The organism is Mesonia mobilis DSM 19841 (assembly GCF_000423405.1).
Lineage (GTDB): Bacteria > Bacteroidota > Bacteroidia > Flavobacteriales > Flavobacteriaceae > Mesonia > Mesonia mobilis.
The window spans coordinates 115344-230686 of record NZ_AUHX01000004.1 but is presented as its reverse complement, the minus strand read 5'-3'; the positions used below and the strand labels follow the sequence as shown (position 1 = coordinate 230686).

General features: G+C 35.5%; 105 protein-coding genes and 1 pseudogene (2 of these 106 cut by a window edge). 69 read left to right on the top strand and 37 right to left on the bottom strand.

Translation table 11 applies throughout. The features are described from left to right. The 3 genes in view from G551_RS0103720 to G551_RS0103710 are tightly spaced (at most 10 nt apart) and all read left to right on the top strand, a layout consistent with a single transcriptional unit that may run on beyond the window. Positions 1-1109, top strand: the 3' portion of a protein-coding gene (locus G551_RS0103720) for an MATE family efflux transporter (protein WP_027884297.1). Its footprint begins 253 nt before the window's first position; 1109 of the gene's 1362 nt are visible here — the last part of the coding sequence; its start codon lies off the left edge, out of view; its stop codon occupies positions 1107-1109. Positions 1110-1119: 10 nt separating this feature from the next. After that, positions 1120-1353: a hypothetical protein gene (locus G551_RS0103715; protein ID WP_027884296.1), complete on the top strand. Its 234-nt coding sequence runs from the start codon at positions 1120-1122 to the stop codon at positions 1351-1353. After that, positions 1353-1910 carry a phosphatase PAP2 family protein gene (locus G551_RS0103710; RefSeq protein ID WP_027884295.1) on the top strand — a complete coding sequence of 186 codons (558 nt, stop codon included), beginning with the start codon at positions 1353-1355 and terminating at the stop codon, positions 1908-1910. Before G551_RS0103715 ends, G551_RS0103710 begins: the two co-directional genes overlap by 1 nt. Here G551_RS0103710 and G551_RS0103705 read toward each other — a convergent pair. From G551_RS0103705 to G551_RS0103695, 3 genes are read right to left on the bottom strand one after another with little or no spacing between them, the layout of a single operon-like run. Next, on the bottom strand, positions 1907-3526 hold the full coding sequence (locus G551_RS0103705) for an ArnT family glycosyltransferase (protein ID WP_027884294.1): 1620 nt from the start codon (positions 3524-3526) through the stop codon (positions 1907-1909). The genes G551_RS0103710 and G551_RS0103705 overlap by 4 nt on opposite strands. Further along, positions 3523-4140, bottom strand: a complete 618-nt coding sequence (locus G551_RS0103700) for a lipid-A-disaccharide synthase N-terminal domain-containing protein (RefSeq protein ID WP_027884293.1) — start codon at positions 4138-4140, stop codon at positions 3523-3525. Before G551_RS0103700 ends, G551_RS0103705 begins: the two co-directional genes overlap by 4 nt. After that, positions 4137-4850, bottom strand: coding sequence for a glycosyltransferase family 2 protein (locus tag G551_RS0103695; RefSeq protein WP_027884292.1), 714 nt, complete (start codon positions 4848-4850; stop codon positions 4137-4139). The genes G551_RS0103700 and G551_RS0103695 overlap by 4 nt, the downstream gene beginning before the upstream one ends. A 136-nt stretch (positions 4851-4986) precedes the next feature. Here G551_RS0103695 and G551_RS0103690 point away from each other — a divergent pair, with 136 nt between their 5' ends. Continuing rightward, positions 4987-5928 carry an NAD-dependent epimerase/dehydratase family protein gene (locus G551_RS0103690; RefSeq protein WP_027884291.1) on the top strand — a complete coding sequence of 314 codons (942 nt, stop codon included), beginning with the start codon at positions 4987-4989 and terminating at the stop codon, positions 5926-5928. Here the strand turns inward: G551_RS0103690 and meaB are convergent. Beyond that, the gene (gene meaB, locus G551_RS0103685; protein ID WP_027884290.1) at positions 5923-7008 is read right to left on the bottom strand and encodes a methylmalonyl Co-A mutase-associated GTPase MeaB; all 1086 of its coding nucleotides are present in this window, start codon (positions 7006-7008) and stop codon (positions 5923-5925) included. The two genes, G551_RS0103690 and meaB, sit on opposite strands and share 6 nt — an antisense overlap. Positions 7009-7102: 94 nt before the next feature. Here meaB and G551_RS0103680 point away from each other — a divergent pair, with 94 nt between their 5' ends. Next, on the top strand, positions 7103-7528 hold the full coding sequence (locus tag G551_RS0103680; RefSeq protein ID WP_027884289.1) for an organic hydroperoxide resistance protein: 426 nt from the start codon (positions 7103-7105) through the stop codon (positions 7526-7528). A gap of 39 nt (positions 7529-7567) precedes the next feature. Here G551_RS0103680 and G551_RS0103675 read toward each other — a convergent pair whose 3' ends face one another. Further along, positions 7568-8149: a DUF2911 domain-containing protein gene (locus G551_RS0103675; protein WP_027884288.1), complete on the bottom strand. Its 582-nt coding sequence runs from the start codon at positions 8147-8149 to the stop codon at positions 7568-7570. Between the two features lie 95 nt (positions 8150-8244). Here G551_RS0103675 and G551_RS0103670 point away from each other — a divergent pair, with 95 nt between their 5' ends. The 4 genes from G551_RS0103670 to G551_RS15375 all read left to right on the top strand — a co-directional run bounded on the left by G551_RS0103670 (position 8245) and on the right by G551_RS15375 (position 11712). Then, positions 8245-8790, top strand: coding sequence for an RNA polymerase sigma factor (locus G551_RS0103670; protein WP_027884287.1), 546 nt, complete (start codon positions 8245-8247; stop codon positions 8788-8790). Beyond that, positions 8774-9397: a hypothetical protein gene (locus G551_RS0103665; protein WP_027884286.1), complete on the top strand. Its 624-nt coding sequence runs from the start codon at positions 8774-8776 to the stop codon at positions 9395-9397. The genes G551_RS0103670 and G551_RS0103665 overlap by 17 nt, the downstream gene beginning before the upstream one ends. 7 nt (positions 9398-9404) lie before the next feature. Continuing rightward, positions 9405-10883: a hypothetical protein gene (locus tag G551_RS0103660; RefSeq protein ID WP_051191244.1), complete on the top strand. Its 1479-nt coding sequence runs from the start codon at positions 9405-9407 to the stop codon at positions 10881-10883. 121 nt (positions 10884-11004) lie between these two features. Further along, positions 11005-11712, top strand: a complete 708-nt coding sequence (locus G551_RS15375) for a peptidoglycan DD-metalloendopeptidase family protein (RefSeq protein ID WP_051191242.1) — start codon at positions 11005-11007, stop codon at positions 11710-11712. On the opposite strand, the gene G551_RS0103650 is transcribed toward G551_RS15375, so the two are convergent. From G551_RS0103650 to G551_RS16380, 9 genes are all read right to left on the bottom strand, one after another. Continuing rightward, positions 11675-12157 carry a DUF4199 domain-containing protein gene (locus tag G551_RS0103650; RefSeq protein WP_027884284.1) on the bottom strand — a complete coding sequence of 161 codons (483 nt, stop codon included), beginning with the start codon at positions 12155-12157 and terminating at the stop codon, positions 11675-11677. The genes G551_RS15375 and G551_RS0103650 overlap by 38 nt on opposite strands. A 265-nt stretch (positions 12158-12422) precedes the next feature. Beyond that, positions 12423-12728 carry a GIY-YIG nuclease family protein gene (locus G551_RS0103645; RefSeq protein ID WP_036243255.1) on the bottom strand — a complete coding sequence of 102 codons (306 nt, stop codon included), beginning with the start codon at positions 12726-12728 and terminating at the stop codon, positions 12423-12425. Between the two features lie 251 nt (positions 12729-12979). Then, positions 12980-13555: a GRAM domain-containing protein gene (locus G551_RS16160; RefSeq protein ID WP_051191241.1), complete on the bottom strand. Its 576-nt coding sequence runs from the start codon at positions 13553-13555 to the stop codon at positions 12980-12982. 67 nt (positions 13556-13622) lie between these two features. Beyond that, complete coding sequence (gene secA / locus G551_RS0103635) at positions 13623-16985, bottom strand: preprotein translocase subunit SecA (protein WP_027884282.1); 3363 nt, start codon at positions 16983-16985, stop codon at positions 13623-13625. An 81-nt stretch (positions 16986-17066) separates the two neighbouring features. Continuing rightward, on the bottom strand, positions 17067-17288 hold the full coding sequence (locus G551_RS0103630) for a DUF2795 domain-containing protein (RefSeq protein ID WP_006989959.1): 222 nt from the start codon (positions 17286-17288) through the stop codon (positions 17067-17069). 134 nt (positions 17289-17422) lie between these two features. Further along, positions 17423-17998 (bottom strand): cob(I)yrinic acid a,c-diamide adenosyltransferase, encoded by a 576-nt coding sequence (locus G551_RS0103625; protein WP_027884281.1) that lies wholly within the window; start codon positions 17996-17998, stop codon positions 17423-17425. 58 nt (positions 17999-18056) lie between these two features. After that, positions 18057-18257 carry a hypothetical protein gene (locus G551_RS15365; protein ID WP_036243250.1) on the bottom strand — a complete coding sequence of 67 codons (201 nt, stop codon included), beginning with the start codon at positions 18255-18257 and terminating at the stop codon, positions 18057-18059. A 1734-nt stretch (positions 18258-19991) separates the two neighbouring features. Beyond that, entirely contained in the window at positions 19992-21086 is a 1095-nt protein-coding gene (locus G551_RS0103610; protein WP_027884280.1) for a transposase, read from the bottom strand. After that, on the bottom strand, positions 21083-21871 hold the full coding sequence (locus tag G551_RS16380; protein ID WP_036243288.1) for an RNA polymerase sigma factor: 789 nt from the start codon (positions 21869-21871) through the stop codon (positions 21083-21085). Before G551_RS16380 ends, G551_RS0103610 begins: the two co-directional genes overlap by 4 nt. Positions 21872-22277: 406 nt before the next feature. On the opposite strand from G551_RS16380, the gene G551_RS0103600 reads away from it, so the two are divergent. The 3 genes and pseudogenes from G551_RS0103600 to G551_RS0103585 all read left to right on the top strand — a co-directional run bounded on the left by G551_RS0103600 (position 22278) and on the right by G551_RS0103585 (position 26032). Beyond that, positions 22278-22565, top strand: coding sequence for a helix-turn-helix domain-containing protein (locus tag G551_RS0103600; protein WP_027884278.1), 288 nt, complete (start codon positions 22278-22280; stop codon positions 22563-22565). 1086 nt (positions 22566-23651) lie between these two features. Continuing rightward, positions 23652-25079 (top strand): annotated as a pseudogene (locus G551_RS15360) (MBOAT family O-acyltransferase). 20 nt (positions 25080-25099) lie between these two features. Then, a complete protein-coding gene (locus G551_RS0103585) occupies positions 25100-26032 on the top strand; it encodes a hypothetical protein (RefSeq protein WP_156876751.1) in 933 nt (310 codons plus the stop codon). 1035 nt (positions 26033-27067) lie between these two features. Here the strand turns inward: G551_RS0103585 and G551_RS0103570 are convergent. The 3 genes from G551_RS0103570 to G551_RS0103560 form a co-directional block, all read right to left on the bottom strand. After that, positions 27068-27769 (bottom strand): ABC transporter ATP-binding protein, encoded by a 702-nt coding sequence (locus G551_RS0103570; protein ID WP_027884276.1) that lies wholly within the window; start codon positions 27767-27769, stop codon positions 27068-27070. Positions 27770-29045: 1276 nt separating this feature from the next. Continuing rightward, the gene (locus G551_RS0103565) at positions 29046-29813 is read right to left on the bottom strand and encodes an O-methyltransferase (protein WP_027884275.1); all 768 of its coding nucleotides are present in this window, start codon (positions 29811-29813) and stop codon (positions 29046-29048) included. A 269-nt stretch (positions 29814-30082) separates the two neighbouring features. Further along, positions 30083-31948: an ABC-F family ATP-binding cassette domain-containing protein gene (locus G551_RS0103560; RefSeq protein WP_027884274.1), complete on the bottom strand. Its 1866-nt coding sequence runs from the start codon at positions 31946-31948 to the stop codon at positions 30083-30085. Positions 31949-32059: 111 nt separating this feature from the next. Here G551_RS0103560 and G551_RS0103555 point away from each other — a divergent pair, with 111 nt between their 5' ends. The 31 genes from G551_RS0103555 (at position 32060) to G551_RS0103400 (ending at position 68699) form a co-directional block, all read left to right on the top strand. Further along, positions 32060-32857, top strand: a complete 798-nt coding sequence (locus G551_RS0103555) for a polysaccharide biosynthesis/export family protein (RefSeq protein ID WP_027884273.1) — start codon at positions 32060-32062, stop codon at positions 32855-32857. Then, a complete protein-coding gene (locus G551_RS0103550) occupies positions 32857-35304 on the top strand; it encodes a GumC family protein (RefSeq protein ID WP_027884272.1) in 2448 nt (815 codons plus the stop codon). The genes G551_RS0103555 and G551_RS0103550 overlap by 1 nt, the downstream gene beginning before the upstream one ends. Positions 35305-35312: 8 nt before the next feature. Further along, entirely contained in the window at positions 35313-36590 is a 1278-nt protein-coding gene (locus tag G551_RS0103545; protein ID WP_027884271.1) for a nucleotide sugar dehydrogenase, read from the top strand. Next, the gene (locus G551_RS0103540; RefSeq protein WP_027884270.1) at positions 36590-37567 is read left to right on the top strand and encodes an SDR family oxidoreductase; all 978 of its coding nucleotides are present in this window, start codon (positions 36590-36592) and stop codon (positions 37565-37567) included. The genes G551_RS0103545 and G551_RS0103540 overlap by 1 nt, the downstream gene beginning before the upstream one ends. 5 nt (positions 37568-37572) lie before the next feature. Further along, the gene (locus tag G551_RS15355; protein ID WP_051191237.1) at positions 37573-38430 is read left to right on the top strand and encodes an ABC transporter permease; all 858 of its coding nucleotides are present in this window, start codon (positions 37573-37575) and stop codon (positions 38428-38430) included. Between the two features lie 2 nt (positions 38431-38432). Further along, positions 38433-39659, top strand: a complete 1227-nt coding sequence (locus G551_RS0103530; protein ID WP_036243246.1) for an ABC transporter ATP-binding protein — start codon at positions 38433-38435, stop codon at positions 39657-39659. After that, positions 39656-40330, top strand: coding sequence for a sulfotransferase (locus G551_RS0103525; protein WP_027884268.1), 675 nt, complete (start codon positions 39656-39658; stop codon positions 40328-40330). Before G551_RS0103530 ends, G551_RS0103525 begins: the two co-directional genes overlap by 4 nt. Beyond that, the gene (locus G551_RS0103520) at positions 40327-41403 is read left to right on the top strand and encodes a DegT/DnrJ/EryC1/StrS family aminotransferase (protein WP_027884267.1); all 1077 of its coding nucleotides are present in this window, start codon (positions 40327-40329) and stop codon (positions 41401-41403) included. Before G551_RS0103525 ends, G551_RS0103520 begins: the two co-directional genes overlap by 4 nt. After that, on the top strand, positions 41400-43397 hold the full coding sequence (locus tag G551_RS15350; RefSeq protein ID WP_169558807.1) for an NAD-dependent epimerase/dehydratase family protein: 1998 nt from the start codon (positions 41400-41402) through the stop codon (positions 43395-43397). The genes G551_RS0103520 and G551_RS15350 overlap by 4 nt, the downstream gene beginning before the upstream one ends. A gap of 7 nt (positions 43398-43404) precedes the next feature. Then, complete coding sequence (locus tag G551_RS15345) at positions 43405-44400, top strand: sulfotransferase family protein (RefSeq protein WP_051191236.1); 996 nt, start codon at positions 43405-43407, stop codon at positions 44398-44400. Then, positions 44401-45372 carry a glycosyltransferase family 2 protein gene (locus tag G551_RS0103505; RefSeq protein ID WP_027884266.1) on the top strand — a complete coding sequence of 324 codons (972 nt, stop codon included), beginning with the start codon at positions 44401-44403 and terminating at the stop codon, positions 45370-45372. Further along, complete coding sequence (locus tag G551_RS0103500) at positions 45372-46238, top strand: glycosyltransferase family 2 protein (RefSeq protein ID WP_027884265.1); 867 nt, start codon at positions 45372-45374, stop codon at positions 46236-46238. Before G551_RS0103505 ends, G551_RS0103500 begins: the two co-directional genes overlap by 1 nt. Next, positions 46235-47161 carry a glycosyltransferase family 2 protein gene (locus tag G551_RS0103495; RefSeq protein WP_036243240.1) on the top strand — a complete coding sequence of 309 codons (927 nt, stop codon included), beginning with the start codon at positions 46235-46237 and terminating at the stop codon, positions 47159-47161. The genes G551_RS0103500 and G551_RS0103495 overlap by 4 nt, the downstream gene beginning before the upstream one ends. 10 nt (positions 47162-47171) lie before the next feature. Next, complete coding sequence (locus G551_RS0103490; RefSeq protein WP_027884263.1) at positions 47172-47984, top strand: glycosyltransferase; 813 nt, start codon at positions 47172-47174, stop codon at positions 47982-47984. A 9-nt stretch (positions 47985-47993) separates the two neighbouring features. Then, positions 47994-48968, top strand: coding sequence for a glycosyltransferase family 2 protein (locus tag G551_RS16375; protein ID WP_084626368.1), 975 nt, complete (start codon positions 47994-47996; stop codon positions 48966-48968). Continuing rightward, a complete protein-coding gene (locus G551_RS15335; RefSeq protein WP_036243237.1) occupies positions 48965-49903 on the top strand; it encodes a DUF6625 family protein in 939 nt (312 codons plus the stop codon). The genes G551_RS16375 and G551_RS15335 overlap by 4 nt, the downstream gene beginning before the upstream one ends. 10 nt (positions 49904-49913) lie before the next feature. Beyond that, entirely contained in the window at positions 49914-51050 is a 1137-nt protein-coding gene (locus G551_RS0103475) for a glycosyltransferase family 4 protein (protein WP_027884262.1), read from the top strand. Positions 51051-51061: 11 nt separating this feature from the next. Further along, complete coding sequence (locus tag G551_RS0103470; protein ID WP_027884261.1) at positions 51062-52186, top strand: glycosyltransferase; 1125 nt, start codon at positions 51062-51064, stop codon at positions 52184-52186. Beyond that, the gene (locus G551_RS0103465) at positions 52183-53220 is read left to right on the top strand and encodes a glycosyltransferase family 4 protein (RefSeq protein ID WP_027884260.1); all 1038 of its coding nucleotides are present in this window, start codon (positions 52183-52185) and stop codon (positions 53218-53220) included. Before G551_RS0103470 ends, G551_RS0103465 begins: the two co-directional genes overlap by 4 nt. Continuing rightward, the gene (locus G551_RS0103460) at positions 53217-54383 is read left to right on the top strand and encodes a glycosyltransferase family 4 protein (protein ID WP_027884259.1); all 1167 of its coding nucleotides are present in this window, start codon (positions 53217-53219) and stop codon (positions 54381-54383) included. The genes G551_RS0103465 and G551_RS0103460 overlap by 4 nt, the downstream gene beginning before the upstream one ends. A gap of 646 nt (positions 54384-55029) precedes the next feature. Further along, positions 55030-56421, top strand: coding sequence for an asparagine synthase-related protein (locus G551_RS0103450; protein ID WP_027884258.1), 1392 nt, complete (start codon positions 55030-55032; stop codon positions 56419-56421). Beyond that, positions 56414-57484 carry a glycosyltransferase family 4 protein gene (locus G551_RS0103445; RefSeq protein WP_027884257.1) on the top strand — a complete coding sequence of 357 codons (1071 nt, stop codon included), beginning with the start codon at positions 56414-56416 and terminating at the stop codon, positions 57482-57484. The genes G551_RS0103450 and G551_RS0103445 overlap by 8 nt, the downstream gene beginning before the upstream one ends. Next, positions 57484-58662, top strand: coding sequence for a glycosyltransferase family 4 protein (locus G551_RS0103440; protein ID WP_027884256.1), 1179 nt, complete (start codon positions 57484-57486; stop codon positions 58660-58662). Before G551_RS0103445 ends, G551_RS0103440 begins: the two co-directional genes overlap by 1 nt. Continuing rightward, a complete protein-coding gene (locus G551_RS16150) occupies positions 58659-59705 on the top strand; it encodes an exostosin domain-containing protein (RefSeq protein ID WP_051191234.1) in 1047 nt (348 codons plus the stop codon). The genes G551_RS0103440 and G551_RS16150 overlap by 4 nt, the downstream gene beginning before the upstream one ends. Positions 59706-59709: 4 nt before the next feature. Continuing rightward, on the top strand, positions 59710-60240 hold the full coding sequence (locus G551_RS0103430) for an LbetaH domain-containing protein (RefSeq protein ID WP_027884255.1): 531 nt from the start codon (positions 59710-59712) through the stop codon (positions 60238-60240). Beyond that, positions 60237-61565, top strand: coding sequence for a glycosyltransferase family 2 protein (locus tag G551_RS0103425; protein ID WP_027884254.1), 1329 nt, complete (start codon positions 60237-60239; stop codon positions 61563-61565). The genes G551_RS0103430 and G551_RS0103425 overlap by 4 nt, the downstream gene beginning before the upstream one ends. 403 nt (positions 61566-61968) lie before the next feature. After that, complete coding sequence (locus G551_RS0103420; RefSeq protein WP_229797303.1) at positions 61969-63045, top strand: glycosyltransferase family 4 protein; 1077 nt, start codon at positions 61969-61971, stop codon at positions 63043-63045. 729 nt (positions 63046-63774) lie between these two features. Further along, a complete protein-coding gene (locus tag G551_RS0103415; protein ID WP_027884252.1) occupies positions 63775-64902 on the top strand; it encodes a glycosyltransferase family 4 protein in 1128 nt (375 codons plus the stop codon). 2 nt (positions 64903-64904) lie between these two features. Continuing rightward, entirely contained in the window at positions 64905-66305 is a 1401-nt protein-coding gene (locus tag G551_RS0103410) for an O-antigen ligase family protein (protein WP_156876750.1), read from the top strand. Then, entirely contained in the window at positions 66244-67269 is a 1026-nt protein-coding gene (locus G551_RS0103405) for a glycosyltransferase family 4 protein (protein ID WP_027884250.1), read from the top strand. Before G551_RS0103410 ends, G551_RS0103405 begins: the two co-directional genes overlap by 62 nt. Positions 67270-67307: 38 nt before the next feature. After that, positions 67308-68699, top strand: coding sequence for a sugar transferase (locus G551_RS0103400; RefSeq protein ID WP_027884249.1), 1392 nt, complete (start codon positions 67308-67310; stop codon positions 68697-68699). 839 nt (positions 68700-69538) lie between these two features. On the opposite strand, the gene lnt is transcribed toward G551_RS0103400, so the two are convergent. Both lnt and G551_RS0103380 read right to left on the bottom strand, forming a co-directional pair. Then, positions 69539-71128, bottom strand: coding sequence for an apolipoprotein N-acyltransferase (gene lnt / locus G551_RS0103385; protein ID WP_027884248.1), 1590 nt, complete (start codon positions 71126-71128; stop codon positions 69539-69541). Between the two features lie 65 nt (positions 71129-71193). Continuing rightward, the gene (locus tag G551_RS0103380) at positions 71194-72270 is read right to left on the bottom strand and encodes a putative type IX sorting system protein PorV2 (RefSeq protein WP_027884247.1); all 1077 of its coding nucleotides are present in this window, start codon (positions 72268-72270) and stop codon (positions 71194-71196) included. A gap of 125 nt (positions 72271-72395) precedes the next feature. On the opposite strand from G551_RS0103380, the gene G551_RS0103375 reads away from it, so the two are divergent. Further along, complete coding sequence (locus G551_RS0103375; RefSeq protein ID WP_036243232.1) at positions 72396-73154, top strand: CDP-alcohol phosphatidyltransferase family protein; 759 nt, start codon at positions 72396-72398, stop codon at positions 73152-73154. A gap of 12 nt (positions 73155-73166) precedes the next feature. Here the strand turns inward: G551_RS0103375 and lptB are convergent, their stop codons facing one another. The 4 genes from lptB to G551_RS0103355 are packed head-to-tail and all read right to left on the bottom strand — an operon-like array spanning position 73167 to position 76130. Further along, a complete protein-coding gene (gene lptB, locus G551_RS0103370) occupies positions 73167-73907 on the bottom strand; it encodes an LPS export ABC transporter ATP-binding protein (RefSeq protein ID WP_027884245.1) in 741 nt (246 codons plus the stop codon). Positions 73908-73965: 58 nt separating this feature from the next. Beyond that, positions 73966-74310: a carboxymuconolactone decarboxylase family protein gene (locus G551_RS0103365; protein WP_027884244.1), complete on the bottom strand. Its 345-nt coding sequence runs from the start codon at positions 74308-74310 to the stop codon at positions 73966-73968. 7 nt (positions 74311-74317) lie between these two features. Beyond that, on the bottom strand, positions 74318-75166 hold the full coding sequence (gene tatC, locus G551_RS0103360) for a twin-arginine translocase subunit TatC (RefSeq protein ID WP_027884243.1): 849 nt from the start codon (positions 75164-75166) through the stop codon (positions 74318-74320). Between the two features lies 1 nt (position 75167). Then, on the bottom strand, positions 75168-76130 hold the full coding sequence (locus G551_RS0103355; RefSeq protein ID WP_027884242.1) for a KpsF/GutQ family sugar-phosphate isomerase: 963 nt from the start codon (positions 76128-76130) through the stop codon (positions 75168-75170). An 87-nt stretch (positions 76131-76217) separates the two neighbouring features. On the opposite strand from G551_RS0103355, the gene recQ reads away from it, so the two are divergent. The 3 genes from recQ to G551_RS0103340 all read left to right on the top strand — a co-directional run bounded on the left by recQ (position 76218) and on the right by G551_RS0103340 (position 79802). After that, positions 76218-78419 carry a DNA helicase RecQ gene (recQ, locus tag G551_RS0103350; RefSeq protein WP_027884241.1) on the top strand — a complete coding sequence of 734 codons (2202 nt, stop codon included), beginning with the start codon at positions 76218-76220 and terminating at the stop codon, positions 78417-78419. A 155-nt stretch (positions 78420-78574) separates the two neighbouring features. Continuing rightward, complete coding sequence (locus G551_RS0103345) at positions 78575-79507, top strand: peptidylprolyl isomerase (protein ID WP_027884240.1); 933 nt, start codon at positions 78575-78577, stop codon at positions 79505-79507. A gap of 19 nt (positions 79508-79526) precedes the next feature. After that, positions 79527-79802, top strand: a complete 276-nt coding sequence (locus G551_RS0103340; RefSeq protein WP_027884239.1) for a hypothetical protein — start codon at positions 79527-79529, stop codon at positions 79800-79802. Positions 79803-79914: 112 nt separating this feature from the next. On the opposite strand, the gene G551_RS0103335 is transcribed toward G551_RS0103340, so the two are convergent. Next, the gene (locus tag G551_RS0103335) at positions 79915-80553 is read right to left on the bottom strand and encodes a peroxiredoxin (RefSeq protein ID WP_027884238.1); all 639 of its coding nucleotides are present in this window, start codon (positions 80551-80553) and stop codon (positions 79915-79917) included. A 102-nt stretch (positions 80554-80655) separates the two neighbouring features. After that, on the bottom strand, positions 80656-81219 hold the full coding sequence (locus G551_RS0103330; protein WP_027884237.1) for a thioredoxin family protein: 564 nt from the start codon (positions 81217-81219) through the stop codon (positions 80656-80658). An 87-nt stretch (positions 81220-81306) separates the two neighbouring features. Here G551_RS0103330 and G551_RS0103325 point away from each other — a divergent pair, with 87 nt between their 5' ends. The 4 genes from G551_RS0103325 (at position 81307) to G551_RS16140 (ending at position 85000) form a co-directional block, all read left to right on the top strand. After that, entirely contained in the window at positions 81307-81645 is a 339-nt protein-coding gene (locus G551_RS0103325; RefSeq protein WP_027884236.1) for a tRNA-binding protein, read from the top strand. Between the two features lie 121 nt (positions 81646-81766). Beyond that, positions 81767-83221 carry a T9SS type A sorting domain-containing protein gene (locus G551_RS0103320; RefSeq protein ID WP_027884235.1) on the top strand — a complete coding sequence of 485 codons (1455 nt, stop codon included), beginning with the start codon at positions 81767-81769 and terminating at the stop codon, positions 83219-83221. A 61-nt stretch (positions 83222-83282) separates the two neighbouring features. Then, complete coding sequence (locus G551_RS16145; RefSeq protein ID WP_051191228.1) at positions 83283-84392, top strand: hypothetical protein; 1110 nt, start codon at positions 83283-83285, stop codon at positions 84390-84392. Positions 84393-84406: 14 nt separating this feature from the next. Then, positions 84407-85000 carry a leucine-rich repeat domain-containing protein gene (locus G551_RS16140; protein WP_051191226.1) on the top strand — a complete coding sequence of 198 codons (594 nt, stop codon included), beginning with the start codon at positions 84407-84409 and terminating at the stop codon, positions 84998-85000. A gap of 88 nt (positions 85001-85088) precedes the next feature. Here G551_RS16140 and G551_RS0103305 read toward each other — a convergent pair whose 3' ends face one another. From G551_RS0103305 to G551_RS0103290, 4 genes are all read right to left on the bottom strand, one after another. Further along, a complete protein-coding gene (locus G551_RS0103305; RefSeq protein ID WP_027884233.1) occupies positions 85089-85841 on the bottom strand; it encodes a LytR/AlgR family response regulator transcription factor in 753 nt (250 codons plus the stop codon). After that, positions 85838-88678 (bottom strand): sensor histidine kinase, encoded by a 2841-nt coding sequence (locus G551_RS0103300; protein ID WP_027884232.1) that lies wholly within the window; start codon positions 88676-88678, stop codon positions 85838-85840. Before G551_RS0103300 ends, G551_RS0103305 begins: the two co-directional genes overlap by 4 nt. A gap of 210 nt (positions 88679-88888) precedes the next feature. Then, complete coding sequence (locus G551_RS0103295) at positions 88889-89263, bottom strand: PUR family DNA/RNA-binding protein (protein WP_027884231.1); 375 nt, start codon at positions 89261-89263, stop codon at positions 88889-88891. Between the two features lie 72 nt (positions 89264-89335). Further along, a complete protein-coding gene (locus tag G551_RS0103290) occupies positions 89336-91099 on the bottom strand; it encodes an ABC transporter ATP-binding protein (protein WP_027884230.1) in 1764 nt (587 codons plus the stop codon). Between the two features lie 127 nt (positions 91100-91226). Here G551_RS0103290 and G551_RS0103285 point away from each other — a divergent pair, with 127 nt between their 5' ends. From G551_RS0103285 to yajC, 4 genes are all read left to right on the top strand, one after another. Continuing rightward, complete coding sequence (locus tag G551_RS0103285; RefSeq protein ID WP_027884229.1) at positions 91227-92318, top strand: Glu/Leu/Phe/Val family dehydrogenase; 1092 nt, start codon at positions 91227-91229, stop codon at positions 92316-92318. Positions 92319-92412: 94 nt separating this feature from the next. After that, on the top strand, positions 92413-93354 hold the full coding sequence (gene nusB / locus G551_RS0103280) for a transcription antitermination factor NusB (protein ID WP_027884228.1): 942 nt from the start codon (positions 92413-92415) through the stop codon (positions 93352-93354). Positions 93355-93414: 60 nt separating this feature from the next. Continuing rightward, on the top strand, positions 93415-93918 hold the full coding sequence (locus G551_RS15315; protein WP_051191225.1) for a DUF1573 domain-containing protein: 504 nt from the start codon (positions 93415-93417) through the stop codon (positions 93916-93918). A 19-nt stretch (positions 93919-93937) separates the two neighbouring features. Beyond that, positions 93938-94237: a preprotein translocase subunit YajC gene (gene yajC, locus G551_RS0103270; protein WP_027884227.1), complete on the top strand. Its 300-nt coding sequence runs from the start codon at positions 93938-93940 to the stop codon at positions 94235-94237. A gap of 46 nt (positions 94238-94283) precedes the next feature. On the opposite strand, the gene G551_RS0103265 is transcribed toward yajC, so the two are convergent. Continuing rightward, entirely contained in the window at positions 94284-94874 is a 591-nt protein-coding gene (locus G551_RS0103265; protein ID WP_027884226.1) for a YdeI/OmpD-associated family protein, read from the bottom strand. Between the two features lie 103 nt (positions 94875-94977). Here G551_RS0103265 and G551_RS0103260 point away from each other — a divergent pair, with 103 nt between their 5' ends. Both G551_RS0103260 and G551_RS17015 read left to right on the top strand, forming a co-directional pair. Beyond that, positions 94978-95469 (top strand): MarR family winged helix-turn-helix transcriptional regulator, encoded by a 492-nt coding sequence (locus tag G551_RS0103260; protein WP_027884225.1) that lies wholly within the window; start codon positions 94978-94980, stop codon positions 95467-95469. 12 nt (positions 95470-95481) lie between these two features. Then, positions 95482-95766: a CBU_0592 family membrane protein gene (locus G551_RS17015; RefSeq protein ID WP_084626367.1), complete on the top strand. Its 285-nt coding sequence runs from the start codon at positions 95482-95484 to the stop codon at positions 95764-95766. A 151-nt stretch (positions 95767-95917) separates the two neighbouring features. Here G551_RS17015 and pepT read toward each other — a convergent pair whose 3' ends face one another. Then, positions 95918-97162 (bottom strand): peptidase T, encoded by a 1245-nt coding sequence (pepT, locus tag G551_RS0103255; RefSeq protein ID WP_027884224.1) that lies wholly within the window; start codon positions 97160-97162, stop codon positions 95918-95920. 111 nt (positions 97163-97273) lie between these two features. Between pepT and G551_RS0103250 the strand changes: the two genes are divergently transcribed. The 5 genes from G551_RS0103250 (at position 97274) to G551_RS0103230 (ending at position 102650) form a co-directional block, all read left to right on the top strand. Then, complete coding sequence (locus G551_RS0103250) at positions 97274-98293, top strand: quinone-dependent dihydroorotate dehydrogenase (RefSeq protein WP_027884223.1); 1020 nt, start codon at positions 97274-97276, stop codon at positions 98291-98293. Positions 98294-98424: 131 nt separating this feature from the next. Continuing rightward, on the top strand, positions 98425-99042 hold the full coding sequence (locus G551_RS0103245) for a LysE family translocator (RefSeq protein ID WP_027884222.1): 618 nt from the start codon (positions 98425-98427) through the stop codon (positions 99040-99042). A 49-nt stretch (positions 99043-99091) separates the two neighbouring features. Next, entirely contained in the window at positions 99092-99799 is a 708-nt protein-coding gene (locus G551_RS0103240; RefSeq protein ID WP_156876749.1) for a hypothetical protein, read from the top strand. A gap of 97 nt (positions 99800-99896) precedes the next feature. Further along, positions 99897-100760: a hydroxymethylglutaryl-CoA lyase gene (locus G551_RS0103235; RefSeq protein ID WP_027884220.1), complete on the top strand. Its 864-nt coding sequence runs from the start codon at positions 99897-99899 to the stop codon at positions 100758-100760. 51 nt (positions 100761-100811) lie between these two features. Further along, positions 100812-102650, top strand: coding sequence for a tetratricopeptide repeat-containing sensor histidine kinase (locus tag G551_RS0103230; protein ID WP_027884219.1), 1839 nt, complete (start codon positions 100812-100814; stop codon positions 102648-102650). A 52-nt stretch (positions 102651-102702) separates the two neighbouring features. Here the strand turns inward: G551_RS0103230 and G551_RS16365 are convergent, their stop codons facing one another. From G551_RS16365 to G551_RS15310, 5 genes are all read right to left on the bottom strand, one after another. After that, a complete protein-coding gene (locus G551_RS16365) occupies positions 102703-102945 on the bottom strand; it encodes a hypothetical protein (RefSeq protein WP_084626366.1) in 243 nt (80 codons plus the stop codon). Between the two features lie 152 nt (positions 102946-103097). Then, the gene (locus tag G551_RS0103225; RefSeq protein WP_027884218.1) at positions 103098-104345 is read right to left on the bottom strand and encodes a T9SS type A sorting domain-containing protein; all 1248 of its coding nucleotides are present in this window, start codon (positions 104343-104345) and stop codon (positions 103098-103100) included. Between the two features lie 32 nt (positions 104346-104377). After that, the gene (locus G551_RS0103220; protein WP_036243227.1) at positions 104378-105793 is read right to left on the bottom strand and encodes an HmuY family protein; all 1416 of its coding nucleotides are present in this window, start codon (positions 105791-105793) and stop codon (positions 104378-104380) included. Between the two features lie 4 nt (positions 105794-105797). Next, positions 105798-106049, bottom strand: coding sequence for a hypothetical protein (locus G551_RS16135; RefSeq protein ID WP_051191220.1), 252 nt, complete (start codon positions 106047-106049; stop codon positions 105798-105800). Between the two features lie 21 nt (positions 106050-106070). After that, entirely contained in the window at positions 106071-107942 is a 1872-nt protein-coding gene (locus tag G551_RS15310; protein WP_051191219.1) for a TonB-dependent receptor plug domain-containing protein, read from the bottom strand. Positions 107943-108058: 116 nt separating this feature from the next. On the opposite strand from G551_RS15310, the gene G551_RS0103210 reads away from it, so the two are divergent. Genes G551_RS0103210 through G551_RS0103200 form a run of 3 tightly spaced genes read left to right on the top strand, consistent with a single transcriptional unit; the run spans position 108059 to position 109985 of the window. Then, a complete protein-coding gene (locus G551_RS0103210; RefSeq protein WP_036243224.1) occupies positions 108059-108958 on the top strand; it encodes a DUF6607 family protein in 900 nt (299 codons plus the stop codon). 3 nt (positions 108959-108961) lie between these two features. Then, positions 108962-109483 carry an FMN-binding protein gene (locus G551_RS0103205; protein ID WP_027884215.1) on the top strand — a complete coding sequence of 174 codons (522 nt, stop codon included), beginning with the start codon at positions 108962-108964 and terminating at the stop codon, positions 109481-109483. A gap of 1 nt (position 109484) precedes the next feature. Then, complete coding sequence (locus tag G551_RS0103200) at positions 109485-109985, top strand: hypothetical protein (RefSeq protein ID WP_027884214.1); 501 nt, start codon at positions 109485-109487, stop codon at positions 109983-109985. Here the strand turns inward: G551_RS0103200 and G551_RS0103195 are convergent. Continuing rightward, the gene (locus G551_RS0103195; RefSeq protein ID WP_027884213.1) at positions 109982-110815 is read right to left on the bottom strand and encodes a universal stress protein; all 834 of its coding nucleotides are present in this window, start codon (positions 110813-110815) and stop codon (positions 109982-109984) included. The two genes, G551_RS0103200 and G551_RS0103195, sit on opposite strands and share 4 nt — an antisense overlap. Before the next feature lie 172 nt (positions 110816-110987). Between G551_RS0103195 and guaB the strand changes: the two genes are divergently transcribed. The 4 genes from guaB to G551_RS0103175 all read left to right on the top strand — a co-directional run. Then, positions 110988-112460 (top strand): IMP dehydrogenase, encoded by a 1473-nt coding sequence (gene guaB / locus G551_RS0103190; protein ID WP_027884212.1) that lies wholly within the window; start codon positions 110988-110990, stop codon positions 112458-112460. Between the two features lie 79 nt (positions 112461-112539). Beyond that, complete coding sequence (locus tag G551_RS0103185) at positions 112540-113568, top strand: LacI family DNA-binding transcriptional regulator (protein ID WP_027884211.1); 1029 nt, start codon at positions 112540-112542, stop codon at positions 113566-113568. A gap of 8 nt (positions 113569-113576) precedes the next feature. Next, a complete protein-coding gene (fucP, locus tag G551_RS0103180) occupies positions 113577-114896 on the top strand; it encodes an L-fucose:H+ symporter permease (RefSeq protein WP_027884210.1) in 1320 nt (439 codons plus the stop codon). A 107-nt stretch (positions 114897-115003) separates the two neighbouring features. Then, on the top strand, positions 115004-115343 hold the 5' portion of the coding sequence (locus G551_RS0103175; RefSeq protein WP_027884209.1) for a PsbP-related protein. 155 nt of this gene lie beyond the right edge of the window; only the first 340 of its 495 coding nucleotides appear in the window; the start codon lies at positions 115004-115006; the stop codon falls past the right edge of the window.

Genomic DNA, 115343 nt, shown 5'->3' with positions numbered 1-115343 from the left:
AAGGTCGTTCGTATTTTCAGCACGGTATCGTGATGTGTACGATTATTGGGTTGCTGTTGTTTGGAGTCGTTTGGTTTTCTAAACCGGTTTTGTATTACCTCGATCAACCTTCAGAAGTGGTAGATTTAGCCTTGCCATATATTGATATTGTTGCTTTTTCGTTAGTTCCGGTAATGGTATTTCAGGCATTTAAGCAATTTGGCGATGGACTTTCGCAAACCAAATATGCTATGTACGCCACGATTGGAGCGAACTTGGTAAATGTACTTTTTAATTATCTATTGATTTACGGTGTCTGGATTTTTCCGAGGTTAGAATTAGAAGGAGCGGCGATTGGTACGTTAATTTCAAGATTTTTTATGTTGGGGTTTATATATTTCATTTTAAAAAAGAAAAAGAAATTCAGCACCTATTTTATATGGGCAAAAAAATCACTTCAACAGAAAATTTTCAAGCGCTTATTTAATTTAGGATTTCCTACTGCTTTACAAATGCTTTTTGAGGTGGCAATTTTTACCGCATCGGTGTTTTTAGCAGGAACTTTAGGTACCAATGCGCAAGCTGCCAATCAAGTCGCACTAAACCTAAGTTCGATGACGTTTATGATCGCTGTTGGTATTGGCGTGACGGCAACCATTCGTGTAGGAAATCAAAAAGGGCAGCATAATTACGAAGAATTACGCCGAATCGCTTTTTCAACTTTCTTTTTAGTATTTATTATTGAAGCTTTTTTTGCTTTAGGTTTTATATTGCTGAAAGATCTATTGCCCGTTTTCTATATCGACAATGCAGAAGTAATCGCCTTAGCAGCGCAATTATTGATCGTTGCGGCGCTATTTCAGTTAAGTGACGGTTTGCAAGTGGTAATTTTAGGAGCTTTACGTGGTTTGCAAGACGTACGATACCCAACATTGATCTGTTTTTTTGCCTATTGGGTAATTGGTTTCCCGGTTTCTTATTTATTAGGAAAAGAAAGCGCAATGGGCAGTATGGGAATTTGGTTTGGTTTGTTGGCAGGTTTAACAGCATCTTCAATATTATTGTATATTCGATTTAATTATTTAAGTAAAAAACTAATTGAAAGAGGTGTGATTAAAGACCTCTTATAAACATAAATTCATGCAATTTCCAAGATTTATATTAGGCGATAACACCGATTATCCAGAAGCAATTTTCGTCATTCATACAGAATTTCCTCGCTTTATTATTAACCTACAAGACGATGAGGTAGAATGGTTAGAAGATTTTGATAAAAATGATGAGGAAGAATTAGAAAATGAGGCGGAAACTTTAATTCGAGAAGCTTCAGAGTTTTACGATCGCGAAGTCGAACGTTATCAAGAAGATGATTAATGGAAGAATTAATTCAGCTCGATCAAGAACTTTTTCTATACCTGAATAATTTAGGCTCCGAAACCTGGGATTGGTTTTGGGTGTTTATTACCCATAAATTTGCTTCCATTCCGCTATATGCGTTTTTGCTCTATCTTTTATATAAAAACTATGGCTTAAAGCCTACTATCGTAACGGTGGTTTTGGTTGCGGGACTTATAACGTGTACCGACCAGCTTGCCAATGTGTTTAAAGATTATTTTGAACGTCCACGACCTTGTAAAGAAGATTTTATAGCTGAAGGAAGAATGCTGTTAGATTACTGCGGAAGTTATGGTTACTTTTCTGCTCACGCAGCAAGTTCGATGGCATTGGCATTTTATTTAGGAAATATTTTGAAGCATTGGTACAAGTATGCTTTTGTATCATTAATCTTTTGGGCAGCAATTGTAGGCTATAGCAGAATTTATGTTGGGAAACATTACCCTGGCGATGTAATTACCGGAATGATTATCGGAGCCTTGTTTGGTTTTGTGTTCTATAAGCTTCAGCAATATTTAGTGAAGAGATTTGCTTAGTTTTCTTTCTGTAACAAATAAAATTTTCTAATTAATCTGCTTTTATAACCGCCTTTTTCAGGATTAACATAATTTAAATCGTATCGGTCTGAAGCTATAATTTTATAATTGGTGAATTTTTCTACAATCGAAGAATCTTTTTCAGCCATAATAATTCCAAATCTTTCAATATTTGGGGTGTATAGGCTGTCTTTTTGAATAGTTGGAATAGGTTCTCCATATTCCCAAATGATTTCTGGTGTTTTTCCGCCGTAATCATAAAGTTTAAAATTTTCTTTTTCGGCAAAAGCGTGAAGTTCATTAAAATTATGAAACTTTGGGTTGTTTAATAAAGTATCTACCAACGGAAGACCAAAAGATATAATTATACATACAAAACCAATTGTAGCATAAAATACTTTCGTGTAAATTTGTTTTTTAAGGTTGAGGAACATCACTAAAGCTGCAACAACCAAACCAACAGAAGTGAGTAAAAAATAAATCCAATAAACTCCTTCAATATCTAATACAAAATAACCGGCAATAGGAAATGCCAAACCGATTAGCGCAATTAAGCCGTGATTAAAATATACAACCCATTTTTCTTTGGAAGGAAGTTCTTTAAATTTTCTTATTAGGTATTCTACATAAAAACTGGTGTTAAATGCCATCGGAATTAAAACAGGAAGCAAATACCGAGATTTTTTTTCTGGAATAACAGAAAGTAAAATTACGGAAATAATTGTCCATAAAAAGGAAAATAAATAGGCCTTTTTATTGGTGACTTTGTTCTTAAGGTAAGGGTAAAGTAAGGCTACCAAAGACGGAATAGTCCAAATTCCGCTCTGAGTAAAAAAGCTCCAGTAATAGTACCAAGGTCTAATGTTGTAATTTCCCCAATTGGTAGTTTCTTTTTCAGCAATTTTTAAAAAAGCAGCAGGGTCTGCCAAACGCACATAAATAAACCACCAACCACCGATGAGTAAACCAATTAAAAGAAAGCTAATTAGAGGAAGCCAACGTTTCTTGAAATTTTGATATTTATAAACAATCCCGTAGCTAATTATAAACGGTAATAAAAGTGCGTAGAGCGAGACAGGACCTTTACTTAAAAAGGAAAATCCGAAAAATAATGCAGCTAAAATTGCGTGCACATAAAGTTTATTATCGTTATTAAAAAATTTCCAGAGGTAATAGATGCAAATCATCATAAAGGCGTGAGTAAAAATATCCCATTGCCCATTTCTGCCTGAAAATATAATATAAAACGAAGTCGCTAAAATTAAAGCAGCTTGAAACGATTGCTCTGTCGAGATCTTAAATTTTGGTAAGATTTTATAAAACCCAAAAATTAATAATAGGGAGCACAAAGCAGCAGGAAGCCTTAGTAATATTAAGCTTTTAAAATTTGCTAAGTTTCCAAAAAGAGCTGTTAACCAAGTAGGAAGCGGCGGTTTTTGGTAGCGAGGTACATCGTTTAAAGTGGTTAATAACCAGTTATTTAGATTAATCATTTCTCGAGCGGTTATAAAATTCCGGGCTTCCATAATATTTACATAAATCGCATCTAGATTTACAAAAAATATAAGTCCGATAATAATAAGTAAATAATAGCTGTGGCGTTCTTTTGTAATCATGATTTTTTACTTAAAATTATATTACGAATATAGATAAAGCATCCGGTAATGTGACCAATAAAAAGTACGGGATCTTTTCTTAATATGGCATAAACCAAAATTAATAAAGCACCCACTAAACTAAGTATCCAAAACCCTAATGGTAAGCTCGATTTCTTTTTTCTTTCAGAATAAATCCATTGGTAAAAAAAACGTAAATTGAAGATCATTTGAGCTCCAGAGCCTAAAATTAAAAGCCAAAGAGGTATGGCATCATTATAAAAGAGTTTTTCAATATCGTAAGCATTGTTATTGTAAGAGTAAATAACAATTAACAACGGAAAAAAGTACAGGAATATTCTTAAAATTAAAGGTGCTTTTTGCCATTCACCTTGTAGTTGCAAGTTTCTTATGTAAATAAAATAAGTAATAGCTTGCCCAAGCATTATAGCAAAATCTTCCCTTAGATAGCCGTATACAAATAATAAAAAAGAAGCAAATAGGCTTAATTTCCAAAATAAAGAAGGAGTGAGTACTTTTTTATGTTTTTCAGAAAGAATCCATTGTAAAAGAAGTCTTCCGGAAAATAAAGATTGAGCAATTAAGCCAACAGCATAAATTTGCCAACTGCTCATGCGTTCTCATTTACTTTGTAATTAATATATTTTTTTTTCATCCATAAATAGGCAAAACAATCTAAAAAGGGACCTATTAACCTATTGGTAAGATGAAATTTTGCTTTTCCTGCAATTCTAGGGTAATGCCTTACTGGTACTTGTAAAACCTTTCCTTTTTGAAGTAAGATCATGGCAGGTAAAAAACGATGTAAACCTTTAAACATAGGGATACGTTTTGCATAGTCTAATTTGATCACTTTTAATGGGCAGCCAGTGTCATCCATACCATCATTAGTAAAGCTTCGTCTAATTCCGTTAGCGATTTTTGAAGACATATTTTTTTTGAAAGAATCTTTTCTGTTGGCTCTTACTCCTGTTACAAGTTCATAATCTTCGATATGTTCTAATAATAAATTAAAATCTTCAGGATCAGTTTGTAGGTCAGAATCTATATAACCTATAAAAGGTGTAGTTGCATAATCAAAACCAGCTTTAATTGCTGCACTTAGGCCTTGGTTACTTTCAAAAGAGATATAATGAAAAGCCATTTGACGTTCACAAATATCTTTTATTAAGGCTAAACTGTTATCTTTAGAACCATCATTAACAAATAAAATACAACTTTTTTTTGAACCTATAGTAAGGTAATTTGCTAATTGCTTTTCTACGCGCAATAAGTTTTCTTCTTCATTGTATACGGGTACAATAATGGTAAATTCGTATTCCATAAATTTTAATATTGGGTGCAAATGTATCAATTAATGTAAATTTTCTATAAAAGTTTTTATATATCTCTATTATTTAAAAAATGACTTTGTATTTTGCGTGTTCTTAAAATGAATTGATAAGGATTAATAAAATTCTATGAAAATACTTATTACCGGAGCAGCCGGCTTTATTGGCTCTCATACTGCAGAACGTTTTAAAAAAGAAGGTCACGAAGTAGTAGGCTTAGATAACTTTAATGATTACTACGACCTCTCTCTTAAAAAATTAAACGCAGAAGATTTAATTAAAGCAGGTGTCGAAGTAATTGAAGTTGATCTTCGTGTGGAAGAAAGCTATAAACCATTATCAACAGATTTCGATTTTATTATTCATTTTGCGGCTCAACCCGGTATTTCAAGTAGTTGCACGTTTGAAGAGTATTTAACTAACAATATTATTGCTACAGAAAAACTGATCAAGTTTGCGCATCAAAACAAAAACTTAAAGCAATTTGTAAATATTGGTACTTCTTCAATTTACGGTTTAGAAGCCACTTTCCCTGAAAGTGTGGCACCGATGCCGGCTTCAAATTACGGAGTAACCAAATTAGCAGCAGAACAATTAGTCTTAGCAGAATCTAGAAGCAAGCGAATGAGTGCCTGTAGTTTGCGTTTATACTCGGTTTACGGCCCAAGAGAAAGACCAGAGAAACTTTACACTAAATTAATTGCTTGCGCTTTTAATAAAGAAGCTTTCCCGTTATTTAATGGTAGTGAAAAGCATTTAAGAAGCTTTACCTATGTAGGAGATATTGTTGACGGTATTGTTGCTGTAGTTAATCGTTACGAAAGTGTAAACGGTGAGATCATTAACCTAGGAACAGAAGTAGAACATACCACACAAGATGGTATCGATTATGTGGAAGAACTCTTAGGGAAAAAAGTTGAAATGAATGTAATTGAAAAGCGTCCTGGAGATCAATGGCGTACCAATGCAAACATCGATAAAGCCAAAAAATTATTAGATTATAACCCGACGACCGGTTTAAAGGAAGGACTTCAATACCAAATCGATTGGTATAAGGAGAAATTCTTATAGATCTTTAGCGAGATTCAGTAAAAAATTAGCAGCAACAAAAGGTGTAGTTTCATTATTTTCTATGGCTTTTAGTTGCTGTTTTAGTTGAATTTTAATTTCTTCTTGTTGGTAAAAGTTAGCCTTCAGTCGATCGTTAATCGTTTGTAATAACCAAAATTTGTTTTGTTCTTGTCGCTTGTGCTGAAAGAATTGATTTTCTTTGACCATTTTTTCATAAGTAACGATCATTTCCCAAATTTCTTCAATTCCTTGTTGGTGCAAAGCACTGGCTAATTTGACTTTAGGTTTCCAACCACTTTCGGTTTCTGGGTAGAGGTGAAGCGCTTTTCTGAATTCAGATTTGGCTTGTTCGGCCGGTTTTTTATTTTCACCATCGGATTTATTAATCACGATCGCATCGGCCATTTCCATAATGCCACGTTTAATACCTTGCAATTCGTCTCCGGCTCCAGCTAATTTCAGCAATAAAAAGAAATCGGTCATACTGTGAACCATCGTTTCACTTTGACCAACGCCAACGGTTTCAATTAAAATAGTATCAAAACCTGCCGCTTCACATAAAATAATCGATTCTCGTGTTTTTTGTGCCACGCCACCCAACGAATCTCCAGACGGAGTTGGTCTTATAAAAGCATTTTCTTGTTTTACCAATTCTTCCATTCGGGTTTTGTCTCCTAAAATGCTTCCGTGAGAGACGGAACTCGAAGGGTCTACCGCTAAGACCGCGACTTTCTTGCCTAAACTAATTAAATAATTTCCGAAGGCTTCAATAAAAGTGCTTTTACCTACACCGGGAACTCCTGTAATCCCGATTCTAATCGATTTATTGGCATAAGGTAAACAGCCTTCAATAATTGCGTTTACATCGTCTTGATGTTTAATTTGTAAACTTTCAACTAGAGTAATTGCTCGGCTTAAGGCAGTTTTATTCCCTTTAATGATTTGCTCGACTAACTCTTGCGGATTTACTTTTTTCTTCCGAAGATTTTTAATGCGTTCAGCACTTTTAGCGCTTACACTTTTAGGAAGTGAAACACCTGGTGTTTCGTGCAATGCAGAATCTTTTTTCTTTTGGGTCAAAGCAAAATTATTTAGGACAAATTTATGAATTCATTTTTGAAAAGCCTTTGATTACTTTATATATTGAAACTAACAAAAACTAAAATTTAAAATTATGAAAACTTTGTATACCGGTAAAGCTACAGCTTCTGGAGGAAGATCTGGAAATGTAAAAACAGATGACGGTAAAATAGATAAATCGTTAAGCGTTCCTAAAGGTTTAGGAGGCGAAGGCGGCGATGGTACAAACCCAGAACAATTATTTGGTGCAGCTTACGCAGCTTGTTATGGTAGTGCTTTAGAATTAATTGCAGAAAAAGAAGGCGTAGATCTTGGTGATTTTAGCGTAACCGCTTCTGTAAGTATAGGAAAGTCTGATGAAGGCGACCTAGACCTATCGGTAGTCTTAGATTCTTATTTACCAGGCGTAGATGTAGAAACAGGAGAGAAGTTAGTGAATAAAGCGCACGAAGTTTGTCCTTATTCTAGAGCGACGAGAGACAACATTGACGTAACTTTAAATTTATTATTAGACGAATAGTCAATTTAATTGAAGTTGAAATAAAACAAAAGCCTGAAATTAATTTTCAGGCTTTTTGTTTTCTGCAGTTTTAAACGGGACGGCAATTACTGTATGATCCCAAGCTAAAAACATAACATTTAAGTTTTGCTGATCGTCAAAATAAATGGTGAATTGCTCAACAGCCTTTAAATTTTTATTTACCGGTACTTCGAGTGTGAGCATATCATATTCCGGATCGCGAGCTGCCTCTTGTGTAGTGAGATCGATTCCCCAAGTATACATTTTTTCATTAAAAATAACTTTCCAAGAATCTTGATTGGGTATTGTCCAAAGCGTGTATTTTCCTGATTGTAATTTGGTGCCATCGACCATAATATCTCGGTTTACTTCAAAAGTAGTTGCTTCATTAGCTCCGGTTCGCCAAACTTCTCCGTAAGGCACAAGATCGCCAAAAATATCTCTTCCTTTTTTATAAGGTCGGTTGTAAACCACTTCAACTTTTAATGTTCCTTTTTGGTATTTGGTGGTATCTTCCGGGCTGTATGATTTGGTTTCACCTTTCCAGATATAAAAACCGATCGTGCCACCGAGTACAATGACCATTAAGATAATAATGGTCCATTTTATCTTTCTTCGCATTCAGAATATTTTCTGCTAAATTTAAATAATAATTTTTGCAACATTAGCGATTTTAAGATGTCTTTATAAATGAATAGTAACTAACCAAGATTATTTTGTTACAAACAGAACTCATAGAAGCTTGCAAGCGAAATGATAGGAAAGCCCAGATGCAACTTTACAATAAGTATTGTGATGGGATGTACTATGTAGCATTGCGGTTTTTAAAAAATGCTCACGATGCCGAAGAGGCGATGCAAGAAGGTTTTATACAAGCCTTTTTAAAACTGCATCAATTTACGGGTGAAGTGACTTTTGGAGCCTGGTTAAAACGTATCGTGATCAATAAAAGTATCGATATGTTAAAGGCGAAGAAAATGAACTTTACAGCGATCAACGAGCAAACTTTAGGAACTGTAGAAGAAGACGATAACTGGTCGATCGGTGACGATGTTACCATCGACTTGGTGAAAAATGAAATTGAACAATTACCGGAAAAGTACAAGTACCCTGTAATGTTATTTTTAGTAGAAGGTTACGATCACGAAGAAATTTCAGAAATATTAGGCATCACAGCTGTGAGTTCGAGAACGCTCGTGCATCGTGGAAAGAAAAAATTGCAGAAAAAGTTAAAATCATATTACAATGGCACAGGATCTTAGAGACTTATTTAAAGAAGATAGAAAAGGCGTGCAACAAACAAACATGTTAAACGGTCACGAAAAAAGATTTGAGCAGTTGTTAGCGCAACGTATGCCACAACAAGAAGTAGAAGAACCCCAAACCAATACTAATAATCGTTTTTATTGGATGAAGATCGCAGCGGTCTTTATTGTAACGGTCGGTGTGTTCTCTTGGTTCATATTTCAGAATCCGGGAGCCGGGAAGCCTTTAGATAATGCAGTAGTAAATACAACGCAAACTGAAGAAACTTCAGCAGAGAAAGAATTGTATTTAAGTGACATTTCTCCAGAATTTAAACAGATCGAAGATTACTATCTGGCAAATATTAATACCGAATTATCACAGCTTACGGTAACTTCAGAAAATAAAGAGTTAATCGATTCTTTTATGGTTCAATTAGAACAGTTAGATAAAGAATATCAGCGTCTAAATTCAGAAATAAAAGAAAGTGGTATCGATGAACAAACGGTAAGCGCCTTGATCAATAATTTAGAGCTAAGGTTAGATCTTCTATTCAAATTAAAAGATAAGTTGAAAGAAATTAAAAAAGAAAATTTACAGAACATTCAAGGAGAGCAAATTTAAAAGAAAGATGAAAAAGAATATTATAAAACCCCTCGTAATTGCAGCACTGTTCTTGTTTCAGGTAAGTGTGAATGCTCAAACAGAAGTAGATAAATTAACAGAGTCGTTTAATGTAGATGAAGATGTGTTTATCGATTTAAATACCAAACGTACGCACGTGGTTTTCGAAACCTGGAATAGAGATGAAGTAGAAGTAGAAGCTAAAGTTTCTTCCGATGAATTTAGCAAAGAAGAACTTCAGAAGATCGCAGAGTTATGGCGTTTAGAAGTTTTAGGAAACAGCGGAAAAATTTCAATTTTCTCTAACGGGAGTGACGCCGGAGTAGGTGATTTTGCTGAAATGGGAAATGCTATAAGTGCCGTAAACAGAGAAATGATCGCTCCGCTTATGCAAAATATGGTAGGCCCAATGCTTCAAAAAATGTCTAACCATCCGTTACCACCAGAGTTTGCAGAAGGTTTAAGTAGCTTGAAGTTTGATTATGAAGCCTATCAAGACGAAGGAGAAGCTTACGTAGAGCGTTACGAAAAGCAAGTTGAACAAAAGTTTGGGAAAAACTTTGAAGTGGCGATGGAAGAATGGGGAAAGAATTTTGAAAAAGATGCTGCCGTTTGGGCAGAACAGTTAGAGCGCAAAATGGAACAGATGGAGCGCAGCGGCGAGCTTAAAAAACGTGAGCAAGAGATCGAAAAACAAATGGAAGAATGGGGCGAGCGTTTTGGTAAGCAAGTAGAAGCTTGGGCACAACAATTTGGTGGTGAAAATGGCAATATGACGAAAACTGTAACCACAACTCCAAACGGTAAAGTGGTGAGTATGCAATACAGTAGCCGTGGTAATGGTAATCCTATGTCGATGCCTTTGATGCGTAGAGCAGAAGAAAAAGTAAAACGAATTCTAGTCATTAAGATGCCTAAGAACGCCAAAGTTCATTTTAATGTAAGACACGGCGATCTAACGCTAGAAGACGATGTGAATAATTTAAGAGGATCGGTGGCACACGCGGGCTTTACCGCAAAAAATATTACCGGTAAAGACAATGCTTTACAAATTTCTTATTCACCAATAGATATTGAAAGTTGGGAACACGGAAGTATGCGCGTGAGTTATGTAAAAGATTGTAAAATTAATTCAGCAAAAAGCATTAAGCTGTCTTCTAATGCGAGTGATGTGGTGATCGATGAGTTAGAAGAAACGGGAATAATTTCAGGGTCTTTTGGTGAGTTAACCATTAATAACACCGGTAACGATTTTAAACGTTTAGATATTAGTTTAGAAAATAGTGATTTGGTGTTGAAGTTGCCAAGTTCATCCTTCAACTTTACTTATAACGGTTCTCGAAGCGACGTGAAATATCCTGAAAATTTAAAAGCCAACGTGATGGATAGTTACGGTAACCAATTGATTAACGGTTATCATAAATCTAGAAATACCGATAGTAGTATTAATATCAACGCGCGTTTTAGCGATGTGTTAATCAAATAAACAGGAAAATAATTGATTAAGTTTGGTTTTAGATTGAGTTAAGGTTTGTAAACCTTCCTGTTTTCAAAAATGTTTTGTTCGAAAGAGCAAAACATTTTTATTTTTAGCAAAAAAATGCACGATGACTTTTACTGAATATTTAACGCAATTAACTGCTAGTTTTACACCTGTTTTGGGTGATTTTAAAGCTGAAGATTATTTGCCGCTAGACCTTTCTGTTTCTAATGAAGGTTTAGCTGAAGTAGATCTTACTTCACCTCAAGCAATGCAAGATTATATTCAGCAACAATTGCAGTCTAGCGATAAACGAGTGGCAGTTGGTGGCTATTTAGAAAAGCGAAATTTGTACCGACGCAGTGAACATTTTGGTAAACAAACTATTGAAGATCGGGATATTCACATTGGTTTAGACTTGTGGGCAAATGCTTACACCGCAGTTTTTAGTCCGTTGGCGGGAGAAGTGCATAGCTTTCAGAATAACACTAATTTTGGCGATTACGGTCCGACGATTATACTGAAACATTCTATTAATGAAGTTGAATTTTATACTCTTTACGGTCACTTGAGTTCAGCTTCAATTGAAGATTTAAACGAAGGAAAACAAGTGGCTGCCGGTCAAAAAATAGCTGAGTTAGGCGAGGCAGAAGTCAACGGAGATTATGCGCCACATTTACACTTTCAGCTCATCAAAGATATCGAACAAAAAACCGGAGATTACCCCGGTGTTTGCAGTATTGAAAATTTAGATTTCTATCGAAAAAATTGTCCCGATCCTAATTTGCTTTTAAAAATTACTTCGCTTTCTTCTTCACAAAAATCGAAACAATAGCAGAAGTTACAATTCCCATCGCTAAGCTGAAGAAAATCCCCTGAATTAAGTAGGAGTTGTAGTTAAAATAAGCTTCCGCACCTTGCTGACTCATTCTGCCAGATTCAACCGTATACGTAATAATATTATTAAAATAGTCGGGTGAGATGTAATACGAAACAATGTATTGCACTAAAGGGGTAAATACTGCAATAATCGCTGAAATAATTGTTCCGGAAACTAAACCTTGTTTCCAGGTCATTACTCCGTTAAAGTCTTTTTCTCTTTTGTTGATCAATGCAATTACAAAAATGATAAGGTAAGGAATCGCGATGAGGTTGGTGTAAATTGCATGTTTTGAAATAAGCTCGTCGTGCCAACCCATACTTTTCTCAAAGTACATCCAAAGTAGCGTGAACATGCTAAAAATGATAGCCCATCTAAATTCTATTCTAAAATTTTTCATCTGTAAGTTGTATTCAGCTTTAAAGTTGCTAAATTAATAAATGCTCCCTTATTTTTTCTGAATTACTTCTCTAAATTGTGAAGTAGAATATTGAAGGAGCTAAGTGAAACATTTCTTAAAGTTGAAAATATTTTTTGACTCTGCTTGCGATGATAGTGGTTATCAGTTTTATTTGTCATTCAGAATGGAGCATTAGCGAAATCAAGAATCTTTTTTAGGCAGTCATTAAAGCCTAAGTATAAAATTATAAATACAGAAGATCCATTTATTCAAATTGATCATTAAAAAAATGCCATTCTGGATTTAAATTATTAATTAAAGTTTCTTTTTTTGTGCGGCTATAACCTTTGATTTGTTTCTCTCTTTTTATTGCTTCTTGAATATTTTGAAAATGTTCTAAGTAAACTAAAAAGAAACAATTGTATTTTTTTGTGAAAGAATTTTTAGAATTTGGATTTCTATGGAAATAAAGCCTGTCTTTAAGGTTGTTAGTAACACCGGTATAAAGAACAGTTTTATTTCTGTTCGTTAAAATGTATACATAATAGTTGTGAGTTCCTAAAGTTTTCATCAACTATAAAAGTATAGAAAATTATGTTATTTAGAATATTTATATATGATAAGAGTTTTGTTCAATCTATAATTAGAGTAAGAAAAGATTCCTCCTATTGTCGGAATGACACATAATGTAAGTGCTTTTTATCTTTCAGAATGAAGCGATAAATGAATGAAGCATCTTTTGTTATTGAATTAGGGTTTTGTTTTAAAATAATTCCTCCAATCTCAGTTACAGTTTTGCCTTAGAATAGAATACGAGTCTAATTAGCAACCTTTTGATTTTTGAAGTTGCTCTTCGATATTCTTCATCCAGACTTCTCTTTCATTTACAACAAACTTATAGGTTTTTCCTTCTTTTGTATGAACTTTTAAAATGTTGTCAAATCTCATGATTTTGGTGTAATTAAAAGGTTCAATTTTTTCAATAGCTGAATATAAAATTTTTGTTTCCCCTCGTTGAATATTGAATTTATGAGAGCTGAAAACTAAACCTTCTTTAGTTAAAAATAATTTACCGCCAACAGCTTCAATTCCTCTAAATAAATTTGCCGGTCCTCCCGCTATAATTTCTTCCTGATCGCTAGTGATCGTATTGGTATTCTTAGAAAAGAAATTAGTGATGCTTTCAGAATTTCGATTGAATAAATAAGTATTAGCAAACACGAATACAAAACCAAATAAAATACTCTGTAGAATTATTGAGCCTGTGTCTTGTTTTTCAAATGGTAAAATGTACTGTAAAGCAAATAGAAGTACAGCATATACAATCGTTGTTGAAATAGCAAGGTTTAGTTTTTGCTTTAAGGAGATTTTTTTATGTTGAGTGCCTATATTTTTCATAAGTATAAATATAAAAAAATCCCAAACACTAGTATTTGGGATTTTTAACTTTATACATAAAAGTTATTTATGAATGCTTGGTAAGTACCCAAGTTCCGTTTTCAATTAACGGGATGGCTTGTTTGTATTTTACCGTTTTCGATTCTCCATTGACCACATTTTTAATGGTTACTCGATCGTTACGACCAATTTTAGGTTGGTCTCTTTTAATCGTTTCCGTTTTTTGTGGTCGTTGTTGCGGCTGTGTTTGTCCGGCAGCTCTCGATTGTGCAGCACGCTCGTCGATATTCGGGATTTCTTCTTTGCTGGTTTCTACCTTTTCTTTAGGAGTTTCTTTAGCTTCCTGAATATTGGTTTGTTGTTGCTGCGGGATTTCTCCTTTAAACAAGAATGAAATTACGTCCTTATTCACTTCATCTAACATCGCTTTAAACAATTCAAAAGCTTCAAACTTATAAATTAATAAAGGATCTTTTTGTTCGTGAACCGCTAACTGAACGCTTTGCTTCAACTCATCCATTTTACGAAGGTGCGTTTTCCAAGCATCGTCGATAATGGCTAAGGTGATGTTCTTTTCAAAGTCGGTAATTAATTGTTTACCTTCTGTTTCGTATGCTTTTTCTAGATTCGTGGCTACATTAAGCGTTTTAGAACCATCTGAAAATGGTACGGCAATACGCTCGAAACGTGAACCTTGTTCTTCGTATACGTTTTTGATTACCGGAAAGGCTAATTCTGCATTACGCTCCATCTTATCTTGATAATTTTGATAAGCCGCGTTATACACTTTAGCGCTTAGATTCTGAATATTTGTTTTTTCAAACTCTTGTTCAGTTACCGGAGCATCCATTGAGAAGTATCTGATTAATTCAAACTCGAAGTTTTTATAATCGTTCGCTGTTTTGTTGGTTTCTGTAATTGCTTCTGCAATATCAAAAATCATATTAGCGATATCTACACGTAAACGCTCTCCGAATAATGCGTGGTAGCGACGCTTGTAGATTACTTCACGCTGTGCATTCATTACATCGTCATATTCTAATAAACGCTTACGAACACCAAAGTTATTTTCTTCAACTTTTTTCTGCGCACGTTCGATGGATTTAGAGATCATTCCGTGTTGAATTACTTCACCTTCTTCCAGCCCCATTCTATCCATTAACTTGGCAATTCTTTCAGAACCGAATAAACGCATCAAGTTATCTTCTAAAGAAACGTAGAACTGAGAACTACCCGGATCTCCTTGACGACCGGCACGACCTCTTAACTGTCTATCTACTCGACGAGAATCGTGACGCTCGGTACCGATAATGGCTAAACCACCGGCAGCTTTTACTTCTTTAGAAAGTTTAATATCGGTACCACGACCTGCCATGTTGGTGGCGATGGTCACCATACCGTTTTGTCCGGCTTGTTCTACAACATCTGCCTCTTTCTTGTGTAATTTCGCATTTAATACGTTGTGTGGTACTTTTCTAATTTGAAGCATTCTACTTAACAATTCAGAAATTTCTACTGAAGTTGTACCAATTAATACCGGGCGACCGGCCTGTGAAAGTTTGGTTACTTCTTCAATAACCGCGTTGTATTTTTCCCGTTTAGTTTTGTAAACTAAATCGTCTTTATCGTCTCTGGCAATCGGTCTATTGGTAGGGATTTCAACTACATCTAATTCGTAGATTTCCCAGAATTCGCCTGCTTCTGTTATCGCAGTACCCGTCATCCCTGACAGTTTACGGTACATTCTAAAGTAATTTTGAAGCGTGATCGTTGCAAAGGTTTGTGTAGCATCTTCAATTTTTACACTTTCTTTCGCTTCAATCGCTTGGTGTAAACCATCGCTATAACGACGACCGTCCATAATACGACCGGTTTGTTCATCGACGATCTTTACTTTATTATCCATCACCACATATTCGGTGTCTTTTTCGAATAGGGTATAGGCTTTTAGTAATTGACGAAGTGTATGAATACGTTCACTCTTTACACTAAAGTCTCTAAATAATTCTTCTTTTTTCTCTGCTTCTTCTTCTTTAGAAAGTCCTAAGTTTTCAATCTTAGAGATCTCGATTCCCATTTCGGGCATCACGAAGAAGTTAGGATCTTCCTTCCCAGAAAGGAACTCCACCCCTTTATCTGTTAAGTCGATCTGGTTGCTTTTCTCTTCAATCGTGAAGTATAATTCTGCATCTATTTTATGCATCTCCCGATTGTTATCTTGCATGTATTGGTTTTCCGTTTTCTGAAGTAATTGTTTAATTCCTTCTTCACTTAAAAACTTAATTAAAGCTTTGTTTTTTGGTAAACCACGGTAAACCCTTAATAATAAGAATCCACCTTCTTTGGTATCGCCGCTAGCGATTAATTTTTTAGCATCGGCAAGAACACCCACTAAATATTTACGTTGTGCTTCTACCACTTTAGAAACCTGAGGTTTTAAAGCATCGAATTCGTGTACGTCACCTTTAGGTACAGGACCGGAGATAATTAATGGCGTACGCGCATCATCGATCAATACAGAATCGACCTCATCGACAATGGCATAATTGTGTGGACGTTGTACCAAATCGTTTGGCGAGTGACTCATATTATCACGTAAATAATCGAAACCAAACTCGTTATTGGTACCGTAGGTAATATCGGCATTATAGGCTTTACGTCGCGCTGCTGAATTAGGTCGGTGATGATCTACACAATCTACACTCATCCCGTGGAATTCGAAGATAGGTGCCATCCAGGCGCTATCACGTTTTGCCAAGTAATCGTTTACCGTTACCAAATGTACACCACGCTCGGTTAAGGCATTTAAATATACCGGAAGGGTTGCCACTAAGGTTTTCCCTTCACCGGTTTGCATCTCTGCAATTTTACCTTGGTGCATCGCGACACCACCAATAAGCTGAACATCGTAGTGAACCATATCCCAAGTGACTTGCTTTCCGGCAGCATTCCAAGAATTGCTCCACAAGGCTTTATCACCTTCTAAGGTTACGTTATCTTTTATTGCTGAAATTTCTCTGTCGAACTCGGTTGCAGTTACTTCTAAAGTTTCGTTATGCGCGAAACGTTTTGCCGTTTCTTTTACGGTTGCGAAAGCTTCCGGAAGAATTTCGTTTAGAATACCTTCAGAAATGGAATAGGCTTCATCTTTAAGTGTATCAATTTGCGCGTAGATATCTTCTTTTTCAGCAATATCTTCAGAATTTTCTGCTTTTTCTTGCAGCTCGATAATTTGCTGATCTACCGCTTTGGTAGCTTCTTTTATTTTTGACTTAAAAAAAGTGGTTTTATTTCTTAATTCATCTAAAGAAAGCTTTTCGAATTCACTTTCTAATGCTTTGATTTGCTCGACAATTGGCTGAATGGATTTGACATCCTTTTCAGATTTATCGCCCACAAACATTTTTAGTACAGCGTCTAAAAAACCCATAGTGGTTATTGTTTTTATTTAAAAATAAGCAAAAAAAAAGCCTCTAGAGAGAGACTTTTACTTATTACTTTTTGTGTTGTTTTAATATTCATCCTCGTTCCAAAGGTAATCTTCGTCGGTAGGATAATCTGGCCAGATCTCTTCAATAGAGTCGTAAGAATCACCTTCGTCTTCAATAGACTGTAGGTTTTCTACCACCTCTAGTGGTGCACCCGTTCTAATTGCATAATCTATTAACTCGTCTTTTGTAGCCGGCCAAGGAGCATCGCTTAAGTAAGATGCTAATTCTAAAGTCCAATACATCTTATTGTGTTTTAGTTTTGTGCAAAAATAAATTTTTCGACGTAAAAGTCAAGTAAAAAATCTATTATTTCATCATTATTTTCAAGAACTTGTTTTTCAGGTAACTAAACCCTTAATTTTACTGGGGTTTAAAGTTAGGAAGATTTTTTGGGAATCCATTTTATTTCTTCTACTTGCAATGATTTAGACAACATTCGTGCCAGTACAAATAAGTAGTCTGATAATCGATTTAAGTATTTTAAAATGGCCTCTTCAAAAGGTTCTAAATCGTAGAGTGCTGTTGCTAAGCGTTCTGCGCGTCTACAAACACAACGGGCAATGTGACAATATGACACGGCCGGGTGGCCGCCGGGAAGAATAAAATGTGTCATTACCGGTAAGTCGTCGTTCATGCGATCGATTTCTTGTTCTAAAAACTCAATTTCTTTTGCTGCTACCTTTTGAATGTTTAGGCGGTCTTTCCCGTTTTTAAGTTTAGCTTTCTCCGGGTCTGTGGCTAATTCTGCTCCAATGGTGAAGAGTTGGTGCTGAATATCGAACAAGATCTCTTTAAATTTCTGATCGATGTCTTGGTCTTTTAAAAGACCAATGTAAGCATTTAGCTCATCGACGGTGCCGTAACTTTCGATACGGATATGGTGTTTAGGGACGCGTGTGCCTCCAAAAAGTGCGGTGGTACCTTTATCTCCGGTTTTTGTATATATTTTCATGATTTTTATTTTAGATGGATAGGGCTTTTGTGCAACTATCTAGGGAGTATCTATGGGGTTACTCGGGTTTATCTTTAATGTTGTCAGGACTGTCTTTTTCTTTTCTTTTTTCGTAAAAGTTTTTTCTGAAATTACGAGATTTTCGATCGTAGCGTTTTTCTTTATTGCGGTTGTTGTTTTTCACCACCGCAAAAAATAAAACGGCTAGTACGATGATCACCAGGATTAATTGTGTTTTTTCTGAAATGTTCTCTAGCATTCAATTGAATTTTAGCTGAAGGTAAAAGTAAGGAAAATGAATTTGAAGTTGAAATTGAAATTGAAGTTGATCCTTCGGCAGGCTCAGGAGAGGGGTTAGGTTTTAGGTAGTAGGAAGTTATAGGTTTTTTAGAATTGTGGTTTTCGAGTATTCGAGTATGTGAGTTTTTGGGTTTGCGAGTTTTTTGGGTTGGTTTAGTGAAGTTATTGTGTACTCTTATTCATGAGATTCCGGATCAAGTCCGGAATTGTGTTTTTCTTTTGCATTGCTCAAGGTGCATTCCTCTCCCTTGCGGTCGTCGGATGCAGATTCTTCGTTACACGCCAACGCTTAAGTTATTGCTTGATTTTCTATGCTCATGAAAAGTATGCCAGGTTAATTAAAATTCAACTTCCAGCTCCCAACTTCCAGCTTCCAAATTTCAATCTCCAGCCGTCATGCTGAACTTGATTCAGCATCTCATCCTACTGTTTCCAACTTCTAAATTCCAAATTCCAAACTCCAAATGTCAAATAATTACGTCTAAGCTCTAGTTTCTATTCTCTAAATTCTAGGTTCTTATCAGCTTTTGGTATACATAAGTTAACCCACGCGTTGCAGATGAGCGAAGCTCACTTAGTGAGTGTCTTGAAGACCTCACCTTGCGGGTGTGCAAGCACCCTCGTTGTTCTCATTTTGAGTTTAAATTCTCAATTTTAGTGCTGCTTCTCGATACAATTTTAAACTTGCTATCGCTGTTTAAAATCACTCGAAGTGACTTTTTGACTTTGTTTTTAAGAAGTAAATTTTTAAACTCTAAATTCCAAAAATCAAATTCCAACCGTCATGCTGAACTTGATTCAGCATCGCATCCTGTTTTTTCTAACTTCTCTCTTCCAACTCCTAACTTCCATAAACTAACGTCTAAACTCTAGTCTCTAGGTTCTAGATTCTAAATTCTATGATCTTATCAGCTTTTGGTATACATAAATTAACCCACGCGTTGCAGATGAGCGAAGCTCACTTAGTGAGTGTCTTGAAGACCTCACCTTGCGGGTGTGCAAGCACCCTCGTTGTTCTCATTTTGAGTTTAAATTCTCAATTTTAGTGCTGCTTCTCGATACAATTTTAAACTTGCTATCGCTGTTTAAAATCACTCGAAGTGACTTTTTGACTTGGTTTTTAAGAAGTAAATTTTTAAACTCTAAATTCCAAAAATCAAATTCCAAAAATCAAATTCCAACCGTCATGCTGAACTTGATTCAGCATCGCATCCTGTTTTTTCTAACTTCTCTCTTCCAACTCCTAACTTCCATAAACTAACGTCTAAACTCTAGTCTCTAGGTTCTAGATTCTAAATTCTATGATCTCAACATCTTTCAGTATACATTTTACAATATACTTTCATACTGTCATACCGAGGTATCGAGGTATCTTTTCAACTTCGAATTCAATTTCAATTTCAATTCATGCTTCTTTTCTTTTGCATTGCCCAAGTATGCATTCCTCTCCCTTGCGGTCGTCGGATGCAAAAAAATCTAGGCTTATTTTCCTAAGCTTGAAAAGTATGCCGGGGTTTAGTTAAAATTCAACTTCCAAATTCCAAATTCCAAACTCCAGAAGTCCTGTCTCGTTTTTCCTGGTTCTAAACTCTAGTCTCTAGGTTCTAACCTCTAACCTCTAATAGCTAATCTCCCCATACCTGCTTCCTAAAACCTACTACCTAATCCCTAACCTCTAACCTCTAAAACAAACCTACCCGACGACTACTTCAATTCCTACTTTTTGGGCTTTGTATTGAATGTAGGTGAGGAGTTCGTTGTAGCTCCAGTTGCGGAGGATAAAGTCTTCTTGCTTGGCGAGTTCGATTTTGGCGTCTTGTTGCAAGAGCAGCAAAGTGCCGGCTTGTTGTTGCAGGCAAAAATCGATGAGCCGCCGACTGTAGAGGTGCAGGCGTGAACGTACGTAGTTGCGCTCGGTGGCTTTAAATTTTGCAACGGCTTTTAGTTTGCGTCGGCGCCCTTTGCCCGATCGGGCATAGGTGGCTCCAGTTTGTGCGCGCTTGATCGCGGCTTGTATCGCCAGCCGGCGGTGTAAAAACTCTTCTAGCGTACCGATCGCCAGGCGTTTCTTGCCGACCTTTACCACGAGGGGATGGGCTAGCGAGAGGGAGGCTTCTGCGACGATTCCCGGGTTAAGCGCGTGCGTCTCTTTTTCAAATTCAAATACTGGCAGCCAATAGATCTTATCTTTTTTGAGCTGCAATTGCGAGGTACAGAGTTTGAGCTGGTCTTGTGCATAGCGGTGTAAGAGTTGGTACTTATCACTATGATCTCTCCCTAAGTAGGTGTGGAGCGGTATACCAAACAAACGGAAGCCAAAGGCTTTTTGTTCGGGTTTGTGGGTAAATTGGCGGACTTCGTCCCGACTAAAGGGAAAGGGCATGTCTTTTCTAAAGTTGGGGATCGAGCGTTCGCCAAAACGGTAGTCTTCCCGGTACCGCATAAACTCACTGTAAAGGCTCCCTTTTAAACAGGTAATGATATTGGTAGGCATTTCGCCTTTAAAACGCTTGGAAGCCACTTGATAGAGCGTGTTGATGCGCGAAGTATTCAAGACTCCGTCGGGATCTTTCTTCTCATCCCAGAGTTTGAGTCGCAGTCCTTCGGTGAGGTAGAAAAAATCACTGATCATCTCCTGCGTATAGAGGTGGGAGACCATCAGGTTGGCGGTGCGGTAGCAACAGCTCTGCCAATGATAGAGCTTGCCGATCGCTTCCCGGCGTTCTTCCGCCGTGGGCAGATCGACCCGCACTTGGATCTTTCGGGTGAGTTTGAGGGTCTTGTTCATCGTGTTAGGCTTAAAGTTTTTTGAGGATGTTGTTGGGTATATTGATAGGTCAAGCTAAACTGCTGCTGTACTTCTTGGGTGGAAGTGCCCAATTGCTCGGCAATCTCGGCAAAGGAGCGTTGCTCTTTACAACGCAGTTGCCATACCTGCACTTGCGTTTCGGTAAGCTTTTGCTCGACTTGTTTAGTCTCCTTATTCGCTATTGGCTCTTCCAGCTCTACATCTTGGCAGAGGATCTTTTGGAGTTGCGCAATGGCACGCTGCACTTCGCGATAGACGGCGGTGGTGCTGCTCCCGGTAAGCCGGGCGATGGTTTTGTACTCAAAGCCGTGGGCTAAACATAATTCGATGAGGTCTTGCTGCTTGCCGGAGAGTAAGGGTAATACTTTTTGAACCCGCTCCCAACTTTCTTGAGTTTCTGCCTGCTGCTGTCGGTGGGCTTCGTCTAACGCAGGATCGTCTTTGAGGAGGTAGTCGCTGTAATTTTCATAGTATTCCAAGCGATTGAGGCTGCGTTGAAACTGATGCTTGGGTTGGTGGTAATGGCTGATGCACTCCCGCTTCATTACTAAGCGCAGGAAAAAGAAGATGTGCTTCGGGTTTTCCAGCTTTTCTCGATTTTGCCAAAGTTTTAAAAAGCATTCTTGTACGAGATTTTCGATTACAAAGTCGTCTTTGAGCCACTGCAGACCGATATACCACAGCATACGCGCATAACGTTGGTACCAAAACTCCAGCGCCTCGGCTTTGCCGTTTTGTAATTGGGTATAGAAATGAGTTTGCATAGGCATTCGCGTTTGCAGGAGCAAGCTCCCGGTTAGGTCAATAGATTAAGGCGAACGAAAACTTCGATAGCTAAAGAAGAAAGGCTTTGAATGGGCGAGAAGTATACCTGAGTAAAGAAATAAAAATAGGCGTGGAACTCAACTTATTGTATAGGAGGTACTGGCGTGTACCTTGACCACAAATAAGTGAGCCCACACCATTTTATAGGCGTGAGCATCTACACTTATTGTCTCGTGGTATAATTATAAAACGCCAGTTTTTCCTATACGAGACTCAAAGCGATGCTTCTGTTTAATCAAGAAGTGATCGCAAATTTAATATTTCTAATCAAATATAATAAAACTTTACAAATTACAGGACTATAGTCCTTAGTTTTTTATTCGTTTTTTTTCTCATTTTGTATTTATGCACGAAACATTAGATCAAATAGAACGTGATATAATCGAAAAGGTGAAAGAGCTTAGAAAAGAAAAAGGTATAAGCCAAACACAGCTATCGTTAGCAATAGGTAAAGGAACTACGTTTATATCGGATATTGAAGCTCCTTCTAAAAAAGCAAAGTACAACATCATTCATTTGAATCTAATTGCAATTGCACTTAGTTGTTCTCCTAGGGATTTTTGGCCTAATGATCCAGTTACAGAGAAAAAATATGCTTTCATAAATAGTTTAAATAAAAAGAGCAGTAAATAGTAGCGGGTTTTATTACTTTAGGCTCTGTAAATTAAACTCTGTCTGATCCCTAATTCTAGGGCAAGCCTCAGCGGAATTAGTATTTATATCCAGTGGTATTCTGTTTCGAAATTTACTGTGAAGTTATTGAATCGTGAGGCTTGAATTTTGCAAGGGAGCTGTCTATTTATTCTTGATGTTCCTTGTAGCCAAGTGAACTAGTTTACGTAGTGACCTATTCTTAGTAAATGCACCTTTGTTTTGGTAACTTTCCTGATTTGAGGATGAAAGCCCTCTACAGTATTGGTGGTGTAACTCAACTTCGACAGGCTCAGGAGAGGGTTTAGGTTTTAGGAAGTAGGTTGTAGGATGTAGGAAGGTTTTTAGAATTATGGTTTTCGGGTATTCGGGTTTTTGAGTTTTTGAGTTGGTTTAGTGAAATTGTTTTGTACTCTTATTCATGGGATCCCGGATCAAGTCCGGAATGACGGAGAGGAGTTGACCCTTCGGCAGGCTCAGTATGACATTTGGAAAATAGATTCTAGAGAATAGAACATAGACTTTTGGATTATGGTTTTTAGGTGTTCGGGTATTTGGGTATTCGAGTTTTTGTATTTGTGAGTTTTTTGGGTTGGTTTAGCGAAGTTATTGTATGCTCTTGTTCTTGAGATTCCGGATCAAGTCCGGAATTGTGTTTTTCTTTTGCATTGCCCAAAAGAAACAAAACTCTAGGCTTACGAAGCTTCCTCTAAATTTATCGTTCGACACCTAAATTTCAGGAACTCGCTATCGCTCAAACAGCCTGAAATTTTACGGTGTTTTCACTTCAAATTTTACGACTCCTCTTCGGTAGGCCGTTTTTATGGGGAGTCGGTTTTAGTTGTTAGAGGGTAGAGGGGAGTTTTTGAGTTTAGAGTTTGCCTTCGCGGACTCAGGATTTTGGTTTTTGAGTTGATTTAATGAAGTTAATTGTGCTCTTATTCATGGGATCCCGGATCAAGTCCGGGGTGGTGGTGAAGTGAACTTGGATTTAAATAAAATCTTTATAACTCTTAAATTTTTAAATTAAATCGATAGTTTTGAAAACGGAATATTATCACCAATTGAATGTTATTTAATTCTTTAGATTTCGCGATTTTTTTGCCGATTGTTTTTGCGCTTTATTGGTTGTTGCAAAAACAGTTAAAGCTACAAAATTTACTCATTGCCATCGCTAGTTATATTTTTTATGGGATGTGGGACTGGCGCTTTTTGTTTTTGATCTTATTCAGTACGATCGTTGACTATACGATGGGAATTTTGATCGAAAGAGAAAATCAACAAACCAAGCGAAAACTATTTTTATGGGTGAGTATTCTCGTGAATTTAGGTTTTCTGGGTTACTTTAAATACTCCAATTTCTTTTTAGAGAACTTTGTCGGGGCTTTTCAGTTCTTTGGTCAAGATCTCAATTTTCGAGGCTTAGATATTGTCTTGCCGGTTGGGATTAGCTTTTATACGTTTCAAACCTTGAGTTATACTATTGATGTTTATCGAAAAAAGCTTGCGCCTACCAAAGATTTTATTGCCTTTACCGCTTTTGTGAGTTTCTTTCCGCAGTTGGTGGCCGGGCCTATTGAACGTGCTACGCATTTATTACCACAATTTTACAAAAAGCGACAGTTTGATTATGATCTGGCGGTTAACGGCATGCGACAAATTTTATGGGGTTTGTTTAAAAAAGTAGTGATTGCCGATAATTGTGCACAATTTGTTAATCAGATTTTTAACAACTACGAAGATTATAGCGGGAGTACTTTAGTTTTAGGCGCTGTATTTTTTACGTTTCAGATCTATGGTGATTTTTCAGGGTATTCTGATATTGCTATTGGGACATCCCGACTCTTTGGTTTTGATTTGATGCGTAATTTTGCCTATCCTTATTTCTCTAGAGATATTGCTGAATTTTGGCGACGTTGGCATATCTCCCTTTCGACATGGTTTCGGGATTATCTGTATATTCCTTTAGGAGGAAGCCGAGGCGGAATGTGGATGAAAGTGCGGAATACGTTTATCATCTTTTTAGTAAGTGGTTTTTGGCATGGCGCTAACTGGACGTTTATTGTTTGGGGTGGTCTTAATGCGCTTTATTTTTTACCTTTATTGTTAAGAGGAAATAATCGAAATCATTTAGAAGTCGTGGCTTATGATCGGTGGTTTCCTTCTTTTAAAGAGCTATTTCAGATCGGGATCACTTTTATTTTAACTGTATTTGCTTAGATCTTTTTTAGGGCTGAGAATTTAAGCCACGCATTTGGGTTTATTCATCGTATTTTTTCTCGTGGTCTATTAGACTTTCCCTCTGTTAGACCTACCTACTTATTTATTTTGCTTTTATTTTTCTTGTTACTTGAATGGTTAGGGCGGAAGAATCAATTTGCTATTGAAACGATAGAAGGTAAATCTAAGGTTCACTATTTTATCTATTTATTTATTATCTATTTAATCTTTGTGTTTTCTGGACAAGAACAAGAATTTATCTATTTTCAGTTTTAATTTTTGAAAATTATATTGCTATGAAAAAGTTTTTAAGGAGAATCTTGTTGTTTTTTATATTAATACTTTGTTTTACTAGTTTGGTTAATTTTCTCTTAGACGTAAATACAAGGAGAAAATCTAAATTTGATATATCAAACTCTTCCAAATTGATACTTTTAGGGCATTCTCACCCTGAATGTGCTTTTAATGATTCATTAATTAATGGTTTTAAAAATTTTGCAAGTTCTGGAGAATCGTATTTTTACACCTATCCGAAAGTAAAAGAATTAATTAGAAATAATCAATCTATAGAAACTGTTTTTATTGAATTCACGAATAATCAACTGCATAAAAATATGGATAATTGGATATTTGGAAAAAAGTATATAAATCATCGTTATCCAAAATATTCAGCATTTTTAAACAATGAACAAGAATTAACTTTGTTAAGAAATAATCCTTTAGAATATATTAATTCTATTTCTCAGGCTAAAAAAAAGCAATTATTTCGAATCTTGACTCAAGATTATAATCTAATTAATGAGATAGGAGGCTATAGATATTTAGAAAAATTTAAAATAGATAGTATATTGAAATCTCACGATTCAGATATAAAACCCTTAGAAAGCTGTGAGATTTCAGAAATAAATTTATTCTATTTAAGAGAAATAATCAATTTTTGTCATCAAAACAAAAAACAAGTTTACTTGGTTAGATCTCCACAACATAAAAAGTATTATGGAGGAGTAAATGAAACACAATTTGATTCTATTCGATTGAAGAAATTTTCAGATGTAGAATTTTTAGATTTTAATAGGTTTCCATTAAATAATAAAGATTTTGCTGATTTAGAACATTTAAATTTTAAAGGAGCTCGTAAATTTTCAATTTTTTTTAACTCTTTACTTCAGGGTGGTCTCTTAGAAAAAAGTATCGATGATAAACAGAAATTTATAGATTTAAGGTTTTGAGTTTTGTGCATTTTTACGAATAAATTTTAATTATCTATTTTCTCCACTAAATTCGAATGACTTTTACGTATGCTTTTCTTTTGCATCGCCCAAGTGTACATTCCTCTCCCTTGCGGTTGTCGGATGCAGACTTTCCACACCAGCGCTAATTTTTTGGTTGATTTTCTAGGCTCATGAAAAGTATGCTGCATTTTTTAGTTAAATTCAAACTTCCAAATTCCAAAAAACTAACGTCTAAGCTCTAGTCTCTAGTTTCTATAATCTCAACATCTTTCAGTATACATTTTACAATATACTTTCTTGCTGTCATACCGAGATATCGAGGTATCTTTTTCAATTTCAATTTCGAATTCATGTTCTTTTCTTTTGCATTGCCCAAAAGAAACAAAAGTCTAGGCTTACGAAGCTTCCTCTAAATTTATCGTTCGACACCTAAATTTCAGGAACTCGCTATCGCTCAGACAGCCTGAAATTTTACGGTGTTTTCACTTCAAATTTTACGACTCATCTTCGATAGGCCGTTTTTTGGGGAGTAGGTTTTAGGTCATAGAGGTAGGAATAGAGTTGGAAGTTGATGATTGAATGAAGTTCAGGATGAAAGATTTCTCGACTCCGCTCGAAATGAAAATTGGAGGATTTTTATAAGAGCGTATAGAATCTAGAGGCTAGAAGATAGACTTTTGGATTGTGGTTTTCGGCTGTTCGAGTATTCGTGTTTGCGAGTTTTTGGGTTGATTTAGCGAAGTTATTGTGTACTCTTGTTCATGAGATCCCGGATCGAGTCGGGGATGGCGGATTCTTCGACAGACTCAGGGTGAAAGTTTTGGAAACGAATATAGATTCTAGAGATTAGAACATAGACTTTTGGATTATGGTTTTCGGGTATTTGGGTATTTGTGTTTGCGAGTTTTTGTGTTTGTGAGTTTTTGTGTTTGCGAGTTTTTTTGGTTGGTTTAGCGAAGTTATTGTATGCTCTTGTTCTTGAGATTCCGGATCAAGTCCGGAATGACGTCATTATATTGGAGAGGTGAGTTTTTATTGAATATTTTGAAAGCTCTTTCGCTCATCTTTTTCAATTATACCATCTCTTAGTCTAATTACACGATGCGCGTGTTCTGCGATGTCTTCTTCGTGGGTTACTAAAATAACCGTGTTGCCGGCAGCATGAATTTCATCGAACAAATTCATGATCTCTACCGAGGTTTTTGAATCTAAATTTCCGGTGGGTTCGTCGGCTAAAATAATAGAAGGTTTATTTACTAAAGCTCTTCCTACTGCAACGCGTTGGCGTTGCCCTCCTGAAAGCTGATTAGGTTTGTGATCCATACGATCGGCTAGACCCACATTTTTTAATACTTCAGCGGCACGTTCGTTTCGTTCTGTTTTGCTTTTTCCGGCATAGATCATTGGTAAAGCTACGTTGTCTAAAGCTGTTGTTCTCGGTAATAAATTGAACGTCTGAAAAACAAAGCCGATCTCTTTGTTTCTAATTTCAGCTAATTGATCATCGGTCATCGTGCTTACATCGGCGCCATTTAAACTGTAACTTCCCGAAGTTGGAGTATCGAGGCAACCTAACAAATTCATTAAGGTCGATTTACCGGATCCGGATGGCCCCATAAAAGCTACATATTCTCCTTTTTCAATAATTAAATCGATTCCTTTTAACACTTTTACTGTTTCTTGACCGAGTTGAAAATTTCGCGTAATCCCTTTAATATCGATGACGTTGTTCATAGCTGCTGATTGTATCTAAAGGTAAGACGATTTTTTTTGAGGTTTGTTACATTTTGAGTTTTTGAGTTTGTAGTGGGGATAGGTTTTAGGAGGTAGGGAGTTGGAAGTTGGAAGTAGAAAGTAGGGTGGTTTTTCGATTTCTTAGAATATTGAAGTGTTCGAGTATTGGTGTTTGCGAGTTTTTGAGTTGTCCTTCGACAGGCTCAGGATGACATTTAGAAAATAGAATCTAGAGGCTAGAGTATAGACTTTTGGATTTGTATTAGTGAAATTGTTTTGTGTTCTTATTCATGGGATCCCGGATCAGGTCCGGGATGACGGTTTTTTCTTTTGCATTGCCCAAGTGTGCATTCCTCTCCCTTGCGGTCGTCGGATGCAGGCCTCCGTTGCAAGCCAGCACCTTAAGTTATTGCTTGATTTTCTATGCTCGTGAAAAAGTAGGCTGGGAATTTAAATTGAAGTTGAAATCGAACTTGAAGCTGAAAGTTTTATCGGTTTCATAAGATGATCATATTTATGTGTTCGAGTATTCGTGTTTTTGTGTTGTCATGCAGAACGGAGCGATAGTGTAGTGAAGCATCTTTCGACAGGCTCAGGGTGACATTTAGAAAATAGAATCTAGAAGTTAGATCATAGACTTTTGAATTTTTTTAAGTGAAATTGTTTTGTGCTCTTATTCATGGGGTCCCGGATCGAGTCCAATTATATTTTTCTTTTGCATTGCCTAAAAGAAACAAAACTCTAGGCTTACGAAGCTTCGTCTAAATTTATCGTTCGGCTCCTAAATTTCAAGAACTCGCTATCGCTCAAACAGCTTGAAATTTTACGGAGTCTTCACTTCAAATTTTACGACTCATCTTCGGTAGGCCGGGGTTTTGAAGATGAACTTGAAATTGAAGTCGAAGTCGAAGAGGTTTTAGGTATTTGAGTTTGCGAGTTTTTGAGTTTTGAATTTTGAGTTTGCCTTCGCGGGCTCAGGATGACTTTTAGAAAATAGAATCTAGATCATAGACTTTTGAATTTGTCTAAGTGAAATTATTTGTGCTCTTATTCATGGGATCCCGGATCGAGTCCGGGATGACGGAGAGGAATTGATCCTTCGACAGGCTCAGGATGACGGGGTTGGAATTTGAAATTGAAGTCGAACTTGAAGCTGGAAGATTCTTAGAAATATTTGATGACCGTCAGAGAGTCTAAGAGTAAATGAGTTTTTTACTGATTGATCTAATGATTTTTTATAATTTCAGAAAATCGATTTTAGTTTCTAGCTTCTAGCTTAAACTCTAATCCTGAAATGTTCTTTTTCCTGCTCTTTTCTAAAGAAAACTAAGCCCCAGTGAAAGGTATCGATGGTCACGGTAACTTCAGGATGGTTTTTGATTTCTTGCCAAGCTTCTTGCATCGCTTTAGACCAATAAATATCATCAAAAATAAATAAGCTTTCGTTGTGCTTAAGCTTCAGCAGTAATTCAAAATTTTTTAGGGTAGCTTCTTTGGAGTGGTTTCCGTCAATGTAAGCCACATCGATTTTTTGCTGGTATTTTTTCAACACCTCTTCAAACTTTCCCGTTTTTAATTCAATATTCGTTAGATCGAAATTGTTGAAAGCTTCTTCAGCGATTCGAGCGGTTTCCGAGCAGCCTTCAATCGTTAAGACTTCTAGGTCTTTGTTTGCGACTAAACTTGAAGTTGCTAATCCTACAGAAGTACCTAATTCTAAAGCATTTTTAAAGTTTAAGTAGTTAGCGATGCGGAATAACAATTTGCTTCTTTTCCAAGAAATCCCCGCATTTTTAGCGATTGCTGAAACTTTGCGTTTATTCGATTTAAATACTCTCGAACCTGCACCAAAATCGGTTACTTCAATAAGTTCCTGATTCTGAAAAATCTTCTTTCGGTAGTCAGCGATTTTTTGATATGCTGCTTTGTTTTTGGTATCGTAAAAACACTTGGTTACCAAACCATACACGAAAGGTGAGTGAACTCCGTGTTGGTTGCTGGAGCTCCATAAAAATTTAAAATAAGATTGAAGTTGAAACCACATTTTAGTTAAGAGTTAGATTGTTCGTGATGAAGGTAAGTTTATTTTGAATTTGATCCTTCGACCAGCTCAGGATGATATTTAGAAAATAGATTCTAGAGAATAGAACATAGACTTTTAAAATTGTATTAGTGAAATTGTTTTGTGCTCTTATTCATGAGATCCCGGATCGAGTCCGGGATGACGAGGTGGACTTGATCCTTCGACAAGTTCAGGATGGCAATTTAAATTAAAGTCTAAACTCTAGTGTCTATGGTCTAATCTCTTTTTATTTACTCTTCCATTTTAGCTAAAAGATCGAACCAGCGTTCTGTTTTTTCTTCAATGCTATCTTCTAATTTTTGAAGCGCTATCGATTTGTCTTTAATTTCTTCTTCGGTTAATTCCTTTAAAAATTCTTGCTGAAGTTTTTCTTTCTCTTTCTCCAGTTTCGAAATGTCTCGTTCTAGTTTTTTATATTCTTTCTGTTCGTTATAGGTGAGTTTTTTCTCTTCATTCGAGGTTTTCCAATCATTTTTAGGTTTGCTCTCTTTTTCTGTTGAAGCTGTTTCATTGGGAGCACTTTCTTCGTAAACTCGATAATCTGAGTAATTCCCGGGGAAATCTTCGATTACTCCTTTCCCTCGGAATACAAACAAATGGTCTACGATCTTATCCATAAAATAACGGTCGTGGGAAACTACGATTAAACAACCCGGGAAATCTAAGAGAAAATTTTCCAAGACATTCAAGGTAACAATGTCAAGGTCGTTGGTCGGTTCATCTAAAATTAGAAAATTAGGATTTTGGATGAGTACCGTACATAAATATAAACGTTTACGTTCACCACCGCTGAGCTTTTCTACATAATCGTATTGTTTTTTACGATCAAATAAAAAGCGTTCTAATAATTGTTGTGCTGAAATTTGGCGTCCTTTTTTTAGCGGAATGTAATCTCCAAACTCCCGAATCACATCAATTACTTTCTGGTTTTCTTTTGCCTGAATCCCTTTCTGGGTGTAATAACCAAACTTAATGGTCTCACCGATTACAATTTTACCCGAATCGGGCTTGATGGCTCCGGTGAGCGTATTCAAAAAGGTAGATTTACCGGTTCCGTTTTTACCGATGATCCCTAAACGTTCGCCCGGTTGAAAGTTGTAACTGAATTTGTTGAAGAGTTCTTTTCCTTCATAGCTTTTAGAAATGTTGTGAAGCTCAACTACTTTGTTGCCCATCCGCTCCATATTGATCTCGAGCTGTACCACGTGATCTTTTCGGCGTTTGGAAGCTTTGGCTTTAATTTCTGAAAAGTCATCGATTCTCGATTTTGATTTGGTGGTACGTGCTTTGGGTTGGCGGCGCATCCAATCGAGTTCTTTTTTATAAAGTTGCTTGGCTTTATCGGTATTTGTTTTTTCAACTTCTACCCGAGCTTCTTTCTTATCTAAGTAATAGCTGTAATTTCCTTTGTAATTGTAAAGTTGTCCGTCTTCCAATTCGATAATTTCATTGCACACGCGCTCTAAAAAGTAACGATCGTGGGTCACCATAAATAAGGTGAAATTTTCTTTTTTAAAGAAACTTTCCAACCATTCGATCATTTCTAAGTCTAAGTGGTTGGTAGGTTCGTCGAGAATCAGTAGGTCGGGTTTATCTAATAAAACCGTGGCTAAGGCCAGACGTTTTTTTTGTCCGCCCGATAAATACTTCACCTGTTTCTCTAAATCGTCTAATTTAAGCTGAAATAAAATTTGCTTGTAGGTGGTTTCAAAATCCCAAGCTTGTTTGGCTTCCATCAGGTCGAAAGCTTTTTGCATGCTTTCGGTGTCTTCCGGATTTTTTAGCGCCTTTTCGTATTCATTAATGATCTTTAAGACTTCATTATCGGAAGCAAAAATCGTTTCCTCAATACTTAGGTTGGGGTTAAGGTTAGGCTCTTGTGGTAAAAAGGCAGTTTTGATCGATTTGCGGTAATTCACTTCTCCCTGATCGGGTTGATCTTCTCCTGAAAGGATTTTGAGGAGGGAAGTTTTTCCGGTTCCGTTTTTAGCGATCAAGCCTATTTTTTGCCCTTCATTAATGCCGAAGGATAAGTCTTTGAAAATTATTCGTTCTCCAAATGATTTGGATATGTTTTCTATCGAAGCGTAATTCAATTTCTTAAAATTTTTACAAATTAAGGGGAAAAAAATGAGTTATCGATGGGGAAGTTTTTTTATTAATCCTGAAAAACTATATTTGTTGTTGATTCACACTTAATCGCGAGAATGAAATATATTAGCGTACTTTTATTAGTTTTTCTAGTATTTAGTTTTGGTTCCTGTATTAGTACTAAGCAATTGACCTATCTTCAGGAGCATGAAAACGAAATTGACAGCCTCATCGCGGTACAACGCATGCAAAAGCCTTATCGTTTACAGGTGAATGATCTGTTAAGTATTCGGGTGAAAGCTTTGGACCAAGAATTGGTAGGGATGTTTAATCCTATTGATGAAGGTAATGCAAATGCTACCGGTGAACAAAAGTTATATTATGATGGGTTTCGTATAGACCCCCACGGAAATATTCGTATTCCTACGCTTGGAGAATTAAATGTATTAGGGTATACGGTAGAAGAGGTACGCGAAAAAATAGAGAGCCGACTACTCGAAGACTATTTTAAGGAGGAAGCAAATATTTTTGTGACGGTAAAACTCGCTGGGATTCGGTATACCACCATCGGGGAAGTAGGTGCCGGGAGCCAAGTGATCTATAAAGACGAAGTAAGTATTATGGAAGCTATTGCTAATGCCGGTGATATTACTACGGTAGGTGATCGTACCGATGTCATGATCTTGCGGCAATATCCGGGAGGGCATCAGGTGCATCATATTGACCTCACCGATATAAATGCGGTGCAATCCCCTTATTATTATATACAACCTAATGATCTGATCATGGTGAAGCCGTTACCGCAAAAGTCGTGGGGAGTAGGAGAAACCGGTTTGCAAACGTTTACCACTGCAGCTTCGATCGTAACTTTGTTTACTTCATTATTGTTAATATCTAATCGATTGAGTCGCTAATGGAAGAGGAATTTGAACAACAAGGTGCCGGGATTAATTTTGATTTTAAAGGCTTTTTGATCCGAATTTTAAGCTATTGGTATTTATTTGTCATTTGTATTCTTATCGGTTTAGGGATCGCTTATTATGTAAATGTGCGTAAACTGCCGGTGTATCGGTTAGGCTCGATGATTAGTATTAAGGATGATCAAAATCCTTTTTTTACATCGAATACCAGTTTAACCTTTAACTGGGGTGGGATTTCGGATAAGGTGAATACAGCAGTAACTACTCTGAAAACGCGAAGCCATAATGAAAAAGTGGTCGAAGAACTTCAGTATTATATTCAATACCTGAAGGAAGGCGAATATCAAAAGGTGGATGCCTACGGACAAACCCCTTTTACAGTGGAGATCGATACCATGGCCGGACAGTTACTGAACCATCCTCTTCGTATCGAATTTTTAAGTGATTCGAAATATCAACTATCTTTGACTTTTGAGGAGCCTCCGAGTGCCGGAAAATTGATGGTATATGATACGAAAGAAAAATTTCCAATTCAACTCGATCAAAACTATTCTTATAAGTTTGCTCTGGAAGAGGAGGTTGAAACTCCAATATTTAAAGGAGTATTGCATACGAACGGGTTGCGGGCTCAACAAGGAAATGTATTTTATGTTCAGTTTTTAGATTTTAATGCTGTTGTCAAAAAGTATGAAAATATTTCTGTAGGGACTAGTTCCAAAGGAGGGTCTATCATTGATCTAGCCTTGGTTGACGGGAATAAGGCTAAGATTGTCGATTATTTAAATACTACTGCTAAGGTATTAAGCCGAGATATGCTTCACCGTAAAAATTTGTTTGCCACCAAAACTATTCGGTTTATCGATAGCAGCTTAGCAGTGAAGGCCGGAGAGCTGCAGGCCGTGGAAGAGGAAATGAACGACTTTATGCAGCAAAACCAAATTATTGATCTGACTACGGAAAGTGCCTCTTTAAAGACAGAATTAAATACCTATGACCTAGAATTGCGGGAACTGGAACGGCAATTGGATTATTATCAAAATTTGGAAAGTTATTTGCGTTCACGTTCTGACTATTCTCAGGTTCCGGCTCCCTCGGTTTCCGGAATTTCTGAGCCGAGTATTTCTGGCGGGGTATCCCGAATTATTGCTTTGGCCGAGCAACGTAGCAAGTATCAGTATAGTACGAAAGCCGATTTTCCAGCTTTTGGAGATATTGATCGCCAGATTAATGCTACGAAAGAGGTGTTGCTGGAGAATATAGAAAGTTCAAAGCAGTTACTACAACAAGAAATAAGTGGTGTTCGGAAAGAAATTAATGATCTGGAAGCACAGGCTCGGCAATTGCCCAAAGAGCAGCAGGATCTGTTAAACATCGAACGTCGCTATCAAATTAGTGAGCAAACCTATAAACTCTTTTTATCGAAACGTAACGAGGCCGGCTTGGTGAAAGCAGCCAATGTAAGTGATGTGCAGGTGATCGATCGCGCGAAAGATGTGGGTGGCGGAAAGATTGGTCCGAATACCGAACTAAATTATGTAATGGCATTAATTTTTGGGTTTTCGATTCCTTTGGTGTTTGTTTTTTTGATTGTTTTTTTTGATAACCGTATTCATAGTGTTCAGGATGTGGAACGTTTGTCACAAATTCCAGTCTTAGGATTGATCGGGAAGAGTCGACAAGATAGTAATCTGGTGGTTTATAATCGTCCTAAATCTTCAATTGCCGAAAGTTTTCGAGGTTTACGGACCAGTTTACAGTTTATTTATAAACGTAAAGGGTTAGAAGGAAGTAAAACCGTTTTGTTGACCTCGTCGGTAAGTGGAGAAGGGAAGACCTTTTGTTCCATGAACTTGGCTTCGGTGTTTGCGTTAAGTGGAAAGAAAACCGTTTTGGTTGGGTTAGATTTACGAAAACCTAAGATCTTTAATGATTTTGAAATCAAAAATGAAATAGGAATCGTGAATTATTTGGTGGGGCAGCAAGATTTAGCGTCCATTACTCAGGCTACTCGTTATGAAAATTTAGATGTTATTACTGCTGGCGCGGTGCCGCCTAACCCCTCGGAATTGTTAATGAGTGAGCAAATGGATGAATTGATGGAAGCCTTAAAACATCAATATGATTACATTATTTTAGATACGCCGCCTATCGGGTTAGTTTCTGACGCCTTAAATTTATTTCGCCATACCGATGCAACACTTTATGTGGTTCGACAGAATTATACCAAAGACCCCATGTTAAATGTAATCAATGAAAAATACCGTAAAGGCGAGGTGAAAAATGTAAGTTTTGTCTTGAATTATTTTCAGCAAAAGGCGAAATACGGTTACGGCTATGGTTACGGCTACGGCTATGGTTATGGGGATACCTATGGAAATGGCTATCATGAAAATGAACCCTCCAATTCTTTTTGGTCTCGAATATTTAAATCAAAGAAATAGTATTTTTTATGAAATTAACAGAAGTACAAATTGGTGTTATTGGGCTAGGCTATGTGGGCTTGCCTTTAGCCGTCGCTTTTGCAGAAGAATATCCGACTTTAGGGTTTGATATTCATGCTCAGCGTGTGGATGAACTAGCCGGTGGAAGTGATCGTACTTTAGAGGTAAGTGATGCTGATTTACAACAGGCTTTAAAGGGGCAATTGCAAGTTTCTTCAGCAGAAACTGATCTTGCTCATGTGAATTTTTATGTAGTGACCGTACCGACGCCCACCGATCATAATCATAACCCGGTGCTGACTCCTTTAGAAAAAGCGAGTGCGAGCATCGGGAAGTATTTGCAAAAAGGGGATGTGGTGGTGTATGAATCTACCGTTTATCCCGGGGTAACCGAAGAAGTTTGTGTTCCTATTTTGGAAGAAGTTTCCGGATTAAAGTTTAATGAAGATTTTTTTGTGGGCTATTCCCCTGAACGTATTAATCCCGGGGATAAAAAACATACGGTTAAACATATACTTAAAGTAACCTCGGGTTCTACTCCTGAATATGCTGGTTTGATCGATGAAGTCTATCGTTCGGTGATCACGGCCGGTACACATTTGGCCCCTTCGATAAAAGTGGCTGAGGCGGCTAAGGTGATTGAGAATTCTCAACGAGATATTAATATTGCTTTTGTGAATGAGCTTTCGAAAATCTTTCGTTTACTAAACATTGATACCGATGCCGTATTGGAAGCGGCGGCTACCAAGTGGAACTTTATTAAGTATACGCCCGGTTTGGTCGGGGGGCATTGTATAGGTGTCGATCCTTATTATCTGGCGCAAAAAGCGCTTCAAGTAGGCTATAACCCTGAAATCATTTTAGCCGGAAGGCGAATGAATGATGGGATGGGGAAGTATGTGGCACAAGAGGTGATCAAGTTGATGGTGCAAAAAGAGGCCAAGATTAAAAATGGCCGCGCCTTAGTGCTAGGGATTACCTTTAAAGAAAATTGTCCGGATATCCGAAACACGAAAGCTATTGATGTAGTGCGTAGCTTAGCAGAATATAATTTACAAGTCGATGTTTGTGATCCTTGGGCGAACCCTGAAGAAGTACAATCTTTATTTGGTTTTTCTTTACAGGAAGATTGTAGCCAGCTTGACACCCGATATGATGTTATTGTATTGACCGTTGCTCATCAGGAATTTTTAACACTCGACCTTACAAAACTTAAAAATGAATCTGCGGTGGTGTTTGATGTGAAATCATTCCTGCCGTTCACCGAAATAGATGCCCGTTTATAATGTTTGAACATTCTTATCATACTGAAGATTTACAACATACTTCTTTTTTAGTGACCGGAGGTGCTGGTTTTATCGGTTCTAATCTCGTGGCTTATCTGCTGAAGTATCAGGCGAAAAAAGTACGCGTATTAGATAACCTTTCTAATGGTTATTATGCGAATATCAAAGAATTTGAAACGTATCCCAATTTTGAGTTTATGGAAGGGGATATTCGAGATTTGGATATCTGCCGGAAGGCTGTGGAAGACATGGATTACGTAAGCCATCAGGCTGCTTTGGGTTCGGTGCCCCGTTCAATTAATGATCCGATTACTTCTAATGCTGTGAATGTAGGCGGTTTTTTGAATATGCTGGTGGCCGTTAAAGAGAGTGCTACGGTAAAAAAAATGATATATGCGGCCTCGAGTTCTACTTATGGCGATAGCCGTAGTTTGCCTAAAGTGGAAGAAATTATCGGAAACCCTTTATCACCTTACGCTGTTACTAAGTATGTAAATGAACTGTATGCCGATGTCTTTGCCAAAACTTATGGTATCGCTACGATCGGATTGCGTTATTTTAATGTATTTGGTCCTAAACAAAGCCCTAATGGAGCTTATGCTGCGGTGATCCCTTTATTTATGCAAGCGCTTAAAGAGGGTGTGCCTCCTACCATTAATGGTGATGGCGAACAAACCCGAGATTTTACCTATGTAGAGAATGCCGTACAGGCGAATATCCGTGCTTGTTTTGCTTCTACGGAAGCTGATAATGAAGTCTATAATATAGCCTATGGCGAACGAATTAGTCTTAACGTGTTATGGGAGAGTTTGCAAGCTGCTGCTCAATCTGAGCTCACCCCCAATTACGGACCGCCCCGTGTAGGTGATGTGCGGGATTCTTTGGCTAATATTGAAAAGGCCAAAGGTTTGTTAAAATATACCCCCTTGTTTGATGTACGTCAAGGACTTCATTTAACTTGGCACACTTTTAAATAAATTACATGAAACACTTAAAACCTTTGGAGAAAGTCTATCAAAAAGAGCAAGGCTTAAGCTTTTTGAGGTTGATCATTGACAGTCTTCAGGATATTTATCGTTCCCGTTTTTTGTCTCGACAATTGGCCGAGCGTGATATAAAGGCGCAATACCGGCAATCGATCTTAGGGATTTTTTGGGCATTCGTAACCCCTTTAGCGACGGCTTTTGTATGGATCTTCCTTCGAAGTTCAGGTACGGTAGAGCTTACTGATACTGGTATTCCTTATCCTTTATTTGCGTTTACCGGTACCTTGCTCTGGTCTATTATTATCGAATCGGTAAATTCTCCTATCACCTCTACAAATAGCTCAAAATCTATTTTGTCTAAAATTAATTTTCCGAAAGAAGCCTTGATTGTGTCTGGCGTGTATAAAGTCTTGTTTAATAGTCTTTTTAAGTTTTTGTTGCTATTGGTTTTTGTTTTTTATTTTGGAGTAGGTTTTCACCCTTCTTTATTATTATTTCCTTTAGGGATTTTAGTGATGGTTTTTGTGGGAAATACGATTGGTTTATTGATCACCCCGATAGGGATGTTGTATACCGATGTGGCAAAAGCGATAAAATTTGGTTTTCAATTCTTAATGTATATTACGCCCGTGGTTTATGCCGTTTCAGAAAAGGATGGACTGATGAAAACCGTGATGGAATGGAATCCTTTTACTCCATTGATCTTAACTGCCCGCAGTTTGGCCGTAGGAACTTCTCCTGAGTATCTCACCTATTTTTGGGTGGTCTTAGCTTGCTGTGTTCCGTTATTTTTATTAGGCTTGGTGTTTTATCGGATCTCGATCCCAATTTTTGTTGAACGTTTAAGTGCATAATAATGGCGGAAGAAAAGCAAAAAAACGAAGTTCTTGTCGAAGTAGAAGGCGTTTCTAAAAAGTTTTGTAAAGACTTAAAAACCAGTTTGTGGTACGGAGTAAAAGATCTTTGGTCGAATGTAGGCGGAAATAAACAGGAACGCCAGTTACGCCCCAAAGAGTTTTGGGCTGTTAAAGATATTAGTTTTCAATTGCGACGTGGGGAGTGTATTGGGTTGATTGGCCATAATGGTGCCGGAAAAAGTACCCTTTTAAAAATGCTGAACGGGTTGATTAATCCTGATGCCGGTAAGATTACTATGCGTGGTCGGGTAGGCGCATTGATCGAACTGGGAGCCGGGTTTAACCCAATCTTAACCGGGCGTGAAAACATTTATAATAATGGCGCTATCTTAGGTTTTACCCGTAAGGAAATCGAAGAAAAAATAGAGGCTATTATAGCCTTTGCCGAGATCGAAGAGTTTATCGATATGCCGGTACAACATTATAGTTCTGGGATGAAGGTACGCTTAGGTTTTGGGGTTGCCGCACAGATGGAACCCGATATCTTGATTATTGATGAAGTGTTGGCGGTAGGTGATCTGGGTTTTATCTTGAAATGTTTTAAAACGATTGATGATATTTTACCCAAAACGGCTGTGGTGTTTGTTTCGCATAGTATGCCCATGGTTTCTCGTGTTTGTTCACAAATTATCCTGATGGAAAGAGGTCGGGCTCAATTTCAGGGAACAGAAGTTTCTAAAGCTATTGACTTGTATTACAACCGATTTACTAATAATGAATCGAATGAAGTTTTCAATGATGGGAGCTTAGAACTTGAGCATGTTGAGCTCATAAATGCTAATTCTGATAAAGTTGCTCCTGATACTTTATTGCAATTGAAGTGGGGAGATCCTTTAGCCTTAAAATTTAGTTTTAAATTACCAGCCTCAAAAGCTATTCCTAAATTTTCTGTCATTATTTTTGATAAAGAGCAACGCCCTGTTGCTGTCTTTGAAAAGAATACTTTAAACTCTCCTATTCGTATTACCGGTGATCGTTTAGTGTTTAAATTACATCATCCTAATTTACAATTATCTAAGGGAGTTTATTCTATTAATATTTCAGCTTCAGATATGCATAGTGGAAGCCCTAAACTTAGAATTAATAATGTGCTTTCTTTTCAGGTGTTGCACGAAGAGGAAATTTGGCAACCCTTTTTATTGAAAACAACTTATGAAAGTGTATGATTAAATTATTTGATTCCCTTCAGCCCTCAAAAGAAAAAATTTTTTGTATTTCGTTTCAGCGAACCGGGACTACCTCTGTAGGTCAATTTTTTAAAGATTTTGGCTACCGTGTTGCCGGATACAATGCACAACGAAGTACAGCTTGGTCTAAATTACGATTTTTAGGCGATTTTGATGCTATATTTCATTCTTCGGCGTTTAAAAAATCTCAGGTTTTTGAGGATAACCCATGGTTTTCTCCAGAATTTTATAAAATTTTATATCATCGTTTTCCTGCTTCAAAATATATCTTATTTACGCGTGATGCTGATCTTTGGTTTGATTCCATGGTTAACCACTCTCAAGGCAAAACTTTAGGGAATACCTACCGACATTGTAAAATGTATGATCGAGAATTAGAGTTTTTTGAAAAGTTTCCTGATTATAATTGCTACGAAAACTTACATGCAATTGATAATTTACTTGATTTAAATGAATCTCATCGGGAACATTATACCTCTATTTATCGTCGAAGAAATAAAGAAGTAATCGATTTTTTTAATTATGTGTCTCCAGAATCTTTATTTGTGGGACAGTTGGAAGATCCTGATAAATGGCAAAAATTAGGCGGTTTCTTTAATTTAACGGTACCTGAAGATTATTCTGTACACTCTAATAAAACAAAAAGATGATTAATGTTACCCAAACCTTTTTACCTCCACAGGAAGAATATCAGGCTATTTTAAAGCGTGCCTGGGATGCTGTTTGGTTGACTAATCGGGGGCAATTGGTTAAGGAGTTAGAACTTAAACTGCAAAATTATTTGTGTTCTGTGCCCTTATTAGCAACTACTAATGGTACCCTACCTTTGCAAATCGCCTTAAAGGTTTTGGCTAAGCAGGGCGAAGTGATCACGACTCCTTTTTCTTATGTGGCGACCACCTCTAGTATTGTTTGGGAACATTGTACGCCGGTATTTGTTGATATTGATCCTGAATATTTAACGATTGACGAAACTAAAATTGAAGCGGCGATCACCTCTAAAACGACGGCTATCTTAGCCACTCACGTTTTCGGTAATCCTTGTGCGGTGGAAGAAATTGAACAAATTGCTCAAAAGCATCAGCTTGCCGTGATCTATGATGCTGCTCATGGTTTTGGGGTGAATTACAAGGGGAAATCGTTGTTTAACTATGGCGATGTAAGTACTTGTAGTTTTCATGCGACTAAACTTTTTCATACCGGTGAAGGTGGGGCTTTGTTTTGTAAGAATGAACAATTGATGCAGCAATGCTTTTATCATCATAATTTTGGGCATCAAGGACCAGAGGCTTTTCAGGGGATTGGCATTAACGCTAAGATGAGTGAATTACAAGCTGCGATGGGTTTAGCGGTATTGCCTTATATGAAAGAAATTATTACTAAGCGTCAAGTTGTGGTGAATACTTATGATGATCAATTAAAGTTTCGGGATTTTAAAAAATTAAGAATACGGGAAGGAACCGAGTGGAATTATAGTTATTATCCTATTATATTTGAGGAAGAAAACAAATTAGTAAAGGTTAAAGAAGCTTTGTTGGAAGAAGGTATTAATCCTCGACGTTATTTTTACCCTAGTTTACATCAATTACCTTATGTGGCTCAAGTAGAGGTACCCGTTTCTGAATCTATTTCTAAAAGAATTTTATGTTTGCCGTTATCTTCAGAACTGTCAACGGCACATACAAATTTAATTATTCAAATTATCAATCAACAACTTGTATGAAAAGTATTAGAGTAGGTATATCATCCATAGGAAGTGGAGTAGGGCAATCAGTAATTAATTCCTGTAGACTTTCAAGTTTACCTCTTTATACAGTAGGTTTTGGTACAAACCCAATGGCTTATGGTTTATATGAATGTGATACTTATGCCTATACCAAGAGTTTTTACGATAAAGGGTATATCGAAGATGTAATTGCAAAATGCAAAGAATATGAGATCGATATATTTTTTCCCGGTCATGATGATGATGCGCATATTATATCAAAGCATTTAGGGCTATTTAAAGAAAACAATATTGCTGTGCCTGTTTCTCGACAATCTTTGATTGATTTATGTAGGGACAAAGAGCTTATGAGTAATGAGTTGAATAAAATGGCAAACATTTTTGTTCGCTCTTATGATAAGACTTCGTTTTTAGCGGCTTATGCACAAAAAGAGATTGCATTGCCTGTTATCGCTAAGCCTAGAGATGGTTATGCCTCTAAAGGAATAGCTATTATCTTGAAAGAGGATGATTTTGATCATATTAATGAAATCCATATTGTACAAGAATTGGCAGTGCCACATCAGGATGATCCATTAAGGGCACAATTTGATAAGCAATTAAAGCAACATATTAATCCTCAAATTTCAGAAATCTCTATTCAGCTTGTTGCTGATCGTGAAGGAGAAATTGTTGGAAAGATGATATCTTATAATAAACTCAATAATGGCGTACCTATAGAGATTATTCCCTATGAAAACAAGGCGGTATGGGAAGCTATCACTCCGCTGTATCCTGTATTTAAAAAATTAGGCTTACGTGGACCTTTTAATCTACAAGGAAGGTTTACCGATCAAGGCTTAAAACTTTTTGAAATGAATGCCCGTTTTACCGGAATAACCGGTTTACGAGCTTATATGGGTTTTAATGAAGTAGAATACTGTATTAAAGAATGGTTAGGTTTACCTATGCAGAATGATCCTTTGGTTTTGAATTATAATCATTTTGGTATCCGTCAAACTGCAGACAAATCTATTTCTTTAACTAAAAATCCTGAGGTTAAAAAGTTTTACGATCAGATCAATAAAATATGTATTAAACCTCAACAAAATATTTTGGTTACCGGAGCTACCGGATATCTTGGTAGAAATCTTATTACTAAGTTACTTAAAGATTATCCAAGAACTTATAGCATCTGGGGCTATGTACGAGATAAGGCTGTTGCGCTTAATTATTTTGATCCTTCTTTAGTGAAGTTGTTTGATTATCAAGATTTTAAGAAAGGTGTGCTTTCTTTAGGAAACGTAGATGTTCTATTGCACGCCGGGTTTACTCGCCCTCATGGAACAGATAAAGAAATCGCTGAAAGTCTAAGCTTTACGCAAGAGTTATTTACCAAGGCTATACAAAATCAGGTTGCAAAAATTATCAATATTTCTTCACAAAGTGTTTATAGTACACAAACCGGTACTCCTCATTTGGAAAGCGAATTGGTTTCGCCTGAAAGTTCTTACGCTATTGCTAAATATGCTTCTGAATTATTATTGAAATCTTTAGCAAATACACAGCCACACATAAATTATACGTCAATACGTTTAAGTAGTATTTCCGGAGGTTTAGCTGGTTTTAATGAAAGAGACTTATTAAGTAAGTTAGTAACCCAAGCCCAAAATGCTGAAGTTTTAAAAGTTTATGACGGGCAACAAGATGTAGTACGTTTAGATATTCGAGATGCAATAGATGCTCTGGTACAGGTTATTCAAAGTTCTGATACTTTTGAGCCGGTTTATAATTTGGGAAACGAAAAAGTTTATACTTTGAGTGAAGTTGTAGATCAAGTGATCGAGGTTTCCACGTCTTACACGACAAATCTATCTCCAAAAGAACATGTTGAAGCACAGGTAAGCGCCAAATTTGGAATGAACAGTGCTCTTTTTCAAGAAACATTTTCTTGGAAATCACGTTATGCATTAAGCGAAACGATCGCTTCGATATTTGAATATAAAAAGTAGAAAGAAGATGAGTTTTGAAAAAAATAAAAGTTTAGACGAGGCTTTAGTGCACTTAAATGATAAGCTATTTCAATTAGAGCAATTAGAAATGGAGCGTGCAGAAAGGCCTCCATTCCCTAATTTATTATTAATGGGTAATCCTAGGTCAGGGAGTACCCTGTTTACACAGTGGATGGCTACTCAAGAAAGCTTTGCTTACCCTTCTAACTTTTTATCGAGACTCTATAAAGCCCCTTATTTAGGAGCCTTAATTTACGATATTGTCACTAAACCCGAATATCAATATCGAAAGGAATTTGAGGATATTAACGGTTCAGAAATTGCACTGTCTTCTTCTATCGGGAAAACCTCAGGTTTTAAAGCACCACACGAATTTTGGTATTTTTGGAGAAGGTTTATCAATTTTCCACAAGTACCTATGGGACAAGATGATTTTACACAACAATTTGATTTTGAAAGTGCCAATCAGGAACTCAGTTTGATACAGAAAGCCTTTGGGAAGCCTTTTCTTTTAAAAGGAAAAATTTTAAACTGGTACTTAGCGAGTACTTCTGCTTCTTTAAAAGATGTGATCTACCTTCATTTATATAGAAATCCTGTTGCCACCAGTCGCTCTTTGCTGAACGCTCGAGAAAAATGGACCGGTTCTAAAGAAAACTGGTTTTCATGGAAACCGCGGGAATATGAAATTTTAAAAGATTTGGATAAATACCATCAAGTAGCCGGGCAAGTTTATTTTATAGATAAAGAAATTTTAGCTCATCGGGAATTATTAGGCGATCGGTATTTAGGTTTTAGTTATGAGGAATATTGTAGCGAACCGAAACGGATTTTTGATCTTATTGTTGAAAAAATTAAAGCTTTTTCTCCAGATTTTAAACCCGCTGTTTACAACGATAGTTTTGAGTTTAAAATCTCCAATCCCGTTTCTGATGAAGATGAGCATCTTAAGGCTGCTTACCAATATTTTGAAGATACTTATGGTAAATTAAATTTTAACTAAATGGATATTGCTAAAATTTTTGAACAGCGATTTCAATTAGAAAAAGAGTATTTGGGTATCGATAAAGCGGTACATTCGATCGAACCCGTGGTTTCTGTTTGTGTAGCAGCTTACCAACATGTGAATTATATCGAAGAGTGTCTCGAAGGTATTTTAATGCAGCAGACCACTTTTCCTATTGAGATTATTATTGGCGAAGATGGCAGTAGTGATGGTACTCGAGAAAAGTGTATGGCCTATGCTGAAGAACATCCTGATAAAATACGTTTATATTTACGAAATAGAGAAAGCTCTCAATTATTAGATGAAGAGGGTACTTATATTACCCGTTTTAATGGAAAGTGGAATCGTCGTGCTGCACGTGGTCGATATATTGCTATGTGTGAAGGTGATGATTATTGGACTGATCCTTTAAAACTACAAAAACAGGTTGATTTTTTAGAGGCAAATTCTGATTATGTTCTATCATTCCATCCCTGTGATTTTTTAAAATATGGTAATTTTATTCGACAGGAATTTAGTAAGATAGATTATGAGTATCATATTTATAATCTTTTAACTAAATGGAATATACCAACTGCATCAATGGTATTTAAAAATTTTAAAACTCAGAAATATCCTAACTGGTATTTTGAATCTGCTAGTGGTGATATTGCTATTTCAATGTTATTATTTGAAAAAGGTAAGTTTAAACTTTTACAAGATTATATGAGTATTTATCGTGTAGAAGGGCAGGGAGTTTCTGTCTTTCACAAGGGATATCGTATGATCCATTACCGTGCTAAGTTTTACTCAAATTTAAATGAATATTTTGACTATAAGTATGAAAAAGAAATCTATGATGCTTTAGCATTTATATACAATAAGTTTTCTAAAGCTCAACAACCTAAAAAGACCTTAACATTGGAGGAGGTTTCTATAAAAACTCATCTTCAGTTAGTTTTGAAAAAATTAAAGCAAAAGCTTTTATGATGAAAACTCCCACTTTCCCTTTAGTCTCTATCTGTATTCCTATTTATAATGGCGAAGCCTTTTTAGCAAAAGCTTTGGCATCGGTAACAACACAGACCTATCCCAATTTAGAAGTGGTGGTTAGTGACGATCGTTCTTCTGATGCTAGTTTAGCCATTGTTGAACAATTTCAACAAGAAGTCGACTTTCCTGTACGTATCTTTTCTCATGAACCTCAAGGTATTGGTGCTAACTGGAACCATTGTGTTGCCAAGGCGAAGGGGCAATATATCAAGTTTTTATTTCAGGATGATGTTTTGCTACCCACTTGTGTTGAAAAAATGGTAGAAGCTTTTCAGCAATTTCCTGAAGTAGGATTGGTCGCTTGCAAACGTGATTTTATTTTGAATAAAGAAAAAGATGAAGCTACTGAGCGTTGGCTTAAATCTTTTGGAGATTTACAAGCGCACCTGGAAGGTGATGACCAGAACTTATTATTTTTGGATCATCGCATTTATGGAAGAAAGGACTTTCTTAAATCTCCAAAGAATATTGTGGGAGAGCCAACTACTGTTATGTTCTCCAGAAATATCATTAATAAAATAGGTTGGTTTCGAGAAGATTTTAAACAATCGTTAGATTATGAATTTTATTATCGGGTTTTAGTTTTTTCTCAAATTTTAATTTTACCGGAAGTCTTGGTTCAGTTCCGACTTCACGAAAAGCAAGCCACTGAAGTAAATAGATCTAACAAAATTTTAGATTATGATTTGTATCCTGAAATAGTCTACCAATCTTATAAAAAATTTTTGCATCCTGAAGTACGAAAAGAACTATGGAGAAAATATAGTGTTACCGGTAGAATAATTACTAAATTCGGGCTATGATTGTAAGTGTAATTATTGTAACTTATAACGGCATGCAATGGTTGGAGCGTTGTTTGGCATCGGTACCTGAGTCTTATGAACTGGTCATCGTCGATAATCATTCTACCGATGATACTGTAGCGTTTATTGAAGAGAATTATCCGAAGGCAAAACTATTTAAAGAAAAACAAAACCTAGGTTTTGGGCAGGCCAACAATAAAGGGATTCGTTACGCTTTAAAGCAAGGAGCAGATTATGTGTATTTGTTGAATCAAGATGCGTATTTAGAAACAGATACTATCGAGAAATTAATTTGTGTATATTCTAATTTTCCAGATTATGGTATTTTAAGCCCTATACATACCAATAAAAATAAGACGAGGTTAGATCAGAATTTTTCCAATTATTTGAATTACAAGAGTAACAGTGATTTTTATTCTGATTTTGTACTAGGGAAATCTATTGCTGAAGTTTATGAGGTGCCTTTTGTGAATGCCGCCGGTTGGTTGATTCCTAAGAAGACCTTAATAACAGTTGGAGGTTTTGATCCGATTTTTTTTCATTATGGAGAGGATGATAATTATTGCCAACGGGTAAAATATCACAATAAAAAAATAGGTGTTGTACCTTCTGCATTTATGGTACATGACAGGGAAGATAGGATTAAAGCAAAATTTAAGAGAGGAAGTAAGGAATACTTTAGTGAGTTAGAGAAAAAACTGAAAGTAAATTTAGCTGACATTAACAATTCTCAAGCTATGGATGAATTAAATAGCTTAATTTTAAAAACAAAGAGAAATTACTTAAAGCAATTATTGTCGTTCAAGTTTGGAAATGTTAATTATCATAAGAAAAAATTGCTTATGCTTTACGCTATTAATAAAGAAATTAAGCAATCGAGGGTAAAAAATAAATTTGGAGGGTACATTTATTTCTATAATTAAAAATTAAAAAATGAATCACTTTTTAATAACTCGTTTTAACGTTAAAATAAAAAATTGGAAAAATTCCAAAAAAGGAGAGGAAGTTCTTACTGATAAATGGTTGAAAGAACGTTTCTTTCTATTTGAAACTTATTGTTTACCTTCTGTAAAAAATCAAAGTAATTTAAATTTTAAATGGTTTGTTTTTTTTGATAAAGATACTCCAGAAATTTATAAAAATCGTATTCAGAAGATCGCTAACAACTTTCCTAATTTCATCCCTGTTTATATTCAAGATATTACTTTTTTAAATTCTTCGTTTAAACAATGCATTACAAATAATATTATTGACCCCAAAAAAAACATTATTACTACTCGATTGGATAATGATGATTTAATTCATAGAGAATTTATAGAAACTATTCAAAAAAATTATGTAGATCGGGATGGGGTTGTAATAGATCTAAGAAGAGGGTACCAAGTTGCCTTAGGAGAACAAAATGATCAGATAAGAATATTCGACTTCCCTTTCAATCCTTTTGTAAGCTATATTGAAAAATATAAAGAAAATTTACAGACGGTAATGTATCAGCAACATAGAAGCTTTAAGTATAATAAAAATCAATTAATTATTGATGAAAAGCCTTTGTGGATTGAACTTGTTCATGAGAGTAATAAATATAATACTGTACGACAAGATCATTTTAGAATTAAAAATTTTAATAACAAAGATTTTGGTATTTCAACTTTTCATTCTTTTAAAGAAGATAAAGGAAAGGTCTTTTTTCACAATTTTAAATTAAGTATATTAAAAAAGGTAAAACGAATAAAAAAGAAATTTTAATTGTATAATATGTTGGCTAAACCTCTTGTTTCAATTATTATCCCTACTTATAATCGTGCTGAGCTTATTGGAGAAACTATAGATTCTATCATTTCCCAAACTTACAAAAATTGGGAATGTATTATTGTTGATGATGGTAGTACAGATCACACGGCAGAAGTTATTGAAAACTATTGTAACAAAGATACTCGTATAAAATATTATGTTAGAAAAAAAAAATATATGGCAGGAGGTAATGGAGCGCGGAATTATGGATTTGATTTAAGTAAAGGGGAGTATGTTCAATGGTTTGATAGTGATGATATTATGCTACCCAATAAAATTAATGATGATGTGCAAGAAGCAATAAAATATAATCTTGATTTTGTAATTTCGTCTGGTTATAGTTCGAATTTTAATTTAAAAAACCTGAGAAAAAAAGTTATAACTATCAATGATGACTTATATATTAATTATACTACATGGCAAACAGAGATTTTTTTACCTTCACTATTTTTTTTAAAGCAATTTATATCAAAATTTGATTTATTCGATGAAACTTTATCACGAGGCCAAGAAAATGAATTTTTTTCAAGAGTGTTTTTTCTTTCTAGAAATTTAGCCAAATACAAGGTGTCAAGAAAATATAATTATATTTATAGGCAACACGGAGGTAATAAAAAAACAAATCAAAAAAAAAGTTATGTAAGTAGCTACATTAAATCTTTCGCATATTTATCATTAGTAAATATGGAAAGGGGATTTAAAATTAAAAATAAAGAAGTTTTAAATTTTCATTTTAATAACTTGAAAAAATATTTCTTTTTGTCTTTAAATAATAAAGATATAAAAGTTTCTAAGTTTATTTATCTGAATTTAACAAAGAAGTTACTTGCAACTAATCTTAAAATTGGTATTATTTTTTGTATAGTAGGATTTTGCTCTTTTATTAAAGGGCAAACACCGTATAAATTAAAAAAAACTTTAGCTAACTATAGCTTATGAAATCTATATTGTTAATAATCCCCTATTTTGGTCAGTGGCCTTTGTGGTTTGATGCTTACTTGACTTCGGTAAAACATAACCCGACTATCAATTGGTTATGCCCGACAGATTGTAAAATTCCTGAAGAATATCCTGAGAACATTAAATTTCTAAAAACCGATATCAAGCGTTTAAATAAACACGTTAATCAAGTGGTGGGTTGTAATGTACCCTTAACCCCACGAAAATTCTGTGATCTAAAACCTGCTTATGCAGATATTTTCGAAGAAGAAATTAAAGCTTATGATTTTTGGGGCTTTTGTGATCTAGATATTATCTGGGGGGATATTCGTCAATTTATGACTCCCGAGCTTTTAGCTAATTATGATATTATCTCTTCTCGAAAGGAAGCGATTTCTGGTCATTTTAATTTATTTAAAAATACACATGTATTAAATACTTTATATCGAAAAATACCCAATTATAAAAAATTATTTGAATACCCTGAATTTCAATGGACTGATGAGCAGGTACTTACTCGATGCTTGAAAGAGCATCCTAATTTTATAAATTTAAGTTTAAAAATATATTGGGAAACTATTTTATGTAATCAGGAGCGAGGAAGAGATTCTCATCAGGAATATGAATATAATAAATGGAAATGGGAAAATGGGAAGATGATATGTTTGAAGACAAATCAAAATGTAATGTATTTACATTTTATTAATTGGAAAAGAACCATGCAATATTCTGAGGTGCTTTATCGAGATCAACCTGATTTTTTCTATATTTCATTTAATGGTATGCATTATCAGTTACATAGCATAATTCAACGTAGAAAACGAGATTTTATAAATATTTTTAAAGGATATAACATACAAGAAAAACAAAGGATTAGAAGATTAAAATTAAAAAGCTTTTTAAAAAAGATGAAAAGAAAACTGAAATTGAATTAAATCCATTTAAATGAAAATTTCCATTTTACATCCCTTTACTCCCAAAGCTGCCGGCGTGGTAGAGCAACGTGTACGTACTTATCATAGCCAACCTCATTTAAAAGCCTTGCAACTCTATGCACAGGATCATGGAGGTGAAGTTGCTATGGAGTATTTTACCCATCAACGGAAATCTTATCAATTAACAGAAGGTGGGGTTGCCTACCGGTTTTATCCGGTAAGTTGGCAATTAAACGGCGATCATCGCAAATGGAAGAAACAAACTTCTAAGGCATGTTTAAAAGCTTATCAAAAAGAAGCTCCCGAGGTAACCATCATCAATATGTCCGGGCATTCCAGTCCCTTTTCTCACCAACTCGCTAAAGAACTACGAAAGCAAGGGAAAGTTTATATTCCGATGTTGGGCGGTCAACATTATACAGAAAATCCGGAAAATTATGAGTATTATCAACACGCGCATCATATTTTAGTACATACGCACATACAAAAAAAAGAAATGGAAACGATGTCGATGTTTGCAGGTAAAGATATACGCGTTTTTCCTTTGGGAGTAAATACTCTAGACTTTAAACCGGCAGAAAATTCTAAAAATAATACATCGCCCGAATTATTGTATGTTGGTAGAATAGTCGAGTGGAAACGAATACATTTAGCGATGGAGGCTATAATTGCATTGAAAAAGGCAGGATTTTCTAATGCACATTTAAATATTATTGGCCCGGTAAGTTCTCCAATTTATTTAAATACCTTAAAAGAGTTAGTAGAGAAAGAGTCTTTGGATAAGAATGTGTCCTTTTTAGGTCATAAAGAACATCACGAACTTCCTCAGTATTTTCAAAAAGCTGACTTATTTACTTTACCAAGTGATAAAGAAACCTTTGGAATGGTGATGATCGAGGCGATGGCTTGTGGGACTCCAGTAGCCGGAATTGATTGTCCCGGCGGTCCTGCCGATGTCATTACTACTGATGAAAATGGGATTTTAGTTAGCCCAGAAAATTATTCAACAGTAATTGTTGATTATTTTACAGATCGAGAAAGATTAGAGCGTCTACAAAATGCAGCCCGAAAAAAAGTAATTCAAGAATATAGTATTGAAGCCACTTATCAAGTTTTAAAGACATCTGTTGAAGATGCACTAAAGTAGTACGTAGTTCTATGTCTGAATTTAAAATTATTATTTACACCCCGCAAGAACTTAATCATGCTTCTTATATACATACCGGTTTGTTTGAGCTAGAAGCAGCCGGGGAGATTGCTGTAGAGGTGAGGTTAAACTTAAACAAGCGTTTAGGGCGTTATGCCATACAAGATGGCGAGTTAAGCACAAATACGAAGCCTCATCCTAAAACATCGTTTTACGAGCTTATAGATACAACTACCGGAAAGAAGATTAGTTTTGCGACCGATCTATATGATTTTGCCGATCAATTTTCTAAAGAAGCCTTAGAACAATGCGACTTTGTGTTTAAGCGGAGTTACGAAAGAAAATATATACAAAAATTACCTGAAAATCTTCAACAAAAAATACACCCGCTAGGTTTGTGTTTTGGCGTGCGTTCAAGTTATCAAAAAACCTGGTTTCCTTTTTTGTTAGGGATCTTAGGAAGTAATTTAAGCATACAAACCAAACTTGATCGTTGGCTATTGCAACGTTGGAAAACTACCTGGAAAAGCCAACAAAAGCATTGGAAGTTTATAAAGACTGCTCGAAAGCTTTCTCGCTTTCAAAATTTTACTAAAGCGCAAAAAGAGCTTATTTTGTTTCAAACTCGCTGCTTTAAAGAAAATCAGCAAGATGTTGTAGAAATTCATCAGCAACGCTATCATCTCATAAAATTGTTAAGAAAAGAATTTCCAAAGCAATTTAAAGGTGGATTTATTGAAAATGAGTTTTTTTTGGAAAAATACCGAGATGCTGTTTCTAATGTTCCCAGTGATCCTGAAAAATATTTAGATGTCTTAAAGTCGGCTAAAATCGTCATATATACAAGAGGCCTAGCCAACTCTCCTGCCTGGAAAATGCCTGAATATCTTTCACAAGGGAAAATAATTATTGCCGAACCTTTAACTACAGAGTTACCGGTCACTTTAGAAGATGAAGTACATTTATTATACTTTCGTAGCGATGAGGAACTAGTCACTCAAATTAGCAGGGTTTTAAGCGACGAAGCTTTAGGGAATCGCTTATCGGTTAATGCTCGGGAATATTTTGAGGATTATATTTCACCGGAAAAAAATGTAAAACGTATCTTATCCATGATGGGAAGTTCAAAATTATGACCAACTTGAATCAACTAATTGTACATCATCGTTCTAGTCACCACGCACGCTATTCAGGCTATGCACGATTGATCGATTTTTTAGACGAACCTCAAATTATCCAAGGAAAAAATATTCTTCCTTACCGATTAGCGAAGGGGATTAGTCAATTATCAAATCAGCAAGCAGGGCTTTACGATTCTAAGAGTGTGCAAAAAGAAGTGGAGTTATACCGGCTTCTAAGAAATACTAAAACTCCGGGTATTGTTCATTACCTTAATGGAGAACGCGATGTACGCTATGTATTAAACTATAAAAAAGCTTCTCGGTCTACTAAGTTTTGTGCAAGTTTTCATAAACCTCCTGAAATTTTAAAAGCTACCGTTAAAAATATTCGTTATTTAAAACAATTAGATGCTGCAATTTGTGTAGGTGCTAATCAAGTAGATTTTATCAAAAAATGGTTAGGCATTGATCAAGTAAAGTATATTCCTCACGGAGTGGATACTACTTTTTTTAAACCATTAATCCATAAAAGATCTGCAAAAAAAATGTTATTTGTAGGGCAGCATTTACGAGATTTTGAAATGCTAAATAGAACCATTCCTGAAATTTTAGCCAAAGATGCTTCAGCTAGTTTAGATGTTGTTTTAAAAAAAGAATTTCAAGCTAAGGTTCAACTTACTTCAGATCGTGTTCGTATTCATACCGGAGTGGATGACGAAACTTTAAAGCGATTTTATCAAGAAGCCAGTTTTTTATATTTACCCTTAATAGATGCCACGGCCTGTAATTCTATTTTAGAAGCTTTAGCTTGCGGATTGCCTATTGTAACTTCTGCTGTAGGCGGAAATATGGCCTACCTTAGCGGAAGTGAAAACTTTTTAATTCCCGCTAATGACGAAGAACAATTTATCGCAACAGCTTTAAGTTTGTTAGCGCAGCCGGATTTGTGCCTGAAGATCGGGCAAAGTTCACGAGAATTAAGTATTCGTTATGATTGGAACAATGTAGCTAAAGCGGTTGAAGTTTTTTACCAAGAAGTGTTAACATGAAGACTAAAAGTTATAAAATTGTAATTTTTGATGGTACTTTTCAAACCACCACCTTTATTCGTCGGCTTATGCAAGGTCTGGTTAGTCATAGGCACGAAGTGTATGTTTTGGGATTTAATCTTCATAATCCTTCTCCGGTACAAGGAGTGAATTATGTTTCTTTAGGTAGTAATCAAAATAAATTTGAATTTATAAAAACAAGTTTACGATATCAAGGGCCAAAAGTTATAAGTCAACTTCTAAATTTAGAAAAAAGAAAAATACAAGAAAAAAACTTTTGCGAAGTCATTGAAAGCATTCAACCTGATCTTATACACGTGCAATGGAATTCACTTTTACCTTGGGTTGAACCCTTTTTAACTCATCAAAATTTTCCTGTTATTTTAAGTCAGCGTGGTTTTCAAACCAACATCAGGCCTTTTGTAAATAAGGAAAATTATAATTATTTAAAACGAATCTATCCATTACTAAGTGGATTACATTCTGTATCAAAAGCTATTTCCGATACAGGTAACAGAATAGGTATTCCTTTAACAAAAGTTGATCATGTCGTATATACCGGATTAAACCTTGCAGAATTCCCACCTATAGAACCTTATCGTTCAAGAAAGCAACTATCTATTATTTCGGTTGGAAGAGCGCATTGGATCAAAGATTATGGGATGGCTGTTCGTGCTTGTGCTATCTTAAAACAACGTCATATTAATTTTCAATATAGCATTCTTGGGGCAGCGGGAGACGAAGAGTTAACCTACTTGATCCAAGATTTAAAATTAACGGAGTATATTCAACTGCTTCCTCAGTTACCTTTAGAAAAAGTAAAAGCGATGGTCAAAACTTCTTCCCTTTCTTTAATGACGAGTATCGAAGAAGGAATCGCCAATGTGGCGGTTGAAGCGATGGCATTGGGTACTCCGGTAATCAGTACGAATTGTGGAGGAATGGAAGAATTGATTACTCATGGAAAAGAAGGTTGGATCGTGCCGATTCGTGATCCATTGGCTTTGGCAGAACAGATCGAAGCTTTTACAAAGCTAACTGAAAAAGAAATTGAATCGATTCGACAAGCAGCTCGTTTAAAAGTGGAAACTAATTTTAATGAAGCTCAAATGGTTATTGGGATGGAAGGATTGTATCGACAGGTATTGTCTAGTGAAGAATAAGAAATTGAATTTGAAGTTGAATTCGAAACTGAAGTTGAAGATTATTTCTCGACTTCGTTTGAAATGACAGTTCTATTGGAGAATATAGAGGCTAGAGATTAGAACCTAGACTTAGAGTTGATAATGGTTAGTAGAGAGTTAGTTTGCATTGTTCAATGGGAAATAAATGGTGAGTAGGTTGTAGGAAGTTGGGAGACGGAAGACGGAAGAGAGGAGTTGATCCTTCGACAAGCTCAGGATGATAAAAGGAATTTGAAACTGAAGCGATATCTTGACTTTTCTTGAAGTGACAGTATTTAGAACCTAGAGGTTGGATTTGGTTGAGGAAGTTATTTTGTGCGTTGATTCATGGGATTACGAATCGAGTTTGGAATGACGGTTTCTTTCGATAAGCTCATGATGAACCACCCCGCCCTTTGGGCACCCCTCCTTGAAAAGGATGGGAGTTTTTCTCTTTCGCAAGGCTCTGGATGACGGGTGAAGTTGAAGATGAACTCGAAATTGAAGTTGATTCTACGACAAGCTAGGAGGTTAGTTTGCTGTGATCAACGGTGGGATTTGAATTGAAAGGGTTAAAAAATACTAAAAGTAGGAGCTTGCTCTTAAAATTTTATAAATTTACCTCCTAACTGATCAAAAACATTCTGTGAAGAATATTACCACTCCCATTATTCCCGTTCAGCCAGATTTTGTTGAAACAACAAAAAACAAAACTATCAACCATAAAGCTATTTGTCTCTTTGCGGCCACTGGTTTTTTTTGGGAAACCGACACCTATTGGGAGAATAAAAAAACTTTGTATCCTGCGACTAGTAATGAGATTGATGAACACCATCGTTTAGTTTCTAGTTATCCATATTTTAAATGGAATTACACCCCTAAAAAGAACTATTCATTTGAAGAGGCTTTAGAAGACTTTACCGGATTGTTTGAAACGATCATTGATGAGCAAATTGGTGACCAACAAGCGATCTTACCCATTTCCGGAGGTTTAGATAGTCGTACGCAAGCGGTAGCCTTAAAGCATTTAGGGAAAAAAGTGACTGCCTATAGCTATTCTTTTAGTGGCGGATATGCTGAAAGTGCTATTGCTCAACAAATCGCCAAAGCATGTGATTTTGAGTTTCAGGAGTTTTTTATCCCCAAAGGTTATTTGTGGAATGTCATTGAAGATCTTGCAGAGATTAATCAATGTTATTCAGAATTTACGCATCCAAGGCAAATGGCCGTCTTGCCGGAATTTGAAAAGATGGAAGGTGTTTTTTCGTTAGGTCACTGGGGCGATGTACTTTTTGATGTTGGCGCTCCGGAACATTATACCGAAAAAGATTTGGTGCAATTGGTTAAGAAAAAAGTGATCAAAAAGGGCGGACTAGCATTAGGAACTACACTTTGGAACGATTGGAATCTTGAAGGTGATTTTGAAACTTACTTAGAAGAGCGAATACAAAGGCTACTCAATAAAATTGATATTGATCACGTAGGCGCCAAGATGCGCGCTTTTAAATCTTTATTTTGGGCTCCACGATGGACCTCGACCAATCTTTCTGTATTTGAAAAGGCTCATCCTATTACTTTACCCTATTACGACAATCGTATGTGTAAGTTTATTTGCAAGGTGCCGGAAGAATATTTGGCAAATCGAAAACTGCAAATCGCTTATATCCAAAAAAGAAATCCTGCAGTCGCAAATATTACTTGGGAAGATCAGCGTCCTTTCAATTTAAATAACTATCACTACAATAAAATGCCCTACAACCTTGCTTTTAAGTTAGGAAGAAAATTTAGAGCAGGAATCCAAAAAATTCAACAGAAGAAATTTATTCAGCGTAATTGGGAGCTTCAGTTTGTAGGAGAAGAAAATGAGCGTCATTTAGAAGGTTATCTGTTTAATCAAAAATTTGCTGAATTTTTACCTTCAGCCACCACCAAAAAATTCTACGATAAGTTTAAAGAGAAAGATGATGTATTTTACTCGCACCCTGTGAGTATGTTATTAACTTTATCGGTTTGGAATAAAAAATTTAACGATGCCTAATACAAAAATCAAGGTTTTATATACGATTCCTAATTTTAAAACTGCAGGGAGTCAATATGTAGTGTTGAGTTTATTTAAACATATTGATACTTCTAAATTTGAACCTTATGTGGCTGTTGAGAAATTTCCTGAATTGAAACCCGAAATTATACCTGAAGAAAATTTCTTATACTTACCTAAAAGCGGAAATAACTTTACAGATCTTAAACAAATCATACGTATCTTAAAGAAAAAGCAAATCAAAATTGTTCATTCCTGGGATTATAAGTCAACTTCTATAGAAGCACTAGGGGTAAGATTGGCAGGTTGTAAATATTTATATACCAAAAAAAATGATGCTTGGTCTAAACGCTGGTTATTAAAGAGCTTAATTTCTACGCATATTGCTTACGATCATCCTGAAATGAAAACCAAGTTTTTTAATACCTTCTACCTTAGAAGAAAAATTAGTTTTATACCCCATGGTGTCGATGAGAAACATTTTCATAAGGAGAAACTGTCTCAATCGAAAAATGATGAAATTGTAAGATTAGGTTGCGTAGGAAATATTAATGCAAATAAAAATCAGTTATTTATTATTAAAAATATGAAATCGCTTCCTGACCATATTCATCTTTATTTATATGGAAAAGCTGATGAAAATTATTTAGCAGATATAAAAGCTTATCTTTCTCAATATCAATTATCAAATAGAGTACACTTAGAAGGTTTTGTAGCTAATAATGATTTGCCTGCTATACTAAATCAATTAGATGTTTTTTTATTGGCTTCTAAAAAAGAAGGCTTGCCAGTATCTATCTTAGAGGCTTTGGCTTGTGAAACGCCTGTATTAGCTTCCGATTCTGGAGGAGGTACAGCTTATATCGCCAGCGAGGGTGATGGTGTGCTTATTTTTGAAACTGATAATGATCGTGAATTTCTAGATGGTATCTCTAAGCTTTATAAAGATGAAGCATTAAGAAATGGTTTAGGAAAGGAAGGAAGAGTTTTAGTAGAAAAAAAGTTTACTTTAAAAATGGAACTGAATACCTATGAGAAACTCTATCAAAAATTAGTTTATTGATGAAAATAGGAATCGTACTTGCACAACCTCCGGGCTATTCAGAAACTTTTTTTAATTCAAAAATTAATGGGTTGCAAGCGCAAGGTTTTGAGGTCACCTTATTTTGTCAACAAAATAGGAGTGACTTTACTGCTTGCCAAGTAAAAACCTTTCCTGCGAAGAAAAGAAATCCAATAACTTTAGCTTTTTCCTTCTTAACTACTTATATCTCGTTACTTCCTTATTTAAGAAGAATCGTCAAGTGGTATCGACTCGAAAAGCCAAGCAATTTTATCAAGTTTTTAAAGCGGGTTTATTTAAATGCTCCTTTATTAAAAGCAGACCTAGATTGGTTGCATTTTGGTTTTACTACGATGGCCTTGGGTAAAGAAGCTTTAGCCAAAGTGATCGGTGCACAAATGGCGGTAAGTTTTCGAGGTTATGATATTAATGTATATCCTAAGAAACATCCTAGTTGCTATATAAAAGTGTGGAAGCACGTAGATCGCGTACATGCGATATCTAATTATTTAGTTAAAGAAGCACAAAAGGTAGGTTTACATAAAAGCACATCTAGTCATATCATCACACCGGCTGTTAATGTAAATAAACTTCAAGAATTAGCTCCTGTGACTAAAATCAACAAGTCAAAATTAAGGTTAATCACTATAGCACGTATGTCATGGATCAAAGGTTTAGATTTTTTAATTGAAACCGCTTCTCAACTCAAAGAAAAAGGTGTCGATTTTGAATGGTTGATTATAGGTGATGGTGGAAATCAAGAAAAAGAGCGTTATCTTTTTCACGCTTATGAAAAGAATCTAACAGGTGAGCTGAAATTTATCGGAAAAAAATCTCATCAAGAAACTTTAACCTTACTTTATTCATCAGATATGTATGTGCAAACCAGTTATAATGAAGGTTTCTGCAATGCTGTTTTAGAAGCACAAGCCTTAGGGAAGCTTTGTTTTGCATTTGATGTAGGCGGTTTACCTGAAAATATTATTCATAAAAGAACAGGCTGGTTGGTTAAAGCTTTTGACACGATTCAACTGGCTGAAAAAATTATAGTGGTAAGTCAACTTTCTGTGGAAGAAAAGTATGCAATCAGTACTCAAGCGATAGAGCGAGTGCAAACTGAATTCAATATTGAAAAACAACAACAAGCGTTTGTGAATTTTTATCAATTGCCTTTATGAAACTATTCTATCCCAAAGAACATTATAACTCAACATATCGAGGACTTTTATTCCCGTTGCTAAAGGCATTTATTAAAAACAAGGCTTTTACGGATGCGCAACGTTTGGAGCTTTATGGAGTTTCTGAAAAGGACTATCGTTTTGTTGAACAATTAATAAGAGCAGATGTGGTGGTCTTACCTATGGCTTGGAACTATTATGTAGCGACTAACCAGCTTGATTCTGCTCATGCACTTATTAAAGCTGCTGCAAGGGAGCAAAAAATCGTTTGGAGTTGGAATGCCGGAGATTTTGGGGTGAAAATACCTAGCTATAAAAATGTAAAAGTTTTTCGAATGGGAGGTTATATTTCTCGAGCTCAACAAGGTCACGAAGGGATGCCTGTATTTATCTCCGATCGTTTATCAGACTATCAATTGCCGAATCATTTTGGACTCGATTATACCGAAAAGCCTATCGTGGGATTTTGTGGGCAAGCAAATGGATCCCTTATCCATGCTTATTGGGAACAATCGAAAATCATTTTTAAAAATTTGCAGTCTTATGTCGGGATGAGCAAAAAAGAATCCCAAGCCGTTTTATCTTCGACTCGTTTACGAGCACAGTTGTTGGCAAAGTTAGCAGCCAGTAATTTGATCACCGATCGTTTTATACTTCGACAGCATTATCGAGCGGGCGTGAAAACCAAGGCGGAAAAGCAACAAACCACCGATGAGTTTTATCAAAATATAGCGCAGTCTGCCTATGTGCTTTGTGTGCGGGGTGCCGGAAATTTCTCCGTTCGTTTTTATGAAACCTTGATGATGGGAAGAATTCCCGTGTATGTAAACACTGATGGTTTTTTACCATTGACCAATCAAATTGACTGGCAAAAGCATGTGGTTTGGGTAGATATAAAGGATATTCACCGTATTGATGAAACTGTGCATGCTTTTCATCAACGACTGGATCAAAACAGCTTTCAAAATTTGTTGAAGTCTAATCGAAAACTTTGGGAAGAGAAATTAACATTACAAGGATTTTTTGAATCTCAAAAAGTTTAGTCAAATGAATCAATTTAATTATTTTTTTAAAGATATTCGTGCTTTATTGGGAAAGAATAAGTATCGAATTTTACTTATTTTTTTTAATAGGTCTTTCTATGGCTTGTTAAGTTATCGAATTGATCGTTCCTTGTTTTTATTATTTAAATCAAAATATAGATTTTTAAGGATTTTATTGGCTCCTTTTTTCTTTTTATTACAAATTATCTCTAATTGTGATATCCACTATCTTGCAGATATTAATGGCGGTATAAATATACATCACCCAAGCTTGGGAATCGTTATTTCCGGAAAATCAATTATTGGAGATGGATTGACTCTAACTGGTGGAAATACAATAGGTATTAAAAGTGGAAACCCTGATGGAGTAATAAGACTTGGAAAAAATTGTAATTTAGGCGCTAATTCTTGTATTATAGGTCCTTTGACGCTTGGTAATTCTATGAAGATTGGAGCTATGGCTTGTGTTACTAAGAGCTTTGTAGAAAACAATTTAATTCTAGTAGGAGTACCCGCTCAACCAATTTCGACATGATCTTCACCTTCTTCAAATACCTACAGCCTACCAATTATTTCGGATTAATTCGTTATGATCAAACTTTTGCATTTCCTAAAGTTGACGCCTTGCCGAAAGAAACAATTCAGCAGTTAGAAAAAGACGAAGGTTTTGTTTCAGAAAAATCGAAGGCTTACGATCTATCTTGGCAAGCTTTGCAAAAAGGGTATATTGGCGATGCTGAAACTTATCAAAGCTTTGAGCAGCTGCCGCTAGCCGATGAATATCGATTTCTTCATAAGTATTTTCATCCGGTTTGGTGTGTGTATGTGCTCCTATTACGACTATTTAGTTTTAAAAATCCTTTCCGAGAGATTTCGGCCTACCTGAAGGGGAGAAAAACTCAGCGGAGTCAATACTTACAATCACCGCTGCTATATCCTGCTTATGAAAATTTTCAGTCTAGTCTAATTGAATCGAAACCTTTTATAAGTATCATTATTCCTACTTTAAATCGGTATACTTATTTAAAAGATGTCTTGAAAGATCTTGAACAGCAAGACTACTCACATTTTGAAGTGATTATTGTCGATCAATCAACACCTTTTCAAAGTGAATTTTACGAAGGCTGGAATTTAGATCTCAAAGCGATCTATCAAGAAGAGAAAGCTTTATGGCTCGCTCGAAATCGAGCTATTCAACAATCAAAAGGAGACTACATCTTGTTGTATGATGACGATAGTCGCGTAGACCCCGATTGGATCTCGCAGCACCTGAAAACTTTAGATTTTTTTAAAGCTGAAGTTTCTTCGGGCGTTTCTATTTCAACTTCCGGAGCAGAAGTGCCACAGAATTATTCATTTTTCAGAATTTCCGACCAATTAGATACCGGTAATGTATTACTCAACAAAGAAATTTTTAAAACCACCGGATTATTCGACCGTCAATTTGAAAAACAGCGCATGGGCGATGGCGAATTTGGTTTACGAGTATATTTACATCATTTTTTGAATGTGTCAAATCCGTATGCTAAACGTCTCCATTTAAAAGTAGGTTCCGGCGGACTTCGAGAAATGGGGAGTTGGGATGCATTTCGAACTAAAAAATGGTTTGCTCCACGACCTATTCCTAGTGTTTTGTATTTATTTAGAAAATATCACGGCAATCATCAAGCTAGGTTAGCTTTGCTAAAAACGGTTCCGCCTTCTATTATTCCATATAAATTTAAAAAGAATAAGTTAATGCTTTTGGTAGGGGCAATTTTATCTGTATTCTTGCTGCCGGTCATTTTTATTCAAGTTTATAAGTCTTGGAAATTATCGAGTAAGAAGCTAAAAGAAGGAGATCGAATTGGAACGTTTTGAAGTGTTTAGTTTATAGTTTACAGTGTTCAGTTTGCAGTTTGCAATGGTAAGAAATAATGAAAAGTATCCTTCGACAGGCTCAGGATGACGAATTGAAGTTGAAATTGAAGTTGAAAGATTTCTCGACTCCGCTCGAAATGACAGCGTTAGTGGAGAGTTTTTTGAGTTGTCATACAGCTTGAAGCGGTAGCGGAATGAAGTATCTTTTGAAATTGAAGTTGAAATCGAAATTGAAATTGATTCTTCGACAGACTTAAGATAAAAACCACCCCGCCCTTTAGGCACCCCTCCTTGAAAAGGATGGGAGTTTTTGACAGTTGATCCTTCGACAAGCTTAGGTAATAATATAAATGAAATAAAAAATAGTAGTATAAATAACTTGAAATCAAAACAAAAACTTTTATTGGTTACATCTGAATTTCCTCCACAACCCGGAGGGATTGGGAATCATGCTTGGCATTTGGCTCGTTCGTTTCAAGCTAACCAAATCGACGTGCAGGTTATTTCAGATCAGCGTTCCGGGGAAGGAAAAGAAGAGCGTGATTTTGATAGCACTCAGGATTTTGAAGTTATTCGCATTCCTCGAAAGAAGCTTATTTTTTTAAGTTATGTTGATCGTATTTTGAAATCTTTTCAGCTTGCTAAAAAAAATGATATTGTTTTGCTTTCCGGGAAATTCTCTATTTGGATTGGCGGTTTACTCAGTTTATTTTTAAATAAAAAATATGTAGCTGTTTTACACGGTAGTGAAGTATTGTTGCCTTCGAAAGTTCAACGAAATTTTACCGATTTTTGTTTACAACGTTTTGATCGACTCATTGCCGTATCTAATTATACCAAAAGCTTGATCGATCACTTAAATTTAGAAGTAGAAGTGATTCCTAATGGCTTTGAAATTTCTGAATTTGCTAACCAAGTTCGAACATTATCATCAGATTTTAAATTGAATTTGGTCACAGTAGGTAATGTGACTCCGCGAAAAGGTCAACATAACATCATCGAAGCTTTGCCGGAGATCAAAAAGAAATATCCGCAAGTTAAGTATCATATTGTAGGAATACCAACCACCAAAGATCGCTTAGTAAGTTTGGCTGAAAAGTTGAATGTTGAAGAACATTTAATTTTTCACGGAAGAGTTTCAGAAGAAGAGAAACTTGATTTATTGAAGCAGGCCACTATTTTTATGATGCTGAGTGAACACACTTCAGCAGGAGATGTAGAAGGATTTGGGATCGCTATTTTAGAAGGGAATGCCTTAGGTTTACCGGGAATTGGCGCTAGAGGTTGTGGAATTGAAGATGCGATTGCTCATCAAAAATCTGGTATATTAGTCAATCATAAGGATAAAGAAGAAATTGTTGATGCTATCGATACTATTTTAGGCAATTATTCTCAATTTAGTAAAAACGCAATAGAGTGGACGCAACATTTCACTTGGGATAAGATTATTCAACAATATTTGGAGGTGGTTAGAGGTTAGTGGGGAGTTGGAAGTTTTTTAGGAGTTGTATAAAGTATAATGTATACTGTGTTTGTTGATCCTTCGACAAGCTCAGGATGACTTTGGGAAATTGAAGTTGAATTAAAAATTGAAATTGAAGAGATTTTAGGTTTTCGAGTATTCGTGTTTACGAGTTTTTGAGTTGGTTTAGTTAAATTATTTTGTGTTTTCATTTATAAGATCCCGGATCAAGTCCGGGATGACGGGTGGAGTTGATCCTTCGACAAGCTCAGGATGACTTTGGGAAATTAAAGTTGAATTCGAAATTGAAAGATTATCTCCTATTTCGGGATTACAGTTTGTGAGTTTCCTGAGTTGTCATGCAGAATGAAGCGGTAGCGGAGTGAAGCATCTTTTGAAGTTGAATTTTATCTTAAGAGGCTTAGGATGATAATTAAAAAATACAATCTAGCGGCGAGCGCATAGACTTTTGTATTTTTTTAGTGAAATTATTTTGTGCTCTCATTCATGAGATCTCGGATCAAGTCCAGAATGACGGGTGGAGTTGATCCTTCGACAAGCTCAGGATGACAGCTTTGGATAGATAGTTTTTCGTTTATGGAAATTGAAGTCTAGAAACCGAAATATATCTTATCGTACTTAGGTTGAAAAACTTCAGAAAACATTTTAATAATTAGTATACTTGCAAAGGACTAGTTTAATCATAAACTTGCTTTGATTTCCTTTTTTTAATCATTCAACATTTCTATGAAGTTAGCGATTATTTCACATACCGAGCATTATCGTAATGAAGAAGGTGATATTGTAGGATGGGGACCTACCATTACCGAAATTAACCATTTATTAGATCGCTTTGAAGAAATTCATCATGTCGCTTTTTTTCATGAAGTAACACCACCGCCAAGTTCAATTGCTTACCAATCTGATCGTGTGAAGTTTGTGGCGTTGCCGCCTTCCGGAGGTAGAAGTTTACGAGAAAAATTTGCGGTAATTTCTAATTTACCTAAAACGCTTTCGATCGTCAAAAATGTATTAAATAAAGTAGATGTCTTTCAATTTCGTGCTCCTGTGGGGATTGGTGTTTATTTAATACCTTATTTTACTTACAGGGTAAAGAAAAAAGGTTGGTTTAAGTATGCTGGAAATTGGGCTCAAGAAAATGCTCCTTTGGGTTATGCTCTTCAGCGTAAAATGCTGAAAAATCAAGCTCGTAAAGTTACCATCAATGGAAAATGGCCAGAGCAACCAAAACAATGCCTAACTTTTGAAAATCCTTGTTTGACTTTAGCTGAACGAGCGGAAGGAAAAAATGTGCTAAAAAATAAAACCTATCAACCAAAATTTACGTTTTGTTTTGTAGGTCGATTAGAAGATGAAAAAGGGGTGCAACGAATCATCGATGCATTTTCGACTTTTGAAAATACAAACGATTATATTGAAAAAGTACATTTCATTGGGAATGGGGCAAAAAGAGAGGTTTACGAGCAACAAGTTAAAACAAAAAAACTACCTATTCAGTTTCATGGATTTTTAAGTAGAACTGAAGTTTTTGACATTTATAGAAGCGCTCATTTTCTATTGTTACCAAGTACTGCTTCAGAAGGCTTTCCTAAAGTGATTGCTGAAGGGATGAATTATGGGTGTATACCAATTGTATCCGATGTATCGAGTATAGGTCAATATATTAATACTAAAAATGGATTTATAGTAAATCCAACCACTGCTGAAAAATTAGTAGCTATATTGAATGAATTAAGTAACGTAGATCAATTAAAGCTCAAAGAGAAAGCTTTTAAAGCTTATCAGGTTGCTGAAAATTTTACCTTTGCGCGTTACAATGAGAGAATTTGGACTGAAATTTTAGAACAGGAATAATCTTGAAGAACGCAAAGGCTCGCCGACATATCAACCAATTGCAAATCATCCTTTTTCATATCGGGTTAGGCTTTGCTGCCAATTTTTCACGCTCTTTGATGAAAATTTATGTGCCTTTGGTTTTTTTATTTTTTCTTAGAAGGGTCATTATATCGCGAGGAAAAGATCGGGAAGTTTTATTTGCCGCTGCCTATTTTGCCGGAGCTGAGGTGTTTTTCAGAATGACCAAAGCTTTGGTATTTTATGAAACCGGGAAGTATGCTGTTATGTTTTTTCTGGTTTTAGGCATGTTTTACCAAGGCTTTAAAAGAAGTGCATTTCCTTATGTGATATATATTTTACTGTTGATTCCCGGCGTCTTTGTAGCGATGAATACCTTGGGCTTTGATGCCAATTTTAGAACTGAAATAACTTTTAATTTAAGTGGTCCTTTATCCCTAAGTATTGCCGCTCTGTATTGTTATGGGCGTAAAATTCGGTTTCGAGAAATGTTATCGTTGATGGATGTGATGATCTACCCTTTAATTGCTATGACTATTTATGTTTTTCTCTACACTCCTAATCGAAGTTTAGATACTGTCGCTACGTCAGCAGCTTCGAATCCCGCTTTATCCGGAGGTTATGGACCTAATCAGGTTTCTACGGCGCTCGGGTTGGGTGTGTTTTTATTGTATACCCGCTTTCTTATTCCGTATAAAAATAAATGGGTACATTTTGTGATGATGTTTTTTTTAGTAGCGATGGCTTATCGAGCTCTATTGACTTTTTCGAGAGGAGGAGTTTTTACCGCTATCATTATGGCGGGTGTTTTTACCGTAATTATTTATGCCGTCACGAGTTTAAAAACCAAATCTAAAGTAACCCTTAAATTATTGGGTACTTTAGGCGTAACTGTTGGTATTTGGTTTTTTACCCTCATACAAACCGGAGGGATGCTTGGAAATCGCTATGAAAATAAGGATTCTCTTGGTCGGGAAAAAGAAGATATTACGACCGGGCGGTTGGATCTTTTTCTAGCTGAATATAAAGCTTTTACCGATAGTCCTGTGTTTGGAATCGGGGTAGGAAAAACCAAAAGTTATCATGAAGAACTTTTAGGAACTTCTTTACCTACTCATAATGAAATTAGTCGGATGATTTCGGAACACGGTTTATTTGGAATTATCGCTTTGATGATCCTACTTTGTGCACCAACCCTTACTAAATTACAAGGGCGAAAAAACGTGTATTTTTATCCGTTTATGTTATTTTGGTTTTTAACGGTTTTTCATTCCTCCATGCGAATAGCCGCTCCCGGATTTGTTTACGGATTGTCCTTATTAAGTTTAGTATATACGACCCATGATCAAAAAAAGAAAAAAACATCTTCTTTACCTCGGCAACAAGCTCTCCCACAAAGGTAGAAATGCAACGGGCGTTGAAACTTTAGGAAAGCAACTCGAGCAAGAAGGTTATCAAGTAACCTCTGTATCGTCGTTTTCGAATAAAGTGGTTAGATTATTACATATGTTATCTACCGTATTTGTGAAAAGTAAAAAAGTAGATTTCCTTTTGATAGATACTTATAGTACTACAAATTTTTGGTATGCTTATCTTTCTGCTAAAATTGCAAGAACACTACAATTACCCTATATCTGTATTCTTCATGGGGGTAATTTACCAAGTAGACTTTTAGCATCACCCGCAAAAACAAACGAATTGTTCTCTAAGGCTAAATACAATATTGCGCCTTCCTCTTATTTAATTTCAGCTTTCGAACAAAAAGGTTTTACTAATCTGAAATATATTCCTAATACCATCCCTATACACGCCTATACTTATAAAAATAGAGTATTTGACACTCCAAAATTGCTCTGGGTTCGATCGTTTGCTGAAATATACAATCCGACTTTAGCAATTGAAGTTTTTGAAAGCATACAACAAAAATTTCCTCAGGCTGAACTTTGTATGGTAGGTCCTGAAAAAGATGGAAGCCTAGCCAAATGTAAAGCACTCGCTGAAGCTAAAAATCTTCCGGTAAAATTTACCGGAAAACTAACGAAAGAAGAGTGGGTAACTCTAGCTGAAGAATATAATATCTTTATGAATACCACTAATTTTGATAATACTCCCGTAAGTGTTATCGAAGCGATGGCGCTAGGCTTGCCGGTGATCTCTACCAACGTAGGCGGATTACCTTACTTGATCGATGCAGAAGAAGATGGTATTCTTGTACCAAAGAATGATAGCGATGCTTTTGTGAACGCTATTGATCGATTAATAGCGCAACCCGAATTTGCTCAGCAATTGAGTGTTGCTGCCCGAAAAAAAGTTGAACAATTTGACTGGGAAGTTGTTAAACAAAAGTGGGATGCGGTTTTGCAGTAAAAGAAAAACCATATCTTAGCATTTTATTTATCTTAACTATGAAGAAAAAATCAAAAATACATTTTGAGATCTCTGAGCGTAAAATTTTGCTGCGGATATTTGATGTGATTTTTGTTTTAGGAGGATTACAGCTAGTGAGTCATTTTCTTCATTTTGATTACTTTCAGGTATCACAAGCTCATTGGGCTTGGATTATTGTTTTAGCGATTTACTTAACCGTTTTTTGTACTATTTTTGAATTGTATAATTTACAGAAGACCAATAATTATATAAAGGTTTTTAAAAATCTAGTTCTCGCCTCTTCTGTTACGGTCTTGTGTTATTTATTAACCCCTTTTTATACGCCCTTATTACCTGCCAATCGCTTTCAGATCGTGGTGTTTTACTTCACTTTTTTAGGAACTCTTGTACTTTGGCGTTTTGCGTATATTAAATTTATATCTTCCCCTCGTTTCTATAAAAAAGTGGTGGTCGTAGGCGATTCCTTTAACATCGCTACCATTGCTCAAGAATTAGAAACTGCCGATCCTAATTACACGGTTGCCGGATATATTGATACCAAAGAACTTGATGCGTCTAACGTAACTCGCGCAATACCCAAAATTAACGTTGAAGCGCTTAAAGATTATATTAAAAAAGAACATATCGGAGAAGTAGTCGTTTCTACCGGATATTCTTCCGGAATGGAGAAAAAACTTTACGATGTTTTAATTGATTTGCTGGAAGTAGGTTTTCCGATTCGAGAATATGATCAGGTTTATGAAGAACTGAGTAGCAAGATTCCCGTATCTCGTTTAAAGGAAGATTTTTATAAGTATTTTCCGTTTAGTAGAAGTAACCACAATAAGCTCTATCTGTTTTTTCATCGTATTTACGATATCGTTTTTTCTGTTATCGGAATTATCCTGGGCTCACTCTTAATTCCCTTTGTATTTCTGGGGAATTTAATCGGAAACCGAGGTCCGTTATTTTATTCGCAAGTACGTGTAGGAAGACACGGGAAACATTTTAAAATCGTAAAGTTGCGAACCATGGTAACCAATGCGGAAGCCGGCGGAGCACAATGGGCGCAGGCTAATGATACTCGAATTACTAAGTTCGGTCGGTTTTTACGGAAAACACGTTTAGATGAAATTCCGCAGTTTTATAATGTTCTGCGTGGAGATATGAGTGTGATCGGCCCAAGACCGGAACGCCCTGTTTTTGTAAAAAAATTGGCAAAAGAAATTCCGTTTTATGAGATTCGCCACGTGATCAAACCGGGACTTACCGGCTGGGCGCAGGTGAGTATTAGTTATGGTTCTACGATTGAAGATAGTTTACACAAGCTTCAATATGATCTGTACTATATCAAAAAAAGAGGATTGTTTCTTGATCTTCGTATCTTTTTGAAAACGCTTAGTACGGTTATCTTTTTTAGAGGGCAGTAGGTGTTAGTGATTAGTAGGCAAGTAGTCAGTGTTCGGTTTACAGTAATCAGTTTGCAGTGGTCACAGTTCCTTCGACAGGCTCGGAATGACGAGAAGTTGAAGCTGAACTTGAAGTTGAAGATGAAATATTTTTAGGTAACTCCTTAAAAGATAGGTGATAATATACAGTATGCGCTATGCAGTATGTTGTAAATTGTATATCGTAATAATGTAATCCTTCAGTGGGCTCAGGACGATATTTAGAAAATAGAATCTAGAGGCTAGAGCTTAGACTATTTGATTTGTTTAGTGAAGTTATTCTGTGTTCTCATTCATGGGATTCCGGATCAAGTCCGGGAGATGGGTAAAGTTGATCCTTCGACAAGCTCAGGAGGACGAGAAATTGAAGCTGAAGATGAAATTGAACTTGAAGGTAAAATATCTTTCGGTAACTCCTTAAAGGATAGGTGATAATATACAGTATGCGCTACGCTGTATGTTGTAAATTGTATATCGTAATAATGTAATCCTTCAGTGGGCTTAGGAAGAAATCTATAAAATGGAACCTAGAGGCTAGAGCTTAGACTCTTGGATTTGTTTAGTAAAGTTATTCTGTGTTCTGATTCATGAGATCCCGAATCAAGTTCGGGATAACGGGTGGGGTTATCCTTCGACAAGCTCAGGATAATAAGAAGCTGAAGCTGAAGTTTAAGTTGAAACTGAAATAGAAAGAACTCTCGATTCTTCTTCATATGATATCAAAAACGAAAGGTTTAAAATCAATTTGAAAATTAATTTTTTTTAAACTGTCAACTGTCAACTGTCAACTGTCAACTAATAACAAAAAACTAACTTTTCAATTAAACCTGGTTTCTTCTGCGGGTTAAGGCGAATAGAAAAATAAATAAGGCTAAGAACTGAGCAATTCTCGGTAAGTAATCTCCAAATTGTGTGTAGAAAGTTTTACGGTCATTCAATTTTACTTTGGCTTTGATACTTCCTTGTTCTTCATAGGCTAACCTTTTTAAAATTTCTCCTTTTGAATTGATCACTGCTGAAATTCCTGTATTGGCACTTCTCACTACATTTTTTCGGTTTTCAATCGCTCGCAGGCGTGCATAACTTAAATGTTGCTGATGTCCTTGCGTATTGCCCCACCAGGCATCGTTGGTGATAATCGCTAAGAGTTGTGCTCCGTTTTTTACATAATTGGTTACATAATCGCCGTAAACCGATTCGTAACAAATGATCGGCGCTACTTTTTCTCCGGAATTCAAAGCAAAAACTTCTCGATCTCTTTGTGTAGTTTTCATCGCAACCGTACCACCCAGGTCGATCATTACGTCGCCTAAAATTGGTTTTAAAGTCGACTGATATGGAAAATTCTCTACGCCCACCACCAGTTTAGATTTGTGGTAAATTTGGCTGTTGTTTTCTTGATTTATTAGGAAAGCTGAATTGTAATCGTTATACCAAAAATTTTTATGTTCAGCATAGTTTGATTGTGGAGCAATATCTTTTTCATCTTTGATAATATTGAAAAAAGAAACTCCGCCTAAAAAATTTACTTGAGGGTGATCGATGCTCATTTGTTTTCCGAAGTAATACGAATTACTGTATTCAAATTCATCGAGCTTCGTACCGCCGGCAAACACCGTTTCTGGAGCGAGTACAAGTTGGGTGCTGTCGGTGATTTTTTCATTGGCAAGTTTTACTAATAGCTCTCCAACTTTTCGGTCGCTGGTGTAGTATTTTTCGGTGTAGGGATTAATGTTGGGTTGTAAAATCACCACCTCCATTTCTTCTGAAGCAGCTTCTTCTTCCGAATAAAATATGAAGAGCGAAATGCCTATAGGAATCATGATGAGTAAAGCACTTTTTAAAATTCCTCTGTAAATAATGGTTTTATCTTGATGCTGAAGAAAAAGTACAACCGATTTCATGATGACCAAGTTGATCAACCAAACCCAAAGCGTACCTCCAAAAGTTCCTGTGTATTCGTACCACTGAATCCAAGAAATATATTCTGAAAAACCATTTCCTAAGTTAAGCCAAGGCCAAGAGAACTCCCAGTTGAGGTGCATTTTTTCGAAACACATCCAAAGGCAGACTAAAAATGTGGCTCCGGCCGTAAAGTTGATTTTTTTGGCGATTTTATGGTAAATAAAGAATACCAAAGTCATTAATAAACTATTCACCAACACGGCAAACCACATCCCGAAACCCGTAGAAAAATAGATCCAATACGTAGTGATGATATTCCAGATAAAAAAGCTGAGGTAGGCGTAACCAAATACTTTGACTCCCGTTTTTTGATCTTGTTGACGAAGATTAAATTCAGCAATAAGTAGCGGAACAAAAGCGAAAAATAGCAATAAAGGAAAACCGTATGTTGGCCAAGCTAGAGCCAATAGAAGTCCGCTAGATAAGGCTAAAAGAAAATTCTTCATAAGGTTAAATCGTTAAGATTTCAAAGTTAGAAAAGTTGAGCTAAACCTGTATCTTTTTTGGTTGTTTATCTAAATAAACGCCAATCGATCTTCAACGAAAAAACATTTGAATATAAGGCCACACTTTGATCGCCAATATCGGTAAACGCATAATCTAAGTGAATGCCTTTGTATTGAAAGCCGACTCCGAAACCGGGCTGAAAACCAACCTGCGTAGAATTATCGAACTGTTCTACATTCTGAAAGTTACCTACGCCACCTCGTAAATACACCAAATCGATGTAGCCAACCTCAAAACCAAAAGATGGTGTTGCACTAATTGCTGAAGTAGAAATAATATCGTTGGTTTGTGCAAAACGCATGTGCATATCTAATTCTGCTTTTACATCAAAATCGTAACGAACCGTAAAGGTTTTTGCAATCCCTAATTGTAGTTTAGGTAACGTAATTTCTGTCGTTTCCGGGAGTTCTTGGTTTTGTCCTTCGACCGCTTCTTGTATTGTGCTGTATTCATCTTCGTCGATCGTCCAAGTATTGTAAGTGGTGGTAATATCTCTCGCCATCGCGCCAAAACGCCATCCAGATCTGTCGGTTTTGTATTGAATACCGGCATCGAAACCAAATCCCCAAGACGTGGCAAATTCACCAATAATTCTGCGAATTACTTTTGCATTAACGCCATAACTAAACCCATCTACTAATTGTAAATTACGAGCATAAGATAGTGTGAACGCATAATCTGCTGCAGAAAAGTAGGTAATGTTATCGTAATTAATTTGCCCATCTTGTTCGATAAGCTGTGTCGTGTTCATAATATTATCGACCCCAAATCGAATCACGCTAAACCCAATGCTACTTCTATCGTCTAAAGGTTTTGCACCGGCTAAGTAGTCGTAATTGGCAATGTTTGCAAAATAACTGGCGTGCATTAAGGCTACTTCGTTGTCTTCAATATCGATTAGTCCTGCCGGGTTCCAATAGGCAGCATTTACATCGTCGGTCGTTGCTGCTACAGAATTTGCCATTCCAAAAGCAGCCGCATCTACTCCTATATTTAAAAACTCATTAGAATACCTGCGTACACTTTGAGCGGTTAACATAGGACCGGTAATTAGAAGTATGAAAAGTAGTTTGGCGTTCACTAAAGTTAAATTTTGCGCAAATATCTTAATTAATTTATAATATAAACTTTTATTCTTGTTATATATTGTCTTTACGTAATAGTGCTTTCAACAGTTTTTGTACTTTTACTTTAAAATCTAATTCTATGTTGAAAAAACAAGTACCTAATTTAATTACGCTTTTAAATTTATTGTCGGGTTGTATTGGGGTGATTCTCGCGATGCAAAATAACTTAGTCGGCGCCGCAATTTTTGTAGGATTAGGTATCTTTTTCGATTTTTTTGATGGCTTGGCTGCGCGAAGCTTAAAAGTACAAAGTGAATTAGGTTTGCAGTTAGATTCGTTAGCCGATTTAATTACCAGCGGATTAGTGCCGGGAATAGTGATGTTTCAATTGATGAAAAAATCGATTAGTGCGGAATATGAAATGACCCGAGAATGGGGAAGTGGTTCGGTGTTAGATTTTAACTTTCCTGTATTTGCTTTACTTGGTCTGTTAATTACCTTAGGTTCTGCTTATCGTTTGGCGAAATTCAATATCGACGATCGACAAACCACCTCTTTTATTGGTTTGCCCACTCCTGCTAATGCGATTTTTATCTTGAGTTTACCGCTAATTTTGATTTATCAGTCAGAAGCTTGGGTGCTTGACCTTATTTTAAACAAATGGTTTTTACTTGCTGTGAGTGTGTTGAGCTGTTTTATGCTGAATGCTGAAATACCTTTATTCGCTTTAAAATTTAAAAACTTCAGCTTAAAAGATAACTGGTATCGCTTTGCATTTCTAATCTTTGCTCTAGCGACTTTAGTATTGTTTCAATACTTAGCTCTACCCATTATTATTATCAGCTACGTGTTACTTTCGGTAATTTTGAATTTTTCAGGAAATAAAGTAGAAGAATAACCTGAATTATTTCTATTGAAATAATTTTTTCTTACGTAATTCGAAGTTTTGCCCCAAATATACTTTACGTACCATTTCGTCTTCGGCAAGTTCTTCCGGTTGACCGTGTTTTAAGATACTTCCTTCAAACATCAAGTACGTTCTATCGGTAATGGCAAGGGTTTCTTGTACGTTGTGATCGGTAATAAGAATACCAATGTTTTTGTCTTTTAATTGCGCGACAATACGCTGAATATCTTCTACCGCTACAGGATCTACACCGGCAAAAGGTTCATCTAACAAAATAAATTTAGGGTCGGTCGCTAGAGCACGAGCAATTTCTGTTCTACGACGTTCACCTCCCGAAAGTAAATCACCACGGTTGGTACGAATATGACCTAAGCTAAATTCTTCAATAAGACTTTCCATCTTCATTTCACGTTCTTTTTTAGAAAGCTTGGTGAGTTGAAGTACGCTCATAATATTATCTTCAATACTTAACTTTCTAAAAACCGATGCTTCTTGCGCAAGGTAACCAATCCCGTTCTGTGCTCGTTTGTACATCGGGAATTTAGTAATGTCTGTTTTGTCGAGGTAAATATGTCCGCTATTTGGTTTAATGAGGCCGACGATCATATAAAAAGAAGTGGTTTTTCCGGCTCCATTTGGGCCAAGTAAGCCTACGATTTCTCCTTGGTTTACTTCTACAGAAATACCTTTTACTACTTTTCTTCCTTTATAGGCTTTTATAAGATTGTCTGCTCTTAACTTCATCATATTTAACTAGCGAATTTAAATGAAATGAAAGGGAGCCGAGAAAGCTCCCTAACGATTATTTACTTTCTAAGGTTTCCCAATATTCGTATGCTCTACGTAAATGCGGGATCACGATGGTACCTCCAATTAATGTGCCAATACTAAGGGTTTCCATCACTTGGTCTTTACTCACTCCAGATTTGTGGCTTGATTCTAAATGATATTTTACACAGTCGTCGCATCTTAGCACTAAAGATGCTACTAGACCTAATAATTCTTTTGTTTTTACATCTAAAGAACCTTCAGCAAAAGCGTTGGTGTCTAGGTTGAAAATGCGTTTAAGTACTTTGTTGTTTTCTCCTAGAATTTTATCATTCATCTTCTGGCGATAAGCGTTAAACTCATCTACTTGATCGATCATTGTTTACTTAATTTTTAGTGATACTTTTCTCTTCAATTTTTTCTTTTCTTTCTTTTTTTAAGACCATTCTAGAGATGAAAATACTTATTTCATATAAAATTAGAACGGGTATAGCCACTACAATTTGGCTGGCGATGTCTGGCGGAGTAATAATTGCAGAAACAATTAAAATACCCACCAAAGCAAATTTTCTGTATTGTTTTAATATCTGTGGTGTCACCAATCCTATTTTGGTGAGCAAGAAGATAATAATTGGGAGCTCAAAAACAATTCCGCTGGCTAAGGCAGAAGCTCTGATCAACCCCATATAACTTGAGAGATCGATCTCATTAACTACCTCTTCACTTACTTGGTAACTTCCTAAAAAGTTAATCGATAAAGGAGAAATTACATAGTAACCGAATAAAACTCCAATAAAAAACAGGAGAGAAGCGATAATGATAAAACCTCGTGAAGCTTTACGCTCATTCTCGTGAAGTGCCGGCGCAATAAATCTCCAAAATTCATATAAAATATATGGGAAAGCAATAATGAAACCTGCCGTAATGGCCGTCCACATATGAATGCTAAATTGCCCAGACATCGTTCTGTTCTGTATGCTGAACGGGATTTCTGTATAGCAAAAACTTTCATCTAACCCAACCGATTTTGCAACATCACATAAAATCTGATACGTAATAAAATCGGGTTGTTTTGGCCCTAATAATACAATATCAAAAATAAATTCTTTCGCAATGAAAGCAAAAATACCAGCTACTACTACTGCAAGTGTAGCTCTAATTAAATGCCATCTTAATTCTTCCAAATGGTCGAGAAAAGACATCTCGTTTGGATTTACTTTGGGTCGTTTAGCCATATTAAATAATTCCTTCTTTCATAAGATTGTGCAGGTGTACTACGCCAACGTATTTCCCTTTTTCTTCAGCAAGAAGTTGGGAGATTCCGTTTTCTTCTAATGATTCCATCGCATCTACCGCCATTGCTTTGTTGCTAATCACTTTAGGGTTTTTACCCATAATATCTTTGGCCGTAAGATGTGTGAACTCTTTGTTGGTGGTGATCATTCTACGTAAATCACCATCGGTAATGATCCCTACGATCTTATTTTCTTCCACCACAGCGGTTACACCTAACATTTTTTCAGAAATTTCTACAATAACATCAGTTATATTTGTATCTGGGCTTACCTGTGGTTTTTGATTTTCTTTAGTAATATCGCTTACTCTTAAATATAATTTTTTACCAAGAGCACCACCGGGATGGTATTTTGCAAAATCTTTACTGCTAAAACCTCGCAGGTGCAATAAAGAAACCGCAAGGGCATCACCCATGACTAATTGTGCGGTAGTACTTGTGGTCGGTGCCAAATTATTAGGGCAAGCTTCCTTTTCTACATACGCATTTAATACATAATCGGATTGCTTACCAAGAAAAGAATCTTTATTACCGGTAATTGCGATAAGCGTATTTTTGAAATTTTTAATGAGCGGAACCAAGACTTTAATTTCGGGCGTGTTTCCACTTTTAGAAATACAAATTACAACATCATCTTGTTGTATCGTCCCTAAATCTCCGTGAATGGCATCGGCAGCGTGCATAAATATTGCCGGTGTTCCTGTAGAGTTTAAGGTAGCTACGATCTTAGTGGCAATGATGGCACTTTTACCAATACCTGTAATAATTACACGACCTTTAGCGTTGTAAATATGCTCGACAGCCGCTGTAAAATCTTGGTCTAAAAGGTTGATTAATTCTTCAATCGCGCGAGCCTCATTAGAAATTGTTTCTTTTGCGACCTTTATTATGTTGTTTTGAAGCATTAATTTTATAATATTTGAATTTGTAAGTCCTAAAGAAATATGTATCTTTAGAATAGACAAAGGTAGGTAAAATTGTAACACTAAAATATCAGTTTGACAGAAATCAATTTACATCAAGAGTTAAAAAAGTATTTTGGATTTAGCCAGTTTAAAGGCCTGCAGGAAGAAGTAATTAAGAGCATTATCACCGATAAAGATACGTTTGTGATCATGCCGACCGGAGGAGGAAAATCTCTCTGTTACCAACTTCCCGCATTAATTAAAGAAGGAACTGCAATTGTCGTTTCCCCACTAATTGCTTTAATGAAGAACCAAGTAGATGCACTTCGAAGCATCTCTTCTGAACATGGAATTGCCCACGTACTCAATTCTTCCTTAAACAAAACAGAAATCAAACAAGTTAAGGCCGATATTTCTAACGGAATTACGAAATTACTTTACGTAGCTCCCGAGTCTTTAACAAAAGAAGAGAACGTAGGTTTTCTAAAAAATGAAAAAATTTCTTTTTTGGCGATCGACGAAGCTCACTGTATTAGTGAATGGGGGCACGATTTTAGACCAGAATACAGAAATTTACGTAGAATAATTAAGCGCATTGGTGATAATATACCTATTATAGCGCTAACTGCGACCGCTACTCCAAAGGTGCAAGAAGACATTTTAAAAAATTTAGGCATTACGAATGCTAAAACTTTTAAAGCATCTTTTAATCGCCCTAATTTATACTACGAGATACGCCCAAAAACCGCAAATGTTGATGCCGATATTATTCGGTTTGTGAAACAAAATTCCGGTAAGAGCGGTATTATTTATTGTTTAAGCCGAAAAAAGGTTGAAGAGTTGGCGCAAACTCTTCAGGTAAATGGGATTAACGCCGTTCCTTACCACGCCGGTTTAGATGGTAAAACCCGAGCAAAGCATCAAGACATGTTCTTAATGGAAGATATTGATGTAGTTGTTGCGACGATCGCTTTCGGGATGGGGATCGATAAACCAGATGTTCGCTTCGTAATTCATCACGATATCCCTAAAAGTATTGAAAGTTATTATCAAGAAACTGGTCGTGCCGGTCGTGATGGTGGCGAAGGACATTGTTTAGCCTATTATGCTTATAAAGATATTGAAAAGCTAGAGAAGTTTATGAGTGGTAAACCGGTAGCTGAGCAAGAAATTGGTCATGCGTTGCTGCAAGATGTTGTTGCTTTTGCTGAAACATCGATCTCTAGAAGAAAATTTATACTTCATTATTTTGGAGAGGATTTCGATACAGAAACCGGTGATGGCGGCGATATGGACGATAACGTTCGTAACCCTAAGAAACAGCACGAAGCACAGGAAGATGTTGAGTTGTTGTTGAAAGTGGTGAAAGAAACCAATGCGATTTACAAAGCAAAAGAAGTTGTTAATACTCTTATTGGTAAATCAAACGCTTTAATAAAATCTCATAGAACCGATGAGATCGAGCTTTTCGGACAAGGAAAAGAAAAAGGAGCCAATTACTGGATGGCATTATTACGACAAGTTTTAGTGACCGGCTTGCTTAAAAAAGATATCGAAACCTACGGAATTATCAAAGTAACTCCGGCAGGTGAAGAATATTTAGCAGCACCCACACCATTTATGATGACCGAAGATCACGTTTACGACAGCGAATCTAAAGACAATATTGTGACGGCACAGAAAGGCGGTGGCGGCTCTACCGACGAGCAACTTATGAAAATGCTTAAAGATCTTCGCAAGAAAGTAGCCAAGCGCAAAGATGTTCCGCCATTTGTGGTTTTTCAAGATCCATCGTTAGAAGATATGGCTACCAAATATCCGGTGACCAAAGAAGAGCTGGCGAATATTCATGGAGTAGGAGAAGGGAAAGCTAAAAAATTCGGAAAAGATTTTATTGAGCTTATCGCTCGTTATGTTGAAGAGAACGATATTATGCGTCCCGACGATTTGGTGGTAAAAACAACCGGAGCCAATAGTGCTTTAAAACTTTTTATCATCCAAAGTGTCGATCGAAAATTACCTTTACCCGATATCGCGAACGCGAAAGGTTTAGAAATGCCCGATTTTATTAAAGAGATGGAAGCGATCGTATATAGCGGTACCAAATTAAATATTAATTATTGGGTCGATGAGGTTTTAGATGAAGATCAACAAGAAGAGTTGCACGAATATTTTCTAGAAGCAGAAACCGATAAGATCGATGAAGCGATGGAAGAATTTGATGGTGATTATGAAGATGAAGAAATTCGTTTATATCGCATCAAGTTTATAAGTGAAGTTGCCAATTAATTTTTTATTTCATTAAGCTGACAAATTAGAATTATAAGTAATTAAGATAGATAGAAAACCGAATGTCCTTGCATTCGGTTTTTTTGTTTCTCGATCTTCATTAGGAAGATGACTGATGAAATTCTATCTTTGTACTTTCAGAAAAAAATAGACACATGGAAAACGGATTATACGCAAAATTTAATACTTCTAAAGGAGAAATTGTAGTTAAACTTCATCACGATAAAACTCCGGGAACGGTAGGTAATTTTGTGGCTTTAGCTGAAGGAAATCAGCCTAACGACGCAAAAAAAGAAGGCGAAGCTTATTACGACGGTTTATCGTTTCACCGAGTGATCCCAGATTTTATGATTCAAGGTGGTGATCCTGATGGAACAGGCGCCGGCGGACCCGGATATAATTTTGATGATGAAATTCATCCCGAACTAAAACACGACAAGCCTGGTATTTTATCGATGGCCAATGCAGGACCGGGAACCAACGGGAGTCAGTTTTTTATTACTCACGTAGAAACCCCTTGGTTAGACGGTAAACACACTGTTTTTGGTGAAGTGGTTGAAGGACAAGATGTCGTAAATAAAGTTGCTCAAGGCGATAAAATGGAAAGCGTAAGCATCGAAAGAGTAGGTGAAGAAGCTGAAAATTTTGACGGAGCAAAAGCTTTTGAAACCTTTAATGCTGAAAAAGCAAAGCGTGAAGCAGAAGCTAAAAAGAGAGAAGAAGAAGCTTTAGCAAAACTTACTGAAGGTTTTACTAAAACCGATAGTGGTTTGTATTACAAAATCACTAAAAAAGGAGAAGGAAAACAGGCAGAAAAAGGAAAACCGGTAAAAGTACACTACCGTGGAAAATTAACCGACGGAACCGTTTTCGATTCTTCATTTAAAAGAAACCAACCTATTGAGTTTCCTGTTGGCGTAGGTCACGTGATCGCCGGTTGGGACGAAGGTATTTTATTACTTTCAGAAGGAGATGAGGCTAGTTTTGTGATTCCTTCACATTTAGGTTACGGTGAGCGCGGAGCCGGTGGTGTAATTCCGCCAAACGCAACATTAGTATTTGATGTAGAATTGGTTCAAGCTAAATAATTTTTTCTATCTTTAGAATATGAAGCGTTTAAAAATTATCATCACTGTTAGTTTACTTTGCCTACTTTATTTAATAGGCTTAGGAGCAGTTTCATATTTTGAGTTAGATTTCGTAATTATCGGAGTTTTTGCTGAATTATTAACCATACCTGTAGTGTTAGCCGTTTTAGTGCTATTTGGTTTTGGTTTGGTGAAATACTTTATTTCTAAAGATCATCGTAAGCAATATTTAGGAGTAGGTTTTCTAAATTTATTATCTATTTGTTGGATGGTTTTTATGACTTATTCTATCTAGAAATTAAAATCTACAAATAAAAAAACCTCAAAGTGAAAACTTTGAGGTTTTTTTATTTTTAATAGGATGAAATTATGAATCAAGCTCAGGATCACCCTGTTTTAATCAAAAATTAATCTTCCGGTTGCGATGTCATTCTCAAGTAAGGCTTAATTTCTTTAAAACCTTTCGGGAATAATTTTTCTGCTTCTTCATTAGAAACGGAAGGACTAATCACTACATCTTCTCCATGTTTCCAATTGGCAGGAGTGGCTACTTTTTTGTAAGCCGTTAATTGTAAAGAATCGATCACCCGAAGTAATTCTTCAAAATTTCTTCCGGTACTTGGCGGGTAGGTTAAAGTTAACTTTACCTTTTTGTCGGGACTTATAATAAATACTGATCTTACCGTTGCTTTATCATCTTCGTTAGGATGAATCATATCGTACAAAGTAGATACGTTTTTATCTTCATCTGCAATAATCGGGTAATTCAGCTTTACGTTTTGGGTCTCTTCAATGTCTTTTACCCAACCTTTATGGGATGCTAGATCGTCGATGCTTAGCGCAATAACTTTTGTATTTCGCTTATCAAATTCTGGTTTGTAGTTGGCTACCGTTCCTAATTCTGTGGTACAAACGGGAGTATAATCTGATGGGTGAGAAAAAAGAACTCCCCAACTATCTCCTAAATAATCGTAAAAGTTAAGTTTTCCTTCGGTAGTTTCCGCATCAAAATTCGGGGCGGTATCGCCTAATCTTAAAGTGCTCATTTCAGTACATTTTTTATTAGTAGTATAAATTTAAAGATTATATCGCTAGCTTTTCAAAATGAAGCATTGTTTTCAGCTACTTTAGCATAAGCTTAACTTATCTTAGTCTTCAGGTTTCCATTTTATCCCACAACCCAAACTAGGTTTTTGTATTTCAGCTACTTTTCTGTTGTTTAGAATGGCGTCTAGAGCTTCACGAATACTTCTCCCTGTTACAGGAATTCCGTTTTGAGGGCGAGAATCGTCTAATTGTCCGTGATAAACCAATTTTAACTCTCCGTCAAAAACATAGAAATCTGGTGTGCAAGCCGCTTGATAAGCTTTAGCAACTTCTTGCGTTTCATCATATAAATACGGAAAGGTAAAATTATGTTTTCTGGCATTCTCGTGCATTAATTTAGGATGATCTTCCGGGTAGTTTTCTACATCATTACTAGAAATCGCCACAAAACCAAAGCCCAACACGCGGTAATCGTTAGCGAGTCTTACGATCTCGTCGTTCACATGTTTTACAAACGGACAGTGATTGCAGATAAACATCACCACGGTACCTTTTTCACCTTTAACATCGTAAAGGTTAACTAAGTTGTTGGTGACGCTGTCTCGAAGTTCAAATTCTGGAGCTTTTGTGCCTAGATCTATATCTATGGAATAGGTTCTTGCCATTATATTTTTAAATTTGAATTACAAAATACTAAAATTTGAATTATTTCTGAAGCGCTTCTGCTTTAAAATTCAATAGAAAATTTAAGGATGGAAAAAGAGATTACTTGGCAAGACTTTGCAAAAATAGATATGCGTGTAGGAACGATTATAGAAGTGAACGATTTTCCTGAAGCACGAAAGCCGGCTTACCAATTGCGTATAGATTTTGGGGAAGAAATCGGGATTAGAAAAACTTCAGCTCAAATAACAAAACGTTATACCAAAGAAGATCTTTTAGGAAAACAAACCATTGCGGTTGTGAACTTCCCTAAAAAGCAAATTGCAAATTTTATGAGTGAATGTTTATTGATGGGCGCTGTCGATGGTGATGAGGTTACTATTATTCAGCCGGAAGCTTCCATAGAAAATGGTTTAAAAGTGAGCTAATTTTCATTTAAAAGCTATTTATGTCATTCAGCAATTAAATAACGGTATTGAGAAAGTTAGTTGCTAGGTTATGCATTGATTAGTAGAATTTTGAGGTGTAATTATAAAAACACATCTTCACATGAAACGAAAATTACTTTCTTTATTTTGCTTAGCTAGTGCTAGTCTTTTTGCTCAAAATGTTTATATCCCAGATCCCGATTTAAGCGCTTATTTGCTTACGCATACGGGAATAAATACCAATCAAGATAACGAAATTAGCTATGCGGAAGCGCAAGCTTTTACCGGTATAATTTCTGCTCCTAATTTAAACATTCAAGATCTAACCGGTTTAGAGGCTTTTACAAATATAACAGAAGTATTTATACCTAATAATAATATTAATTTTGCCAATTTTACCGCAAATACTGCTTTAACCAAAATTTCGATAGGCTTAAACCCATTAACAACTCTAGATGTAACAGGACTTACCAATCTTACCATTTTAGGAGCAGATTATACGCTAAGTCTTGCTTCTGTAGATTTAAGCACCAACGTAAATTTAGAAGTCTTAAATTTAAATAATAATCAATTAACCTCTTTAGATGTTTCCAACAATACTAATTTGATTAATTTTTCGGCAGGGCTTAATCAATTAACGACGATAGATTTATCTAATAACCCGGCTATTGAAAGCTTAAGCTTGAACCAAAATAACCTAAGCAGTTTAGACTTAAGCAATCAAACTAATTTAATTTGGTTTGCTGTTAATTCTAATAATTTAACTGCTTCTAGCTTAACCTTACCCAATACATCAACTGTTACTACTGCTTATTTGAGTGATAATCCATTAGGAAGTATAGATGTAAGTAATTTTACTAATTTAGAAATACTTAGAGTAAACAATACCAATCTTAGTACGATCGATTTTTCTAGCAATACTGTTTTAGAAGAATTAGAAGCAAATACTAATAATTTTACCTCTATAGATCTTTCTTCATTAGCTCAGCTTACAAGTTTAAAATTAGTAGAAAATGATCTTACCAGTATAGACTTATCTAACAACCCGGGACTTATACAATTGTATTTAAAAGATAACCTTTTCTCTGATATAGATGTTTCGATGTTACCATCTTTAGGTGCTTTGTATGTTTCAGATAACGCTAACTTACAAATTATAAATATGGCTAACGGCAATAATGCTTCAATTAATGAATTTTATGCATTTAATTGTCCTAATCTTTCTTGTGTGCAATTAGATAACGGTTTTACACCTCCTGCTGCAAGCCCTGGTATATTTTGGATGATAGATTCAGATAAAGACCCTAACACCATTTATGGATATACTACTTGTAGTTTAAGTACAGAACAGAATGCATTAGAAAACTTTTCTGTTTATCCAAATCCAGTACAAGATATTCTTCATATAGATGCAGCTTCTATGGTAGATAAAGTTAATGTTTACAACACTTTAGGGGAAAAAGTAGTTGCTTCTTTTTCTCAAACAATAGATGTAAGTTACTTACCTAGCGGTATTTATTTTGCAGAAATTATTTCTCAAGGTAATCGTGCTGTAAAGAGAATTATTAAAAATTAATCATATATAAAAGTGCATACTGGTGGGGCAGTATGCGCTTTTGTATTTAAACCAATCTATTATGAAAATAAAATTAAGTTTAATACTATTGGCTATTAGCTTGTTTTACAGCATTTCTACCCAAGCGCAGTTTGGTAAAATGCTAAAAAATAAAGTTAAAAACGCAGCTAAAAATGTTGTAAAAGAAGAAGCTAGTACTACTACCACATCTTCTTCAGGAGCATCAGGTGGTGCTAGTAAGATGCCAGGCAGTGTACCTAGAAGTCCTTATACAGAAGAAGCAGGTAATGTTACTACAAGTCTAAAATTTTTAGACCCAATGGGTTCTGTTTATGTACATACTACTCATATGGTAACAGGAGCAAATTATAAAGAAGGTGAGTTAGAACAAGGGCACGCCGTAGTTATACAACCCGATTACGATCTAGAATATTCTTGGTTAGTTTTTATATCTCCTAAAGTGTTAGATGGTTTTGCTATTGGCGGCACACGTGTTTATGAGATGACTAGCGGATCTTATATTGTTAAGCATCCAGCAGATCCCAATCATCAATTAGAGATAGGTATTAGCGGACCTATTTTAAGCAGAATGCTAAAGGTAGAAGAAGATGTTTTTATTTTATATGCAGGGCAACAAGTAGGTGGGCACGCTTTTAATGTACCATCATACATTGTTTTAGAAGATTTGTATATCATGAATGTAATTGCTCCAGAAGAAAAATTAGCAAAATACAGTAAAGAAGAAGCTAAAAAAATAGCTGTAGAAATGGAAACTAAACTTAAAGCTAATTACGATGCTGCTGCAAAAGCAGACTTGGCAAGTGTTAAAATTCCGGCAGCAGGAAAACTCAATAGTGATTCAGCTTTAAAAAGCTTTGCGAAAACAGAAATAAAAAAAGTAGTTGAAAAAGATGGCGGACAATTACTGCACGTAAATATAGAATCTAACGATTGGCACATTGTACATCATAAAATTACCGGAAGACCGCTTTACCGTTGGATTAGAGGCGCATTTACCGAGAAATTGAGAAACGGAAAATGCAAATTACAAGGTTATCTCTTAAAACAACAATACGATGGCAGCAGTTATGGTAACACCAATTTTGGTGGGGTTATTCACGGGCAAATGCCTTACGGCCAATACATTGATTGTAACAATACTCAACCCTAAATTTAAATTAAAAAATGAATAAAAGACTATTCAGTTTAGCAGCAATGGTAATCATAAGTTTTTACAGCTGCTCAAGCGACGACGAGAATCAATCTTCAGAAGAAAATCTCGAAACCTATGTTTTTATACCCGATGCTAATTTTAAAGCTGCTTTGGTAGAAAATACAGCGATTAATACAAATGAAGATGAAGAAATTAGCGAAAGTGAAGCCGCTGCATTCGATGGTAATTTAGCTATTAACGGTCGAAATATAGAAATGCTAACCGGTATTGAAGCTTTTGAAAATATTCAGGTGTTATCGGCTTTTAATAATGCTATTACAGAAGTCGATCTGTCTTCGAACTTAGCCTTAACGCAAGTTTTGTTAGAGCATAATCAATTAACCACCTTAGATGTGAGTATGTTGCCATTACTTGAAGATTTAAAAGTACATACAAACGATTTGCAAAGCCTAAATGTAGCTAACGGTAATAATGAAAACTTTACCCGAATGGAAGCGCATAACAATGAAGACTTATATTGTATTGTGATCGATGAAGATTTTGAACCGACTAGCTCGTGGAATAAAGATTTAGCCACTAATTATTCGTTCTATACGTGTTTGTAAAATTATAAAGATTAGAGTTTTTTTGTTGAAGAGGTTGTTACCGGTTAAAAGATCTGTGGGAAGTCTTTTATGGTTACGACCTCTTTTTTTATCTGAATATTTGTTGAACAAGCTCTAAGAAATGCTCTTTATTCGATTTAGAAATAGGCACCGATTTTTGATTGCTCATGATTAATTGGTCGCCATCTTTTCTAGAAAATTCTTTTACGTATTGTAAATTCACTAAGTACGATCGGTGGCATTTAAAAAATAAAGTTTCTTCGTGTAACTGCTCAACGAAATTTTTCAGTGGTTTACAGATTAACTTTTTATCGCCGTCTTTTAAAAATACATTGGTGTACATTCCGTCAGCTTCAAAGTATAAAATCTCTTCATGAGGTACAAAAAGAATTCCTTTAGGTACTTCTAACGCAATTTTGTTCATTGCAATTTTCTGCAAAGCCTTCGACAGATCTTCAATTTGATGAGTAATTTGTTCACTGTCAATTAATTTTTTGGCTTTAAAAACTGCCTGTTCTAATTCTTCACTATCAATAGGTTTTAATAAATAATCGACAGCGTTTTGCTTAAAAGCTTCAATTGCATATTGATTATATGCCGTAGTGAAAATAAGCTTAAAATAAACCGGAGTTTTTATAAAATTGAAAATTTCTAAACCCGAATGTTCCGGCATTTCAATATCTAAAAATACAAGTTGCGGTTGCTCGGTTTTAATAAGTTCAACTCCTTCTAATAGATTTTTTGCTGTAAAAATTTCAAGCTGAATTTCCTGAATATCTTCCAACATTTTCTCTAGCAAATTTCTTGCGCGAGGCTCATCGTCTATAATTATCGCTTTCATTTTAAATTGATCGGTATTTTTAAAATGACCAAAGTTCCCGGGTTTTCTTCATTTTCTACCGCGTTTTTAAGGTTCACTTCAATATTATAATCTTTAAGTCGGTTGTAAAGGTGTATGCGTTCTTCGTTAGCATCAAGCGCAAAAGATTTGTGTTTGGTAAGTTGGCGCCGATTAATACGTTGCGCATTATCTACTCCGATCCCGTTATCCTTAATTTTACAACAAATAAAATCTTCTTGTTGCTCAAAACTGATCTTTAATTGTTTAGCTCCTTTTTTATGAAGTAAGCCGTGTTTGATCGCGTTTTCAACATAAGGTTGAATAAACAACGACGGCACTTTGATGTGATTTAGCTGAATTTTTTCTGAAACCTCTAACCTAAAATTGAAGCTTTCTTCAATTCTAATTTTCTCCAATTCAATATAAAGTTTTAGCGCTTCTAATTCTTCGGCCAGCGAGATAAAGTTTTTTTGACTGTGTTCAAGATACATTCGAATAAGTCGTGAAAATTTCACCAAATACGAGCTCGCCAATTTCTTTTCGTTCGATAAAATATAATCCTGAATGGCATTTAAAGCATTAAAAATAAAATGCGGATTCATTTGTGAACGAATATTCTCTAAACGTAATTCGTTGATCTTACTCTGGTGTTCCAGTTGAAGTAATTTTTTTTGTTGCTTTTTGTTTTTTCGATTCAACAGCAGTTTAAAACCTACGAGAATAAGTACAAGAATTAGCAGGATTACCAAAAGGTAAAACCAAAGTTCTCGGTAAAAAGGGGTTTCAATTTCAAAAGTAATGCAAAGACTTTCTTCACTTTCTGTTCCGGTAGCATCGATGGTTTTAATCTCTAAATCGTAATTACCCGATGGTAAATAACTAAAAATTAAACTCGTTAAGCCGGTGAGTGTTTCTTCCCAATGATCAGAAAGGTTCGAAAGTCTGTATTTGTAACGATAAGCTTGCCCTAATTGTAAACCTGGAGCTTGATAAGTAATCTGAATATTTTTTTGATCGGGTTTAAACTTTAAGTTTTCAGCAGAAATATAGGTAGCATCTTCGGTGGTAATTTTTTGTAAAATAGGTGTTGGTGGTAATTTATTTTTCTGGGCAGAACTAGCTTCAGAAAGATTTACCGCAAGCAAATCTTTATTCCCGGCAATTAAAAGTTGATCTTGAAAAATCGATAGTTTTTTTAGATCTACTTTATCAATATAACTGAAATTTTTCGTGATCTTTTTTAGCTGAAAATCGTAGATCTGCAAACCTTCTTTCGTAAGTATAAACAATTCTTGCGGCGAAGAAGCAACATCTAAAATACTGTTGTGCGAAAGATTTTTTGCCGTAGTTAAATAACTTTTGGTAATTGCATTTTTGTAGGCCAAAACTCCCTGTTGTCGCGTGCCAATGATTAGTTGGTCGTCGTTTAGCGTAAAAGAAGTGGCTAAGACTGGTTGGTTTTGGTAAGTGATTTTTGTTTCATTTAAATCTTTATCGTAGGAGATAAGCTCATCGATATAGGCAATAAAAAAGGTTTCGGTTGCTGAATTGTAGAAAGCGTTAACCGCTCGTTTATCTTTTAAAAGTTGAGGTTCTTCAGAATTATCTGCGTAATAAAACGCCGCACGATAGGTGAGGTGTAAAAATCCATTTTTTACAGCCGTGAGCGCTTTAGAACTTCCTAATTCTTGAAAATTTTGTATTTGATTATTGTTGAGGTTATAGCGATAAGCACTTAAATTTTCTAAGCTAATAAGAAGTTCTTGTTGCTCATCACGATAAAGCAATTGAGTAACCGGTTGATAATCGGGTAATTGAATTTCTTTAACGACTTCTAAATTGTGATCAAGCCATAGAAGCTTCCCTCTGCTGGTGCCAATCACTGCTTTATTGTAGTCTAATTGCGTAATTGTAGTCACACTTTCTTCGGCCAATGGCAACTTCACTTTTAGAAAATGATGTTGCGGAATAACAAATACTCCATTTTTTAAAGTGGTGATCCAAGTATTGCCTTGAAAGTCTTTAAAAATTTTAGAAACAGCAACATCTTTAAAACTATGTTCAACAAGTTTAAAGTTGCGATCAAGTTTTAAAACGCCTTTGTTAGAGGCCAATAAAACGTTATCCTTTAGGCTGAAATTACTATAAATCCGTAAATCTTCATCCTTATCAAAAAACTCTATTTTTTCAAAACTTGAGGTTTGGGCGTTCCATTTACTTAATACAGCACGATTATTTTCTACATACGATAAATAAATTTCGTTCCAAAAATTATAGATTCTGGAATGCAGTTTTTCTGTAGAAGATATTGAAATTAATGTCGTTAAGGTTTCAATTTTTTCAGCAGAAATCCGCTTAAATTCATTACGGTCATTAAAATAATAGATGGCTTGAGTTTTTGGATCTTGCCAAGTGGCTAAAATACTTTCTGTATTTAGTTGAAGTAATTTATCGTTATCACAATCGTAAGTTAATAAACCGGCTTGAGAAGTTAGGTAAAGCTTATTTTTTACCGGATAAATTTCTGCAAGCTTTCCTTTTAAATAGGGAGAAAGATTAGCGACAACCTGTAAAGAGTCTTTTTGGGTTTTAAGCAATTGCCCGTAAAGATTGACCATCCAAACCGATTGGTTCACTTCTTTAAGTGAAAAAAAAGCATTGCTTTTTTGTGCGCTCGTAAAATATTCTTGAAAATTGGTCCCGGTAAATTTATAAAGACCGTTGTCTGACGATAGCCAAATATTCTTGTTTTTATCTTCTAAAGCATCGTAGTAGGTAAGGTCGGGTTGTTGGTAAAAAGAACCTAATGAGATTGCCGCAGGTTCTTGCGAAACCATTTCTTGGCAAATACATAAGAGAATCAGAATTAAATAGTTGGCTCGTTGAAACACGTTTGCAGTTGTAAGGTAAAGCTTAAAAATAGTTTCAAAAACTTATAAAACTATATCTTTTTTCTGAATGTGTCTATTTATTTGTTGAATGAATTTTTTCAGCATAAAAAAAGCCGCTAAATTGTTTAGCGGCTTTTAATGATCAAGTAGTATTTTTTAAATATCGTCGAAACTTACATCGGTAAATTTTTCGGCTACGGTAGAAGTTTCTTTACCATTTGACTCATATTCTTTCTTGAAATTCTTTTGGTGACGTTCGCTAATTACTTCTTCTCCTTTTTCATTGATAATGTAAGAAGTCATTTCTTCTAAGATTTCAGCAAAACCTTCAAAATCTTCTTTGTAAAGGTAAATTTTGTGTTTTTTGTAGTAAAAAGAGCCATCTTCATTTGTAAACTTTTTACTTTCTGTAATCGTCAAATAATAATCATTGGCTTTTGTTGCTCTTACATCAAAGAAATACGTACGTCTACCTGCTCTTAGTACTTTTGAGAATATTTCTTCTTTCTGCATCGTTCCATTATCGCTCATAGTCGAAAAATTATTGGTTTAATTTTAGATATTGTCAAAAATCTTAAAAATATTAACATCTGCCAAGAAAAATTAGCTTTCTTTTTCGCTTAACTGTTTCAAATAAAGCTCCTGATAGTAACCTTCCTGCTTTACTAATTGATTGTGAGTTCCTTCTTGTATAATTTCTCCTTCTTCTAAGACGATGATTTTATCGGCGTTTTTAGCTGAAGAAATACGGTGACTTACAATAATCGTCATCTTATTAGTAGAGATCTTGTGCAGGTTGCTTAAGATTTCTTCTTCGGTTTCGGTATCTACCGCAGAAAGGCAATCGTCAAACAATAAAATTTGCGGATCTTGTATAATCGCTCTTGCGATCGAAACCCGTTGTTTTTGTCCGCCAGAAAGTGTAATACCGCGTTCACCAAGAACCGTATCATAACCTTTGCTAAAGCCTTCAATATTTTTATGAACAGCCGCATTTTTAGCCGCTTCTATTACTTCTTGATCTGAGGCGTCACTCTTGCCAAAGCGAATATTATTTTTAATGGAATCGCTAAATAAGAATGCATCTTGCGGAACGTAACCAATAGAATTTCGAAGATTTTTTAAGTTGAATTGATCAATGTCTTGCCCGTCGATAAGTAAATGTCCGTTTTGTTTTTCAACATCATAAAGTCGACCGATCAATTCTAAAATAGTCGATTTACCTGAACCGGTTTTACCAATGATCGCCAAGGTTTCGCCTTGATCGATTTCAAAAGAAACCTTTTTAAGTGCGGTAATATTGGTATCGTCATAAGTAAAGGTGACGTCTTTAAATTCAACCTTGCCTTTTACCGGAGTGGTGGTTTGGGTTTTATTTTTAATTTCAGTTTTTTGTTTTAAAAACTCGTTGATCCTTTTTTGAGAAGCTTCTGCACGTTGCACCATATCGGCGATCCAACCAACACTCGCAACCGGCCAAGTAAGCATATTTACGTATAATAAAAATTCAACAATAACTCCGAAGTTTTCAATCTCGCCATTGATCACGCGTTGCCCTCCAATGTAGATCACCAAGATGTTACTTCCGCCAATTAATAAAGCCATTAACGGGAAGAAAAAAGCCTGCACTTTTACCAGATCGATGTTTTTCTCCCGACTCGTGTCGGCCAATTCTACAAAACCGGTATTGGTTTGAGATTCTAATCCGTAAGATTTGATGACCGATATTCCGCTAAAGCTTTCTTGGGTAAATGTACTTAACTTAGATAAATATTCTTGTACGATCGTACTTCGTTGGTTAATTGCACGACTCAATTTGTAAATCGCAAACGACAAAATAGGGAAGGGCGCAATGGTATATAAGGTGAGTAAAGGTGCTTTGTTGATCATATAAACGATCACAACCAAAAACATAGTAATTGTAGAAACACTATTCATTAAGGCTGGTCCAAAATACATACGTACGCGAGAAACATCTTCGCTAATACGATTCATTAAATCTCCCGTTCTGTTTTTCTTATAAAAATTAAGCGACAGGTTTTGGTATTGTTGGTAAACCTCATTTTTTAGATCGTATTCAATGTGTCGAGAAACCACGATGAAGGTTTGGCGCATTAAAAATGTGAATAAACCAGAGAGTAAAGCCGCTCCTAAAATGTAGAGAATATTAGTAGTTAATTCAGATTTAACTAAAGCTATTTCTGTAATTTCTCCATTAATATATCTTTCGATCACATTGGTAGAATCACCAATAAATTTAGGAACATAAACTGCAAAAATTCTGGCACCCACTGTAATAATGAAGCCTAAAAGCATTTGCCACTTATATTTTCTGAAAAATTTGTTGAGGTATTGTAATTCTTTCATAAAGAGCTAAGGCTTCAAATTATTAAATATTCAATTTTATGTATTTTTAAACACTTTCAATTGAAAAATTAATTATTTTTGTGCTAAATTTTATTAATTTAATAATTCAACTTAAATAAAACAGCTTATGAATGCTGAAATTTTAAAAGCAAATGAATTAAAAAAAGTCGCTCCGGTATTCGGGCAACTTTCATTTGATAACCACGAACAAGTGGTTTTTTGTAACGACAAAGATACAGGTTTAAAAGCAATAATTGGGATTCATAATACAAATTTAGGTCCTGCTTTAGGCGGTACACGTATGTGGAATTATGAAAGTGAGTATGAAGCACTCAACGATGTACTTCGACTTTCTCGCGGGATGAGTTTTAAAAGTGCGATCACCGGTTTAAACCTTGGTGGCGGAAAAGCTGTGATTATTGGTGATGCCAAAACACAAAAAACTCCGGCTTTAATGCGAAGATTTGGGGAGTTTGTACATTCGTTAAGTGGTAAATACATCACTGCAGAAGATGTGGGTATGGAAACGGAAGATATGGATATCGTAAGTGAAGTAACTCCGTTTGTAGCCGGTATTTCTGAAGAAAAAGGTGGTGCAGGTAATCCTTCTCCTATTACTGCCTATGGTGTTTTTATGGGAATGAAAGCGGCAGCGAAATATAAATTTGGAACCGATAATCTTGAAGGTAAAAAAGTATTAGTACAAGGTATTGGTCACGTTGGTGAAACTTTGGTGAAATATGTTTCTGAAGAAGGAGCTGAAGTAATTATTGCCGATATTAATCAGGAACGATTAATAGAAGTAAGTGAAAAATATGGAGCTAAGATTTTTGAGGGCGATCATCTATATGATCTAGATGTAGATATTTACGCACCTTGTGCTTTGGGCGCAACTTTAAACGATCAAACTATTCCGCAGTTAAAAGCGAAAGTAGTTGCCGGAGCAGCCAACAATCAATTAGCAGACGAGTTAATTCACGGTGAATTGCTTAAGCAAAAAGGAATTGTTTACGCACCTGATTTCTTAATTAATGCCGGCGGAATTATTAATGTGTATGCTGAAATAGTGAAGTACGATCGAGCTGAAATAATTAAAAAAACCGAAAATATTTACAACACCACTTTAGAAATTTTAACCAAAGCAGAGTTGGAGCAAATGACGACTCATCAAGCTGCTTTAAAAATCGCTAAAAACAGAATTTTAGCAGCTAAAAAATAAATTTCTAATAAGATTTAAAACCATAAATAAAATTCTATTTTTGCAGGGCGAAATTTTTCGCCCTTTTTTAATTTAAAAATGTTCTTTAAAAGCTATGTTAACAAGAAGACATATTCGAGTAAAAGTAATGCAATCTATTTATGCATTTAATCAATCTAATAACGATAGCCTTCAGGTAGAGCAACGATTTCTTACCAAAAGTATGGAAGAAATGTATGATCTATTTTTACTTCAATTGTCTTTATTAGTAGAAATTAAAAAGAAAGCTGAAGATTTTATTGAAAAATCTCAGAATAAATACCTTGCTACAGACGAAGATAAAAATCCGAATCTTCGTTTTGTAAATAATGCAGTTCTTCAAAAAATAGAAGCTACCGAAGAATTAAACGAACTTTTAGAAGACCGAAAACTCAACCACTGGCAACAAGACGACGAGTATGTTGGTATACTTTGGGAAGATCTAAAGAAAAGTGAACTCTACGAAGATTACCTAAAAACCAGAACTTCAGATTTTAAAGAAGATAAAGATTTTGTGATCGATCTTTTTAAAGAAATTGTTGCGCCAAACGATAAACTTTACGATTATTTAGAAGATAAAAAGCTAACCTGGTTAGACGATTTACCAATTGTAAATACGAGTATTCTAAAACTTTTAAAGAAAGTAAAAGAAAACGACGAAAGTATCAAGATCCCGAAGCTTTTTAAAAGTATGGATGATAAAGAATTTGCTAAAGATCTTTTTACCAAAACCGCTTTACACCAAGAAAAGTTTGAAGAAGATATTGAAGGAAAAACTCCAAACTGGGATAAAGATCGTATTGCTGAAATAGATGCAGTACTCCTTAAAATGGCAATTTGTGAGTTTTTAAAATTCTCTTCGATCCCTGTCAAAGTAACTATTAATGAGTATCTAGAAATCGCTAAAGAATATAGTACGCCAAAAAGTAGTATTTTCTTAAACGGAATTTTAGACAAACTTTCTAAAGAATATAAAGACGCGCAAAAATTAAATAAAATAGGTAGAGGTTTGATGTAATCCCTCAAAATTTATTATTTTTAGCGCTTAAAATCAATTACAAACCCTAAATTAAGTAAAATGAAAAAAGGATTTTTAATGTTAGCTGCCGTAGCAGCCATCGCATTTACCTCTTGTAAAGAAGAAAAAGCAGCAGATAAAGTAAACGAAGAAAATGTTGCAGATGTTGCTGAAAGAGATGCTAACGCAGAAGGTACTGCAAAAATGTCTTTCGAAGAAGAAATGCACGATTTCGGTACTATTAACGAAGGTGATGTTGTAGAGCACACTTTTAAATTTACGAACACTGGTGATGCACCATTAGTAATCACAAACGCAAAAGGTAGCTGTGGTTGTACAGTACCATCTTGGCCAAAAGAGCCTATAGCTCCGGGAGCAACAGGAGAAATGTTAGTAAAATTCAATTCTCGTAACAAGCCAAACAACCAAATGAAAACTGTTAGAATTACTACTAACACAGAGGCTGGACAAGAAATGATTAAAATTAAAGCTTTTGTAACTCCTAGCGCAGACGGAGGTCAAGCACAAGCGGCTACTTCTCACGAAGGTCACGATCATAACTAAACAAAATAGAAACTAGTCTATGGAGTCATTAATGGGACTTTGGCCTTTTTTAGCCATTTTTGCAGTATTTTATTTTTTTATGATTCGACCTCAAATGAAGCGTCAGAAATCTGAAAAGAATTTTGCTGAAGAGTTAAAAAGAGGAGATAAGGTAGTAACAAAAAGTGGAATGCACGGTAAAATTGCCGATTTTAGTGAAAAGCTAAATGCAGTAATCTTAGAAACCGGAGCAGGGAAAATCACTTTCGACAAGTCTTCTATTTCGATGGAACTTAGTCAAGCCTTAAATAAACCAAAGGACGAAAAAGAGAAGAAATAAATTTATTTCTATCAATAAAAAAGCCTCTCAAAACTGAGAGGCTTTTTTATTTTCTATACTTATCATTTAAGCCAATCCCTGCTTTTATCATCGGGATGCATTTTTGTAAACGAGAAATTCTTGTAGCTTCTCGCTTCGCATTAGCAATATGCTCTGTAAACTCACGTTGTTTGCCTTTGGTAAATTTTTCAAAAGCAGATTTTAGCTCTGTATCTTTTTGAAAAGCCTCTTTTAATTCGGAAGGAATTGTAAGCGGTTTATTTTTTTTAGGCTTAATTTCTTTTCCCGCCTTTTGTAATTGAATAGCTTCTTCAACATATTTTTTTAAAGTTGAAATAAGAAGTTTGTCATTTTCTTTAAATCTTATTTGTCGCAAAGCTTTCGTTTTTTCTTCCTGCGCATTAATGAGTAATTCTGTGTTTTGCTGAAGTAAAGCTCCGTTAAAAAACCACAATGCGTAGTGATTTTTAAATGCACCTAACCCTACCACATTTTTATTGTTTAAGACATAAATTGGAGCACCCCATTTAATAGTTTCTTCTAATTCTGTTGAAAGAAGTAACTCTCGTAACTGTTGCAACTCTTCTTTCCATTTTAAATGCTTTTCTGCGTATTCTTCAAATGATTTTACTGGCATAAATCTCAAATTTGAAATTAAATATACGTTAAAATGAATTTATTAAGTAACCCGTTACGTAATTTTTTGCACATTTGCGTAACGGGTTACTTAAATAGTATTTATGGAAGAAGATTTTTTAGTTGAAATGGATTACGCAGGACTCACGGCTCGATTAAAGAGATTGAGCGATGCATTTGTATACAGTACCAAAGAATTTTATAAGTCAGTCGATTTAGATATCGAACCCAATTGGCATATGATTTTTCTTATCCTGCAAAAAAATGAGCAAATGACGGTTATGGAAATTGCTGAAGCTTTGCAACTTTCGCATCCCGCGATCGTGAAACTAATTAATAAAATGAAAAAGCGAGGCTACATTAAATCTGAAAAAGATCCCGAAGATTTTCGTAAATATCAATTAAGCCTATCAGAGAAAGCTCTTGAAAAGTTACCGGAGATCGAAACCTATTGGGAAGCCGGAAATGAAGCTGTTGCTCAAATAATGAATCATAACAGAGAAATTTTAAAACAATTAGAAATTTTAGAGCAAAATATTGCCGAAGCAGACTTTAAACAACGAACTGAACAAATTTTAAAAACTAATAAACCCTAAATTTTATGCGCTATGAAAATGGTATTGGATCTATTAGGTTGGTTAGGCTCTTTTTTTGTAGTCCTTTCGTATGCACTTACATTGGTAAAACATAAAGATTTTAGTACCCTTTGTAGGTACTTAAATTTATGTGGAGGCATTTTTGTAGCCTTCAATTGTTTGTATTATAGCGCAATGCCTTCGTTTGTAACGAATGTAATTTGGACATTTATCGCGATTTTCTCTATCTACGGAAATCGTAAAATGTGGAGAAAGAATAAGCGTCGCAATTTTAAACGAAAACCAAGATTTAGGTGATTTTTGCGGCCGTGATGGCAGCGATAGCTTATGGCTAGAAAAAGTTTTAAAAAATGAAGGCTGGCAGAGCGACTAAAAGAAGCTCCTGCCAGCCTTTAATTTTTTAGCTTTTGCAGTTGTAACTATAAGCGTACAGCGCGAAAAGGCGCCCTTATGACTTATACTTTTCTGCCGTAAGTTCTGCAATTTTCACAATCACTTCGGTGGCTTTGATCATACTTTCTACAGGAACGTATTCGTAACGCCCGTGAAAGTTGTGACCGCCGGCAAAAATATTAGGACAAGGTAAGCCCATAAACGAAAGTTGAGAACCATCGGTACCACCACGAATAGGCTTGATAATTGGTTCAACATCTACGGCTTTCATCGCATCTTCTGCAATATCTACAATGTGCATCACCGGTTCTACTTTTTCACGCATATTGAAGTATTGATCTTTAATTTCGATCGTGATCACTTCTTTTTGATGCTGACTGTTAATTTCTTCGGCTAGATCGAGCATCATTTTTTTACGCGCTTCAAAATGTTCTTTATCGTGATCGCGAATAATGTAGTGCATATTGGTTTCTTCTACCTTTCCGCTAATTTGGGTAAGGTGAAAAAATCCTTGTCGGCCTTCGGTATGTTCCGGGGTTTCTAGTCTTGGTAACGAATTTACAAAGTCTTGTGCGATGTACATACTATTTACCATTTTGCCTTTGGCGTAACCGGGATGTACGATTTTACCTTTTACTTTTACATCGGCACCGGCAGCATTAAAATTCTCGTATTCTAATTCTCCAATTTGGCTACCATCCATCGTATATGCCCATTTGGCTCCGAATTTTTCGACATCAAATTTGTGTGCGCCACGACCAATTTCTTCGTCTGGAGTAAAACCTACTTTTATAGGTCCGTGTTTAATTTCTGGATGCTGAAGTAAATATTCTATCGCGCTCATAATTTCGGTAATTCCTGCTTTATCGTCGGCTCCTAAAAGTGTGGTACCGTCGGTAGTGATGAGCGTTTGCCCTTTGTATTGTAGTAAATCTTCAAAATAATCTGGAGAAAGCACAATATCTTCCACTTCATTTAAAACGATATCTTTACCATCATAATTTTCTACAATTTGCGGATTAATGTTCGCTCCGGTAAAATCAGGAGAAGTATCAAAATGGGATACAAAACCAATGGCAGGCACTTCGTGATCTACATTAGAAGGTAATGTTGCCATTACGTAAGCGTTCTCGTCGATGCTCACGTCGCTCATTCCCATTTCTTTGAGTTCTTCGGCTAATTTTTTAGCGAGGTTCCATTGTTTTTCGGTACTTGGAGTGCTGTCGCTTTTCGGGTCGCTTTCGGTATCGATTGTGATGTACGATGTAAAGCGATTAATAATATGTTGTTTTTCGATCATTTTCTAGTATTTTTTTCAAAAATACGTATTCAGAAAGTGGGAAACAAAGACTTTCACATTCGGCTTTGCCTTTTTTATTTTTAACGTATTTTTGTGCAAACCTAAGCACAGATGTACAAGCAACTCATACGACCTTTCTTATTTAAATTTGATCCTGAGAAAATTCATTATTTTACTTTTTCTTTTCTAAGAAAATCTTTTAAAGTACCGGGAATGGCCGGTTTTTTAAAGTCGAAATATGCGGTAGAAGATAAACGATTGGAACGTGAAGTTTTCGGGTTGAAATTTAAAAATCCGGTAGGTTTGGCCGCAGGATTCGATAAAGATGCAAAATTGTACAAAGAACTTTCCGGGCTTGGTTTTGGTTTTGTTGAAATAGGAACCTTAACCCCAAAACCACAATCGGGAAATCCTAAAAAACGTTTGTTCAGGTTGAAAGAAGACCAAGCAATTATTAACCGAATGGGTTTTAATAATGAGGGTGTCGTTGCTGCTGTGGAACGTTTAAAGAAAAATAACGGAGAGGTTTTAATTGGCGGGAATATTGGGAAAAACAAAGTAACACCTAACGAACAAGCCGTTGAAGATTACAAAATCTGTTTTGAAGCGCTTTTCCCGTACGTAGATTATTTTGTGGTGAATGTAAGTTCGCCGAACACGCCAAATTTACGTGCCTTACAAGATAAAGAACCACTTACTCATTTATTAAATACGCTTAAACAGTTAAATGCTGAAAAGCCTACGCAAAAGCCAATTCTATTAAAAATAGCTCCCGATCTTACCGATAGTCAGTTATTAGATATTATTGAGATCGTTCAGCAAACAAAAATAGATGGGGTGATCGCTACCAATACGACCATTTCGCGTGAAGGTTTACAGTCTGAAAATAAAGGGGAAACCGGAGGTTTGAGCGGTAAGCCTTTAACTTCTCGTTCTACAGAAGTGATTCGGTTTTTAGCTGAAAAAAGTAATCGCTCGTTCCCTATTATTGGAGTGGGCGGAATTCATTCAGCAAAAGATGCTTTAGGAAAATTAGAAGCCGGCGCAAGTTTAGTGCAATTATATACAGGCTTTATTTATGAAGGTCCGCAATTAATTAAGGACATTAATCAGGCGATTTTAGGAAAGTAGTCCGAGATTTCATTCATATTGAGCAGAGTCGAAGTTAGTTTAGTAATTTTCTGATCTTAAATTGATGTGATGCTGAATCAAGTTCAGCATGACGAATCGTCGAATAAATTGAATACTTCATTAAAATTTAAATGAATACCGAAATTCTCATCTCCTTTTGTTTAGCAGTTTTTGCTTTGGCGCTTTCACCGGGGCCCGATAATATCTTCGTGTTGGTACAAAGTATTCGGTTTGGTAAAAAATATGCTTTTGCGGTCGTGGCAGGGTTAATGACGGGATGTTTGGTACATACTTCACTCGTAGCTTTTGGGGTTTCTTTATTGATCGCTAAGAATGAAATGCTATTTATGCTGTTGAAGATTTTTGGAGCTGCCTATTTACTTTTCTTGGCTTATAAGGTTTATCGATCTTCAAATCAGATCAATTTTTCGAATGATGAGTTTGAGGCCAAACCAATATTTGGATTATTTCGACAAGGTTTTATGATGAATGTCTTAAACCCGAAAGTTTCTTTATTCTTTTTAGCGCTTTTCCCCGGTTTTCTATTTTCCGAAGAATTAAATGAAACTCTACAGTTTTACGTGTTAGGAGTTTTGTTTATTCTCGTTTCATTCCTTGTTTTCGGGAGTATTGCTTTCTTAGCAGGATCTTTAAAAACTTATTTAGAAAAACACCAACATTCGGGAGTATTTTTAAAATGGATGCAAATTGTTGTTTTTATAGGAATTGCGATTTTTATTCTATTTTAGTTGAATGGTCACTTTCAACTTTAAACTGAAATTTTTTCTAATTACTGTATTGGGATTTATGCTCTTTACGGTTATAGGAACATTATCACACGAATTAGGACATATCACAATGGCAGAGTTGCTGGGTAACGATGCTAAACTTTTTTATGGGAGTATGACCAGTGCTCCTGAAGGCTATTGGGAAGATGAAGACGTAATTGCTTTTCAGAAGTTTTTTGAAGATAACCGAGATAAACTTGAAGCTAATCCAACTGAAGGAGAAAAACTATTAGAGCCTTATTTTAAACCGATTGAAGAAAAATATCCTCATAATCCTACACGGTCAATATTGATAACTATTGGCGGGCCTTTGCAAACTATCTTAACAAGTATTATTGGTTTATTTATTCTGTATTTTAGAAAATCTAAGCATAAATCAGAGTTTAAAGTTTTGGATTGGCTCGGAGTATTTTTAGCACTTTTCATTTTAAGAGAAGTTTTTAATGCAGTTCACGGTTTGGTCGAAGAAGTTCTTGGGAAAACTCAATTTTACGCAGGTGATGAATTTCGCATTTCAGAATATTTAGGTTGGAATGTTTGGACTCTACCGTTAATGATGATGATGATTGGAGCTGCTGTAAGTTTATATGTTATTTTTAAAGTGATTCCTATTCAATACCGGTTCAGTTTTGTTTTAGCGGGTTTAGTGGGTGGACTATCAGGTTTTGCTATTTGGTTTGGTTATTTAGGACCGATTTTACTTCCTGTTGAAATATAAATTACGTTTCTTTTGAAGAATATTTATTTTTCCCTCTTAATTCAGAGAATTTTTATAAAATATTCATTTTTTTAGCCTGAAACTGTATATTTGGAATATGGATAACATCAAGCTTATTGAATGCCCCCGTGATGCTATGCAAGGCATTAAAACTTTTATTCCTACCGAAAAAAAAGTTCAATATATACAGTCATTATTGCGCTGTGGTTTTGATACTATTGATTTTGGTAGTTTTGTTTCGCCACAAGCCATTCCGCAAATGGTAGATACCAAAGAAGTTTTAGCCCAATTAGATCTTTCTTCAACCAAAAGTAAATTACTGGCGATCGTTGCTAATGTTCGTGGAGCGCAAGATGCGGTGGTTCATCCCGAGATTGATTATTTAGGTTACCCATTTTCGATTTCTGAAAATTTTCAGATGCGGAACACGCATAAAACCATCGATCAATCGGTTGATATTTTAAAAGAAATTCTTGAATTAGCGAACCAGAACAATAAAGAAGTCGTGGCTTACCTTTCGATGGGTTTTGGCAATCCTTACGGTGATCCTTGGAATGTCGAGATCGTAGGCGAGTGGACCGAAAAACTCTCTAATTTAGGTGTGAAAATTCTTTCACTTTCTGATACCGTAGGAACTTCTGATGCAGAAACGATTACATATTTGTTTTCAAATTTAATTCCGCAGTATCCAGAAATAGAGTTCGGTGCACATTTACACACTACACCAGATTCTTGGCACGAAAAAGTGAATGCAGCTTATCTTGCCGGTTGTAAACGTTTTGACGGCGCTATACAAGGTTTTGGCGGTTGTCCGATGGCAAAAGATGAACTAACGGGAAATATGCCTACCGAAAAATTAGTGTCGTATTTTACCTCTCAAAAAACAGATTCACAGGTAAAAATGGGAAGTTTTGAAGCTTCTTATAATGAAGCCTTAAAAATTTTTAAGAATTATCACTAATTTGGTTTGAATTAGAATTTTACACTATTTTAACATCAATTTTTTAAAAGGATGATTTTAAAATTCTTACGTGTTTCTTCTTTTGTTTTGTTGATGAGTTCTTTTCATGGGTTTTGTGATCCGGAAGTATCAACAAGTAATGATTCTATTCACTATTATTTAGAGCAAGCTAAACAAAAGTATCAGGATAATTTTCAAGAAGCATTAGTAAGTACGCAATTGGCAGAGAAAATTGCGGTTGAAAACAATTATGATGATGTCCCAGAAATCAATTTTACGTATGCGGGATTATTCTATGTAAATGGTAATTACAGCAATTCTTTAAAGTATTTTTTAAAGGCTGTTTCTGGTTTTAAAAATCATAATGATGTCGTAGGAGAAAGCAAATCTTATGCTGGTATTGGTTTAATTCAGCAAGCAATAGATAGGCACGAAGTTGCTATTTTGTATTTCGATAAAGCGATAAGCCTCATTGAAGATGATAAATTTTTACTTTCTTCTTATTACTTCAACAAAAGTATTTCTTATTTAGAACTTCATAACCTAAGAAAGGCGAAGCAATTTTTAGATCGTTCTCATAAATTTGCTGTAGAATCTAACCGAAAAGGAGTTTTACATAAAATACAAAACCGTAAAGCTCAGCTGCTATTTCTAGAAAGAAAGTTTGAAAAATCTAAACAAGCTTATCAAGACTTGCTAAGTAATTCGAAAGAATTAAGTAATTGGGAAAAATCTTTTGCTTATGCTGGTTTGGCTGAAGTTAACTTAACGCTAAAACAATTTTCCCAAGCAGAAAAAAATGCTTTAAAAGCCTACCGTTATGCAAAAATAACCAACTCTTATTGGGATTTAGAAAGGAATACGGGAATATTAAGCGACATTTACCAAAAAATTGGTGATACAATTAAAAGAGATTTTTATGCTGAAGAAAATATTGAGTATAGAGATTCGTTGTACAACGATAAACAACTCGATCAAATAAATTTACTTCAGTTAGAATATCAAGAAGAAGAAAATAAATTATTAAGCTACCAAAAAGCAGCGTCAGAAAAAAAGTTAATGATCATAAAAATATTATTCATAATTGTTGTTGTAAAAACAATTATAGGACTGGTTTTCTTTTTAAGATTACGAAAAGCTAACCGACAGAAATCCCTACTGAACAAAGAATTATCGATTAAAAATGAACAGCTAAATAAAATTAACCAAAGTAAAAATAAGATGTTTTCGATTTTATCTCACGATCTAAAATCGCCTATGTCTTCGCTATTGCAACTCATAGAACTTTTAAAAGAAGGTGCTTTTTCTGAAGAAGAACAAAAAGAGGTTTTAAAAGAAATGCACATGCAATTAAGCTCTACCTCTTTAATGCTTAGAAACCTTTTAAAATGGGCAACTAATCAAATGGAGAATAATGAGGTGAATCTAAAAAAGGTTGATCTTATTGATAAGGTAAATGAAGTAGTCGATGTTTATTTTGTAATTGCTAGAAACAAAAACGTCACTATAGCTCATGAAAGTAACGGTTTAAAGCAACTTTTAATTTATGTAGATCCTGCACATTTAAGTGTTATTCTTCATAATTTATTATCGAATGCCGTAAAATTTACTCCGGAAAACGATTTGATTAAAATTAGCTATGCTGAACAAGAGAAAAATGCCTGTCTTAAAATTTTTAATGCCGGTGAACCAATTAAAGAAAATAAGATAACCGAGATAAAAACCAATCAAACTAAGGTTGTTTCTGAGTTTGGTACGTTTAATGAACACGGTACAGGGATTGGTTTATTATTGGTAAAACAGTATTTACTTTCCAATAATGCAACTCTAGAAATAAATCCTATTGAAGGGAAAGGGACTGAATTTGTTATTTGCTTTCAAAAAGTTTAAAATAAAAAAATCACTCGTTAGAGTGATTTTCTATTTTTATACATTTAGTCAATTAGGCAACTTCTTGCGGAGCCCAATGATTACATAACATATGCGGCGCTGCCTTTTTAGGGTTTGGGCAGGTTGCACTCATATATCTTGAACACGTCGTGCAATTTGGATCGTCTTTAATGGCTGCACGCATATCAAAACTATCGCAAGTATGTTTTGTGCCTACGGTCGTTTCGTGAAGTTGGCAAAAATGATCTTCATATTTCTGGCAGTTTACGCAACTGTTTCCTAGTCTAATACTCATAACTTTTCTTTTTAATTTCTTCTAAATTAGATGTAAATAAAAGTAGAAACAATTTAAATAGTTGTTTTTGAGTATTTTGTAATTAGATTGATTTAAAACAAGAAAAGCTACCCGAAGGTAGCTTTCATTACGTTCAAAAAAAATAATAAGAATTATTGTACAATTAACTTTTTGGTAGTCGATTGGTTACCGGTAGAAAACTTGATCACATAGTTTCCGGTATTTAAATGTGAGATATCTAATTTTTGATTGTAGAAACCATCATTTTTTAATTCTTTCTCAAGAACTTTTTGTCCGGTCATACTGTAGATCGCTACGTTAACGTCTGTTGAAATTTTATTTTCATAAAGAATTTCAATCTGTCCTTTTGCCGGGTTCGGGTAAAAACCGAAAGAATCTCCGTTATCAAAATTTGTAACACTTAATTGACTGGTTACATCTTCAACATTAAAACTTAAGTTTCCTGTTGAGCGACCGTCAAATGAAGTGAAATGTAAACGGTATACATTGTTGTCTATATCTTTTACGTAATAATAAACATCGGGTGCAACATCGTAAGCATTTGCTCCCATATTATAAGATTTCCAATCGCGACCAATAGTATTAATTTCAGAAATGTAAGTTTGGTTGTTTGGATCTCCGTTTCCTGTTTCTACATTTTCTGCAACAGTAACATCCGGATGCTGTAAAGCTCCGGTAACTTTATATATTACAGGAGTTCCCATATTAATTTCTGTATAATATTGAGTGAATTTGATATCCCAATCAGTCGTGGCAGGTTCAGCTACTACTTCTGTATCGTTTTTTAAACTGTAATAATTAAAAATGCGATCTGGGTTACTGCTATTTGATACCGTTGCTATAACATCTGCACTCCAAGTTGAAGTAGATTCATCCCAAGTAGCATATTTAAAAGTATAACCCGCTGCATATTGCTCGATAAAAAACTTTCTGTAAGTATTGTCTTCATATTTTAAAACAAAAACAATAGTACCGTAAACTACATGATCTCCTAAATCGTAAATACCCCAACCGTAACCAAAAGGAGGAGTGTTTTCTGAAGCATTGCTAAAAGCTCCATCATACCAATCTTCACTGCTATTGTAAAGTTGCGTCCAGTTGGCTTCGTTGGCAACATCGATAGTTGCCCAATCATTCTCATCGTTAGAAGCTTCAAAAAGTTCGATATTAGAATTAATGCGTAATCCTATACTAGTAGCACTTGTTCTTAAAAAGGCAATATCCCAATCTGCAGCGGTGTACGAATAACTTTCATTTTCAGAAAAATCGTAAAAAACTTCGTTCGTATACTCTGCTCCCATCGAGAGGTTTACTGCTTGTTGTGCATTAGAAATTAGCGCGATGCTAAATAATGCAATAAATAATAGTTTTGTTTTCATAGGTTGAATAATTTTTAATGTTGAATGATATATTAGTTTAAAAGACTGTATTCAAAAGAAGGATAACCTCTAACTCCGTTTTCATTTACTAAGGCTGTAAATCTTAATTTGTAAAGGTTTCCATCTGGATCTTCGATTACATAGAATAAATTAGGAGTGACCGATTGAGAGAAAACATCTCTCCAATTACTACCAATTACACGTTGATCGATCTCGAATTCGTTTTCATCAATATCTTCTAAAGAGAAATTCTGATAGTTAAGATTTTCGTTTGCTGAAACTTCATAAGCTTTTGTTTCTGCTAATACATTTGTAGCTACATAATCTGAAAAACCATAAGCTGTTTGCCCACCGCCCGGTAAGTCTAACACTTCAACAAAAACGCTAAAATTTAAATCCCATTGGGTTGCTTTAGGTTCTACATCGACAATCGTTTCATTGACTAAGCTGAAAAACGTAAAGTTATACTCCGGTGATTTTGAAATTGTAACTTCTTGGTGAGTCGAGGCTTCTAAATCTGCATATTGCAATACATATTCTCCGTTTTCTTGATGAACGCGAACCTTCATCCAGCCACGATAATCGCCTGCAACGGCAACGCTACCAACTTCCGGCGTGTTTGTGCCTACTTCGTTACCCATATTGATGAGGTAAACTTTATTCTCTTCAATTGTGTTTGAAACTTCATCGATAGCCGTTTCAGAAATACTTCCGCTGGGATCATCTACATATTCGTTAGAACCATCTTGCAATAATTGCATTTGATTTTGAAGCTGAAGCACATCGTTCGCCACCACATTATCGATATTCGTTTCTTCTAATGCTGCCGCCATCATAAAGAGTGAAGAATTTAATTTTACTCGAAACTCATCTTTACTGTAAAAAGCAAGATCCCAACGATCGCGTTCAACGATTTTTTCGGTACTGGTACTTAAATCGACATAAACCTGATTTCCTTGATTGGGACCGCCAAGTTCTGGAGCAACGCTTCCGCCGGCAGAAGCAGCGTCAAAATAATTGGCAGTGAATGTGGTGTTCCCTTGTGAGAAACCATTGGTTACTTCAGCAATTAAAAAAGTAACGCTCTTTAGTTCTTCACCTTCGATAGGGTTAGGTGTTAGTTTTTCGAATGTGAAAGAAGTTTCGGTAGTTCCTGCTTCAAAAGGAATTTCGATAATACCACTATTGGCTTGTGGTGTTGTGCTAAAATCTATACCGTAAATTAAACCGTTTTCGGTATAAGTGATACTAATCGTTCCGCTTTGCGAAGCTTCTTCAGAAAAAACTAAATTAATTTCTCTGTCGGTATCGCTATTGGTAAAACTGTAATTTTGATTTTCAAAAGCAACGACAAATTCATTGCTAATTCCGGTATCGTTATCATCATCGCTACACGCTGTTAAAAATGCGATAAGCAATAGGCTAAATAGGTGAAATTTATATTTCATAGGTTTAAAAATTAAGGTTGTATAATAGTTTTAAAAAGTAGGATCTTCCGTAACCCAGCAACTGACTTTGAGCTCCGGCACTGTGAGCGCCACCTTGACCATTGCTAAGGTTAACGCGCGTGATATCGAGTACATTTCTGGCGCCAAGAGTAACTTCAAAATCATCAAAAAAGGTTTTTCTAATCGAAGTGTTTAACCAACCAAAACCTTCGAGTTTACTTCGTGAAATTTCATCTTGATTTTCTCCGCCATACACAAATTGATAGGTAGGACCATTTTATTTAAAAAAGCCGGAGAAGGTCGTATTCCATTTATCGACGGTATACGAAACGTTGGTGTTTACTTGAACCGCGTAGAGGTAATCATCGTTATAATTTTCGCTGGCGTTTAAAATTTGCGATTGCCCGGAAAAGCTAATTCCGAGGTTGGTTCTAAAGTTTTTATAGCTAAGATTGTTGCGTAATGAAAGTCCCCAAGTTCTATGCAAATCAATATTTTCATATCGGTAGGCTAGGGGAGAATTACTCACCACGATTAAATCTATTTTATCATCGACATCTAAATACCAAGCGCTAAGTTTGGGGCGGTATTTAAGCTCGTAATCTTTGCTCCAAAATGTTTTTTTAAGGTGAAGAAATACCGATTTACCGTTTTCCGGATTCAGATTTTCATTTCCTTGAACGTTATGATTAGAATCGACCATATAGGTGAATAGTTGCTCAAAATCTGGTAGTTTAGGAGCGGTCCCGGCTATAATGCGCAATTGGTAATTTTTAGGTAAGTTAATTTTAGTACTTAACGAAGCCACATATTCCGGGTTAAATCTAGAAGACATCATTAACCGAAAGCCCGGTCTAAATGAAAAAGTTGAATTTGGTCTAATTTCTGAAGAAGCAAAAGCACTGTAAGTATTGTAGGTGTTTTTCTTGTTACGCTGTGAGATGTCTTGTAATGCTAATCCGCTCTGCGTACCTTCATCTAACTGAGCTTCATAGCCTACTTCAAAATTTGATTTTTTACTGTTGAAAAAATTGCTGAAGGTTCCTCGCGAGAAAAAACCATTTCTAGTATTGTAATCATACTTGTCTAATTGCTCTTTTTCTCCTGTATTTAGGTAGTAGGTAAACTGCTCGTAATTTTTGAGCTGTTCTTGGTAAGATGCAGAAATATTATAGTTAACCTGCAGATCTATTTTTCCCGAAACATTTAAGTGATGATAAAAGCGTTCAGATCTAAAAATCTCATCGTTAGCCGTAGGATTTAGGGTTTGCGTAGCCGAATTTTTATTAAACCTTACTAAATTGGCAAAACCCAGTGTTTCTTCGGTAAAATATTCAAACTTATAGAAAGCTCTAAAATGCTTTTGGTTATTAAAGTTTACTAAACCTTTAAACGTGTTTTGCTCTTTAGGAAGCCACTCGTAACCGCGAAGACTATCGTTTACAGGTTCGGGTTGGTTGTAGTAATTTTTTCCTTTCAAAAAATTTAGAAACCCTTTAAAATCGTTTCGGGTATATAAAGCCTGCGCATACCATTTATTAGAGAAATTATGACCGATTTTTAGAGATTGAATATGCCGACCTTCATCAAACCAACCATACTCATTACCAACCGTTTCTTCTTGCACATATGGTGTAATTTGCCAACGATGGTCTGAAGATTTTTTAGTAATAATATTCACGACTCCCGTAACCGCATCGGCACCGTATTGAACGCCCATCGAGCCTTCAATAATTTCTATTTGTTGAATATCGTCAAGGTTAATTTGCGTTACATCGATAGCATTACCAAAACCTTCATCACCAACAATGGGAATGTTATCGACCAAGATTTTTACGTACCCAGAACTAAAACCAAATTGCTCGATACCAGATCTACCTTCGCCGGCTTGTGGCACCACATTCATATTTAAAGTTTGGGTAAGTACATCTGCCAGATTATTTCCGGCTAAAAGTTTGATGTCTTCCTGCGTTAATACTTCAACTTCAAAAACAGATTTGTTAACCGATTGCGGATTGTATTGCCCGGTTAAAACAACTTCTTCTAATTGATTTTGCTTTAAAGAATCTTTTTTCTTCTCATTTGTTTCTTGAGCGTAAAAGCTTCCGGTTAGTAGTGTTAATAGTAAGGTTGGGAGTAAATACTTCATTATTTAGACTAAGTCTTAATTAAATTTACAGCGCAAATATATATAAGTTATTTTTAACCAATCTAAATAAATTTTATATTTTGTCGAAAATTATCATTCAACTCAAACCAATAAAAATGAATTTTAAACAATTACTTGCAGGAGCAGTTTTAGGTTTAGGTGTAACTACCGCTTTTGCTCAAAAATCAGTAAAACAAGACCGTGAAGCGATTAAAGATATGTGCGGTTGTTTTGAAGTAACTTTTAAATACACCGAAACTTTTGCTCCCGAAATTGATTACGAAAAGCATTACGATTACAATGCAACGGCTTTAGAATGGGCAGAATTAATTAAAGATGAAAAAGACGAACTTTCGATTCAGCATTTATTAGTGATCAACGATTCTACCATTATTAAACACTGGCGTCAAGATTGGTTGTACGAAAACACCAAACGCTACGATTTTAATCACGATAACGAATGGACGTTTGTAGAAATGCCTAAAAAGGAAGTAAAAGGGCAGTGGACGCAAAACGTATATCAAGTAGATGATAGTCCACGTTATTCTGGTTCTGCCACTTGGTTTCATGCCGACGGGAAACACGTTTGGGACGATGTTGCCAGTTCACCATTACCAAGAAGAGAATATTCTAAACGTAGCGATTACAATGTGATGATGCGTGGTAACCAAGTAGCAATCACCGAAGATGGTTGGGTACACGAGCAAGACAACGAAAAAGTAATTCGTGAAGATGGTAAAGAAGATGTACTTTTAGTTCAAGAAAAAGGCTATAATATTTATAAAAAAGTGCCCGATGCAAAATGTAAAGCCGCTAAAGAATGGTGGGCAGCAAGCAAAGAATTTTGGGCAAAAGTTAGAACAAAATGGGATGAGGTTTACGGTAGAGATAAAGACCTTTCGTTAGAGAAAAAAGTAGAAGGTCAAGCTTTATTTATGAAACTCTTCCCGATGGATGTAACCACGAGTCAAGATAAAATTGATGAGGTGATTGAAGCTTACGTTAAAAAAGGATAATTTATGTGGAAAAGAATTTTCATAGTAGTTTTTATAGGTCTAGGTTTTAGCTTTATGGGTGGTGAATTAGAAGAGAAATTCTATAAAGCCATTCGCGGTACATACGAAGTCGATCAATTTAAATTAAAAGAAATTGAAGCTTCTGCCGCAATCAATGAAAAACTACCCGCCAAAACCGGAAACGAAAACTTATTTCAAATTTTTTCTGATGACCAATCTATCGGTTATGCTTATTTAGGGAAAGCTCCCAGTAAGAAAAAAGAATTTGATTATGTGGTGATGTTCGATAACGATTTGATCATCAAAAAATCGAAAGTGCTCATTTACCGTGAAAATTACGGTCAGCAAATCGGGACGCAACGTTGGTTAAGGCAATTTATCGGGATGTCGCCGGCTTCAGAAGTAAATTATGGTGAAAATGTGGCTGCGATAAGCGGTGCAACTATTTCAGCATCTTCCATGGCAAGAGCGGTGAATCGAGTTTTAAAAACCATGAAAATTCTTCAAGAAGAAAATATGCTTTAAAATGAATTTCAACACCACTTTTGCTGAATTTCCTAAAGAAGTAAAATTATTAATCGGCGCTTTTCTCATCGTGTTAAGCGTCGGTTATTTTACCGGATTTCGCTTTGTAAACGAAACGACAGAAAATACTCCCACCGGTATTCAAGAAAATTATTTAGGGAATGAAGACGATCTGGAAGCTAAGGTGATGAAGTTCAAAAAACCAAAGCGAGAGATGCTTACCATTATTCATACGCATATCTTATCGATGTCTGTTATTTTCTTCATTTTAGGTGGTTTGGTAAGTTTTGCAAAACTCCCTGCTTGGTTAAAAAAATCATTGATGCTAGAACCGTTGCTTTCGGTTTTACTCACTTTTGGTGGTATTTATTTAATGTGGTCGGGTTATCATTTTATGCGATATGTGGTGATGATCTCGGGTATATTGATGACCACTTCATTTATACTTTCTGTAGTTATTGTTTTTCTTCAATTATTTAAAAGAAATAAAGCTGAAATTTAATTTTCAGGATCATAACTTTCTGAAGGTAATACCAGAAAAGGAAACTTGGCGTTGAACCCAATTTCATTAATGATTGAACTAAATAGAATTTTTTCAATAAAACTTCTTCGGTGCTTGATCATAATTAATAAGTCAATCTTATTTTCTTTATTAAATTCTTCAATAGCTTCCGGTACACTATCTTTGTAAACCGAATTGAAATCGTGTGGAGTTTCAGCAAAAAAATTATCTAAATCTTTTTTAGATTGAAGCTGTTTCTCGTTAAGTCTAATTCCAAAATTAGCGTGCATCACGTGTATTTTTGCATTTTTCTTATCAGCAAGATTTTTAATGAAACTCATTTGGTATTCGGCAAAATCAATTTCATATTTTGTTGTAAAAAGAATGTTTTCCAATTCTTTATAACGATAATTAGATGGAATGGCCAACAGTGGGCATTTAGCAATTTGAATGGCATGAACCGTGTGCGTTCCAAATAAAAGTTCTTCACCGCCAGAAGCACCATTGGTTCCCATTATTACCAAATCAATCTCTTTATTTTTTACACGTTCTTCTATTTCTTGATAAAGCATGTTGAATGTAGAAACCAATTCAAACTCATGATTATCGTTATTAAATTCTTTAAGAATGCGTTTTCTTAACCGTTCTAACTTTTTTAGGGAATTCTCTTCATAAAGCGTATTCAAACTACTATAAATAATATAATCTGAATTGTAAAGCGTATTTAAAAGTGTAAAATGGCACTTTTCATCTTTAAAAAAATGTAAAGCATAAGAAATGGCATTGTAAGCGTTTTCTGAAAAATCGGTTGGGAGCAAAATCCTTTTCATCTTATTAGTTTTTTAGGTTAATGTAAAAGTACCCAAGATGTTTTTGATGAGAACTGATATTAATCAGGTTTTAGTATTTATTGCTTTTAAGAAATTGTAAAATAATTGTATGGATGTAAAGCATTGTCATCTTAAAAACCTATATTTGCATGCAATTAAATCCTTAATTGCTATGACTGCACACGAGAACAAGATTTTAGGCGAAGGACTAACTTATGATGACGTCTTACTTGTACCAGCCTTTTCAGAAGTACTTCCTAGAGAAGTAAATATTCAAACAAAATTTACCAGAAACATTACCATTAATGTTCCTATTGTATCTGCTGCGATGGATACGGTAACAGAATCTAGAATGGCAATTGCTATTGCTAGAGAAGGTGGGATTGGTGTGTTGCATAAAAACATGACCATCGAGCAGCAAGCTTTAAAAGTGAGAAAGGTGAAACGTGCAGAAAGCGGTATGATTATCGATCCTGTGACCTTACCAATTACGGCTAAAGTAAAAGATGCAAAAGCATCGATGGCAGAACATAGTATTGGCGGTATTCCTATTGTAGATGAAGAAGGAAAGTTATTAGGGATTGTTACTAATCGTGATTTACGTTTCGAGAAGAATATAAATCGACCAATTTCTGAGGTAATGACTTCAGAAAACTTAGTCACTGTAGCAGAAGGAACTTCGTTAGATGATGCAGAAGATATTTTACAAGCCAATAAAATTGAAAAACTTCCGGTAGTTAATAAAGAAAATAAACTGGTAGGTTTAATTACCTTTAGAGATATCACCAAACTTACGCAAAAACCTATTGCCAATAAAGATCAATACGGAAGATTACGTGTGGCAGCCGCTTTAGGAGTTACAGCAGATGCTGTGGAAAGAGCAGAAGCTTTAGTAAATGCAGGTGTTGATGCGGTGGTGATCGATACAGCTCATGGGCATACCAAAGGTGTGGTTTATGTATTGCAAGAGGTTAAAAAGAAATTTCCGGAATTAGAAGTTGTAGTGGGTAACATTGCTACAGCAGAAGCTGCAAAATATTTAGTTGAAGCAGGAGCAGATGCTGTAAAAGTTGGAATTGGTCCGGGTTCTATTTGTACGACAAGAGTGGTAGCAGGAGTAGGATTTCCACAGTTTTCAGCAGTTTTAGAAGTAGCTGAAGCGATTAAAGGAACCGGCGTTCCTGTAATTGCCGATGGTGGTATTCGTTACACCGGTGATATTCCTAAAGCTTTAGCCGCTGGAGCAGATTGCGTGATGCTAGGTTCATTATTAGCAGGTACAAAAGAATCTCCGGGAGAAACCATTATTTACGAAGGAAGAAAATTTAAGTCTTACCGCGGAATGGGATCTGTAGAAGCGATGCAAAAAGGTTCTAAAGATCGTTATTTCCAAGATGTAGAAGACGATATTAAAAAATTAGTACCCGAAGGTATTGTAGGTCGTGTGCCTTATAAAGGTGAATTGGTTGAAAGTATGAACCAGTTTATTGGTGGTCTTCGCGCCGGTATGGGATATTGTGGAGCTAAAGATATTGCTTCATTAAAAAGTGATGCAAAATTTATCAAAATTACCTCTTCAGGTATTATGGAAAGTCACCCGCACGACGTAACCATTACCAAAGAAGCACCGAATTATTCGAGATAAAATAATTTAACTTTATAAAACAAGCCCTTTATGTGAATTTACATAAAGGGTTTGTGATTTTTATACGATATTTGAAATTATGAAAAATAAAAAAATATCGATAAAAGATATTGCTAGTGAATTAGGAGTTTCAGTAACTACAGTATCTTTTGTTTTAAATAATAAAGCTGAAGAAAAAAGGATTTCTAAAGAGGTAACTAAAAAGGTATTAGCGTATGTCGAGAAAGTTAATTATAAGCCTAATTCTTTAGCTCAAAGTTTAAGAACTGGAAAATCTAAAGTTCTAGTTTGTATGTTAGAAGATATCTCCAACGATTTCTTTGCGAAATTAGCAAGGCATATTGAAGATATAGCTTACCAAAAAGGTTACAAAATCTTATTTTGTAGCAATGATAATGATGATGAAAAATCTATTGAGTTAATCGATCTTTTTCTTGAAAGGCAAGTTGATGGTTTTTTGCTCACTCCTTCACCTAATCTTCAACCAAAAATATTAGAACTAAAAAAACGGAACATTCCTGTTGTATTGCTAGATCGATTTTTTGAGAAAGAAAATTTTAATTATGTAGGTATTGATAATGAAGAAGCTTCAAAATTAGGTGTTGAGCATCTTCTTGAAAATAACTACAAAAAAATAGGTTTTATAAGTATAGATATGAATCAAACTCAAATGAGCGCACGTTTGTTAGGGTTTGATGAAGCGATCAATAAACATCAGCTCTATGCTCAAAAATTAATTTTAAAAGCCAAAGATTCTTCAGAAGAAAAAATTAATCAGATAAAATTATTTTTGAATGATCATTCAGATCTAGACTCTATTTTATTTTCTACAAATTACTTAACCTTTTTAGGGTTGAAAGCTTTAAAAGAAAATGATCCTAAAAGATTGAATGAATTAGGAATCATTTCATTTGATGATAATTCTTTTTTTGAAATATGTAAACCTTCAATAACCACATTAAAACAGCCTTTAGATAAAATTGCTAAAGAAGCTATGCGAATAATGTTTAAAAATTTAGATTCAAATTCGACTGTCAATGCAGAAATGATAAATTTGAAAACTGAATTAAAACTAAGAGAATCAACACAACTTATCAATAATAATTAAACTCAGAAATGAATAAACAGAACAATACCTCTTACAGAACAGCTTTTATATTCTTAACCTTGCTTTTCTTTTTATGGGGTTTTCTAACGGTAATCGTAGACTCATTAATTCCTAGATTAAAAGAAGTCTTTGAGTTAACCTATTTTCAAGCCGGAATGGTACAATTTGCTTTTTTTGGCGCTTACTTTTTACTTTCAATCCCCGCAAGTTTTATACTTTCTAAAATCGGCTATAAAAAAGGAATCATTTTAGGAATCCTTATGATGGCAGCTGGTTGTTTACTTTTCTATCCTGCATCTTCACTACGCGTATTTTGGATTTTTATGTTAGGATATTTCATTTTAGCCGGTGGGATTACCATTCTTCAGGTTGCGGCTAATCCTTATGTGACTATTTTAGGACCAGAAAAAAGTGCTGCGAGTCGTCTAAATTTATCACAAGCTTTTAATTCATTAGGAACGTCAATTGCTCCGATCGTAGGAGCGTTATTTATTTTAAGTGATAAAATAAAAACTGGAGATCAAATTAGTGCATTAACTTCTCAAGAGCAGTCAGATTATTACGCGGCAGAAGCAGCAGCAGTACAAACTCCGTTCTTAACCATTGCCGGAATTTTAATAGCTATCGCATTGGTATTTGTTTTTGTAAACCTTCCGAAGATCATTGGTGAAGGAGAGAAAAAAGGAAGTTACGCAACAGCCTTTAAAAATAAGAATCTAATTTTGGGAGCTATTGGTCTTTTCTGTTATGTAGGTGCTGAAGTTGCTATTGGTAGTTATATGGTCAATTACTTTATGAAATTAGATCTAGCAGAAATGGTTAGAAATACTCCATTTATGCGAACCATCGCCAATTGGTTTTTAACCGATGATCTAAGTGCGGTCGATGGTAAAGCTGTGGTAGGTATTTTTGTGACTTTTTATTGGACGGGTGCAATGGTAGGTCGTTTTATTGGTGCTTACTTAACTAGCATCATCAAACCGGCAAAAGTGCTAAGTATTTTTGCAATAATCGCTCTTGCTTTAATTGTGATTTCTACGCAAAGTACAGGTCTTTTAGCAATGTGGACAATTATTGCAGTCGGTTTATTCAACTCGATTATGTTCCCAACTATCTTTAGTTTAGGCTTAGATGAATTAGGAGACAGCAAACCTCAAGGTTCTGGTATTATGTGTACAATGATTGTAGGAGGGGCAGTTGTACCACCATTATTTGGACTTTTAACCGATACTTCAGGATTTGGTTTAGCTTTTATGCTCGTAATGTGTTGTTACCTATATATTTTCTTCTTTGCATATCGACATAAGAAAACAGAAGTTTCAATCTAGATATAAAAAAGCCCTTCAAATTTTGAAAGGCTTTTTTATTAGAAGTATTAAGATTTAATGAAATCTGGAAGTATTCTTTAGCTTTGGATAATAATCCATTCATTATAATGAAATACCCCTTCTTAATCCTATTTATTATTCTATGTGTTAGCTGTAATAACAGTGATTTAAAAACCATAGAGAATGAAAATTTTTCAATTAGTTATCCTGAATCTTTGAAAAGAGAGGAAAGCGGTGAAAATAATACCCTTTTTAAACTAACCCCTAAAAATCCCGGCGAAAACCGTAATTATATAGAAAGCATTAATTTGGTAACTCGTGATTATCCTGATATGAGTTTAAAACAAGCTGCTCAAAAACTTAAAAAAGAAGTAAATCGAGTCGGCGTGATCACTGATTTTAAAGAAATTGATTTTGGAAATTCTAACGGGTATCGATTAGAATTTA

Coding starts and splice junctions, on each gene's coding strand:
- G551_RS0103715 (WP_027884296.1), top strand. CDS start 1,120: ATGCAATTTCCAAGATTTATATTAGGCGATAACACCGATTATCCAGAA.
- G551_RS0103710 (WP_027884295.1), top strand. CDS start 1,353: ATGGAAGAATTAATTCAGCTCGATCAAGAACTTTTTCTATACCTGAAT.
- G551_RS0103705 (WP_027884294.1), bottom strand. CDS start 3,526: ATGATTACAAAAGAACGCCACAGCTATTATTTACTTATTATTATCGGA.
- G551_RS0103700 (WP_027884293.1), bottom strand. CDS start 4,140: ATGAGCAGTTGGCAAATTTATGCTGTTGGCTTAATTGCTCAATCTTTA.
- G551_RS0103695 (WP_027884292.1), bottom strand. CDS start 4,850: ATGGAATACGAATTTACCATTATTGTACCCGTATACAATGAAGAAGAA.
- G551_RS0103690 (WP_027884291.1), top strand. CDS start 4,987: ATGAAAATACTTATTACCGGAGCAGCCGGCTTTATTGGCTCTCATACT.
- G551_RS0103680 (WP_027884289.1), top strand. CDS start 7,103: ATGAAAACTTTGTATACCGGTAAAGCTACAGCTTCTGGAGGAAGATCT.
- G551_RS0103675 (WP_027884288.1), bottom strand. CDS start 8,149: ATGCGAAGAAAGATAAAATGGACCATTATTATCTTAATGGTCATTGTA.
- G551_RS0103665 (WP_027884286.1), top strand. CDS start 8,774: ATGGCACAGGATCTTAGAGACTTATTTAAAGAAGATAGAAAAGGCGTG.
- G551_RS0103660 (WP_051191244.1), top strand. CDS start 9,405: ATGAAAAAGAATATTATAAAACCCCTCGTAATTGCAGCACTGTTCTTG.
- G551_RS15375 (WP_051191242.1), top strand. CDS start 11,005: ATGACTTTTACTGAATATTTAACGCAATTAACTGCTAGTTTTACACCT.
- G551_RS0103650 (WP_027884284.1), bottom strand. CDS start 12,157: ATGAAAAATTTTAGAATAGAATTTAGATGGGCTATCATTTTTAGCATG.
- G551_RS0103645 (WP_036243255.1), bottom strand. CDS start 12,728: ATGAAAACTTTAGGAACTCACAACTATTATGTATACATTTTAACGAAC.
- G551_RS16160 (WP_051191241.1), bottom strand. CDS start 13,555: ATGAAAAATATAGGCACTCAACATAAAAAAATCTCCTTAAAGCAAAAA.
- secA (WP_027884282.1), bottom strand. CDS start 16,985: ATGGGTTTTTTAGACGCTGTACTAAAAATGTTTGTGGGCGATAAATCT.
- G551_RS0103630 (WP_006989959.1), bottom strand. CDS start 17,288: ATGTATTGGACTTTAGAATTAGCATCTTACTTAAGCGATGCTCCTTGG.
- G551_RS0103625 (WP_027884281.1), bottom strand. CDS start 17,998: ATGAAAATATATACAAAAACCGGAGATAAAGGTACCACCGCACTTTTT.
- G551_RS15365 (WP_036243250.1), bottom strand. CDS start 18,257: ATGCTAGAGAACATTTCAGAAAAAACACAATTAATCCTGGTGATCATC.
- G551_RS0103610 (WP_027884280.1), bottom strand. CDS start 21,086: ATGAACAAGACCCTCAAACTCACCCGAAAGATCCAAGTGCGGGTCGAT.
- G551_RS16380 (WP_036243288.1), bottom strand. CDS start 21,871: ATGCAAACTCATTTCTATACCCAATTACAAAACGGCAAAGCCGAGGCG.
- G551_RS0103600 (WP_027884278.1), top strand. CDS start 22,278: ATGCACGAAACATTAGATCAAATAGAACGTGATATAATCGAAAAGGTG.
- G551_RS0103585 (WP_156876751.1), top strand. CDS start 25,100: ATGAAAAAGTTTTTAAGGAGAATCTTGTTGTTTTTTATATTAATACTT.
- G551_RS0103570 (WP_027884276.1), bottom strand. CDS start 27,769: ATGAACAACGTCATCGATATTAAAGGGATTACGCGAAATTTTCAACTC.
- G551_RS0103565 (WP_027884275.1), bottom strand. CDS start 29,813: ATGTGGTTTCAACTTCAATCTTATTTTAAATTTTTATGGAGCTCCAGC.
- G551_RS0103555 (WP_027884273.1), top strand. CDS start 32,060: ATGAAATATATTAGCGTACTTTTATTAGTTTTTCTAGTATTTAGTTTT.
- G551_RS0103550 (WP_027884272.1), top strand. CDS start 32,857: ATGGAAGAGGAATTTGAACAACAAGGTGCCGGGATTAATTTTGATTTT.
- G551_RS0103545 (WP_027884271.1), top strand. CDS start 35,313: ATGAAATTAACAGAAGTACAAATTGGTGTTATTGGGCTAGGCTATGTG.
- G551_RS0103540 (WP_027884270.1), top strand. CDS start 36,590: ATGTTTGAACATTCTTATCATACTGAAGATTTACAACATACTTCTTTT.
- G551_RS15355 (WP_051191237.1), top strand. CDS start 37,573: ATGAAACACTTAAAACCTTTGGAGAAAGTCTATCAAAAAGAGCAAGGC.
- G551_RS0103530 (WP_036243246.1), top strand. CDS start 38,433: ATGGCGGAAGAAAAGCAAAAAAACGAAGTTCTTGTCGAAGTAGAAGGC.
- G551_RS0103525 (WP_027884268.1), top strand. CDS start 39,656: ATGATTAAATTATTTGATTCCCTTCAGCCCTCAAAAGAAAAAATTTTT.
- G551_RS0103520 (WP_027884267.1), top strand. CDS start 40,327: ATGATTAATGTTACCCAAACCTTTTTACCTCCACAGGAAGAATATCAG.
- G551_RS15350 (WP_169558807.1), top strand. CDS start 41,400: ATGAAAAGTATTAGAGTAGGTATATCATCCATAGGAAGTGGAGTAGGG.
- G551_RS15345 (WP_051191236.1), top strand. CDS start 43,405: ATGAGTTTTGAAAAAAATAAAAGTTTAGACGAGGCTTTAGTGCACTTA.
- G551_RS0103505 (WP_027884266.1), top strand. CDS start 44,401: ATGGATATTGCTAAAATTTTTGAACAGCGATTTCAATTAGAAAAAGAG.
- G551_RS0103500 (WP_027884265.1), top strand. CDS start 45,372: ATGAAAACTCCCACTTTCCCTTTAGTCTCTATCTGTATTCCTATTTAT.
- G551_RS0103495 (WP_036243240.1), top strand. CDS start 46,235: ATGATTGTAAGTGTAATTATTGTAACTTATAACGGCATGCAATGGTTG.
- G551_RS0103490 (WP_027884263.1), top strand. CDS start 47,172: ATGAATCACTTTTTAATAACTCGTTTTAACGTTAAAATAAAAAATTGG.
- G551_RS16375 (WP_084626368.1), top strand. CDS start 47,994: ATGTTGGCTAAACCTCTTGTTTCAATTATTATCCCTACTTATAATCGT.
- G551_RS15335 (WP_036243237.1), top strand. CDS start 48,965: ATGAAATCTATATTGTTAATAATCCCCTATTTTGGTCAGTGGCCTTTG.
- G551_RS0103475 (WP_027884262.1), top strand. CDS start 49,914: ATGAAAATTTCCATTTTACATCCCTTTACTCCCAAAGCTGCCGGCGTG.
- G551_RS0103470 (WP_027884261.1), top strand. CDS start 51,062: ATGTCTGAATTTAAAATTATTATTTACACCCCGCAAGAACTTAATCAT.
- G551_RS0103465 (WP_027884260.1), top strand. CDS start 52,183: ATGACCAACTTGAATCAACTAATTGTACATCATCGTTCTAGTCACCAC.
- G551_RS0103460 (WP_027884259.1), top strand. CDS start 53,217: ATGAAGACTAAAAGTTATAAAATTGTAATTTTTGATGGTACTTTTCAA.
- G551_RS0103445 (WP_027884257.1), top strand. CDS start 56,414: ATGCCTAATACAAAAATCAAGGTTTTATATACGATTCCTAATTTTAAA.
- G551_RS0103440 (WP_027884256.1), top strand. CDS start 57,484: ATGAAAATAGGAATCGTACTTGCACAACCTCCGGGCTATTCAGAAACT.
- G551_RS16150 (WP_051191234.1), top strand. CDS start 58,659: ATGAAACTATTCTATCCCAAAGAACATTATAACTCAACATATCGAGGA.
- G551_RS0103430 (WP_027884255.1), top strand. CDS start 59,710: ATGAATCAATTTAATTATTTTTTTAAAGATATTCGTGCTTTATTGGGA.
- G551_RS0103425 (WP_027884254.1), top strand. CDS start 60,237: ATGATCTTCACCTTCTTCAAATACCTACAGCCTACCAATTATTTCGGA.
- G551_RS0103415 (WP_027884252.1), top strand. CDS start 63,775: ATGAAGTTAGCGATTATTTCACATACCGAGCATTATCGTAATGAAGAA.
- G551_RS0103405 (WP_027884250.1), top strand. CDS start 66,244: ATGATCAAAAAAAGAAAAAAACATCTTCTTTACCTCGGCAACAAGCTC.
- G551_RS0103400 (WP_027884249.1), top strand. CDS start 67,308: ATGAAGAAAAAATCAAAAATACATTTTGAGATCTCTGAGCGTAAAATT.
- lnt (WP_027884248.1), bottom strand. CDS start 71,128: ATGAAGAATTTTCTTTTAGCCTTATCTAGCGGACTTCTATTGGCTCTA.
- G551_RS0103375 (WP_036243232.1), top strand. CDS start 72,396: ATGTTGAAAAAACAAGTACCTAATTTAATTACGCTTTTAAATTTATTG.
- lptB (WP_027884245.1), bottom strand. CDS start 73,907: ATGAAGTTAAGAGCAGACAATCTTATAAAAGCCTATAAAGGAAGAAAA.
- G551_RS0103365 (WP_027884244.1), bottom strand. CDS start 74,310: ATGATCGATCAAGTAGATGAGTTTAACGCTTATCGCCAGAAGATGAAT.
- tatC (WP_027884243.1), bottom strand. CDS start 75,166: ATGGCTAAACGACCCAAAGTAAATCCAAACGAGATGTCTTTTCTCGAC.
- G551_RS0103355 (WP_027884242.1), bottom strand. CDS start 76,130: ATGCTTCAAAACAACATAATAAAGGTCGCAAAAGAAACAATTTCTAAT.
- G551_RS0103345 (WP_027884240.1), top strand. CDS start 78,575: ATGGAAAACGGATTATACGCAAAATTTAATACTTCTAAAGGAGAAATT.
- G551_RS0103340 (WP_027884239.1), top strand. CDS start 79,527: ATGAAGCGTTTAAAAATTATCATCACTGTTAGTTTACTTTGCCTACTT.
- G551_RS0103335 (WP_027884238.1), bottom strand. CDS start 80,553: ATGAGCACTTTAAGATTAGGCGATACCGCCCCGAATTTTGATGCGGAA.
- G551_RS0103330 (WP_027884237.1), bottom strand. CDS start 81,219: ATGGCAAGAACCTATTCCATAGATATAGATCTAGGCACAAAAGCTCCA.
- G551_RS0103325 (WP_027884236.1), top strand. CDS start 81,307: ATGGAAAAAGAGATTACTTGGCAAGACTTTGCAAAAATAGATATGCGT.
- G551_RS0103320 (WP_027884235.1), top strand. CDS start 81,767: ATGAAACGAAAATTACTTTCTTTATTTTGCTTAGCTAGTGCTAGTCTT.
- G551_RS16145 (WP_051191228.1), top strand. CDS start 83,283: ATGAAAATAAAATTAAGTTTAATACTATTGGCTATTAGCTTGTTTTAC.
- G551_RS16140 (WP_051191226.1), top strand. CDS start 84,407: ATGAATAAAAGACTATTCAGTTTAGCAGCAATGGTAATCATAAGTTTT.
- G551_RS0103305 (WP_027884233.1), bottom strand. CDS start 85,841: ATGAAAGCGATAATTATAGACGATGAGCCTCGCGCAAGAAATTTGCTA.
- G551_RS0103300 (WP_027884232.1), bottom strand. CDS start 88,678: ATGGTTTCGCAAGAACCTGCGGCAATCTCATTAGGTTCTTTTTACCAA.
- G551_RS0103295 (WP_027884231.1), bottom strand. CDS start 89,263: ATGAGCGATAATGGAACGATGCAGAAAGAAGAAATATTCTCAAAAGTA.
- G551_RS0103290 (WP_027884230.1), bottom strand. CDS start 91,099: ATGAAAGAATTACAATACCTCAACAAATTTTTCAGAAAATATAAGTGG.
- G551_RS0103285 (WP_027884229.1), top strand. CDS start 91,227: ATGAATGCTGAAATTTTAAAAGCAAATGAATTAAAAAAAGTCGCTCCG.
- nusB (WP_027884228.1), top strand. CDS start 92,413: ATGTTAACAAGAAGACATATTCGAGTAAAAGTAATGCAATCTATTTAT.
- G551_RS15315 (WP_051191225.1), top strand. CDS start 93,415: ATGAAAAAAGGATTTTTAATGTTAGCTGCCGTAGCAGCCATCGCATTT.
- yajC (WP_027884227.1), top strand. CDS start 93,938: ATGGAGTCATTAATGGGACTTTGGCCTTTTTTAGCCATTTTTGCAGTA.
- G551_RS0103265 (WP_027884226.1), bottom strand. CDS start 94,874: ATGCCAGTAAAATCATTTGAAGAATACGCAGAAAAGCATTTAAAATGG.
- G551_RS0103260 (WP_027884225.1), top strand. CDS start 94,978: ATGGAAGAAGATTTTTTAGTTGAAATGGATTACGCAGGACTCACGGCT.
- G551_RS17015 (WP_084626367.1), top strand. CDS start 95,482: ATGAAAATGGTATTGGATCTATTAGGTTGGTTAGGCTCTTTTTTTGTA.
- pepT (WP_027884224.1), bottom strand. CDS start 97,162: ATGATCGAAAAACAACATATTATTAATCGCTTTACATCGTACATCACA.
- G551_RS0103250 (WP_027884223.1), top strand. CDS start 97,274: ATGTACAAGCAACTCATACGACCTTTCTTATTTAAATTTGATCCTGAG.
- G551_RS0103245 (WP_027884222.1), top strand. CDS start 98,425: ATGAATACCGAAATTCTCATCTCCTTTTGTTTAGCAGTTTTTGCTTTG.
- G551_RS0103235 (WP_027884220.1), top strand. CDS start 99,897: ATGGATAACATCAAGCTTATTGAATGCCCCCGTGATGCTATGCAAGGC.
- G551_RS0103230 (WP_027884219.1), top strand. CDS start 100,812: ATGATTTTAAAATTCTTACGTGTTTCTTCTTTTGTTTTGTTGATGAGT.
- G551_RS16365 (WP_084626366.1), bottom strand. CDS start 102,945: ATGAGTATTAGACTAGGAAACAGTTGCGTAAACTGCCAGAAATATGAA.
- G551_RS0103225 (WP_027884218.1), bottom strand. CDS start 104,345: ATGAAAACAAAACTATTATTTATTGCATTATTTAGCATCGCGCTAATT.
- G551_RS0103220 (WP_036243227.1), bottom strand. CDS start 105,793: ATGAAATATAAATTTCACCTATTTAGCCTATTGCTTATCGCATTTTTA.
- G551_RS15310 (WP_051191219.1), bottom strand. CDS start 107,942: ATGAAGTATTTACTCCCAACCTTACTATTAACACTACTAACCGGAAGC.
- G551_RS0103210 (WP_036243224.1), top strand. CDS start 108,059: ATGAATTTTAAACAATTACTTGCAGGAGCAGTTTTAGGTTTAGGTGTA.
- G551_RS0103205 (WP_027884215.1), top strand. CDS start 108,962: ATGTGGAAAAGAATTTTCATAGTAGTTTTTATAGGTCTAGGTTTTAGC.
- G551_RS0103200 (WP_027884214.1), top strand. CDS start 109,485: ATGAATTTCAACACCACTTTTGCTGAATTTCCTAAAGAAGTAAAATTA.
- G551_RS0103195 (WP_027884213.1), bottom strand. CDS start 110,815: ATGAAAAGGATTTTGCTCCCAACCGATTTTTCAGAAAACGCTTACAAT.
- guaB (WP_027884212.1), top strand. CDS start 110,988: ATGACTGCACACGAGAACAAGATTTTAGGCGAAGGACTAACTTATGAT.
- G551_RS0103185 (WP_027884211.1), top strand. CDS start 112,540: ATGAAAAATAAAAAAATATCGATAAAAGATATTGCTAGTGAATTAGGA.
- fucP (WP_027884210.1), top strand. CDS start 113,577: ATGAATAAACAGAACAATACCTCTTACAGAACAGCTTTTATATTCTTA.